Raw genomic sequence first — 115,343 nt, 5'->3', positions numbered from 1 at the left:
CAAGGCTACCGCACTATTACCGCCAACCACAGCCACATCATCACCAAAAAAAGCCGGCTGGAAACGATATTGTGTGTCATTGCCAATCGATGAATTCCAACGCACTTTGGCATGGCTATTTTTGCTCAACGCAGGCAATGGCGATGGATCCGGAATATTGCTGATGCTAGAACAAGCAGTCAAACCTAAAGCAGCCAGAAGTAAAATATTGCGCAGTACTCGCATCGTTACTTCACTCCAAGCACATCGAGTTTAACTTCTACAAGTTTCAGATTAGGAGCATCTTTAGGCAATTTTGCAATTGCTTGACGGTATGCGTCTGCAGCACCCGGCACATCTGATTTAGCAAGCAATACGTCACCACGCATTTCAGCAAACAAGGCAGAATAACTTTCTTCTTCAGGCGCTTTTACCAAGGTTAAAGCTTCATCGAATTTTTTATCATCAAGCAATACTGAAGCCAATCGTAACTTTGCAGTGTCACGCAAAGTCACTTCTTTTGCATTACTGATCACCCAGTTCAGCTCATCACGCGCTTTTGCTGCATCGCCGTTTAAATAAGCCAATTTCGCAGCACCCAAAGCGGCACGAGCTGCGTATGGGGTGGATTTGTAATCTGATTTCAAGCTATCTAATGTGGCAGTAAACTTGGACTTATCCATCGCCTGCGACTGTAATTGCGCATACAAATCAGCCGCTTTAGCAACCTGATGTTTTTGCCATGATTGCCAACCGGTCCACGCTGCATAAGCGAGCAAAGCAGTCACGACCACCGTCGCTAAAGATTTACCCCAGCTTTGCCACCAAGCTTTCAGCTCGGCAATCTGTTCTTGTTCTTGTAAGTCAAAAGCTGCCATGTTAACCCCGTTGTCCTTGATTATTTAAGACTACACATCACACTTGCTAATTGATCTTGCGCGACGGTCTGTTGCTCACCCTGCTTTTCACCCGTCAGCACTTTGATATTGACCGTCTGAGACTGCATCTCGCCCTCACCCACAATCACGGCAAAGCGCGCGCCCGACTGGTCAGCTTTTTTAAATTGCGATTTAAAGCTACCACCGCCAGCATGATATATCACATTGAAGCCTTGGTCGCGCATCTGACGCGCGGCGGTAAAGGCATACCGCGCCGCTGCCTCACCTTGGCTAACAACATACACATCGGGCGCAGCGCTTGGTGCCACGACTTTTTGTGCCTCAAGTAGCAACATCAAGCGCTCGATCCCCATCGCAAACCCAACGGCTGGGCAAGGCTTCCCGCCAAGCTGTTCAACCAGACCATCGTAACGGCCACCCGCCGCCACTGTGCCTTGTGCACCCAACTCAGTAGTGGTCCACTCAAACACCGTGCGATTGTAGTAATCTAAACCGCGCACCAAGCGCGGATTAATTACATACGCAATGCCTGCATCATCGAGCAAAGCTTTTACGCCGTCGAAATGCGCTTTGGACTCTTCACCTAAGAAGTCTGCGAGACGCGGAGCATTTTCAGCCATTGCTTGCAGCGCAGGGTTTTTGGTATCCAGCACGCGTAAAGGGTTGGTATATAGACGGCGACGGCTATCTTCGTCAAGTTGATCAACATACCCCTCAAGGTATTTAATCAGTTCGGCACGATGCGCCGCACGCTCTTCAGTATTTCCCAGCGAATTGAGCTCAAGTTGCAGACCAGTCAAGCCCAAACGCGGCCACAGATCGGCCAGCATCACAATCATTTCGGCATCAACATCTGGCGTTGCAAAACCAAACGCCTCGACACCAAGCTGATTAAACTGACGCAAACGCCCTTTTTGTGGGCGTTCATGCCGGAACATCGGACCCATATACCAGAGACGTTGGGTTTGGTTGTACAACAAGCCATGCTCGATACATGCACGTACGCAGCCAGCAGTACCTTCTGGGCGCAAAGTTAGCTTTTCACCATTAAGACTGTCTTCGAAAGCATACATTTCTTTTTCAACAATGTCGGTATGCTCACCCACACCTCGTACAAATAGATGCGTTGATTCAACAATCGGCATCCGAATCTGGTTGTAGCCGTAGGCTGCCAGCCATTCGCGCGTTACACGTTCAAAAAACTGCCACTGCGACATTTCTTGCGGCAGAATATCGTTCATGCCACGAATCCCTTGAATGGTTTGAGCCATTTTTATTTTTCTACCTGATCAATTTAAATCTGAGCTAACGGAATGATTTTAGGTGCATCAGCACGACGTTTGCTGCCGTTCTCACCATATCGTGTCACGACATAATTCTCAACAATCGCCTGGAATTCCTGAGCCACATTATCACCTTTCAGCGTAACGTCTTTCTCACCATCGACATACACCGGGCACACCGGCACCTCACCTGTACCCGGCAAGCTAATACCGATATCCGCCAATTTTGACTCGCCAGGGCCATTCACCACGCAGCCCATCACGGCGACCTTCATTTCCTCAACACCAGGATATTGAGCACGCCACACCGGCATTTGCTCACGCAAGAAGCTTTGAATATCTTGCGCCAGCTCTTGAAACACGGTTGAAGTGGTACGTCCGCAACCCGGGCAGGCAGTGACTAATGGGGTAAAACTGCGCAGCCCCATGGTTTGCAACAATTCTTGTGCAACCACCACCTCTTTAGTGCGGTCACCATTTGGTTCAGGCGTCAGGGAGATGCGAATGGTATCGCCAATCCCCTCTTGCATTAGCACCGCCAGCGCTGCGCTAGAAGCCACAATCCCCTTCGAGCCCATACCCGCTTCGGTTAACCCCAAATGCAATGGGTAATCACAGCGCGCACCCAAATCGCGATACACCGCAATCAAATCTTGCACGTGCGACACTTTACAAGATAATAAAATCTGATCTGGCGACAAACCCCAGGCAATAGCCTGATCGGCGGATTCAAGCGCAGACACAATGAGCGCTTCGCGCATCACGGCTTCGGCAGTTAGCGGCTGCGCACGTTTGGAATTTTCATCCATCATTCGCGCCGCAATAGCTTGATCGAGCGAGCCCCAATTCACGCCAATGCGCACCGGTTTTTTGTACTCAATCGCCTTTTCGATCATGTAGGCAAACTTTTCGTCGCGCTTGGCACCCTTGCCTACATTGCCAGGATTAATACGGTACTTGGCCAAAGCCTCAGCACAGTCGGGATAATCACGCAGCAAACGATCGCCATTAAAATGAAAATCCCCAACCAGCGGCACTTTGCAACCCCAGTTTTCTAGCTTGATCTTGATATTGGCGACCTGCGCAGCAGCTTCTGCACTATTGACAGTAATTCTTACCGCTTCAGAGCCTGCGCGCCATAACTCAAAAACCTGGCGAGCGGTGGCTTCTGCATCAGCAGTGTCGGTATTGGTCATTGATTGCACCATGACCGGATGATCACTTCCTACCCAGACATTTCCAATTTGAACTTGACGAGTTTTACGACGCACAATTGGGCTAGACATGAATTATTTCAATTCCAAATTAACAACATCAGAACCAGGTTTGAGATAGCTACTCAAATCAACTGGACGACCTTGAATGGTCAGTTTTGTTTTAGGGGCATTGCCTACTTTCACAGAAAATGGCGCCACACCAGTCACTTTACGCTCGTAACCAGGCCGAACAATTTCAGACAAGACTTTTGATCCGGTGCTGTCGACGATTTGCACCCAACTATCCGACTCGGTAACCACGCTTAATTCTGCAGCACCAGCAACAACAGAAGCTGCAATCGGGCTTACAAGTGGGGCTGCGGTGACTTCTACTTTAGAAGCCACACTTGCGCTCGTCTGTGGCTGAGCAGTTGCCACTACTGCTGAGCTTGCAACTTCAGTAGCTGCTTCGCTAGCGGCTGAGGCAGGAATCGCTTCAGGTGCATTTAGTTCTGGCAGAGCAACTTCTGGCGTCGATGGCTGCTGAAGGTACCAATACACGCCACCCACGCCCAGAAAAACACCCAGCAATGCAACGACAACAATCAAGGTAGAACTCGAAGAGCGTGTTGAACTGCGCATTTCTGGAAATGATTGACCAACTTCGATACTCACTGAGCTAGGACTTTCTTGCGCAGCTTCACCCGGCAATACGTTAGCAAGATAATCAATCAAAGGAGCAGGGTCGATCTGCACTAAGCGAGCATAATTGCGTACAAAACCCCGAATAAATAAATTGCTAGGCAATTCATCAAAAGCTTCTTGCTCTAGTGCTTGAACCTGACGGCGAGACAGTTTTAGCTGTCCAGCTACATCCTCAACAGTAAGACCTAAGGCTTCGCGTGCAGCGCGCAATTGGCGGCCCGCAGGCAGGAATGACGGAGATGCTACGGGTTTATTTTCTTGTTCTTCAATCATATTGTCCGGTCATCAGCTTGGTTGCTTCAACAGAATCTGGGTGGTTACGCTTTAATTCATTGGCATATCGCAACTCAGCTTCTTTGTTGCCGATTTTACGTTCAATACGCACGCCAAGCCATAGCAATTCGGGAGGAGCCTTGGAAACGGCCCGCAAAACTTCAATAAATAATTGTTTTGCCTGAGCAAGTTCACCCTCGCTCAGCAAATAATTCGCCACCTGAAATTTTACCGATAAATTATTCGTGCGCTGTTTACTCGCACGATCAAAATATTGCCGGGCTAGCGCTCTATCGCCCGCCTGCAAGCTGCAATTAGCCGCGGCAATCAACGTAAGTTCAGGCGTTGCATATAGGGTATTACTGAGCACGATATCATAGCGGGCAAGACCTGCCTTGTAATCGCCGCGCTCACATAAAAAAGCACCAAAATTCTGATTAATATCTGAGTCTTTCGGGGCTGCTTTAACTGCCTGCTCAAAATACATCCGGCCTTTCGCATCATCTTTGAGTGCGACGTATGAAACAGCCAGCACATTGAGTGCTTGAGCATAATTTGGAACAGACTCAAGTGCCTTTTTTCCCTCTTCAATGGCAACCGCATATGCACCACGGCGATAATACTCAGATGCCAGACTGGTACGGGTAGCTGCTCGCTGCTCATCAGCACTTAGATCTTCATTTGCCTGCACTAGCGGCGAAAGAACCAATATCAAAGCAAGCAAACAGTTTTTTTTCATTTTGAAGCCTTATTTTTGTTGAAACAAAATCGGGCGAGTTTCTGCCATTTTTTCAGTTCGGCGGGTTTTATCTAATACCTGCCCAGCCAACTGGCCGCATGCAGCATCAATATCATCACCACGCGTTTTTCGCACAGTCACAATGTAACCAGCCTGAATCAGAATATCACGGAATCGGTGAATCGCCTCACGCCCAGAGCGCGCATACCCTGAGTTAGGGAATGGGTTAAATGGTATCAGATTAAATTTACATGACACCGAACGTGCCAAATCAACCAGTTGGCGTGCGTGTTCGGGTTGATCGTTAATCCCTGCCAGCATCACGTACTCAAACGTCACAAAATCGCGCGGCGCTTTTTCCAGATAACGATTACAGGCATTAAGTAATTCTTTTAATGGGTATTTTTTATTAATTGGAACAATTTCATCACGAATTTTATCATTCGGCGCATGCAAACTAACAGCCAATGCCACCGGGCAATCTTCACGCAAACGATCAAGCTGAGGCACCATACCCGATGTAGACAATGTCACACGACGGCGCGATAAGCCATAGGCATTATCATCAAGCATCAAGCGCATTGCGGCGACCACATTATCGTAGTTAGCCAGCGGCTCGCCCATCCCCATCATTACGACATTCGACACGATGCGCGTATCGTCATTCACCGCATTACCCAACCGGGCGGCATCAAATGACAAGCGCTGATTCGCCCACCACAATTGGCCAATAATTTCAGCAGTGCTTAAATTACGATTAAAACCTTGGCGTGCTGTTGAACAAAACGTACAGTCCAGCGCACAACCGACCTGACTCGACACACATAATGTACCGCGGTCATCCTCAGGAATAAAAACAGCCTCAACGCCATTGCCCGTACCGACATCCAGCAACCACTTGCGGGTGCCATCTTGGGCAATTTGTTCGGCCATCATTGAAGGCGGAGCCACACAGGCTTGCTCGGTCAATTTCTGACGAAATGACTTCGCAATATCGCTCATCACGTCAAAATCAGCGGCGCCGCGCTGATGAACCCACTTGAGCAATTGCTTGGCACGAAAAGGCTTCTCCCCCATCTGCACCATCAATTGGCCGAGTCGCTCAGCATCGTAATCCAACAAATTTAATGACATGATCGTGTGCTCCGCAGCGTTCAATTAAGCGCCGTAAACTTCTGAAGCAGCAAAGAAATACGCAATTTCAATCGCTGCATTTTCCAAACTATCTGAACCGTGCACTGCATTTGCGTCGATGCTTGCCGCAAAATCAGCACGAATCGTACCTGCAGCCGCTTCTTTCGGGTTAGTAGCGCCCATCAATTCACGGTTTTTCAATACTGCGTTTTCGCCTTGCAATACTTGGATCATGACTGGGCCAGAGATCATAAAGTTCACCAAATCGTTAAAGAAAGGGCGCTCTTTATGTACAGCGTAAAAGCCTTCTGCTTCAGCGCGTGACAATTGCTTCATTTTAGCCGCAACCACTTTCAGGCCAGCAGACTCGAAACGATCGTAAATTTTACCGATCACGTTTTTAGCAACTGCATCAGGCTTGATGATAGAAATTGTGCGTTCGATAGTCATTTTTGATTTCTCCAGAGGTTTAATGTTTAGTTTTATCAACAAACACGAAAGAATATTGTTGCCCGAGGCCGTTTTCAGCTAGCCTCTGCATAGGCTAAATCGGACTAAAAAGCCACGCCAATATGCAAACTTCAGGCAAATAGCCGACCATTATAACACTTACAAGCGAATAGCAGACACAATGAGTGAAGGCCTAGACCCGATCCTGCAGCAAAAAGAGCAGCAACAACTTAAAACCCAACTACTTTGGCGCCTCGGCATTGCGGGCGGATTAATTACCGCGATACTTTTTGGCATCGGGTGGATCGAAAAAAGTCAGGAAAATGCGGCACCCAACGTACAAATTCCGCAAATAGCGCCCGAACTCAATGCCAGCGAGCCAGAGGCGATCGCCTCAGCTGCGAGCGAGGCAGCTACAGCCGCACCCTCCCCAACAGCTAGCGCTTCACCCAAGCCAACCGACTCACCAAAGCCAAGCGCCATTAGTGCAACAACAGCACCGCCACACACCACTACCAACCCGGCCAGCAAGCAAGTCAACAGCAGCCCAATTCAAAAAATTGAAAACGCACCAAAAAACATACCCCAGACCAGTAAACAACCAGAAATAACGCCAAGAGCGCTTGCAACAGCAATACCCCTAAACAACAAACCTTCTCCTACCCTAAACAGCAAGTCAGTGACCAGCGAGACACCTACCAATACCAATAGCAGACCATTAGTTGCCGATTATCCAGCACCGCTAAACAGCGCGCGCGGTTACAGCGTGCAAGCTGGCGTATTTCTACTCTCGAACAATGCGGAAAAACTGCTTAGCCAACTCCAACAAGCTGGCATACCCGCCTACCTAGAAACCCGCGTGCAAATTGGCCCATTTAAAAGCAAAGCTGAAGCTGATGCTGCAGTCAAAAAACTCAAAGCACTTGGCATCACGCCGGTAGTTAAAACCGAATAAATTGAAGCCCAATAAAAAAACCGCCTGCACGGCGGTTTTTTGCTTTAACTTGCTAGCAAATCAACTGCGACGCCAAGTGGTCTCGCCCGCCTTATCTTCCAGCACAATCCCCGCCGCAGCTAACTCATCGCGAATTCGATCGCCTTCGGCCCAGTTTTTCGCGGCACGCGCTTCACGACGCGCCACGATAGCCGCTTCGATTTTGTCCGCAGTCCACTCCCCTTCTGCTCCGACATCAGCCTGCAAGAAAGATTGCGGATCACGCTGCAACAAACCGAGCACGCCACCCAGCGCTTTAAGTAGCCCCGCTTTTTGTGCACCCAACTCGGTACCGGCATGTTTATTCGCTTCTGCCGCTAATTCGAACAATACTGCGACAGCTTCAGTAGTCGCGAAGTCATCATCCATCGCCGCTTTGAAACGCGCAGCCAATGGATCACTCCAATCGATGGTTACGTCTGCCGGCGGAACCGTTTTCAGCGCAGTATACAAACGAGTCAGCGCATTTTTTGCATCATTCAAATGCACATCGCTGTAGTTCAGTGGGCTGCGATAGTGAGCGCGCAAAATAAAGAAGCGCAGCACTTCAGCATCAAATTTCTGCAACACTTCACGAATAATGAAGAAGTTACCTAGGCTCTTCGACATTTTTTCGTTGTCGACATTGATAAAGCCATTGTGTAGCCAGTAATTCACGTATTGCTGGCCGTGCGCGCCTTCGGACTGAGCAATTTCATTTTCATGGTGCGGAAATTGCAAATCTTCACCGCCGCCATGAATATCAAAATGCTCACCCAAATGGTGGCAAGACATCGCCGAGCATTCGATATGCCAGCCCGGACGCCCTTTTCCCCATGGTGAATCCCACTTCACTTCGGCCGGCTCATCGGTTTTGGCAGCTTTCCACAACACAAAATCGCGTGGATCGCGTTTATTAGGATCAACCTCAACGCGCTCACCAGCACGTTGCTCGTCAAAATCTTTGCGCGACAATTTGCCGTAGCCGTCAAAATCTTTCACCGAGTAGTACACGTCGCCATTTGGCGCGTGATACGCCAAACCTTTATCAAACAACTTGCTAATAATCGCTTGCATCCCGCCAACGTGATCGGTAGCGCGAGGCTCGTGATCAGGGCGAATAATACCCAGCGCAGCAAAATCTTCATTCATTGCGTCAATGAAACGCGAAGTCAGGCTTTGGATCGATTCGCCATTTTCAACTGCACGCTTGATGATTTTGTCGTCAATATCGGTAATGTTGCGCACGTGATTCACATGGTAACCACTCTGACGCAACCAGCGCGCCACCACATCAAACACCACCACCATCCGTGCATGGCCGATGTGACAGTAGTCATACACGGTCATACCGCAGACATACATATTCACATGACCTGGAGTGATCGGTTTGAATTCCTGCTTTTCGCGGGCGAGAGAGTTATGCAGTGTCAGCATCGTGAGTTCACATTGTTTGCACTAAAAATGAGATTCTACCAAAGCTGTCAAGCAGCACTGCAACTAAAGTGCGCTCTGACACGCAAAATACAGGAAAACCCGAGATTATTTGACGCTCCCAGCCGCTTGCAGCACAATCGAGGCTGTTACTGCAAACCAATCGATAGATCACAATCATGGCATTCCACTCCGCAGAAATCTGGCTTGAATGGCGATGGCGTCGCTGAAATCGCGTCCACACGCTCTTCTATTATCCAAACCCGGAGTTACCATGATTTCCCGTACCGAATTTGCAGACCTTGCAGCGCAAGGCTACAACCGCATTCCTTTGATTTCCGAGCTTTTTGCTGATCTTGATACCCCGCTATCGGTTTATTTGAAGCTCGCTAATCGCCCTTATTCGTATCTGCTTGAATCTGTCGTGGGTGGCGAGCGTTTTGGCCGCTACTCATTCATTGGCCTGCCAGCCCGTACCCGCATCAAAGTCTGTGGTACTCGCACTGAGCTGATCCATGATGATCAAGTGATCGAAACGCATGATGGCAATCCGCTTGATTACATTGAAGCCTACCAAGCTCGTTTTAAAGCGCCACCAAGCAAAGGCCTGCCGCGCTTTATGGGTGGACTGGTTGGCTATTTTGGCTACGAAACCATACGCTATATCGAGCGTAAACTGGCCGAATGCAACAAACCCGACCCAATCGGCGCGCCTGATATTCAACTTTTATTGTCAGAAGAAATCGTCGTAGTCGACAATTTATCAGGCAAGCTGTATCTCGTTGTTTATGCTGATCCGGCCAATGACAATGCTTTCGATGTGGCCGAAGCACGCTTGCTTGAGCTGCGAATGAAACTACGCGAGCCAGCACAAATCCCGTTCTCGCTACCCGTTGCCGCACACGGCACGCCAGTTTCCGAATTTGGCGAACAGCCATTCAAAGACGCGGTACTGAAAGCCAAGGAATACATTAAAGACGGCGATGTGATGCAGGTGGTACTCGCACAACGCATGAGCGCGCCATTTGCCGCCTCGCCGATGTCGCTGTATCGCTCGCTGCGCAGCATCAATCCATCGCCGTATATGTTCTATTACGACTTTGGCGATATGCATATTGTCGGTGCTTCACCCGAAATCTTGGTCCGCCTCGAAGACGACACTGTTACCGTGCGCCCAATCGCTGGTACGCGCCCACGCGGTAAAGATCGTGCCGAAGATCTCGCGCTCGAAACCGAGTTGCTCGCCGATGAAAAAGAAATTGCCGAGCACGTAATGTTGATCGACCTTGGCCGAAATGATGCAGGCCGCGTAGCGCAAACTGGCTCGGTTAAACTCGTCGACAAAATGGTCGTTGAGCGCTATTCGCACGTGATGCACATTGTTTCCAGCGTAGAGGGCAAACTCAAGCCTAAGCAAACCGCCATCGACGTTCTGAAAGCCACCTTCCCGGCGGGTACCGTTTCAGGCGCGCCGAAAGTGCGCGCAATGGAAATCATCGACGAACTCGAACCAACGAAACGTGGTGTGTATTCGGGTGCAGTGGGTTACTTAGGCTTTAACGGCGATATGGACGTCGCCATCGCGCTGCGTACCGCCGTAGTTAAAAATCAAACCCTGTTTATGCAAGCCGGTGCCGGCATCGTTGCCGATTCAGTACCGCAAAGCGAGTGGCAAGAAACGCTGAACAAAGCCCGCGCCGTACTGCGCGCCGCCGAACTTGCCAGCCAAGGCCTCGACGCCTAAGCCGACTCGCCAAAAGGAATTAGCCATGCTTTTAATGATCGACAACTACGATAGTTTTACTTACAACCTCGTGCAGTATTTTGGCGAACTCGGCCAAGACGTGCATGTGCATCGCAACGACGAAATCAGCATCGAGCAAATCGAGGCGATGAAGCCTAAATATCTGGTGATTTCACCCGGCCCCTGCTCACCACTAGAAGCGGGTATTTCGGTGCCAGCGATTAAGCATTTCGCTGGCAAGTTGCCGATTATGGGCGTGTGCTTGGGGCATCAATCCATTGGCGAAGCCTTTGGCGGCAAGATTATCCACGCCAAAACGCTGATGCATGGCAAGGTATCGCCTGTTATCCATAATGATGTCGGGATGTTCAAAGACATACCCTCCCCTGTTACGGTAACGCGTTATCACTCGTTGGCGATCGAGCGCGAATCGCTACCTGATTGCCTTGAAGTCACCGCGTGGACTGAAGACGGCGAAATCATGGGCGTGCGCCACAAAACACTGGCGATCGAGGGCGTGCAATTTCACCCCGAATCGATCCTGACCGAGCACGGGCACAAGATGCTCGAGAACTTCCTAAAAGAATGGGCGTAAAGCCAGCACCAAGCCGACCCTAGGTCGGCTTCTTTACGACCTGAGATAAAACAAGGAATTACGATGATTACTATTCAAGCCGCACTCAACCGCCTGATCGACAATAACGAGTTGTTTTACGACGAAATGCTGCACCTGATGCGCCAGATTATGTCGGGCGAAATGACGCAGGCGCAAACTGCTGCGCTGCTCATGGGCTTGCGCACCAAAGTTGAAAGTGTTTCCGAAATTGCCGCAGCCGCAACCGTGATGCGCGAATTTTCGACCAAAGTCGCCGTGCAAGATCGCAGCCACCTCGTTGATACTTGCGGCACAGGCGGCGATGGCGCTCACACGTTTAATATTTCAACCTGCTCGGCTTTTGTCGCCGCCGCAGCGGGCGCGAAAGTGGCGAAACACGGCGGTCGCTCAGTGTCATCGAGCTCTGGCTCGGCCGATGTACTCGAAGCATTTGGCGTGAATCTAAACCTCAGCGCCGAACAGGTTGGCCAGTGTATCGACGAAGTCGGCCTTGGTTTTATGTTCGCGCCGAATCATCACAGCGCGATGAAATACGTTGCCCCTGTTCGTAAAGAGCTGGGCGTGCGCACGATTTTCAATATCCTTGGGCCACTCACCAACCCCGCCGGAGCTGACAACCAAGTAATGGGTGTTTTCCACCCCGATCTGGTAGGTATACAAGCACGAGTCTTAAAGCAATTGGGCTCCAAGCATATACTGATCGTACATGGCAAAGATGGCATGGACGAAATCTCGATCAGCACGCCGACGATGATTGCCGAACTCAAAGACGGCGAAATCATCGAATACGAATTCGATCCACGTGAATTGGGTTTTGAATTGGCCGACATTAAAACACTGCACGCCAGCAATGCGGCTGAATCCAAAGCCATTATCGAAGGCATTTTGAACGGCAGCCTCACTGGCCCTTGCCGCGACATCGTGCTGCTGAACGCCGGAGCTGCGATCTACGCCGCAAACTTGGCGGTGACGCTGGAAGACGGCATCAACGCTGCGCATGAAGCACTGTCCAGCGGCGCGGCCAAAGCCAAGCTCGACGCTCTCATCCAATTTACCCAAGGCTTGGCGCAAGCATGAAAACCTACCATGGCAGCTGCCATTGCGGCGCAGTGAAATTTCGCATTGTTTCGCCTGAGATCACCTCAGGCGTGCGCTGCAATTGCTCAATCTGCCAGCGCAAAGGCGCGCTGATGACGCCGCATATTTATTCGCCAGATGATTTGGTCATTGAATCGGGTGAGGATCAATTGAGCGTGTACCAATTTGGCACTGGCGTGGCGAAGCACTATTTCTGCAAAGTGTGTGGGATTTATCCTTTCCACCAGACGATGCGCAAAGCTGGATATTACCGCGTCAATGTGGGCTGCCTTGAGGGTGTAGAGCCGCTTCAATTGCAAGTTGAAGTGTTTGATGGCAAGCGTTTGTAATCAAAGAAGAGCAAATATGGATAATTTATATTTTGTCGACTTTGAAAATCTGCAAAATATTGACTACGACTCGATTAACAAAAACCATGATCAGATCGTTATTTTTGCAGGGCAAAATCAATCGAAAATCAGCCTCGATATTATCAAAAAAACCCAGCCGCTAGGCTCTGCTGTGCAATGGATTCAAATGGAAGGCTCAGGAAGAAATAGCCTAGATTTCCACCTGTCCTTCTACCTTGGCTATTTCATCGCTTTACAACAATCATTAAATACAAAAACAAAAGTTCATGTAATATCGAAGGATGCTGACTACGACCTTTTAATCAAACACATTCAAAGCTTAGGTTATGATTGCCAGCGCAGAAGTTGCTTTGGAAACTCTACAAAATCAACCACAGAAGTTGATACTAAAGCGGAAATTGCTCTCGTACCCGTAGAGAAAGGGCAACAAAGCTCTCATACTGCATCGCTCCCAAGCCAAAGTAATAAGTCAGTTCCTACAATATCTACCTCACAAGCAGCAGGAAGTAAAGCAACCGAGGAACTCACAACTAGCGGCGTTTATGATACCTTAATCGACCAGCTAAAAAAAATTGGAAAATTAAAGCGCCCACGAACTCAGAAGACTTTATCCAATTTCATCACTTCACATTATCGCGGCAGAAAAAAAGATTTAAATTCAAGCAAAGTAGTAGATTTACTCAAAGCGAATAGAAAAATCAAAATAGCCGACGAACGAATTTCATATTTATTTTAAAGATTATTGATATGTCCGACATCCTAAAAAAAATCTGGGCCACCAAGTTTGAAGAAGTGGCTACTGCAAAAAAACTAATCCCGCTAGCGGAAATCCGCGCGCAAGCTGAAGCCAATACTGATCATCGCGATTTTATCGCTGCGATTCGTGCCAAACACACTGCGGGCAAGGCAGCGGTGATTTCCGAGATCAAAAAGGCCAGCCCGAGCAAAGGCGTAATGCGCGATCCATTTATTCCTGCAGAAATTGCGCCCGATTACGAAGCGAATGGCGCAGCGTGCTTGTCGGTGTTGACCGATGTGCAGTATTTCCAAGGCCATGCCGATTATCTGAAGACGGCGCGCGCGGCATGTAACATTCCAGCGCTGCGCAAAGACTTTATGGTCGATGAGTATCAGTTTTATGAAGCACGCGCGTGGGGAGCCGATTGCATTTTGTTAATCGCCGCCGAGCTCGATGTGAAGCAGATGCAAGATTTTGAAGCGATAGCGCACGGCTTAGGCATGGCGGTGTTGGTTGAAGTGCATAACGCCGAAGAACTTGACGCTGCGCTGCATCTGAAAACGCCGCTGCTCGGCGTAAACAACCGCAATCTGCGCACGTTTGAAGTGAGCCTGCAAACCACGATTGATCTGCTACCGCGTATCGTCGCCGATGGCCGTATTGCCGTGTGCGAAAGCGGCATTCACACCGCCGCCGATGTGCAGCTGATGAAGAACCATAATGTGCACACCTATCTGGTGGGCGAGGCGTTTATGCGTCAGCCTTCACCGGGCCAAGGTTTGAGCGATTTGTTTAAGCCCGTGTACGGCTGATACCTGCATTTGCTGCGGTTTTGCATCGCAGCAAATTGCACCTTGCCCTGCCGGCGCATCAGTCACTATGCTGAAGCATTATTTGAATGATTCAGACCTTTGATGCTGCGCTGGCTACTTGATCAATTGCGTTTTGCTCCATCCCCCGGGGAGAAGACTGGCTTAAGTGCCAAGTCGACTGACTTTGCTACAGTAAGTCAAATCCCCGAGGGTGGCTTATTGCGCCGCCGTGCTATTTATAATCGGCACTGGGGCATCGAAGCTTACAGCCTCACGCTGCGCGAGCTCAATCACCAGCCCCATCAAAACATCCATAGTTATGATCAAGTACTGCTGTGCGAAATCGAACGCTTGCTCAATAGTTCGGATTTAAAAACGCAGATCTGGCTCGAGCTGAGCTGGCATAATTTACCGCTATTATTAGCGCACCAATTCACATTCAAATTCACAGTAATTGCACATGGCGAAGTGCCATTTTCTGACGCCGAACTGAGTCAGTTACTCACCCAATTACGCATACATTTCCATATCGGCGCGACAGCGAAGCGCTGGCATCTTAGCAACCCGTGGCTCGGCCAGCAGTTGCAAGCCATCGTGCTAAATATCCAATCACCTGATTTTGCTGTTCTAAGCCAGCAAATCAACACCTGTCGCCAAATCGCACCGAATGCACAGCTCTGGGTGAATGAAGTTGATAGTCGGGAAGCTGCTGAGGCCTGCTTTCAGCTCGGTGCGGATTTTGTAAGTGGGCATATTTTTACTTGGGCCGAGGCTCAGCAATTGAGCTTTCCGGATAGCTTTCTACACCTCAATCAAGTACTGCAATTAACGCGCCAAAACGCTGATGCCAAACAGATTGCAGGACAACTAAAAACAGACCCGGCGCTAAGTGCAAGACTACTGCGTTACGTCAACTCTGCGGCTATGGCACTACCGCACCCAATGAGTAATTTAGAGCAGGCCATCACGGTCATCGGCAATCAACGGCTCTATCGGTGGTTATCTCTGCTGCTGTTTTCTTGCAAAGGCCATGAAACTCTCGATCAAACATTGCTTGAAACCGCGCTCACACGTGCTCGCTTGATGGAAACTGCCGCGGCACCGCACTTTTCGCCGGCCGACTGTGAGCTACTATTTTTAACCGGCTTATTCTCTTTGCTTGACTACTTGCTGCGCGTGCCACGCAGCGTATTGCTAAAGGAGCTAAACCCGCCGCGTCTAGTGATTGACACACTCTGTGGACAGACAACGGCTTTCAGCCCCTATCTACAGCTTGCAGAGCATAGTGAACTCTACTGGCCAGAGGCCAGACTGCTAGAGAGCTGCCAATTAAGCACTGCTGAATTTAATCGCCTGCAGATTGCGGCAACTTTATGGGCTTTATCCACTTTAGCAAGCTAATACCCCGCCATGTATTGCTTTAAAAACTAATTATTTAAATATCTAGATTAAAATACCCCATCAAGACTTTCCGCCACCTTTACCACTGCTACCCCCACCGCTACCGCTACTCCCACCACTGCCGCTACTCCCACCACTGCCGCTACTCCCACCACTGCCGCTACTCCCACCACTGCCGCTACTCCCACCACTGCCGCTACCACTGCCTACTCCCACTGCCGCTACTCCCTCCACTGCCGCTACTTCCTCCGCTACCATTACTCCCTCCACTGCCGCTACTTCCTCCGCTACCACTACTTCCGCTGTTGCCGCTACTTCCTTTACCACTTTCACCAGAATCTTGTCCTGATCGTGCACCTGCCGAGTCGTCGCTTTTGCCTGCGTGTTCTGCTGCAGTACCAGATTTGTGCATTTCACCTTCTTGGTGCTTTGCATGCGAAGTGGAATCATCATCAGATTTGGCTTTACTGCTGCGGCCACGCTGCTCTAGCGCTTGCTCATTTGCACGACTTTTAGCGACAACCGACCCAAGATTGAGACCTAGCGAGTTAGCAATCTGCCCCCAGCCCATGCCCGATGAGCGCAAATCCGATATGTTTGAAACAGCTAGAACCAGCTCAGATGCAGTTGGGTTACTGATGCCAGCTTTTTGTAAATTTGCCTGAGCTAGGGATATGGTGACATTAACCCCGCCCCAGCCCATTGATTTGCCAGAGGCGGCCAGCGTTGTGGTTTGTCCAGCGGCATTGCTTAAGGTAATAGCCTGCCCCGTACGCAAGCCGTTCACCAAAGCTGTAGCATTTTGCTTGCTGCCTGCCAGCTGACTGTAGTTACTGGCAAGCGTGTCGGCCACTTGGCTACTATCCTGTCTTGCGGCCAGATTATTGGTGTGCTGCGCGCTATCATCGAGCAGATCAGCCCAGCTTGGGCTGGCTAACCATAGCGCAGAGGTAAGAATCAAACTTGTGCGCATAATGATCTCCTAGGTATAAATTTTTTTCATACTAGGGATTGCAAATGCACCACATAGCTAAAACAACGCTAAGTAACTGATTAATGGCAATAATAACTAAGCCAGCAAGATTGATTTCAGTTTATGCTGTTGCTCAAAACTAATTTTAAGAACTTCTGTCAGATAGCGCGGCATTGTGCCCGCCTGCTTTTTCACCTCATGCAGCGCGGCTTTCAGGTATGACGCTTGCACGCCAAAAATCGCATGCAAAATCGCAAGATCACCACCGGCCGCAACACAACGATCGATCAGCGGCTGGTATTTGGCAATCACCTTATCGTGGCTACTCAGATAATCACGCAAAATGGCCTCGTGCGGCACACCCAGAATACTGAGCAGCAAAACGGATGCCCAGCCGGTGCGGTCTTTGCCTGCCGTGCAGTGAATCAACAAGGGGTATTGCTCTGTAGAGCAGATAGTATTTAGCCAGTGGGCGTATACCTGCTGTGCTGTCGGGCTGGCTACCAGATCGCGGTACAGCGCCAGCATCATCTGCTCGGCAGCGCCATTACCCAGATGTTGCTGCAGCAAATCGGGGCGCTCGAGCATTTGGGCGACATCGAAGGCCAGGGTTTGCTCGGTATCGGCGAGCACATCCAGCCAGTAGTTTTCCGCGCCAGGCAGGTGCGGATCTGGATGGCGCACTTGCTCACCATAGGAGCGAAAATCCCACACGCTGCGCAGCTGCAATGCCTGCGCGGCTTGCAAGCTTGACTCAGGCAAGCCAAACCATTGCTCGGAGCGAAACACCATTCCTGTTTTTACCGTGCGCCCATCGGCGGTTTTCAGCCCGCCCAGATCGCGCAGATTATTCAAACCCGCAATTTGAATATCTCGGCTGGCTTTTTTATGAGCAGCTCGGCGCTGGGCAAAAAAATCGCTCAGCAAAGCACTAGCCTCAGGCTGGCACAGGCCAGATTCGATGTGCGTGTGGTGATTGAGTTTGGGCTCGGCAAATGGGTTGATCACACTACCCGCAGCGCCCGTTTTGGTATCCTGCGTCGCGTACACCACACGTTTAAGGCGCGAATGTAAAATCGCCCCAGCACACATGATGCAAGGCTCGAGCGTGACATACAGCTCGCAATCGCTAAGGCGGTAATTACCCAGCTGCTGGGCGGCAGCACGAATCGCCAGCATTTCAGCATGCGCACTCGGGTCGTGTGTCGCAATCGGCTGATTATGCGCACGGGCGATGATTTGCCCCTGATGAACGACCACTGCGCCAACGGGCACTTCGCCCAGCTCCGCCGCCTTGGCCGCCTCGGCCAGCGCAGCCTGCATGTATTCAATTTCGCCCATCGGGTATATCCAGCTCAACCAAGTCCGAAATCATAGCGCGAAAGAGAAGAAATCAGCCAAGAGTTTCCGCTCAAGGCCAAATCGAACGAGTATTGCTGGTTTGGTACTCGGCCTTTAAGCCAGCATCTCCGCCGCGTGCTGTCGTGTGGTGTCGGTGATCTCTAACCCACCCAACATCCGCGCGATTTCTTCGATGCGCTGCTCATGGCTTAGTTGCGCAATGCTGCTATGCACGCCATCTTTGGCTTGCGCTTTCGCTACTTGCAAATGCTGCGCGCCGCAGGCGGCGACTTGCGGTAAATGTGTAATACAAAGTACCTGACGGCTTTGGCCCAGCTCAGACAATAGTCGCCCGACAATCTCAGCAACGCGCCCACCAATACCGACATCGACCTCGTCAAAGATCAGCGTCGGCACATTCGCTACTTGGCTGGTTACCACTTGCAACGCCAAGCTAATGCGTGACAATTCGCCACCGGAAGCTACTTTTGCCATAGGGCGCAACGGTGATGCGGGATGATTGGCGGTTTGTAATTCGATTTGCTCTAACCCAAACGCAGCCGGCTGGGTTTGCTCGATTAACACCACTTCGCAGCGGCTCCCCGACAGCGCCAGCGTTTGCATTTGCTCGGAAACGAGTTTGGATAAAGTTTTGGCGGCTTTCGCGCGTTGCTTGGATAAAGTTTCCGCGTGTTTGCGGAACTGGCTTTCTGCCTGCGCGACCTGTTTGCGCAGCGCATCCAGCCCTTCCTCGCCGCCCAATTCGGCCAAGCGCGCTTGCCATTCGGCCAATTGCTCGACCAGCATGGAAGGATCAACACGGTATTTGCGCCCCGCACGATACAGCGCATCCATCCGCGCCTCGACGTCGGCCAAACGATCGGGATCTAGTTCGAGTTTATCGGCATAATGACGCAAACTGGATACCGACTCAGAAAGTTGCGCTTCAGCACCAGCGAGTAATTCCAGCGTTTCATTAATTGCCGGATCGTATTGTGCGAGCTGGCTGAGTCGATGTGCCACGGTGGCCAGCCAGCTCTGGCAATTGTCATCGCCGTCTGAAAGCGCGTCCAGACCGCTTTGCACGCCTTCAATCAAGCTGGCGGCGTGGTGCAAGCGTTTATGCTCGGCCTGCAATTCCGGCCATTCATCCGCCGCAATCGCCAAACCGCCAATTTCATCAATTTGCCACTGCAGGCGCTCGCGCTCCGCTTCAAATCGGTCGGCGTTTTGCTCGGCCGATTGCAACTCATTCGCGAGGCTATGCCAGTGTTGATAATGCTTTGCCACATCACGCGCCAGATTGGTCGCGCCTGCGTAGGCATCGACCAATTCGCGTTGCGCGTCGTGGCGCAATAGTGATTGATGCGCGTGCTGGCCATGAATATCAACCAGCCATTCACCGACAGCTTTGAGCTGCGTCAGCGTGGCTGGGCTGCCGTTGATGAATGAGCGCGATTTGCCGCTGGCATCGATAATGCGGCGAATCAGCAATTGATCGCCCTCATCGCTAAAGCCCTGCTCGGCCAGCCACGCCGCCACTTGCGGCAAATTGCTGGTGCCAAACTCGGCCGACAATTCAGCTCGCTCACAACCATGGCGCACCACCCCCGCATCAGCGCGCTCACCAAGCAGCAAACCGAGCGCATCAATAATGATCGACTTACCCGCGCCAGTTTCACCAGTCAGTACTGTTAGCCCGTTGGCAAAATCCAGATCAAGTTCACGAACAATGACAAAATCGCGTAAATGCAGAGCAGACAGCATGGAACGGCACGCCTCAATAAGAACGAACGTTCACTATAATTGAGCCTCATCTTTATCGCAAGCAACATGCCACTCGGGAACTATAAAGACACATGCAGTATGTATTATTTGTTGCTTATTACGTCAGCGATTCTGCCAGAACTTAGTTTGACCGGGCCTACAGCGTCTGGACGCTCTAACTTTATTACTTCCAACTGTTTATTTATTGAATCAATTTCAAATTGAAGATCATTCATATTTCTATGATTAAAATATCCGCTTTCATCATAAATCTTGCAACTTTCAAAGAAAGGTTTAATTTCATCAAATAGCTGGATAACATCACGATGCGATTCCGCACCTGCAAACTGCGTTTTGACAAAATTACTAAGCAATAACTTTTCCCCCGTAACTAGATACAAAGGCTCTCCCATCTCATGAAAGTACAAGACAACACCTTTATATGGGCCTGAAGCATTACTACCTTCTATTTTTTTTAGCAATCCAGCACTGATTGATTCAATAGATTTGAGTGATTCTGCATTAACTTTTTGTACGCGCCATCCTTTTGAATGGGCATATGCAGATGAACGTAAAATTAAACCATCCCGAGACTCAAGACTCTTTAATTGCCCAGAATAGTGAATAGTAATTCCTGCGAACAAAAAATTACTCGCAATGCATAAAAACAAAACGAGCAAAACAACTTCTAACTGCTTTAAAATTTTCATCAACCAATACCTAATTATCAGAAATAAACTAAAGCAACTTTTCACCCCAACGCAGTTTGGCTCTGAGCATATCGTAATAGCTATACCCATGCGGATGCAGAATCCGCAGCGAATTGGTGTAGCGGCGGATTAGCACTTTATCCATTTCCTGCAATTCAAAATCGGATTGATTGTCGAAATACACCCGCGCGTCTTGGCCGCGGGTGAGTAGGAATTCAACTTGGGCGTTTTCGGATACCACAATCGGGCGATTCGACAGTGATTGCGGGCAAATGGGCACCAAGGTAATCGCCGGTAGCGACGGGTGCAAAATCGGGCCACCGGAGGCGAGCGCATAGGCGGTTGAGCCGGTTGGCGTTGAGACGACTAGGCCATCCGAGCGCTGACTGTAAACAAACTGGCTATCGACAAAAATCTCGAACTCAATCATCGAACCAATCGAGCCGCGGCTAAATACCACGTCGTTGAACGCCAGCGAGGTATTAATCGTTTTGCCTTCACGCAAAATGCTGGCCTCAAGCAAGATGCGCTCTTCGGGCACAAACTGACCTGCCAGAATATTAGGTACTGCTTTCTCCATCTCATGCAATGGAATATCAGTCATAAAGCCCAAACGCCCCTGATTGATACCCATTAGAGGTATGCGATAGGGAGCCAATAAACGAGCGACTGACAGCATGGTACCGTCACCACCTAGCACAATTACCAAGTCGGCCAGCTTGCCGATATGATCGCGCTCTACGCATTGATAGGCGCTGATTTCATGCTCTTGCGCAATTTTACCCTCGATCAGCACTTTTACATCGCACGATTCGAGCAAGGCCGCAAGACGGCGAAGCGGGTCGCCCAATGATGGGGTATTGAGGCGGCCAACAAGGGCAATGGTTTTGAATAGGCTGTGCATGGCGTAGAAGGCTTGAATTTATCGGGTAACAGCCACACTAATATACCAAAGAACAGGTAAAATCTCGCGAAAATCGGTCAGCACGCAGCAATTGCGGCGTTAAAAACGGCGCAATAACTTTGTTGATTTGAATAAAACCCGGTTTTTGGTTATTTTCGACCCGTGCGGTCGATTTTCCGCTCGTTTTTGCTCGACCTCGTAGACCCTAGGTAAGCCATGCATCTGAACGACCGATCTCAAATCCTGCTCAAAACTCTGGTTGAGCGCTATATCGCCGACGGCCAGCCGGTAGGCTCGAAAGCCTTGTCGCAATTTTCGGGGCTGGATGTCAGCAGCGCAACGATCCGCAATGTCATGGCCGACCTAGAACATTTAGGCCTAGTCGCCAGCCCACACACCTCGGCTGGGCGAATCCCAACAGCACAAGGCTACCGGCTGTTTGTCGACACGCTGCTGGCGGTACAGCCGCTGGAGCAAATCCAGATCAGCCCCAAGCACGCGTTGCCCAATGATAATCCGCAGCACAGTATTTTGGCTGCCTCGCAATTATTGTCACAGCTAACACAATTTGCCGGCGTGGTAATGACCCCCAAGCGTAGCGAGCTACACCTCAAACAGATTGAATTTTTGCCGCTGGGCGATAAGCGCGTGCTGCTGATTTTGGTGACCAATGATGGCGACGTGCAAAACCGCATTGTGCAAACAGAGCGCCATTTTGCGCCCAACGAGCTGATCAACGCCGCCAATTTTTTAAATGAGCATTGCGCCGGCAAAACGCTGAGTAATCTGCTGGGCTGGCTGCAAAGCGATGTGATTCGCGTCAAGCAAGACCTCACTAGCTTGATGAATGCCGCCGTGGCGGTCAGCAGCAATCTCAATAGCGAGCATATGGTGATTGCCGGTGAGCACCAATTGCTCGGCCTGCACGATTTTTCCGGTGATATGCAGCGCATGCGCCAGTTATTTGAACTTTTTGAACAAAAAACCGCCCTATTGCAGTTACTTGAGCAAGGCCACCATGCCGAAGGTGTACAGATTTACATTGGTGGTGAGTCGGGCCTAGCGCCGCTCGATGAATGCTCAGTGATTACCGCGCCCTATCAAGTCAATGGCGAAGTCGTTGGCACGCTGGGCGTGATTGGCCCGACGCGCATGGCCTACGAGCGCGTGATACCGATTGTGGACATTACCGCCAAGCTGCTGAGCTCGGCCCTATCTAATTGACTAAATAATCAGGTGCAGGGGCCAACTGACCTGCACCCCGTTCAGCGCCAACGCACCGAACCCGCCCCCAACTACTGAGCGAACCATGAATTTCAAAACTCTAGCCGCAGCCCTTCTTCTTACCCTTAGCAGCACCGCCGTCTTGGCCGACGACGAATTAATCAGCCGCCCGGAAGTACAGCAATACATCAACAAAACCGCAATGGATAACGGCTTTACGCCCGAGGAAATCGCAGGCTGGCTGCAGCAAGCCGAATTTAAGGGCAACATTATTACGATTTTGGACAAACCCTCAACCAGCCGCCCATGGCATGAGTTTGAAGCCAATTTCGTTAATAAAACCCGAATTATGAACGGCGCCAAATTCTGGCGCGAAAATTCGATCTTGATTGGCGATATCACCCGCAAATACCAAGTCGCCCCTGAGGTATTGCTCGCCATCCTTGGTGCAGAAACCAACTACGGCCGATACACCGGCTCATTCCGGATTGTCGATGCACTATCAACCATCGCATTTAATTACCCACGCCGTGCTGAATATTTCCAAGGTGAACTCACCCAACTATTTTTGCTGGCGCGCGAAGAGAAAAAAGACCCACTGAGCTTTAAAGGTAGCTACGCCGGCGCAATGGGCTGGCCGCAATTTATGCCTACTTCGTTCAGAAAATTCGCACAGGATTGGGATAAAGACGGCTTTCACGACATCTGGAGTAACCCCGGTGATGCCATGGCCTCGGTGGCCAACTATCTGAATCAGCATGGCTGGCAAGATGGCGGAGATACCTACACCGCCGTCAACTTCAATGGCGACCCCGCCCAGTTGGTGGCCGATAAATTTAACCTACACTACACCGTGGACGAGCTGATTGCCAAAGGCGTAGCGCCAATTGCTGAAATCAACACCAAGCAACCTGCAGTGCTCTACACACTAGAGACCGAGCCGGGCTTCACCCAACACTTTTTAGGCTTTAACAATTTCTACGTCATCACCCGCTACAACAAGAGCACGCTGTATGCCACGGCGGTGCTGAAATTGGCCGATGAAATCAAAAAAGCTTATGTCAATGGTGATGATCTGGTGAAAGCAACGCCAACACCCGCAACGGCAAAGAAAAAAGGCAAAAAATAATTTGCAGCCAGTATCTGCGGCTGAATCAAGTTTGAATTGACGGTTGTGAAGATACTCTGGCAAGTATATGGAATAACACCGCGGCGAAACACTTCGAATTACCTGCCATGTAGGCGGTAAAACGGCTGTTTCGCCCACCGGAAAAGCTATTCCTATTTTGCCGCAATTACAACTTCAGCTCATTCATTCGCCAATATTGCACCAGCGAGGTTAAATTCTGCGCTTGATAGTCCACAGTGTGCGGCGCTGCGAGGTGCTCGTTGAAGGCTGTCTCATCGCGCCATTGCTCCCACAACAAAATGGTGTCCGGCTGGGATACATCGTGCTGAATGCGAAATTCTAAGCAGCCCGGCTCAAGCTGGGTTTGGCGCGCCAAATCCTGTAATGCACTGAGCGTGTACTCGATTTGGGCCAGGTCGTTAATGCGCAGTAAAGCCGTAATCCCCACTGGCTTTGCCGCCATCGGCGCACTCTCAAACACTTGCTGCGCAGCAAACACACCATTGAGTGCAGCAGGAAAACCAGCGTACACAGCCATTTGAATCATAGTTTCGACGATTTCTTGCTGGCTTAAACCAACGTTCAGCCCTGCGGCGATATGCACTTTGAGCTGCGGCTCGGCAGTACCCATGGCAGTGAGCGCCGCAATGGTTGCTAGCTCTCGCTGCTTGAGGCTTAAACCCGGGCGGCAAAACACGTCGCCAAAGGCAAATTCAAGAATATACGTCGCCAAATCTGGCGCGATGTGGGCCAGGCTGCGAATCACCTGCTCGCCTGCTTCTGCATCAATGTGTGATAAACGTTGGCTACCGCGTTGGTATCGGCTGACTGACATTGGGGTTCTCCAAATGGGGCGTAATCGTGCAATCCAGCGCCAATTGCTGCTCCATCTGGCCGTACAGTGCAATCTTGCGCTGTAATAAAGTCAGATTGTCCTGCAATTGGGCTAATTCCTGCTCCAGCACGCGGGTATGCTGTTCTAGCATGGTTTTGCGTGCAGACACACTTTGCAGATCATTCCCCATGCGCCGCCAACGCGCGTATTCAAGCATGTGCTCAATCGGCATGCCGGTTGCGCGTAGCCGTAGCACAAATTCAATCCAGCGCAGCTCTGGCTCGCCATAACGACGATGGCCGTTACGCGCACGTTTCACCGGATCAAGCAGGCCAATTTGCTCGTAATAGCGCAGCGTATGCACACTTAAACCTGTGATTTGCGCCATCTGGGCAATGGTATACAAAGTGGTCATGACGCAAGCCTAATTGTTAGAGTGAACTCGAAGTCAAGCGCGCTGATGACGTGCGCTTTCACCTAGGGTGCATCATCTTGCTTGCTTCTCTTGGCCGAAGCAACAGAAGAAAGTGCCGCGGCGCATAACTGCCAATCCAAGCTGATTCTGTTGTTGCAGGCCATGTATGGCCTGCTGCGCACGCGGTAAACCGGCGGTTTCGCCCGCCGGACGAGTTAGGGGTGGGTCTTGCCCCACCCCTAACAACCCCTGCGCGCCCGATCGACGCGAAACCCCGTCCGTCCGGCAATTGGCAAGGCGCCGCAAAACTCGCTGCGCGCTACCGTCGCGCAGCTCAAACAGGCTGCGGCTTAAAACCTTGCCAATCACCTCCCGAACGGCGCGTCTCCACGGGCAATCCGTGCTAACTAGCAAGGGGTATATCAACCAAACCAAGAACAGGATTTATTTTCAGAGCAACACTACGGCATGTATATACCGCAACGGTGGGTCTACAAGGCTTCCCCTGCAGCAGCGCCGAGCGAGGAAGAAGCGGCAAGGGGTTTCGGCGGGCTCTGTTTTGTTAAAGCCCGCCGCCTTGCCGATTATCCGCAGCGAGGGCATCGGCGTAGCCGACGCAGATGCGGGGTCGCCTTTCTTTGGCGAAGCAAAGAAAGTCAGTGCCGCGGCGCACAGCCGCCAATCCATGCTGGATCAATTGTGGCAAGCAAAAAAACACCGCCGTGGATGGCGATCATGAATTTGATCCCTGCGGCGTAATGCCTTCGGTGATTACGCCCTACGGAGCTAATTAACAAGGGGTATATCAAGCAAGAACAATCTGAATATTGCCTTCAGAGCAACACTGCAGCAGGTATATATCGCGCTGGTGGGTCTGGGGCTTGAATTCCCGTGTAGCGAAAACCGCAGCAAGGAGAGAGACAAACAGTTTCATCGTTTGGCTCACGACGCGGCAAGGGCAGCGCGGAGCGCTTTTCGCCCGGGTCGCCTTCTTTTGCTCACTTTTCTTGGCGAAGCAAGAAAAGTGAGTGCCGCGGCGCACAGCCGCCAATCCGTACTGAAAAAACAATTGCAGGAAAGACGCAGCTGAGGCTTGATACTTGCGGCCTAATGCCTTCGGCGATATCGCGCTCGCATGTTGGGTTTGTTTACTCTGACTGCAAAATCTCGTCTGCCTCTTTAGTTTTAATTGCTGCGTAGCTGTAGTAGATTTCATAGTCGAGCTGCGTCAGTGAATCGTCGCCCTCGGCGAAAGATCTACATTTTTTTAAGCAATGAGTAATTGATTCCGCATCGAGGATGTTTTTCGCCTCCTCTTGGCCTCGTTCAGAGAACAAAAGTGCAGATGCTTTTTTGATTGACACAATAGCCGAGTCAATGAATGGCAGCACGAAGTCACCACGCTCAATCGCTGCAATTGATTTGAAACTATGATCAAAAAGTTGATTCATGTATTTTCCTTTTTTTGAAGTTTATGAATGCACCAACCCCTGACAGAGATAGGCCATGGGCGTTTCATTAACAGGGGAGTGCGGGGGTCGTTGAGAATTCAACAAAACGGATCTTACAGAAAACAACAGCATATGTCAATATGAGTAAGCATTACACGTAAAATAGTAAGCAATAATAACCCCCCTTCACACAAAACAAAGAAATAGGCTCAATTCGGCTCGACATCACATGGATCATTGAGATACAACCGTAAGGCGAAGTCACCAACGGCACTACGCCAAAAAGGAATCACTACCAGCGTATTACCACTGCATTCCAAACACGCCTACAAATGTACATCACCCCCGCAACGCTGCATAAATCTTCTCCGCCAGCGCCTGATTAATCCCTTCCACCGCCGCCAAATCATCCATACTCGCCGCCTTCACGCCTTGCAAGCCACCAAAACGGGCGAGTAGTTTTTGGCGGCGTTTGGGGCCGATGCCTTCGATGTCTTCCAATGTGCTGGCGACGCGGGCTTTGGCGCGGCGGGCGCGGTGGCCGGTGATGGCGAATCGGTGTGACTCGTCACGAATTTGTTGAATTAGATGTAGGCCCGGATGATCGCGTTTGAGTTGGATGGTTTTGCCCAGCCGCGGGATGATCAGTTGCTCCAAGCCTGCTTTGCGCGTCTCCCCCTTGGCCACGCCGATAATCCATGGCTCGCTCAGACCAATTTCTTCCATCACTTCGAGCGCGACGCCGAGCTGGCCTTTGCCGCCGTCAATCAGGATCACATCCGGCACTTTGCTATCTGCACGCCCTTCTTCAACGGTTCCTGTGGCGAGTTTTTCATAGCGCCGCGTTAGCACTTGGCGCATCGCGGCGTAGTCGTCGCCCGGTGTAATTGGCTCAAAGCCGGCATCACCCTTCCCTGGAGACGTCGTCGTCGCGATATTAAAGCGCCGATATTGCTTTGGTTGCATGTCTTGATTGTCGTAGACAACGCATGAGGCGACGGTGAGCTCGCCCATCGTGTGCGAAATATCAAAGCATTCAATCCGCTGCGTTTCATCGGGCAAGCCCAGTGCCTCAACCAAGGCAGTCAATCGCCCTGCTTGCGATGCTTGCTGAGTTTTTCGCTGGAGTATAGCCAGCTGCGCGTTCTTGGCTGCCATCTCCAGCCAGATACGTCGCTCGCCGTTTGGATTGCTATTGATAATAACGCGCCTACCCGTTTGCTCGGACAGCGACGCGGCTAAAATACTGGCCCCATCAGGCTCGGGGCTACAGAAAATCAGCGGCGGTACGGTGCGCTCCAGATAATGCTGCGCGATAAACGCGTGCAGCGCCTCGGCTGGCGTGTATTCGTCAGCGTGGCTCGGGAATAGGTTTTTGTCGCCCACATGTCGTCCGCCGCGCACCATCGCCAAGTTAACGCACAACAAGCCGCCCTCTTCAACACAGGCCAGAATATCGGCGTCGCTATCACTGCTATTGCTCGAAACAAATTGCTTTTCTTGCACCTTGGCGAGTGCCTGAATCTGATCGCGCACCGCGGCGGCAGCTTCAAATTCCCAGTTGGCTGACAGGGTTTGCATCCGCGCTTCGAGTTGCTGCAGCACTTCGTTTTCTTTCCCGGATAAAAACAGCATCGCGTTGTTCACGTCGGCGCGGTAATCCTCGGGCGAAATCGCATTCACACACGGCGCGGAGCAACGTTTGATCTGGTGCAGCAAACAGGCACGTGAACGGTTTGAAAACACCGAGTCTTCACAGGTGCGCAGCTGAAACACTTTTTGCAGTAATTGAATACTTTCTTTAACGACATAACCATTCGGAAAAGGGCCGAAATAGGTGTGGCGTTTATCGAGCGCCCCGCGATAGTAGGCCAAGCGCGGCGAGGCGTGGCCGGTGAGTACCAGATAGGGGTAGCTTTTATCGTCACGAAACAGAATGTTGTAGCGCGGCGACAGCGCTTTAATCAGATTATTTTCCAGCACCAATGCTTCGGCTTCCGAGCGCACTACGGTGGTTTCTAGGCTTGCCACCTGCGCCAGCATCAGCCGAATACGCGGGCTGTGGTCGTTTTTATTGAAATACGAGCCAACGCGCTTTTTCAGGCTAATCGCCTTACCGACGTACAGCACTGTACCGTCTGCACCGATATAGCGATACACACCAGGCAGATCGGGCAGGTTTTTGATTTGCAGCAGCAAAGCTTGCCGCACCTCGTCGATCTCGAGGGCAGAAGGTGTTTCGTTGGACATATCGCTGATGGTCATGGTGTTCGGTGGTTACTCAATAGATCAGCTATTGTACTGTCAGCGAAAACGGCTGAGTAAAATCAAATTTTGCGCAGAAATGGTCCCACATGCTGCGCAAAACGGGATTTCCCGCATGGACAGCTCGTAAGCTAAAAATGATGATTACATTACCGCATAAAATAAAAGGGGCAGGCCATGAGCCAAAACCGTGATGGATTTACTTCGACCTTTGGCGTACTCGTCGCCACACTCGGCTCAGCCGTCGGCTTGGGCAATATCTGGAAATTTCCATATTTAACCGGCACCAATGGCGGGGCTAGCTTTCTGGTGGTGTATCTGATGGCAACCTTGTTGGTAGCGCTACCGGTGATGATGGCCGAGATCATGCTGGGCCGTGCTTCGCGCGCCAATGCGGTAACTGCGTTTGAAAAGCTGGCACCCAAAAATCAAAAATTCTGGACCGTGATCGGCTATATGGGCTTAGTTTCGGCCATCTTGATTTTGGCGTTTTATACCGGCGTAGCAGGCTGGGTGTTTGCGTACATCTTTAAATCCCTCTCAGGTAGCATTCACAGTACCGACCCAGCAACTGCGAAAGCCGCGTTTGGCGCCATGGTATCAAATCCCGTGCAGGCACTAATGTGGCAGTGGGTGGTGTTAATCGGTGCGGGCATTATTATTATGCTGGGCGTATCCAAAGGGATTGAGGCGGTGGCCAAAAAGCTGATGCCGCTGCTGTTCTTATTGCTAGTCTTGCTCTGTATTCGCAGCCTGACTTTGCCTGGTGCAATGGCTGGCGTGAAGTTTTTGTTTGCGCCGGACTTTAGCAAAATCACCGCGCCGGTAGTGCTAACAGCGGTCGGCCTGGCCTTCTTCAAATTGTCGATCGGTATGGGCACCATGCTCACCTATGGCAGCTATTTCCGCCAAGAGCAAAATATCCCTGCCACCGCCACCCGCGTGATGCTGGCCGATTTGTCGGTATCGATGCTGGCTGGTTTGGCGATCTTCCCGGCCGTATTTGCCTTCGGTTTTGAACCATCAGCTGGCCCATCGCTAGTGTTTATGACGATTCCAGCCGTGTTTGCCAGCATGCCGCTGGGCAATGTGTTTATGGCGATCTTCTTTGTGTTAGCGGCAATTGCGGCCACCGGAGCGATCTTGTCGATCTTGGAAGTGCCAGTGGCGATGATGAGCGAGCGCTTTGGCTTTAGCCGCAAGCTGGCCACGCTGATTTCAGTGGGCATTATTGGCCTGTTTGGCGTGCCTGCGATGCTGTCATCGTCGCTGACGGCTGATTGGAAATTGTTTGGCCTGAACGCATTTGATCTGTTTGACTTTATTAGCTCGAATATCCTGTTGCCACTGGGCGGGATTTTGATCTGTTTGTTTGTGGGCTGGGTGTATGGTTTGCCACAGCTGAAAAAACAGCTGAGCAACGAGGGCCAATTGAACAATGACCTGCTAATCAATGCGGTGTTTGTGTTGGTGCGCTATGTCACCCCGATTATCATCACAGTGATTATGCTAAAAGGCTTAGGCGCGTTCTAAGCGCTGTCTGGCCAATAAAAAACCACGAGCATGCTCGTGGTTTTTTATTTACGTCATCGCCGGATTATTGGTTTTTACCCCAAACAATCACCGTGGCCCGTGCCGACACAATTACCTGATCACCGACAGCAGCCTGAGACAAAATGGCCTTATTTGGCACTTGTACTTCAACAATTTGGCCTTCCGGATTTTTTACTTTAGCCAAACCGTTCTCAACATCGATAGCAATAATGTCGTTATATGTTTCACGTTTGCGCACCACGCCTACACCATCAGCGGTAACATCACGCCCTTCTGAAATCAGTACACGACGAACACCAGCAGTGCCCTTGCGCAGCGTAATAGCTACCGATTCGCTGCCACCTACATTAATTTTGTCATTAACTTTGACCTGATCAAAATTGGTGACACCCGCATCCACTGATTTAAACTCAACTCGCTCGCCATCAGGCATTTTGACAATTAAATCACGATTGGCAAAATCGACTGACTCGACAATGGCCTCGACCCGATTACGAACTGTTTCACTCACTACGACTTGCTCTTCAGCAGCAAATGCCGGGCCGTTAAGCCAAATGCCAGCGGCAAGCAGTACCGCGGATATAACTGTGCGATTTTTCATCTGTGCATCTCTCTAAAATGGTGATTATTATGTTGCGCGGCACGTATGTTTTGAGCATAACGCCAAGAAAATCTTATCACACAGAGTCAGCAATACGACACAATCACCAAAGCTTCAATCACAATCAGCGACATCGCCATCAACATAAAACCAGCGGCCATGTTCCAATACAAAGCGGCTATGCTCGCTTAAACGATAAGCCCTGCCCCCCACTTTATAGCGAGCAACAAACGACACCACTCCACGATCACCATCACTTTCAGCGTGATTAACCGTCAAACCCAGCCATTTCGGCTTAGGCTCTTCATTAAGATTAAGTTGTTCAGGTCGAGTGCTCGGGTGCCAGCTCGCGAGCAGATATGGCTCCAGCCCAAGCACATAGGCGCTGTAGCGGGAACGCATTAGTAGTTCGGGCGTAGGTGCCGCCTGACCAGCATGAAAAGGCTGGCAGCAGTTTTGATAATTGGCGCCGCCACATGGGCAGGCTTTGGCAACTGAATTCAAAGTTCGCGGCATAGAGTCTCAAGCTTGGGTAAACTAGCATCATTGTTTTCCAAAAATGCTGACTTCGCAAATGCCCGTGACCCAACACCCTACGATTGTTGCTGCCATTTTTGATATGGATGGCCTGCTACTAGATACTGAACGCATGGCACTCGATTGCTGGCATGCGGCCGCCAAACAACTTGGCCACACAATTGATCCCGCCGTGCCACTGGGCATGATTGGTATGCATTCCTCCAAGACGCTAGCCTACCTGAATGAACAGTTGGGCTCCGATTTCCCAAGCCAACGCTTGCGTGAACTCACGCATGAAATTTATATGAGTCGCAGCGAGCAGCCGATTGCTTTACGACCAGGCGTCTTGGAGCTATTTAGTTGGCTGGAACAGCACGGCATCCGTAAAGCGGTAGCCACCTCTACCCGACGTAGTATTGCCGAGCATCACTTAAAACAAGCCAATTTATGGTCACGAATCGAATTTGCAGTGTGTGGTGATGAAATATTGCACCCCAAACCGGCTCCCGATATTTACTTAAGCGCTATTGCACAGCTTGGTGTTACGGCTAGCGCGTGTGTGGTATTTGAAGATTCCAATTTTGGCGCCCAAGCTGGCCACGCTGCGGCATGCCGCGTGATCATGGTGCCAGATCTGCGCCCAGCAGAAGCCCAAACATTAGCCTTAGGACTTGAGATTGTAAGCTCGTTGCATGAAGCACAAACCCGCTTAAATGCTGAATTAAGCTAAATGCAGTCACTGAGGGGTATCAGCTTGCATAAGCCATGAGCAAATGGCCAGCAAACTATACCCCTCTAGACACATTTTTGAGTAGTAAACATTGATATAACATGCTCAGTTGGCCTACTTAAAACGACAACAAACATTAGCTGACCATGATCGAAATTATTCGCGAAAAATTAAAATTTCTTTTCAATTTCTTGATCTAAGGCCACAAACAGCAGTGAAAGCAGCGGCAGTTTCTGCCATAATCCGCCCCATCATCATTCCTTAACGAGCATTTTATGCTTGATCTTTTTTCCGGCATGGAAATGTGGCCTGCCGTTATGTTGGCGTTGGCCTTATTTTTTGTTTTAGCGTACGAATTCATTAACGGTTTCCATGACACAGCCAATGCGGTGGCAACCGTCATTTATACCAAAGCCATGCCTGCGCATTTAGCCGTGATTGGCTCTGGTATTTTCAATTTTCTCGGGGTTATTCTGGGCGGCCTCGGCGTAGCCTATGCAATTGTGCATTTGCTGCCGGTCGATCTGCTACTCAATGTTGGTGTTGGCCATGGCCTGTATATGGTCTATGCGCTGCTAGCTGCTGCCATTATCTGGAATCTGGGCACTTGGTATTTTGGTATTCCAGCGTCTAGCTCGCACACCTTGATCGGCTCCATCATGGGCGTTGGTATTGCCAATGCGTTGATGAATAATCAGTACTGGTTATCTGGGATTAACGTCAAGAAAGCCATCGACATCATGCTTTCTTTGCTAATTTCACCCACGATCGGCTTGTTGATGGCGGGTTTGATGTTGCTGGCGCTGAAAAAATGGCGCCCCGTTTCACGGATGCACATGACGCCGGATGAGCGTAAAACCCTTGACGGCAAAAAACACCCGCCATTCTGGACTCGCACCACCCTAATTGCCTCCGCCATGGGGATGAGTTTTGCCCACGGCTCGAACGACGGCCAAAAAGGGATCGGTCTGCTGATGCTGGTTCTGATTGGCTTAGCACCTGCCAAATACGCCTTGGATATGGACAGCAGCGCTTACCAGATCGAACGCACCGTAGATGCGGCATCGCACATGGGTGAGTTTTACCTAAAAAATCGCGAGCGGCTGAATGGCTCACTGGATCTGAAATACAATCCAGAACACCCACTACCCGCACTATTTAAATGCGAATCCGCCACTACACTGCCTGCAATTGCGACATTGACCTCTACGCTGCAAAACGTGAACAGCTATGAACAGATTTCTGGCGAACAACGTCGGGTGGTTCGTCGCATCTTGCTCTGTCTGGATGACACCGCGAAAAAAGCCAGCAAGCTGGATATTCTGAGCAAACAGGAAAAATCAGATCTAGATAAATTGCGCAAAGACTTAAATGTCACCACTGAATACGCACCCCAGTGGGTTATTGTTGCAGTCGCGCTGGCTTTGGGCTTAGGTACCATGGTTGGCTGGAAACGCATTGTACTGACCGTTGGTGAAAAGATTGGCAACAAGGGCATGACCTATGCTCAAGGGAATGCCGCGCAAATCACTGCGGCCACTGCAATCGGCCTAGCTAGCTGGACTGGCATGCCAGTGTCTACTACGCATATTTTATCGTCCGCGGTTGCCGGTACGATGGTCGCCAATAAGAGCGGCTTGCAAGGCGGCACGGTGAAAAACATTGCTATTGCTTGGGTACTAACCCTGCCAGTGACCATGCTGCTGTCAGGTGGTCTATTCTGGATGGCCAGCGTGTTTTTAGCCTAATTCGCAGCCACAAGCAACGACAAACCCCACGCCCAAATGCGTGGGGTTTTTTAATGCTGCGCCGTTTGCTAACAATTACAATACAGCCCTACTTTACGAGCCCGTTCATATGATCGAACTGATACTTCCTTCCACCCAACCTAGCCTAGAAACACTGCGCAGCCTAGTGAACCAACATTGGGCCCAGCTTGAACCTGCGCTCGATTGCGGTGTGAGCGAGTTTGATACCCACTCACAGTATACGCGTAGCGAATTTGATCACATTGACCTTGAGGCCAATACTGTCGTTATTCACTATAAAACGCATTACCATGTCTACCATCCGTGCCGCGGCATGGATTTGCACGACTTTTGCCGCCGCTTTGTGCGCGGCCAACTGAACGGCACTCGCCTGCAATTGGCCATCTACCAAGCGCCAGACGAACGCTCGACGGCTGACGAGCTGTAGCACGCCGCGATGCAGCGCTATCTGAAACCCTTGCTGATCGTCGCTGGCCTATTGGCGTTAGCGCTGGCGATCCTCGGCGTCGTGCTACCGGGCTTACCAACGACGCCCTTTCTACTACTCGCCACCGCCTGCTTTGCCAAAAGCTCGCCCCGCCTACACCGCAGGCTGCTGGCCAATCGCCTTTTTGGCCCCATCATTACCGATTGGGAGCAACACCACGCCATCTCAATCCGCGTGAAATGCATCGCGATTGGCAGCATGTTGGTCATGAGTGCATTGTCGCTGTGGCAGTTCGCGGGGAGGCCTTGGCTGCAAGGGGGATTGATTGCAGTGGCGATCATCGGCGCGACGTATGTTTGGCGGATACCGACACGGCGTAAAGATTGAGGGTGGATTTGTTGGGGGGAAACGCGCATCGTTGCGCGTTTTGCTCGACAGACAGCTGTCGACCCAGGCTGTGTAAAAACGCTTCAACACTCGACCGGTATAATTCTTGGAACGCCCCGCCAAGGATGATTCTATGCCCAGATTCATTGCAGGTGAAAGCAGAACCCAAACATTGCTGTTGCCTGAATGCTTGGAAGATTATGTCAGCGCGGACAACCCCGTCCGGGTCGTTGACCAGTTCGTAGAATACTTGGATTTAAAATCACTCGGTTTTGATGGCGTTGAGCCAGAAGCCACTGGCCGCCCAGCCTACCACCCCAGCACGATGCTCAAGCTGTATATCTACGGCTACCTCAACCGAATCCAATCCAGCCGTCGCCTGGAACGTGAAGCCCACCGGAATCTGGAGCTGATTTGGCTCACTGCTCGCTTAATGCCTGACTTTAAAACCATCGCCAATTTCCGCAAAGATAATGGGCCTGCGATTTGTAAGGTCTGCGGGCAGTTTGTTCAGCTATGTCGACAACTCAGTTTATTTAGCAACGCCATTGTGGCAATTGATGGCAGCAAGTTCAAAGCCGTTAATAATCGCGACCGCAACTACACCAACAACAAACTCGCTAAGCAACGGGAGCAAATCGAAGCCAATATTGCTAGTTACCTGCGGGAGATGGAAATTGCAGACCGGCAACAGCCCGATATTGCAGAAGCCAAGGTCGCCCGCTTGCAGGACAAGCTGGCGCGGCTGAAATCGCAGATGGCCCGCCTGGATGAGGTAGAGGCTCAACTCGCCAAGACGCCAGATAAACAGATTTCATTGACCGACCCAGATGCCCGTTCCATGGCGACCAGCGGCCGTGGCAGTGGTGTTGTGGGATATAACGTGCAAACCGTTGTTGATGCCAAGCACCATTTAATCATTGCGCATCAAGTCACCAATCAAGGGCATGACCGCGCGCAGCTGGCCAATATGGCCCAACAAGCCAAAGCAGTCCTCGCACAAGAAACAATAGAGGTGGTCGCAGACCGAGGTTATTACAACGGTGATGAGATACTGGCGTGTGAACAGGCGGGCATTACGGTTTTGGTGCCGAAACCGCAAACCTCAGGTGCTAAAGCAGATGGGCGCTTTGGCAAAGATGAATTCCACTATGACCCAGTTCGCGATGAATATGTCTGCCCAGGCAATAGCCGGCTAATTCATCGTTTTGTGAGCTTGGAAGCTGGGCGCTATATGAGCCGGTATTGGAGTTCTGACTGCCCACGTTGCCCGCTCAAGACCAGATGTACACCGAGTGATTACCGGCGCGTCAGTCGCTGGGAGCATGAGGCCATACTGGAAAAAGCGCAGCAGCGGCTGGAATTGCAACCAGATGCAATGCGTATTCGACGGCAGACCGTTGAACATCCCTTTGGGACGCTAAAAGCCTGGATGGGGGCAACGCATTTCCTAATGAAGACCTTGAAGCACGTCAGTACAGAGATGAGCTTGCACATACTCGCGTATAACATGAAGCGAGTAATGAAAATAATGGGAAATCAAGCAATGTTGGCGGCAATGAAGGGCTAAAAGGCCTTTTATTTGCTGTTTTTAGCGGTGTTATTCATGAAGTTTTACGTTTAATTCAAGCAACGTGAGCGTGATTCAAATTGGTTAGGCAAAATAAGCCTCGTCGGAGTTGGCGTTTTTACACAGCCTGGACCCTAAGCGGAAGTTGTTTACAACACACTGAGCGATAGTAATTTTTATGTCGTTGTTACGCTCTCATAAAATATGGGTTCAGTGAAAAGAAAGTAGATAGTGATGAGGTAAAGTATTTTTGAAAGTAAACAATAAAAACTCAGCGTATTATCATTCAAAGAAAGGTAGCGAAACATAAAGAGCCAGCTTGTAAAGAGCCAGCTTGTATATTCTGACCCCTCTTCTTCTCTTTTTCCCCAACGTTTTGATAATCCAAGCAAATGATAAACTTCTAAATGGTGCGTCTTAATCCTAGTTCGAACTACCCAATCGGCAATAGCAGATAGAACAATAAAGCTTGCTGTAGTCCAGCTCCACGAATATTCCACAATCGTCGCCATATTTGCGTCCCAATATCAAACTAGTTTGTTTTTGTGAAATAGTCCGCTTCAGACCCAGGCTGTGTAAAAACGCTTCAACACTCGACCGGTATAATTCTTGGAACGCCCCGCCAAGGATGATTCTATGCCCAGATTCATTGCAGGTGAAAGCAGAACCCAAACATTGCTGTTGCCTGAATGCTTGGAAGATTATGTCAGCGCGGACAACCCCGTCCGGGTCGTTGACCAGTTCGTAGAATACTTGGATTTAAAATCACTCGGTTTTGATGGCGTTGAGCCAGAAGCCACTGGCCGCCCAGCCTACCACCCCAGCACGATGCTCAAGCTGTATATCTACGGCTACCTCAACCGAATCCAATCCAGCCGTCGCCTGGAACGTGAAGCCCACCGGAATCTGGAGCTGATTTGGCTCACTGCTCGCTTAATGCCTGACTTTAAAACCATCGCCAATTTCCGCAAAGATAATGGGCCTGCGATTTGTAAGGTCTGCGGGCAGTTTGTTCAGCTATGTCGACAACTCAGTTTATTTAGCAACGCCATTGTGGCAATTGATGGCAGCAAGTTCAAAGCCGTTAATAATCGCGACCGCAACTACACCAACAACAAACTCGCTAAGCAACGGGAGCAAATCGAAGCCAATATTGCTAGTTACCTGCGGGAGATGGAAATTGCAGACCGGCAACAGCCCGATATTGCAGAAGCCAAGGTCGCCCGCTTGCAGGACAAGCTGGCGCGGCTGAAATCGCAGATGGCCCGCCTGGATGAGGTAGAGGCTCAACTCGCCAAGACGCCAGATAAACAGATTTCATTGACCGACCCAGATGCCCGTTCCATGGCGACCAGCGGCCGTGGCAGTGGTGTTGTGGGATATAACGTGCAAACCGTTGTTGATGCCAAGCACCATTTAATCATTGCGCATCAAGTCACCAATCAAGGGCATGACCGCGCGCAGCTGGCCAATATGGCCCAACAAGCCAAAGCAGTCCTCGCACAAGAAACAATAGAGGTGGTCGCAGACCGAGGTTATTACAACGGTGATGAGATACTGGCGTGTGAACAGGCGGGCATTACGGTTTTGGTGCCGAAACCGCAAACCTCAGGTGCTAAAGCAGATGGGCGCTTTGGCAAAGATGAATTCCACTATGACCCAGTTCGCGATGAATATGTCTGCCCAGGCAATAGCCGGCTAATTCATCGTTTTGTGAGCTTGGAAGCTGGGCGCTATATGAGCCGGTATTGGAGTTCTGACTGCCCACGTTGCCCGCTCAAGACCAGATGTACACCGAGTGATTACCGGCGCGTCAGTCGCTGGGAGCATGAGGCCATACTGGAAAAAGCGCAGCAGCGGCTGGAATTGCAACCAGATGCAATGCGTATTCGACGGCAGACCGTTGAACATCCCTTTGGGACGCTAAAAGCCTGGATGGGGGCAACGCATTTCCTAATGAAGACCTTGAAGCACGTCAGTACAGAGATGAGCTTGCACATACTCGCGTATAACATGAAGCGAGTAATGAAAATAATGGGAAATCAAGCAATGTTGGCGGCAATGAAGGGCTAAAAGGCCTTTTATTTGCTGTTTTTAGCGGTGTTATTCATGAAGTTTTACGTTTAATTCAAGCAACGTGAGCGTGATTCAAATTGGTTAGGCAAAATAAGCCTCGTCGGAGTTGGCGTTTTTACACAGCCTGGACCGAAAACAGCCATTCTTTTCAAAAATTGTAATGATTTTCAGTGCCTATGGCACGATGTTTTTGGTGCGCGTTCCGCCGCGCAGACAGACAAGGGGCTTTGCTTCGCCAAAGCCCCCTGTACCCCAAAGGCGCCCCGGGCTCAAAGCGCTCCGTGCTGCCCTTGCTTAGTCGTAAGCCAAACAATAAAGCCGTTTGTCTCTCTCCTCGCCGCGGTTTTCGCTACACGGGAATTCAAGCCCTAGACCGACCATCGCGATATATACCCGCCATAGTGTTGCTCTAAAGGTTAATTTTAATCTCGCTTTGGTTAATATACCCCTGTTGCCAATTAGGACGGATAGCCCGTGGAGACGCGACGTTAGGGCGTGGCGAGTTGAAGCGGCGCCTCGCCGTGGCTTTTTCAAGCGGGGGTTTCACGTCGATCGGGCGCGTTAGGGTTATCAGGGGCAAGGCAAAACTGCCCCTGATTCGTCCGGCGGGCGAAACCGCCGGTTTATCGCCTGCGCCAGCAGGCCATGCAATCGTTGATTTGTAAAACCAATTAGTTGGCGAGAAACGAAAGCAAAACTCTTCTTTGCTGGCCTTAGGCCACGGTCTTCGCTACGGCGGCATAGCCACCATGCTGCGTCACGTCGTCTGGCGCTCGAACGCCGGTTTTCCGCCTGCGCAGCAGGCTTTGCAAGTCCAACAAAAAACCCGTCACAAGGACGGGCTTTACATACTAGGGCAAGTATTTCTTTGTCGCGCAAATATCACAATGCCAACAAAGATATACCCAAAGCTTTATTTCTTACCGCCATTGGCCAAGAACAGCCACGTTTCGATCACCGTATCGGGATTAAGCGAAATCGTTTCAATCCCCTCCTCGACCAACCACTGCGCGAAATCAGGGTGATCCGACGGGCCTTGGCCGCAGATGCCGACGTATTTACCGAGTTTACGGCAGGCTTTGATCGACATACTCAGCATCGCTTTCACCGCGTCGTTGCGCTCGTCAAAGCTCGCCGATACCGGGCCGCCGGAGTCGCGGTCGATCCCGAGCGTCAATTGCGTCATATCGTTCGAGCCAATCGAGAAGCCGTCGAAATATTGCAGGAACTGCTCGGCCAGCACCGCGTTGGCAGGGATTTCGCACATCATAATGATGCGCAGCCCATTCTCGCCGCGTTTCAGGCCATTGCGCTCCAGCAATTCGATGACACATTCGGCTTCTTTGACGGTGCGCACGAAGGGAATCATCACTTCGACGTTGGTCAGCCCCATTACGTCGCGCACTTTTTTCACTGCGCGGCATTCGAGCTCAAAGCAATCACGGAATGATTTATCGACGTAACGTGCCGCGCCGCGGAAACCGATCATTGGGTTTTCTTCGTGCGGCTCGTAATCCGGCCCGCCGAGCAGGTTCGCGTATTCATTCGATTTAAAATCGGACAGGCGTACGATGACTTTTTTCGGATAAAACGCAGCACCCAGCGTTGCAATGCCTTCAGCAATTTTATCTACGTAAAAATCGACCGCCGAGCGATAACCTGCGATACGCTCTTCGATCTGAGTTTTTAGCGGAGTTGAAACGTTCGGATAGGCCAGCAGCGCTTTCGGATGAATGCCGATCATGCGGTTAATAATGAATTCGAGCCGCGCCAAACCGACACCTTCATTCGGCAATTGCGCAAATTCAAACGCCAACTCAGGGTTGCCGACGTTCATCATTAATTTGACCGGCGCTTTGGGCAGCGTCGTCAATGAGACATCCATACGTTCAAACTTGAGCAAACCGGAATACACATTGCCGGTATCGCCTTCAGCACACGATACGGTCACTTCATCACCTTCGCGCAGCGCTTTGGTGGCGTCGCCACAGCCAACGACAGCAGGAATACCGAGTTCGCGGGCAATAATTGCAGCGTGACAGGTTCGTCCGCCACGATTGGTCACAATTGCTGCGGCCCGTTTCATCACCGGCTCCCAATCGGGGTCGGTCATGTCAGATACCAATACATCACCCGCCTGCACGCGATCCATTTCCGTTACATCGCGGATAATCCGTACGCGACCTTGGCCGATTTTTTGCCCAATGGCGCGGCCTTCGGTGAGCACTTCGCCGGTTTCGAGCATCCGGAATTTAGTCAGATTGCCCGATTCTTGTGATTTCACCGTTTCAGGGCGCGCTTGCAAGATATACAGCTTGCCATCAATGCCATCACGCCCCCATTCCACATCCATCGCGCGGCCATAATGTTCTTCAATAATCAGCGCGTATTGCGCCAATTCATGCACTTCAGCGTCTGAGATAGAAAATTGGCGGCGATCAGCCAAATCAACGTCGACAGTACGCACCGATTTACCCGCTACCGATTCGGTATCGAATTCCATCTTGAGCGCTTTACCACCCAAATGGCGGCGAACGATCGCTGGGCGGCCAGCACGCAAAGTAGGCTTATGCACGAAGAATTCATCCGGATTCACCGCGCCCTGCACTACAGTTTCGCCCAAGCCATACGAGGCAGTCACGAACACCACCTGATCGAAGCCCGATTCAGTATCAATCGTAAACAACACCCCGGCAGCGCCTTTGTCCGAGCGCACCATGCGCTGAATACCCGCTGAGAGCGCAACGATTTTGTGATCGAACCCTTTGTGTACGCGATAGGCAATCGCGCGGTCGTTATACAAAGACGCAAACACTTGCTTCATTGCATCGACGACATTTTGGTAACCGACGATATTAAGGAAAGTTTCTTGCTGGCCTGCGAACGACGCATCAGGCAAATCCTCCGCCGTGGCCGATGAGCGCACCGCAACGGTAACATTCTCACCCAGCTTGGCATAGTGCTCGGCCATTTCAGCCTCCAGCTGCACCGGCAATGGTGTGGCCATGATCCAGTCGCGAATTTGCTTGCCGGTTTCAGCCAGTGCTTTAACGTCATCCACATCCAAGCTAGCAAGTGCGGCATCGATACGATCAGCCAGCCCATCCTGCGCCAGAAATACGCGATAGGCTTCGGCTGTGGTCGCAAAGCCGCCCGGTACGCGAACGCCTTTTTCAGTCAATTGGGAAATCATTTCCCCCAATGAGGCGTTCTTACCGCCTACTTTTTCCACGTCGCTCATACGCAGATGCGCGAAGTCAATCACATAATTTTCTGTCATCGGCCGGCCCTTTCTTCTGGATTAAAAACACCGTTGCTGCACTGCAACGCGGGTAGATAAGTTAACCATAGTTTTTTTTTCGGCAAAGTAAGTAATTGTATCTACTGGTTTTCCCCCTCTCGTCAGTTTATGCTAAGAAAAAAGGAAAATTTATGCGCCGTACTGCGTTTTTTGTTTCAGGTCGCACGGGGATTACTGTCGAAATTCTCGGCCACTCATTGCTGTCGCAATTCGAAGATGTGACATTTAATCGAATCGTACTGCCCTTTGTGGATACATTAGAAAAAGCCGAAGAAGTTGCCTTGCAAATTAGACGACAAGCCTTGATTGATGGCTGTCGCCCATTGGTGTTTAGCACCATCGCAAATTTAGAAATACGCGCCAAAATTCAAGTGCCTGACGCCCAATCCTTCGACTTTTTTGCCCAATTCATTGGCCCACTCGAAGAAGAGCTGGGCGTGCAGTCTTCACACACAATTGGCCGTTCGCACGAAATCAGCAATTTCGAGGAATACAACAATCGTATCAATGCAGTGAATTTTTCACTCAACCACGACGATGGGGTGATGCCGCGCGATTTAGCCGAAGCAGACCTGATTTTGGTGGGGGTTTCACGCTCAGGAAAAACGCCGACTTGCCTCTATATGGCGTTACAATTTGGCATAAAAGCCGCCAATTACCCGCTGACCCCGGAAGATTTTGGCCAACACACCCTGCCACGCCTGCTGCTGCCGTATCGCAATAAGCTATTTGGTCTGACTATTGATCCAGAACGTCTGCGGCAAATTCGGCAAGAGCGTAAACCAGATAGCCGTTACTGCCAGCTCGACACCTGCCAATTTGAAGTAGCCGAAGCTGAAGCCCTGATGCGCCAAGTGGGCGTGCCATATTTAAACACCACCCGCATGTCGATCGAAGAACTGGCAACCACCATTATGCATAAAACAGGCCTGACCCGACGGGCTTACTAAATCCAGTTTTCCTGCTTTATTACTCCAATAGCGCAATAAGGCCTGCCGTTTAGCCAAAGAAACGCGTCGGAACAGTTGTTTTGCGAGTCTGACGCGTGTTTACAGCTTCCTAGTGCGGGGCTGAAAAGGTAAACTGCTGGCTTTACTGCCCACACTGATTTGATCGCCAGCCATGACGAGTTTTGCCTATCCGGAACAAGCGGCCAGCTTGTTTGAATTTAAAAGCACCACCACACGCTTAACTGCCTTTATTCCCGTCACGACCGATTGCGATCAATTACAAGCCGCACTGCAAGCCCAACTCGGTGGCGTTGACCACTTCTTAGCGGGTGAACAAATCGTCATTGATTTTAACAGCCTGCCGCAGATCCCCAGTGCAGTCGAACTCGTTGCGATGGTTAATTTGCTACGCCAATTTGCACTGGCACCGATTGCGGCGCAAGGCGGAAACCGTGATCAACAAGTTGCAGCGAAAGAAGCGGGCTTGGTCGTACTGAGCGACAGCGAAATTTCGGCCAGTGCCCATGCTCAGCAAAATACCCAGCCCCAGTACGTGCCGGAAGTCGTTACACCACAAGGTGCAACGATCATTACCCGCCCGGTACGCACGGGTCAGCAAGTGTATGCCAAAGGCGGCGATCTAATTGTATTGGCATTGGTTTCTAATGGCGCCGAAGTGATAGCCGATGGCAACATTCATGTGTACGCCCCACTGCGCGGCCGTGCCTTAGCTGGTGCTCGTGGCGACACCAGTGCCCGCATTTTTACCACCTGCATGGAAGCCGAGCTGGTCTCTGTAGCGGGCATCTATCGCAGCCTAGATCAAGCTTTACCCGATTCGATTCGCTCCAAACCGGCGCAAATTATGCTGGATCAGGACAAAATCGTGATCGAACCACTAAACAATTTAAATTAATACGTTTTCAGACATTCAAGGACATAGGGGACACATTGTGGCAAAAATCGTAGTCGTTACCTCTGGTAAAGGCGGCGTGGGTAAAACCACCACCAGTGCTAGTTTTGCGTCGGGCTTGGCCCTACGTGGTTTCAAAACCGCAGTCATCGACTTTGACGTGGGTTTGCGTAATCTCGACCTGATTATGGGTTGCGAGCGTCGCGTGGTATACGACTTTGTTAATGTGATTCAGGGCGAGGCCACGCTGCGCCAAGCACTGATCAAAGATAAAAATTGTGACAATCTGTTTGTCCTCCCAGCGTCACAAACCCGTGATAAAGACGCGCTATCAAAAGAAGGCGTTGAGCGGGTATTGAACGAGCTCAAACACGACGGTTTTGATTACATCGTCTGCGATAGCCCCGCCGGTATCGAAACAGGTGCATTCTTGGCGCTGTATTTCGCCGATGAAGCCATTGTCGTGACCAATCCCGAAGTCTCATCGGTACGCGACTCAGACCGCATCATCGGTATTTTGGATGCCAAATCGAAAAAGGCCGAAGAAGGTGGCACGGTAAAAACCCACCTGCTGATCACCCGCTATAGCCCAGCCCGCGTTGAATCAGGTGAAATGCTGTCGCTTGACGATGTACAACACTTGCTGCGGATTTCATTGATCGGGATTATTCCGGAATCAGAATCTGTGTTGCAGGCCTCCAACTCAGGCACGCCAGCGATTCACAATGCCGGCACCGATGTATCAGAAGCCTACAAAGACGTGATCGCGCGCTTCTTGGGCGAAGAAAAACCGATGCGCTTTATCGAAGTGCCAAAACAGCCGTTCTGGAAACGGTTGTTCGGAGGTTAAGCCATGTCAATTCTGAGCTATTTCTTTGGCGAAAAGAAAAAAACCGCCAGCGTCGCCCGCGAGCGTTTGCAGATCATTCTGGCACACGAGCGTAATGGTCGCGAAGCACCGGATTACCTGCCGCAATTGCAACGCGAATTGGTTGAAGTAATTTCAAAGTACGTTGCCATCAACCCAGAAGACATCAAGGTCCAACTGGATCGTAAAGATGACTTTGAGGTACTTGAGGTCAATATCGTGCTACCAGAGCATCGCAAAACAGCGGCATAAACACTAAGAGGCTTCGGCCTCTTTTTTATTGCCGCTAAAAACCGCGCAACTTTTCACATTTGCGGCGATTCTAGTGATTAAAACTTGGCCTGAACGTGCGGTATCCATAGAATGAATCTTTGCCTTCATTTGCCACCCCATGTTCAGGCACTTACTTGCACATACAAAAACACTCTCACTGAGCAGCCGCCAAACTTTGCTGTTGTGGCTAGGTGCTGGTTGCGTTGGTTTGGTCGCGGTCATTTTGGCCAAAACGGCCGAATGGGCCTTCAAGTTATTTAGCCATCTACAAGCGCACTGGGTTTGGCTACCGCTGCTCTTAGTGCCGGCCGGTGGCGTTCTTGCGCGCTGGTTAATGCAAAAAATGGGGCAAGGTGCGCAAGGCAGCGGCATTCCACAAACCAAAGCCGCGTTGGAACTCACACAAGAAGTTTCGCTGGCGGATCGCTTGCTCTCGATTCGGATTGCAGTTGCTAAATTTCTAGGCATTGTAATTGGGCTGGGCTCTGGCTTTGTACTGGGACGTGAAGGCCCTACCGTACAAATTGGCGCCAGCATTATGTACGCGCTGCACCGTTTTTCCCCCAAAGACAGCGCTGTTTTTCGCCGTCAGCTGATTTTAGCGGGCGGAGCCGCCGGGATTGCGGCGGCATTTAACACGCCGCTGGCGGGGATTGTATTTGCCTTTGAGGAGCTAGCTCGCTCAGTCGAAGAACAAACCTCTGGCAAACTATTGGGGGCGGTGATTATCGCCGGGGTGGTCTCATTAGCCATCTTGGGCGACTATGTCTATTTTGGCCGCATCCATGTGCCCAATTTTGACTATGGCATCGTGCTACCCGTGATCGTGATCAGCACCATGTGTGGATTGGTGGGCGGTGCATTTTCTTGGGTCTGCATCCATACCGAGCGCTGGCTGCCACAACCAATTACGCAATGGCGGCAGCAGCAGCCCTATTATTTCGTTGCCGCGTGCGGCTTGCTGATTGCCATCTGCGGGCTGATTGCACCGATCCACGGTAGTGGCGCAGAAATCACTAGCGAGGCAATCAATCACGCCCAAACCTTGCCATGGTATTTCACACCACTCAAATGGGCAGGCATGGTATTGACCTTTCTTACTGGGCTACCCGGCGGCATCTTTGCCCCTTCACTATCACTGGGTGCTGGGGTGGGAAGCTGGTTCAGTGGGCTATTTAGTGACACCTCCAACGTTAAACTGATGGCAATTGGCATGGTTGGCTTGTTGGCCGCCGTTACCCGCGCCCCGCTCACAGCAGCAGTCATCATGATGGAAATGACCGATGGGCACGATATGGTGATCTCCAGTCTCGCCGCTGCCATGATTGCGTCCTACGTTTCTCGACTGTTTCGGGTCAATCTGTACCATGAGCTTGCCGATCAGTCTTTGCGTAATTTACCGCCACTCATCAAAACAGATAGCATGAAATAGCGCAGTCAAAACCCGCTTGACTAGGTTGGCAATGTTATAATTGCGAAAAAATTATTGCGATGCACGGCATCGACCATTGAGGGCTACATGAGCATTTCCATTAAAACCGCAGAAGAAATCGAAAAAATGCGCGTCGCTGGCCGCCTAGGCAGCGAAGTGCTCGATTACATTACGCCATTTATTGTACCCGGCGTCACCACCGCCGAGATCGACCGCCTGTGTCACGAATACATGGTGAATGTGCAGGGTACTATTCCAGCACCCTTGAATTACTGCCCTCCTGGTTATATACCCTACCCTAAATCGATCTGCACCTCGGTCAACAATGTGATTTGTCACGGCATTCCGAATGACAAACCGCTGAAAAATGGCGACGTGGTTAACCTTGATATCACCGTGATCAAAGACGGCTACCACGGCGACAATAGCCGGATGTTTATGGTTGGCGATAATGTGGCTAGCCATGCCAAACGCTTGTCGCAAATCACCTACGACTGCATGTGGATTGGTATTGAGCAAGTAAAGCCTGGCGCACATTTTGGTGATATTGGCGCGGCGATTCAAAAATACGCCGAAAAAGCGGGCTATTCAGTAGTGCGTGAATTCTGCGGCCACGGCATTGGTGCGGTGTTTCATGAAGAACCGCAAGTGCTGCACTATGGCAAAGCAGGTACTGGCCCAGTAATGCAAGCTGGTATGATTTTCACCATCGAGCCGATGATTAACGCCGGCAAACGTGAAATCAAACAAATGAACGACGGCTGGACGATCGTGACCAAAGATCGCAGCTTGTCGGCGCAGTGGGAACACACGGTACTGGTCACCGAAACTGGCTATGAAGTGCTGACCGTATCGGCGGGCACCCCAGCCAAGCCAGAAAAATACCTCCTTGGGTAATTGTCTGTAATTGAATAAATCAGGGTATTGCGTGGCAATACCCTTTTTTATGTCTTGCAAGCAGGAACTATCATGCGTTCAGTCACCGCCATTCGTGAATCCTACGCCACTGCCAAAGCCGCGCTGCGCGAGCGGTTCAATATCCCGTCCAAAGCTGCGCCGCTACTGAATGCTTTGGCCAAGCTGACCGATGCAACCTTGGTCGAATTGTGGGATAGACACGAGTTTACTAACGAGGTATTACTCGCTGCAGTAGGTGGCTATGGACGTGGTGAGCTATACCCCTCATCGGATATCGATCTACTAATTTTACTGCCCGACCAACCTAGCCCCGCTTTGCTGGAAAAATTGGAAATCTTCGTTGGCGAGCTGTGGGATATCGGGCTGGAAGTGGGCCATTCGGTGCGTACAATTGCGGATTGTTTGAACGAAGCCGAGCGCGACATCACGGTACAGACTGCATTACTGGAAACGCGGGTACTGGTCGGCGACAGCGAACGTTTTGCCGAATTTATGGACACCGTTCACCGCCATATCGACCCGAAAGAGTTTTTCGATGCCAAGCTGATCGAGCAGCAAGCACGCTATGGCAAATTCCAGAATGCCACCTACAAGCTCGAACCCAATATCAAGGAAGCGCCGGGTGGCTTGCGCGATCTGCATTTAATCGGCTGGATCGCCGCCAGCCAGCGTTTGGGCCGCGATTGGCATGCACTGGCGGCGCTCGGCATGCTCACGCATGAAGAAAATCAAAAACTCTGCGAAGCCGAGCGCGTATTGCGCACCTATCGCATTGCGCTGCACTGGCGCGCGCGTCGCCGCGAAGATCGGATTTTGTTCGATTATCAGCACCCACTGGCCAAAGAGTTCGGTTTTGACGATTTATCCGCCGCCGGGCGCATCACGCAACGCGCTTCTGAAGCGCTGATGGCCGAATATTACTTGGCGGCGCGCATCGTCACCCAATTGGTTCCGGTGTTGGTGCAAGCACTACGCGCGCGGATTTTCTCGTTTATCGGTCGGCAAACCATTCAAATTTGTAATGATTTCCAGATTCGCGACGACCTGCTCGAAATCACCGACCCAGCGCTGTTTGAGCGCAAACCCGAAAGTATTCTGGCGCTGTTTTTACACTTTGAGCAGCGCCGCGAAGCGCGCGATATTGCGCCAGAAACCTTGCGTGCACTGTGGCACGCGCGGCATAAAATCGACGATGATTTCCTCGCCAACCCACACAACCGGCAATTATTCATTGCGCTGTTCCGTGAGCCGCGCGGCTTAACGCGCATTTTGCGCCGCATGAATCAATACGGCGTATTGGGCCGCTATATTCCGGAATTTGGCGATATTGTTGGCCGCATGCAGCATGATTTATTTCATGTTTACACGGTGGACGAGCACACGCTGATGGTGCTTCGTAATGTGCGCCGCTTTGCCGTGCCAGCATTTACCCACGAATACCCGCTGTGCTCGCGCCTGCTCGAAGAGTTCGAGCGTCCCGAAGTACTGTATCTGGCAGCGCTGTTTCACGATATTGGCAAAGGCCGCGGCGGCGATCATTCGCAGCTGGGCGCGGCGATTACCCGCACTTGGGTTGACGCTCACCCGCTGCCAGCAGATGACCGTGACCTGATCGTCTGGCTGGTGACGCACCACCTAACCATGTCTTCGATTGCGCAAAAGCAGGACGTGTACGACCCCGATGTCATCGCCGAATTCGCAGCGTTAGTCAAAGATCAGCGCCACCTGAATGCCTTGTATTTGCTCACTGTGGCCGATATTCGCGGCACCAGCCCGAAGGTATGGAATGCCTGGAAAGCCAAGCTGCTGGAAGACCTGTTCAAAGGCACCGCCCGATACCTGAATAGCCAGAACATCACTGCGCATTCTTGGCTCAATGAGCGTCAGGATGAAGCGCTACGCCTGCTGCGACTGTATGGCTTCCGCGAGGATGCACATCAGCCATTCTGGAAGCTACTCGACACCGTGTATTTTCTGCGCCACGACGCACGCGATATTGCTTGGCACACACGGGTACTGCTTAATCGAATGAATGCGGACGAACCCACGGTGAAAGCCAAGTTGTCTGAATCAGGCGAAGGCTTGCAAGTGGTGGTCTATACGCTGGATCAGCCGGATCTATTTGCGCAAATTTGCAGCTTTTTCGAGCGTGCTGGTTACAGTATTTTTGACGCGCATATTCACACCACTACCCACGGCTATGCGCTCGATACTTTCTATGTGTTTATCCCCGATGGTTTGGGCACCTCGTATCGCGATCTGATCAATTATGTCGAATACGAGCTGGCACAGCGCATTTTAAAAAAGCTCCCGCTGCAAGCGGCGCCCACCGCCCGCCTCTCGCGCCAGCAAAAGCACTTTCCAGTGCAAACGCATGTGCAGATCCGCGCTGATGAAAAAGGCAAATACTATATTTTGTCCATAGTGGCAGGCGATAGACCCGGCCTGCTCTCAACGATTGCGCGGATTTTGGCGAGCAATCGCATCGAAATCCAATCTGCCAAGATCATGACCTTGGGCGAGCGCGCCGAGGATAATTTCCTGATCAGCGGCAGCGTGCTGGGTGATGAGCGTGCACGATTGCAAATTGAAAATGATTTGTTGCAAGCGCTGAGCCCACAAAATTGACAGTATATCGCCAGAGAGTATTCATTTAATGGACTCTGGCGATATACCCACAGCCTGCAATATCGTTTGAATCCGCTGTTCAAGCGGCCCGCTAATTAGCTGATACGACAGTTGACGCTGCGCCAACTCGGCTAAATACCAACGATGCTGCGCTTGGCGAAAAGCTTCATCTTGCCGCGTTCCATCTTGCACTAGCGGAAAATCAGGGCTTAGTAAAAACAGGTGTTGATACGGCCGTTCCGCCAACGCGGATAATGCGGGGTCAGCGTGACCAAATAAGGCCTGCGAGTAAAACAAGGTAGTTAAAGGCGTGGTATCGCAGATGATGCCTTCGCGCGCCTGCGCTAATGCAGCCTCCTCGTGAGCGATTTGAGTACGGGCAATCTGCAGCAAATCAGAAAACGCCAATTGCCCCTGCCGCTCCTCCCAGCGCTGACGACCATATTCGGCGACACAGGGCATGCCTAAATGCTCGGCCAAAATTCGACTCAGTGTCGTCTTGCCAGTGGATTCTGCGCCAAGCAGCGCAATTTTTCCCAACACTTGATAGCTAGCCGCTACGGCTGGCGATAGCCATACGGCTGCAGGCAATAAGCCGCGTCGAATTTGCGTGGCGCTCACGCTGTGTTGCTGCCGCTCCAGGTCAAATGGGCAATGCACAACGGGCTGCGCCGCAGCGTGCGACAAATAGGCAGCGAAGCCCGCTCCATAGTCTTCACTACTAAACACCCCGTCTGGCATAAAACCCAGCCGGCGCAATACCTGCCAGCAAAATTCGCGCTGCACCTCAGCGGGGGCGCCATCGTCGGGCAAATCGAGTGGAAAATCAGGCCAACTGGACAACTCTGAAGCATCCAACACACAGCTACGAATTCGTACCTCGGTACCATAACGGGCAGCAAACCACGCTCGCCTTTGTGCTGGCGTACAACTTAGAAAATTTTGGCTAGTGTAGCTCAGCACCAGTACTTGCTCACAGTGCTGTAGGGCGAACTCAATCAGAGCCTCATGACCAAGATGCAGCGGGGCAAACTTGCCAACGACCAAACCACGCTTAAGCTGCCGCATATTCCAGCGACTCTGCTTTCAATTGCTGACGCCATTGATACCAGCCATACAGCACATTGCACCAGTAAATTGCATAAAACAGCGCCGTTAAATACAAGCCTCGTGATAGATAGAGCGGCACAGCGATGGTGTTAACAATGAACCAGCAATACCAATTTTCGATACGCCGCTGCACCAACAATAATTGCGCGAGTACGCTAAAGGTTAAAATCAGGGAATCAACAAAGGGTGCATAGGCATTGGTGAAGTAATGCAGCAAAGCCCCATAAGCGAGCGCGATGATCATTGCTGCACCAGCGCGCAGACCAATAAATCGCAGACTAGACTGTCGAATCGCTAATTGCGCCCCTTGCCCACCATGTTGCCAGCGCCACCACCCCAGCAAGCTCGTCGCAATAAAAAATACCTGCAGCGTTACATCGGCGTAGAGCTGAAACCCGAAAAATAAATAGGCAAATAACACGCACCCCACAATCCCGGTCGCCCAAGTCCAAACACTATTGAGGGCGGCCAAATACACTGAAAAGGCATACAAGATGTTGGCACTGAATTCGAGTGGGGTGGTACTAAACACGGCAAGTCTCCGCTAGAAAATCACTGGTATATTGAATTATTTTTTCACCTAGGGCTGGCCGCGTCTCGATGTTAAGCGGCCAATTGCCCAATAAATGAGTCATCTGCTGGCGTAACGCAAGCAAATCGATGTCACCAACAATTTGCAGCCGCAAACTGCCATCGTGAGCCTGATGCAGACTAAATTGCTGCAACATAAAGTGCTGTAGTGCCTGACTGATGTCGACATTATTAATCCAGCACCCATCAACCGTACAAAAGCGCACTGGCGGGCGCCCGCTCAACCCCATCAACACAGGCATCTGCCCCACCAAGGCCATTGCTGCATAATCGCCAGTGCGATAGCGGCGCAGTGGCAGCCATGGATTAAACCCACCGCTGAGCGTTATTTCGCCGCGCTCACCCAATGGCAGCAAGCGCCCTGCTTCATCGACAATTTCCACCCACAATTCGGGTTGCAATAAAACATGCCCGCCCAACATCGGGTCAAAAACCGCAATGGGCCCCGCTTCATTCATTGAATAAATATCCAGCACCGGGCACGCAAAACGTCGCTCCAGATACTGGCGTGTACCATCTAGCATCTGCATCGAGGTCGATAAGATGGCTTTCGGCTGGTGTTGTAACGGCAGGTCTGCCAAAGCCATCAAGGAAATCGGATCACCGGTAATTAACTCCGGCGCCAAATCATCCAGATAACGGCTACGATCAGCGGGATGATGCCAATCGGCTTCATTCAAATTGAGCTTCACCAAACCCGCCTCGGCTTGCAATGGATTGATTGAGGCATAGGTAAAACAGCGCGCTTGCGACCCCACCAAAGCCACGGCGACCTCCCCCTGCTTTGCACAAGGCACAATCCCAAAATGCGCCAAGGCACGACGATGAAACGCTTGATAGCGCGCAGCCACCATTGGGTACGATGGAATGGTGAGTGGATGACCCGTGGTACCACTAGTAGAAAAACAAATCAGCCGCTCAAGTGGCAACGGCTGTGGCACATAGCGAGTGAAGTCACGGCTAAGGTCAGCACGGCACGTGGTGGGAATCTCTGCAAACTCAACTGGAAGAGCGCCAGCAAACGCGGGCACCTGTTCTTGAGTGTCTTTCAAAAGCTTGTTCAAGAAGTCCGGCACCATACCCAATGAAGTATAGGGCGATGCAATAGATTGAATAAGGGCTTTGCGAATATACCCATCCAGTTGATTTAGCTCATTGGGTAGCAGCCGGTGACCACTCTGGTTACGAAAGCGCGGCGCGTGCGGGTGATGGATGAGACGCTGCAGCATTGCAGCACCGGCAGGGCTAATCCCAGTGAAATAAGCTGGATTTACCGCAGCTGGCAGTACAAGTGAAGGTTGCTCGTGCCGCACTACTCGCGCGTCCATTTATCTGCCGCTTCCTGTGCCTGCGCTTGGGCAATGGCGGCACGCAATTTTTCAGCGCGTTGTTCGGGCGTTTGTTGGCGAATTTCTTCCGCCTGCGCTAATAGTCTAGCTTCCTCATCTGCTAAATCTGCCGCTACACGCTCTTCCAGACTAAGCTGCCGACGTCGTGCAGATTCTGCTGCGCTATTTTCTTCTTCGGCCAGCATCTCTGCGCTGGGTGGCAAAGGGTTAATGATTGGGTCTTCAGCTGAAGTAGCATCTGCTTTAGGTTGATCTTCAGGCTTGCCGCGCAATAGCCAGCCCAAATAAAACACGGAAAAGATCAGTCCAAGCACCAAGACAATCCAAACCATAGCGCCAACCACTCCCAATTGTTTCAAGGGTATCAGTTGCGCCAACGAACCCGCCATGAGAGCCATGCAGGCCCCTAAGCGGGTGAGAGGCCAGCGAGCTTGCTCACTACCCGTCACCTGCAACCCGATAGCAAATCCCAGTGCGGCCAGCAGCAAAAATTGAAGCGAACTCAAGGCCAGAGCTAATGACCATTGCGCAACAACAATAATCAGTGCTAACCATAATGCCACCTGCAACAGCACAATACTGGGTTCGTGCTCTAGCGTTTTGGGCACGGGTTGCCTGCGCCAGACTTGAGCCAGATAGTCGACCAGGGTCCAGCTTGACAACAGCAGTGGTAACAGCACCAGCCAGAACAGTAGCGTCCACATCCACTGCGCGCCAAAACCAACGGCTTGCTGCACTAGTTGCACGTCAGAGTGATGAGTTTGCACCGTGGCCAGCAACCAGCCGCATAACAGCACCTTAAAATGCGCGACGGGACGCTGCCAACCATAGACTTGATTGCACAGCATCAAGCATGCCCACACTAGCAAAGCCCCCCAGTGAGCGAGCGCACTCAGGGCGTACAGTTTAGTCAGTAATGCCGTGCAAATGGCCGTGAGAAACACATAAGCGACAGCGCTCATGGCTAAACCTAGAAAAGGGTTGATCAAAACAGCTACAGGCAATAGACATCAATAGACACAACAAAGGGTATATACCCCTAGATCTTTTATCATAAGACCCACAGCCATATACCCTAAAATAAAAGCGAATTACTACTTTTAATCGAAAATTACGGTTTTGTTTGAATACACCAGTACACGGTGTTCCAGATGCCAGCGCACGGCGCGCGACAGCACCACACGCTCCAGATCGCGGCCTTGTTGAATCAGTGCATCAACATTATCACGATGTGAAATGCGATTGACATCTTGCTCAATAATCGGGCCATCATCCAGAATTTCAGTCACATAATGGCTAGTCGCGCCGATCAGCTTCACGCCACGCGCAAACGCGCGGTGGTAAGGTTTCGCACCGTCAAAAGCGGGCAAAAAGCTGTGGTGAATATTGATCACGCGTTGCGGATAAGCCGCGGTGAAGTCGTGGCTCAGCACCTGCATATAGCGCGCCAGCACGATCAAATCGATGCCTTTTTCCACTAGCAGCGCTTTTTGCTTGGCTTCTGCTTCAACCTTATTGTCTTTGGTCACCGGAATCACGTGGTATTCAATGCCGTAAAACTCGGCCAGCGCGCGACAATCTTCGTGATTGGAGATAATCAGTGGAATCTCACAATTGAGCTCGCCGCTTTTATGGCGATGCAGCAAATCTACCAGGCAATGATCATATTTCGACACGAAAATCGCCATTTTCTGCGGGCGATTGGACAGCGCTACTTTCCACGTCATTTCAAAACGATCGGCAATCGGTTGAAAAGCGGCCGAAAAAGCGTTCATATCCAAGGTAAAGTCGGATAAATCCCACTCAATCCGCATCAAAAACAGATTATCGGTATTGTCCTGATGCTGATCGGAGTGAACGATATTGGCGTTATAGGTGTAGAGAAAATTGGCAATTGCTGCCGACAACCCTTTACGGTCTGGGCAGCTGATCAATAGCGTAGCAGTTTGGTTCATGATGGATTCGCAAACAAAAGTTACAACGATTCTAACAGCCACGCGCCTTTGATGACAGGCTAAAGCAGCGAGTTTTGCGCCTAATCAGCTCAGGATGGGCTCGCTCAGTAACTTGCTGGTGCGTTCAGCCATACGCAGCGGCGTGCGCGCCCCAGCTTTGGTATCATTAGCTGAACTTATGTTGCAGTTAATTGCCCTTCGAACGCTCGCAATTTAACAACTACACTCACCTATTACGCACTGAATTAGCCCAAAGAGCCTATGTTTGATATCGTTTTATACCAACCAGAAATCCCACCCAATACCGGCAATATTATTCGCCTTGCCGCCAATACTGGCTGCATGTTGCACTTGGTCAAACCACTCGGGTTTCCACTCGATGACACCAAAATGCGTCGTGCGGGGCTCGATTATCATGAATACGCTCAAATGCAGGTGCATGAAACTTGGGCAGACTGCCGTGCAGCATTAGCTGGGCGACGCTTTTTTGCGGGCACCACCAAAGGCTCACAGCGTTATGATTTAGTGCAATATCAACCCGGCGATGTTTTGGTTTTTGGGCCTGAAACGCGCGGTCTACCAGCTGAGGTACTTGCCGAATTTGAACCGAAAGATCGAATTCGCTTACCAATGCATCCCGATAATCGTAGCCTTAACTTATCAAACGCCGTTGCCATTACCGTGTATGAAGCTTGGCGCCAAAATGATTTTGCCGGTGGTATTTTTTAAAGCATAAAAAAGGTCGCCCAAAGCTACCTTTTTTATATACCCTGCCAATGCATACTTCACCCAATCAATTAGATATTGGCGTGAGAAAACATACCCTTAATCTTGGTTGCGCATAAAATCAGCCGTTTTGAAAAACGCCTGCTCTAAATGCTCGCGCAGTGCATCGCTGATCGCAATCTCACTCATGGCTTGATACATGCACAACAGCCATTGATTGCGCTCTGCCTCACCAATGCTGAACGGCATGTGGCGGGCTCGTAAACGTGGGTGGCCGTATTTCTCGATAAACAATTGCGGCCCACCTAACCAGCCCGATAAAAACTCAAACAACTTGTCACGAATCAGTGTCGTGTCTTTGCCATGCATGGCATGAATGCCGGCCGCTCGCGGATCGGTTTCCATAATGTCATAAAAACGATCAACTAATTGCCGTAACACAGCAGCCCCACCTAGTAATTCATATGGACTTAATTCCTGAATATCTGACATCGTTATTTCCTATTTACTGCCAATTAATACATAATTATTACAAGTATTTTTAAAGTCCATTTGCTACACGCAAGTCATGCACCTAGTAATTACTAAGTCAGCTTGCGAAGATCAAATTGGGTCATATACTGAGTTGTAATTCTCTTTTAATTCAAGGTGTCTCATGCTCAACCAGCTCACGATTTCTAAAAAAATTACTGCCGGATTTGCCTTACTAATTGTATTGCTGATCGCGGTGGGGATATCGGGCATATATCACATGCGCAGCTCGGCGACGATGGTAAAGCAACTATTGGCCACTGATCTCGTCTACGGGGTTGGCATGACCGATTTTACCGAAGACATCTTACTGTTGCGCCGCTACGAGAAAGATTTATTTATGAATCTAAACAAGCCGGAGAAGGTGAAAGAATATAAAGAAAAATGGGATAAAACCCTAGGCAACTCGAAAAACACCCTGAGTGCACTTGAAAAGGTAGCCAGCAACGCGCAAAAAAACGATCTGCAAGGGCTAGCAAGCGGGCTTGATGCCTACGCAAGTGCGTTTAATGAAGTGGCCTCACAAGTTGTGGCGGGCAAATTTACCACGACACAGGAAGCCAATGAGTTTTTCGATAAAAATAAAGCGGTGATCCGCAAGTTAGCGGAAGATTCCGATGAGCATGCCGAGGCCGCAATTCAAGCGGTCAATGCGATCGCTGAAAAAGTACAAGCCGATGAAGACAGCACCTTGCGCAGCACTTTAATTCTGATGGTTCTGGCAACCATTACTGCGATCGTCGCGGCATATTTTATTAGCCAAGCGGTTAGCAAACCGCTCGATGCAATACAACGCGAAATCACCGAAATCGACCGCACGGGCCATATTGGTCGCCGCTTAGCGATACACAATCATGACGAGATTGGCAAAACATCTTCAGCATTGAACCGATTATTCACCGGCATGTGCGAAGTGATTGGGCAGGCCAATCGCAATTCGGGCGCACTGGTTACGGCCTCGCGTGAACTTGCCGATGCGGCTGGTCAGGTCAGCCAGGCCTCACATGTCCAAGCGGAAGCATCGGCATCTACAGCGGCGGCGATTGAACAAATGTCAGTCAGCGTACACATGATTGCTGAAAATGCGCAAAACGTTGAAGCTGAATCACGGGAAGCGGCACAAACTGCGACAGAAGGCGCAGTAACCGCACAACGCGCAGCAGTGGAAATTAATCAAATTGCCGAATCGATCACGCGTTCTTCTGACGTGATTGTGCAGTTGAATCAACGTTCAGATGAAATTGGCAGTATTGCAATGGTCATTAAAGACATTGCTGATCAAACCAATTTATTGGCACTGAATGCCGCGATTGAAGCTGCGCGTGCAGGGGATCTTGGGCGAGGTTTTGCTGTTGTGGCGGATGAGGTTAGAAAATTAGCTGAACGCACCACTCAAGCCACAGTAGAAATCACCAGCAAAATTGACTCTGTGCAACGCGATACCAGTGCCGCCGCAGACGGCATGCGCGCGGCGGGTCGTTTGGTCGAAAACGGGGTAAGAAGCACGGAAAGCGTAGCCGAAGCCTTATCACAAATTGAACATGTAACCAGCCGTACCGTGGAACATATTGCAAGCATCAGCAATGCAATCAAAGAGCAAAGCTCAGCCAGTCAGGAAATTGCACGCCATGTCGAGCATATTTCGCAGGCCAGTGAGGAAAACCATGGCGCAGCCAAAAGCACTAATGAGCTTTCAACACGCCTGAGCCAGATTGCGCAAGATCTAGACAATACAATTCGCCGTTTTACCGTGTAAGTATCGGCTCGCAGCCAAACTCAATACTTGGCTGCGGGCTACTACCGCGAGCAAGGCGCCGCTCGACTCAACGCTGACTACCGACCGAACCCGGGGGGTAATATGCACAGCTCCAACGCTGAGATTCCCGCACTCAGCCCCGCTTTTACAAACCTTGCTCAGGCCAAGTATCAAGATGAACAAAGTGCGGCTCGGCAAATTCAAGATGCCTGTCAACTCAGTGCGGAACAAAGCTTGCGTGCTGATGCGATGGGGCACTTGCTCAGTCAGAAACTGCGCATCGCACGACAAAATCAGGCTGGCATTGATAATTTATTAAGTCAGTATCCCCTGTCTACACCAGCAGGTCGAGCCTTACTCAATCTAGCTGAAGCGGCGCTGCGCATTCCTGATCACTTTCAGCTCGACCAATTTATTGAAGAGCAATTGCATGCCGCCGACTGGCATCAACACCGTGGTCACAGCCCATCATGGTTAATCAATTTTGCCACTCTAGGGCTGGATCTTGCCGAAAGTACTCATACCCCGCTAACTACGCCAATTTTTCGCGAAGCAATTAAACAAGCTTTGCGGTTACTGGCAAGCCAATTTGTTATTGCCGAAGACATTACAGCGGCGCTGCAGGCCCAAAACCCAGATTTTCGCTATTCATTTGATATGCTTGGTGAAGCGGCTCTCAGCCCCGAAGAGGCATCGGTCTATTTGGAACGCTATACCCAGGCCATTCATCAGGTAGGGGCTTATAGTCAGGGAGCGGGTCAATTTGGCCCGGCGGTTTCGATCAAACTATCGGCGCTGTGTCATAAGTTTGATTTTCTGCATTATCAGCAGGTACACACTGAACTCTATCCACGACTATATCAACTCGCGCTGATTGCAAAACAATACGATATTGGCCTAACCATTGATGCCGAAGAAAGTCATCGCCAACTGTTAACGCTCAGTTTATTCGAACGCTTGATGGCAGAGCCAGATTTGCTCAATTGGAGTGGCTTGGGAATCGCAGTTCAGGCCTACCAAAAAAATGCATTGCAGGTTGTGAAATGGCTCAGTCAGTCGACTCGGCAACAACACCGAGCGATCACGGTACGACTCGTCAAGGGGGCCTATTGGGATAGTGAGATCAAGTGGGCACAGCAAGCCGGTTTGGCCAACTATCCGGTCTGGACCAACAAAACCCTCACTGATCAATCATATTTAGCCTGTGCACGCATTTTATTACAGGCGGAAAACCGGATTTTTGCTCAATTTGCCACCCACAATGCCTTTACCTTATCGACCATTCATCAGATGGCAGGTGCGCAAAATTGCGAATTTCAGGCCTTATTTGGCATGGGAGAAACCCTCTATCAATTAGCGCACGAATTGGGTATTGAGCGCCCATGCCGCTTGTATGCCCCCGTAGGCGCACACAAGGAGCTCCTACCCTATTTGGTACGGCGTTTCTTGGAAAATGGCGCTAATACTTCTTTCGTTCACCAAGTGCTAGCAGAGGCAACGCGGCCAGAGCTGTCCAATAGCGCGAGCCAGCACACGTTGCGGCAACCAAATAAATTATTCCTGCCGCGAGTAAGCCCTGCCCTATCTGACCTGCATCACTGGCCAGATTTTATTCGCTTAAGAGAAGACCTCAATGCACAAAAAAAACAGAGGTATATTGCGCTACCTAGCAATTACATTGATACAGATGGCAATACCCATTTAAAAACAATAACAAACCCTGCACTAACTACTGAGATTGTTGGCCAATATGCCGAAACTGCTTTTAATGAAATAGAAACCGCTTTTCACACCGCGGAACTGGCGCAAAAAAAATGGCAGGCATTGGGGGTCTCGGCAAGGGCGGTCTTGCTTGAGGCGTGTGCTGATGCACTGGAAGCCAAGCGAGTGCTATTGCTCGATTTGTTAATCCGCGAAGCGGGAAAAACGCCGATCAATGCTCTGCAGGAATTTCGCGAAGCCGTTGATTTTTGTCGTTACTATGCAGCGCAGGCACGTAGCGACTGGCAACATAGCTGTCCCGCAGCATTGGGGATCGTGGTTGCAATTAGCCCCTGGAATTTTCCGCTAGCCATTTTTGTCGGGCAAATTGCCAGCGCTTTACTGGCAGGCAATACCGTAATCGCCAAACCAGCTCCGGAAACGCCCCTAATCGCAGCACAAGCCATTGAATGCTTTTATCAGGCGGGAATTGAACCCCAAGTAGTGCAGCTACTACTGGGGGGGGAGAGCTGGGTGCGGCTTTGACCTACGATCATCGCTGCGCAGGGGTTTGCTTTACCGGTTCGCTCAATACGGCCAAGCAAATCCGCCGTGCCTTAGCTGAATTTGGCGCTGATCGTGTGCTAGTGGCTGAAACAGGGGGCGTCAATGCAATGATCGTTGATAGCAGCGCGCAAATTGATCAAGCCATTCGGGACATTCTCATCTCCGCCTTTGATAGTGCTGGTCAGCGTTGTTCAGCGCTGCGCCTGCTGTGCGTTCAAGCTGAAATTGCCGATGAATTATTGGCGCGACTAAAATCCTGCCTTCATGCCATTATTGTCGGCTCTCCTAGCTCAGCATCAACCGAGGTTGGGCCAATAATCCGGCCTAAATCACGGCAAGCAATTAGCCTGGCGATCGATACCTATCTTAGGCTTGGCTATCAGATCAAGCAATCCCCCCTAACCGAGCAATGTCAGCACGGCTGTTTCATCGCCCCGACCCTGATTGAAATTGATCAGCTGAAGGTTTTAAGTGAAGAAATCTTTGGCCCAGTTTTATGCGCCTACCGCTATCAAGCCAAACAACTTGATACTTTATTAGAGCATCTCAATCAGCAAGGATTTGGCTTAACCTTGGGCATTCATAGCCGAATCAAACGTAACATCGAACACATTATTGCTAACACGCGCATTGGAAATTACTACGTCAACCGTAATCAAATTGGTGCAGTGGTTGAAGCGCAACCTTTTGGCGGACAAAATAAGTCGGGAACAGGCCCAAAAGCGGGCGGGCCTTGGGCTCACTGGCGCCTAGTGTGCAACGCTGACCCATGTATGCCCCACTATCAAATTTTGCCAAGCAAACTCGAACTCTTGCGCCAACTTGCCCACCTGTGGCCAGATATGGACCAAGGCGTTGATCTTGAAATTTTGTTAGAAGATGCCGCGCGGCGCAGCCCGATTGATCAAATTATTAAATTGCCAGCTGTTAGCGGAGAAACCAACGAGCTTCGCTATCGAGGCCGTGGCAAAGTGGCATGCTTTGGACCGAGCGATTGGGACTTAATTCAACAAGTGGGAATTGCCATCCTAACGGGCAACCAAGCCGTCATCACGCAACCAGACCTGTTCAGACTATGGCAAAAATACCTAGGCCCACATGACCTGATATTCAGCGAGAAGCCGCTACAGTTAGGGGTGCAAGCAGTGCTCAGTCACAGCTTGGATGCAGATCGAATCGAAAAACTGCTGGCACAGCAAGATGGGGCAATTATCCCGCTCATTCAACCATTTGAAGATGGAAAATGGCCATTATTTCGTTTAGTAGCCGAATATACGGTGACTACGAATACTAGCGCCACGGGCGGCGATGTTGCGCTACTCACTCAGGGCGCCCAATAAAAAGCCCCGTACTTGACGGGGCTTAGCCGAAAACAGGTTAATTTACTCACCAAGATACGCTTGTTGTACCTTTTCATTGGCCAGCAAAGCAGCCGCTTTATCACTAAAAGTGACCTTGCCCGACTCCATAACATAGCCACGATCAGCGGTCTGCAGGGCAAGCTTGGCATTTTGCTCGACCAGCAACATGGTTACTCCTTCGGCAGCGATCATTTTGATAATCTCAAAAATCTTCTGCACGATAATCGGAGCCAGGCCCATTGACGGTTCATCAAGCAGCAGCAATTTTGGTCGGCTGAGCATTGCGCGACCAATGGCAACCATTTGCTGCTCACCACCCGACAAAGTGCCCGCGAGTTGCTTGTAGCGCTCTTTCAAACGTGGGAATAAATGATACACACGCTCCATATCATGCAAAATTTCTGCTTTGTCAGAACGGCTGTATGCCCCCATCAGCAAATTTTCTTCCACAGTTAGGCGGCTAAAAATACCCCGCCCCTCTGGCACCATCACCAAACCCTGCTTTACGTAATCATGGGCTGCTAATTTTGCGGTGGATTGGCCCTCAAATAAAATCTCTCCACCCGCAGGTTTAACCATTCCCATCAGGGTTTTCAGCGTAGTGGTTTTACCTGCGCCATTGGCGCCAATCAAGGCAACCAATTCGCCTTCTTTTACTTCGAGATTAATCCCTTTGACGGCATGAATACCACCATAAGCGACTTTCAGGTCTTTTACTTGTAATAAGGTACTCATTCAGGCGCCACTCCCAAGTAGGCTTCAATGACACGTGGATCATTCTTGACTTGCTCTGGCACACCCTCAGCAATTTTTTTACCGTAATCAAGCACGGCAATCCGATCACACAAGCCCATCATTAATTTCACATCATGTTCGATCAGCAAAATAGTCACCCCGTCTGCGCGGATTTTCTCCATTAGCTTTTTCAAATCATCCGTTTCTTTGGGGTTCATCCCTGCTGCAGGTTCATCAAGTGCCAACAGCGTGGGGTTAGTTGCCAATGCACGAGCAATTTCAAGGCGACGTTGATCACCGTACGATAAATTACGGGCTAACTCATCCGCACGATCAGCAATGCCAACATACTCCAACCAAGCTTGCGATTTGGCCTTGATAGATGCTTCTTCAGCACGCGCTTTTGGGTAGCGAAGCACTGCCCCTAGTACACCAATATTGGTGCGGACATGCTGGCCAACCATGACATTTTCCAGCGCAGTCATATTGGCAAACAGGCGAATATTCTGGAAAGTACGGGCAATGCCAGCCTCAACAACCACGTTGGGTTTTTTACGAAATAGATCTTGCCCTTTAAAGGTAAACTTGCCTTCGTCGGGTTGATACAGCCCAGTGAGCACATTAAACAATGTGGTTTTACCGGCACCATTTGGGCCAATCAGACCGTAAATCTCACCTTTATTAATGGTCAGAGCCACCCCGCTTAAGGCGTGTAAACCACCAAAACGCTTATTAATCCCTTCAATACTTAATAAAACTTCAGTCATGATTGCGCTCCGCATCTTGCAAGCTGTCTTTTTCTTGCAGGGCAATGTCTTTGGTTTTGGGTTGCAATTCTGCACGGCGGCGTTTTGATGGCCACAGACCTGCTGGACGCACCAACATAATCACAATCATGGCCAAACCAAAAATCAGCATCCGCAGATTTTCGGGATCAACTACTTTTTTTCCGGCAATTGCCATCTGCAGCGGGTTGATAATGTCGCGCAGTAATTCTGGGGTAATCGAGACAATAATCGCCCCCAAAATAACGCCGGGGATATTTCCCATCCCACCCAACACTACCATACACAACACCATCACCGATTCCATCAAGACAAAAGATTCAGGTGATACAAAGCCTTGGAAGCTGGCGAACAATGCACCAGAGACACCACCAAAGCTGGCCCCCATAGCAAAGGCCAGTAATTTCACATTGCGGGTGTTAATCCCCATGGCGTTGGCCGCAATTTCATCTTCACGAATCGCAACCCAAGCACGACCAATACGAGAGTTTTGCAGGCGAATCGACACAAAGATAATCAGGGCGCAGAAGGCTAAAATTAGGTAGTAATAGAGATGGATTTTCTCAAACGTCAAACCCAAAATCTCAATCGGGCGGCCAAAATCGTAACCTGCGATTTGTACCGGGTCGATATTATTAATCCCTTGTGGGCCATTGGTGATATTGATCGGACGATCCAGATTATTCATAAAGATGCGTACAATTTCGCCAAAACCTAAGGTCACGATGGCTAAATAGTCACCACGCAGCTTCAGGGTAGGCGAGCCCAGCAAAACGCCAAAGATCCCGGCCACAAATGCAGCCATAACCATCATGACCAGAAAAGGTGGGTGACTTAACCAAGCGGGCAATACTGCTTGCAGATGCGGCGAATTAAGAATGGCAAATAAATAAGCGCCCACGGCATAAAAGGCGATATAGCCCAAATCAAGCAAGCCAGCATAACCAACGACGATATTTAGACCCAAAGCCAGCATGATATACAGCAGGGCGAAATCGACTGCGCGTAACCACGATTTGCCATTTTCAAATGCACCGCCTAATACCCAGGGCAATACGGCAAGGACAACCGCCAGCACGGCCATCATAACGATATTGTTACGATTATTTTTTAATAAAGCATCCATCGTTACGATCCTTGCTTAAGCGCGTTCAGCAACACGTTCACCCATCAAACCGGATGGACGGAACACCAACACAATAATCAGCACGACAAAGGCAAAAATATCTTTGTAGTTACTACCCAGTACACCGCCTGTTAAATCGCCCAGATAACCGGAGCCCAAGCTCTCGATAATCCCCAGCAGCAAGCCACCGAGCACAGCGCCGCCGATATTGCCAATGCCACCCAGTACTGCTGCAGTAAAGGCTTTCAGGCCAATCATAAAGCCCATATATGCATGCGCTTGGTCATAATTGGCAGCGACCATCACCCCTGCCATGGCCCCCAAAGCAGAGCCAATTACAAAGGTCATCGAAATAATGGTATTGACGTTTACGCCCATCAGTTTTGCTACTTCTGGGTTTTGCGCCGTTGCACGCATTGCACGGCCTAACTTGGTTTTTTCGATCAGGAAGAACAAGCCTCCCATCAAAATCAATGCCAAGGCGATAATTGCAATTTGCAAATCAGTGATCGCGGCACCACCGATAATGTGTACCTCAGAAGGCAAAATCGGTGGAAATGGGCGATAGTTACGTCCCCAGATCAACATAGCGGCTTGCTGCAGCACAATCGAAACGCCGATCGCAGTGATCAAGGGCGCCAATCTTGGTGCCTTACGCAGTGGCTGGTAGGCAATTTTCTCAATTGAATAACCAAGAAACATTGATACCGGAATCGCCATCATCAGCCCGACCAGTAATAACACTGGGCCTGGCAACTGAACTCCAGCGCCCACGAGCAGATTGATACAGGTAATGGTGACCATTGCGCCAATCATCACAATCTCGCCGTGCGCAAAATTGATCAATTGCATAATGCCGTACACCATCGTGTAGCCCAGTGCAATCAGCGCATAAATGCTACCGACGACCAGCCCATTGATAAGTTGTTGTAGGAAAATATCCACGCTTGCCACCCTTGAGGAGGTTTATAAGTACGATTCAGCCAGTTTTGGCCTAACAGACTGCCCGTTTTATCTTCAATCCATATCAGATTGATGTGAATTTTACCGTTACAGTTCGGTATTCACGCAAATTACCTGTTTGCTGTTGCGCAGAACACTGCGTTTTTCCCTTACGCGGAAACCCCTAATTGAGTTATCGCTAAAACAACATCTTCAAATCGTCATTAAATGCCGCTTATCAGGCGGCTCAAATCAGCCGACTACCCATCAATATCGTAGCGTAGCCCTTGCTGCGCCCGAGCAATCGCTGCACGACAAAATTGCGCAACTTCAGCAGCGGGACGCAACACCCCCTGCTCCTTGCGCGCAATAAACCGCGCCAACTCAGGGAACTGGGCGGGGTCACTGGCACGAATCGTCGCTTGCATTGCGGTATCCATCACACCAGGATCGAGCACAATGGCCAGAATTGGGTACTTGGCGGTGCTTTGTTCTAGTGCCAATACCGCCATAAAGTGATCAACACCAGCTTTGCTGGCGCAATAACTGGCCCACGCGGCAATTGGGCGCAGCGCTGCACCCGATGAAATTTGGGCCAGTACTTTGCGTGCAGGATGTTGCGCAAATGTGACAACAAACTCATGAAGCAGCAGAAGCGGGTGACTAAAATTAAGCTGCAATGCAGCCATCAATTCATCCTGCCCCATTTGTGTCACTGGTTTGATCGGCAAAATAGTGGCTGCATTGTTAATCAAAACAATCTCCTGCCAATCTGCTTGGGCCAACTGCTGCAAAAGATTGGTATAGGCCGAAAAATCATTCCCAACAAGGTCAAGCTCAATATGCCCCTCCCCTGTACCACTACGGGAAAACTCATATACAACCCAGCCCGCCGTTCGATATTGCTCGGCCAGAGCCAATCCCAAACCACGTGAACCACCAATAATCAGCGCCAGCTTCATCATCGATTTCCATAAAAAAACCCGCTGATCTCAGCGGGTTTGGTTTTAAGCTATAAGGTAATTAGGCTACGAACGCAGCCAAGGCCAAATCCAAGCGTGCCAGTGCGGTAGTGATTTCTTCATCACTAATCACTAGCGATGGTGCAAAGCGCACGACATTGGTACCCGCCATCAACACCATCAAGCCTTGTGCTGCTGCTGCGTTAAGCACGTCTTTAGCACGATCTTTGTATTGATCGGCCAATACGCACCCCATCAGCAAGCCCATGCCACGCACTTCTTTGAAGACGCCGTACTTGGCATTGAGCGCCTCAACACCGGCCTTGATCTGTTGATGCTTGGCACGCACACCTGCCAACACCTCAGGGGTATTGATCACATCCAGCACGGCACCGGCCACTGCGCAGCCCAAAGGATTGCCGCCGTAAGTCGTGCCGTGAGTGCCCGCGACCAAGTGCTTGGCAATATCCGCGGTGGTCAGCATCGCACCAATCGGGAAACCACCACCCAAACTTTTTGCGCTGCTCAGAATATCCGGTACGACGCCATATTCTTGATAGGCAAACAGTGAGCCCGTACGGCCCATACCGGTTTGCACTTCATCAAAAATCAAAAATGCATTGTGTTTGTCACACAGCTCGCGCACGCCTTGCAGGAAGGCTGGATCGGCTGGCAAAACACCGCCCTCACCTTGAATCGGCTCAACCACCACGCAGGCGGTATTGTCGTTAATCAGCGCTTTGAGGCTATCGAGATTATTGTATTCAAAGTACTCAATACCCTGTGGTTTCGGGCCAAAACCATCGGAATATTTCGGCTGGCCACCAACGGTCACAGTAAAGAAGGTACGACCGTGGAAACTATTCAAGGTTGAGAGCACTTGATGCTTTTGCTCACCAAAGCGCTCAATCGCCGCACGGCGCGCCAATTTAAGCGCCGCTTCGTTCGCCTCAGCGCCTGAATTGCAGAAAAATACTTTGTCGGCAAACGTCGCTTCCACCAGTTTTTTCGCCAAAGCCAATGCTGGCTCGTTGGTAAACACGTTCGAGACATGCCACAGTTTATTGGCTTGCTCGGTCAGCGCGTTCACCAGCACCGGGTGGCAGTGCCCCAAAGAGTTCACCGCAATACCGCCAGCCAGATCGATGTATTCTTTATCGTTCTGATCCCAAACTCGGCTACCCGCACCACGCACCGGTACAAACGCCGCAGGCGCGTAATTAGGAACCATGTATTGATCAAAATCGGAACGGGTCAAAGACATTTGTTTATCCTTATTTTTCAGTCGGCGGGTTCAAAGACAGCGCCATATTAGCAGTTTTGTTTGCTCGGCGACGAGCACCGAACAGAAACGCATTGTTCATCACAAAGAACAATTGCTATGTAATTAGTTGCAGATATTAATTAAAATTAATCACAAAATAATCAGGTATATACAGCTAGGCCAATTGAGTGAACGCCTCGATGCAGATACCTAGTGAAACTAGTCTTTCGATAGTTTTTCCCAAGGTTTGGGGGGAGCAGCAGGGATTTGTGGCGAACGCGCTAGCAGCATCAATAAACCGCATAAAATCAATAGCAAGGGGATTTGCACCGCGCGGGAAAATGCGAAATATTGCTGCAAAAACGTGCTAACCCCACCCGCAATCAACATCGGGCCAATCACCACGGTCGATTTATTCAAGCCCTCTAACCACAACACGGCAGAGCCGGCAAACACCAATGCCAAAATCACAATCCAGTTAACGCTAGGTACAATATCCAAGCGGTGCAATAACCAACCCGCACCAATCACAATCAATGCGATCGGCAGCCAAATACCGCCTTGTTTTCGATCACTCATCACAGACCCCACGCAAACTAGCAGTAGTTACAGCACAACACTTACTAGTCGCATAACCAAATGAATAAATGGCGACATGATTGAACTTAGCAAACCAGGCACCAAAACCAGTGCAATCAGGATAAAAATGCCATAAGGCTCAATTTGCGACACAAGCCGAGCTAAGTCGCGTGGCAATAGCGACACCAAAATTCGTCCACCATCCAGCGGCGGGATTGGCAACAAATTCAGCACCATCAGCACAACATTGATCTGTATCCCGGCTTGCGCCATCAATGCCAGCGGCAGTTGAAAGCTGTTCCCATCAAGTGCCCCCATCGCAAAGCGCAGTACTAAGGCCCACAGTAAGGCCATTGCCAAATTAGCCAATGGGCCAGCGGCAGCCACCCAGCGCATATCGCGCTTGGGGTTGCGCAGAGCGTTAAAGTTGACTGGCACTGGTTTGGCGTAGCCAAATAAAAAACCGCCGGGTAACAAAACACAAATCAGTGGCAACACTACTGTCCCGATTGGATCAATATGCTTGAGCGGATTAAAGGTCATACGGCCCATTAAAAATGCCGTCGGATCACCAAAGCGCTTGGCTGCATAGGCGTGCGCGGCTTCATGCGCGGTAATCGCAAACAGCACTGGCAAAGCCCACACTGCAATATTCTGGATTAGGTTAAGTTCCATCACATCCTTTAAACCAATAGGTATACAGCCAGGGGCATTGATCAGCAAGACCCACAGTCATATACATCAAGAAATTACAAGCCAAATGGTGTTAGTGGGCCTTTGCCTTCGCGCAGCACTACCGGATAGTCATCCGATAAGTCCACCACCGTCGTCGGTTCGGTACCACAATAACCACCTTCGATCACCAAATCGACTTCGCGCTCAAGGCGATCACGAATCTCCCACGCATCGGTCATTGGGTATTCTTCGCCGGGCAACAGCAAGGTGGTCGATAACATTGGTTCACCCAATTCTTCTAGCAAGGCCAAGGCCACTGGATGATCCGGTACACGCAGGCCAACGGTTTGCTTTTTAGGGTGCCACACTCGACGCGGCACTTCTTTAGTCGCTTGCAAAATAAAGGTGTAGCTACCCGGCGTGGCGGCTTTAAGCATCCGAAACGTGCGGTTATCTACTTTGGCGTAGCTACCCAATTGAGACAAATCGCTACAGGCCAAAGTGAAATGATGCTTGTCATCAAGTTGGCGGATGCGGCGAATACGCTCTAAGCCATCTTTATTATCCAGCGAACAACCCAGTGCATAGCAAGAATCGGTTGGGTACACCACCAAGCCACCGCCACGAATAATGTCAGCGGCTTGTTTAACCAGTCGCGCTTGCGGCGTTTCGGCGTGAATTGAAAAAAACTGTGACATATTTGATCGCTATTGGTTTATGCGGCTCGCGCCGTCATCAGTTGCAAATTTAACTAGGCCGCCAAGGGCTGCAAATCCGGCGCCCAACGCGTCCAGACTGGTGCGCAGCCAATTGGCAAATCGGCATTCATCCCCGGTTCGCGTGCACCTTCACCGGTGGCGTGATAATCGGTACCACTTGAGCATAGATAGCCAAACTCTTTAGCCAAGTGATTAAAACGCCCGACATCCGCATGGCCGTGACTGCCAGAAACGACTTCAATCGCTTCACCGCCCAAGCGTTTAAACTCGGTAAGCAGCACGCGCATGGTTTCGTTACCCATATCATAGCGCCCCGGATGCGCCAGCACCGCCACACCACCTGCCCCGCGTATCCAATCAATGGCCTCGTGCAAGCGTGCCCATTCGTGCTCAACAAAACCGGGTTTGCCGCGCACCATGAATTTTTTAAATACCGATTTCATATCTTTGCAGCGACCGGTTTCAATCAAAAACCGCGCGAAGTGCGAGCGACTAATCATTTCAGGGTTATCAGCGTGGCGGCGCGCGCCTTCCAGAATACCTTCAATACCCAGCTTTTCCAAAGCTGCCGCCATCCGCTCGGCACGTTCAGCACGGCCAGAGCGGACATGTGCCAAACCGGCCAGCAAGGCGTCATTATTGGCATCAAAACCCAAGCCGACGACGTGCAAAGTATGCTTGCCCCAGCTCACTGAAATCTCGACGCCGTTGATAAACTGCATCCCCAACTCGTCGGCGGTCGCTTTGGCCAACGCCAAGCCGCGCGTATCGTCGTGATCAGTTAAGGCGAACAACTGGCAACCCCGGGCATGGGCTTTGCGCACCACTTCGTCGGGGGGCAATAAGCCATCCGAGATATTTGAATGGCAATGCAAATCAACGGGCGTCATGCTGATCCTGTGTTAATTGCTGCCGATCACGTCGATCAAAAATCACTTTCATCACCAGCACGGCTCCCGCCAAAATCAAAGTAATGGTATTGGCCAGATAGACAGGCGCAGAGCCGACTAACAGCCCATACCCTAGCCACATGGCAACGCCAGTGACAAAAATACTATACATGCCCAGCGAAATATCCTTGGCCGATTTGCTTTTCCACACTTGCCATACCTGCGGCACAAACGAGATGGTGGTCAAAGTGCCAGCTAGCAAGCCGAGGATCTCAATCGCAGCCGGGCTCATGCGGGGAATACGCCGGTCGACAAATAACGATCGCCACGATCACATACGATGCTCACAATCACCGCATTTTCTAACGTGCTCGATAAATGCAGCGCCGCAGCTAAGGCGCCACCTGATGAAATACCAGCAAAAATACCCTCTTCACGCGCAAGGCGACGCGTCATCTCTTCGGCCTCAGGCTGCCCTACTTCAAGCACTTGATCAATCAGCGAAAAATCGCATATTTGCGGCACATATTCGGCAGGCCATTTGCGAATACCGGGAATTTGCGCTCCATCGCAAGGCTGCACCCCAACAATTTGAATCGCAGGGTTTTGTTCTTTTAAATAACGGCGCGTACCCATAATGGTACCGGTGGTGCCCATACTCGACACAAAATGCGTAATCGTACCAGCGGTATCAAGCCAGATTTCTGGACCGGTGGTTTCATAATGCGCGAGCGGATTATCCGGATTGGCAAACTGATCCAGAATCAAGCCCTGCCCAGCAGCAGCCATGGCCTGCGCCTGATCCCGCGCGGCCTCCATGCCCTCGGTCAAAATCACCTCGGCGCCGTAAGCCTTCATGGTTTGGATGCGCTCAATACTGGAGTTTTTGGGCAACAACAGCACCATGCGATAACCCATCATCGCCGCCGCCATCGCCAGCGCAATGCCGGTATTACCACTGGTGGCTTCAATCAACGTATCGCCCGGCTTGATCGTACCGCGCTTTTCGGCGTGGGTAATCATCGACAGTGCGGGGCGATCTTTGACCGAGCCCGCCGGATTATTGCCTTCGAGTTTGAGCAAAATGGTATTTGAGGTGTTGCCCGGTAAGCGCTTTAGCTTAACCAGTGGGGTGTTTCCGACGAAATCTTCTAAATATTTATACATGCAACGGTAACTCCATGGATGCGAGCAATTATACGCAAGCCCATGCAGTTCGGTTTATTTGTTACGCAAGATTTTCGCCACGGCCAGCAGCACGCTTACCATTTTCAATACCCTGGCCACTTTGCCTAAGCCAGGATGAATTTTGCCTAAATTTTCTGCTAACTTGCCTAGCACACCCCACGAGGCAATACCCCCCATAAATGAGCTAGCCATGGTGAGTGGTCGGCGCGATTGTAGTAATTGGGTTTCTAGCTGCAGTCGGTGTAATTGCGAGCGATACACCAGCTGCATTTTCTTTTGCTCGCGGGTCTGACTAGCCATGATTTTCCTCTTTGGCAGACTCTGGCGGAGTAAAGGCGGCCTCGATCAGCTTACGATCTTGGGCAAATTCTTCACTGGTCAGCGGAAAAGGATCGGCAGTTAACTCCATCAATTGCTTTACTTTCCACCAAGCGGCCAAACCTAATAGCAAAAACACGAGCGCCACGAGACTACACACCACAATGCGGTAAGCCCAGAAACCAAACAAGATGGTCAGACCAAAAAAACTCAGCGCCATCACCAGCGAAAATGCTGCGACCATCGCCAAACCGACCATGACGGCAACGCGGTCAAGCTCGTCGCGCAACTCCAGCCCAAACAAAGCAAAGCGGGCAGCAATCAAGCCGCCCACTGCTTCACGCAAAGTACGTCCTACCGCCATTAGCGCCGCGCCACCAGAAAGCCGATCAACAGACCCACAGCAGCACCGATACCCACCGCCTGCCAAGGATGATTGTGAACATATTCGTCTGTTTGTTTCGCGGCTACTTTGGCTTTCTCAATCGCATTGCCTTCCAGCTCAAGCAAACGATGCTTAGCGTTGCGCAGATTGTCAGCGATTTTGGCATACAGCAGTTTAGCCTCGTCACCTTGCGCATTGGCCGCTGCTTCCAATAATTGTGCGGTTTCTTTCAGCGCATCTTTGGTTTCATCAATCAATACAGAATCAATTTGCGTCGTCATACACTCGCTCCTTGCACATTAGTTTGCCACGATTCGTTTACATCGAGCGGCTTACGCCTTACGAAGCAAAACAGGAAATTCATCCTATCAAACACACCGACACTTGCACAGTAAATACTTAACAGGGCCAGAAATAATTCAGCCCAGCAGCACTTAGCAGTGCCGCTGGGCCGTACATCAACGCCCTGCCGAATTAGCGCTTAGAACGTTTTGCAAAAATCTTTCATATACGCAGTAAATTCAGGACCCACTTCATGGTGTTTTAAGCCCAGCTCAACCGTGGCCTTCAAAAAGCCGATCTTGCTACCGCAATCGTAGCGAGTGCCTTCGAGCTTATGCGCCAGAATGTGCTGCTCTTGCATCAGAGCAAAGATACCGTCAGTAAGCTGAATCTCGCCCCCTTTGCCCGGCTGCACATTTTGCAGATGATGGAAGACACGTGGTGTCAAAATGTAACGCCCCACTACCGCCAAGTTAGATGGCGCTTCTTCTGGCTTTGGTTTTTCAACGATATTGCCTACGCGCAGACGACCCGCGTTTTCGCTCACTTCGACAATGCCGTAGCTGCCGGTTTCTTCATGCGCAACTTCTTCCACGCCCAGCACCGAGCAATGCGTGTCGCCAAACACATCAACCATGCGTTTCATTTCCGAAACGCCATGACCATCGATCAAGTCATCGGCCAAAATCACCGCAAATGGCTCATCACCAACGACAGGCTTAGCGCACAATACCGCATGACCCAGACCCAAGGCTTCAGGCTGACGGATGTAAATGCAAGTGACTGATTTTGGAATAATGCCGCGCAATACTTCGAGCAACTTGGTCTTTTGCTTGGCTTCCAGATCGGCTTCTAGCTCACCGGCTTTGTCAAAATGGTCTTCAATACTGCGCTTGTGACGCCCCGTGATAAAGATCATTTCAGTAATGCCAGCAGCCAAGGCTTCTTCTACTGCGTATTGAATCAGTGGTTTATCCACTACCGACATCATTTCTTTTGGGCTAGCTTTGGTAGCAGGCAGAAAACGAGTGCCCATCCCTGCAACGGGGAACACGGCTTTACGGATTTTTTGCATGGTATTTCCTTGAAGAGATGAGTAGTCAGTCAATAGGCCTAAGCGCAATGCCGCACCCATGACCTGATCAGCTTGTTTTAAATTAAGCTCATCAGGCCACTGTGAGACGGCAGAACGCCCCAAACCGAGTGCATCGGCTAGGCGAGCTTGACTGCCAAATAAACGGAGGGCCTCAGACTTTCGCATACCTTGCATGTTCAATTAAATAAACAGTCATGTCAATAGCCGTCATAAAAACTTAATTGTTTAATTTTTTAAACACCATTCAACAAAGCATGCAAAGCAGCTTCGTCCAAAATCGCCACCCCCAAGGCTTGCGCCTTGTCGAGCTTACTCCCTGCCGCTTCGCCAGCCAGCAAATAATCGGTTTTTTTCGACACACTACCCGACACCTTGCCGCCATGCGCCTCGATCAGTGCCTTAGCCTCATCACGGCTAAGCGTGGGTAGCGTGCCGGTAATCACCAGCGTTTTGCCAACCAAAGCGCCGTCGACGGGTTTAGCTTCAATCGCGGGCCAGCTCACCCCAACTTCTAGCAGCGCAGCAATCACTTCGCGATTATGCGGCTCGGCAAAAAACTCAAGAATCGATTGCGTCACAATCGGACCGACATCATTCACGGACTGCAAATCTTCTGCGCTCGCGGCTTGCAGCGCTTCCAAGCTAGTGAAATGCTGCGCCAAATCGCGGGCGGTTGCCTCACCGACATTACGTATGCCCAGCGCAAAAATAAAGCGCGCCAGCGTGGTGGTTTTGCTCACCTCAATTGCCGCCAGCAAATTGGTCGCCGATTTTTCGGCCATGCGCTCCAAACCTGCCAACTGACTCAGGTTCAGTCGATACAAATCAGCCGGAGTTTTAACCAACTCAGCGTCGACCAGTTGCTCAATTAGCTTATCCCCCAAGCCTTCTATGTCCATCATCCGGCGACCAGCAAAATGCTTGAGCGCCTCTTTGCGCTGCGCCGAGCAAAACAGCCCACCCGTGCAGCGTACGCGCGCCTCTTCCGGCTCACGCACGGTTTTGCTACCACAGACTGGGCACACCGGATGTAAATCGAGAATGCGGTATGGTGGATACTGCGGCACTTCTGCTGGCGTAAACAAATCCGCACTAGGCTGACTCATCATCGGGCGGCGCTCCAATACCACCGACACCACCTCGGGAATTACATCGCCAGCACGCCGCACGATTACCGTGTCACCCACGCGCACATCTTTACGATCGATCTCATCTTGATTATGCAAGGTTGCATTCGTGACGGTAACGCCACCGACAAATACTGGCGCCAAGCGCGCGACCGGGGTCAGTGAGCCAGTGCGCCCCACCTGAATATCAATCGCCTCAACCGTGGTTAATGCCTCTTGCGCTGGATATTTATGCGCCACCGCCCAGCGTGGTTCACGCGTACGGAAGCCCAACTGTCGCTGCAAAGCAATTGAATTAACCTTGTAAACCACGCCATCAATATCAAACGGCAATTCATCCCGCAGCGCCGCAACCTTGGCGTGAAATTCGGCTAATCCAGCTCCGCCCTGCACTACTGCGCGTACGTCGCAGACCGGAAAGCCAAACTCCGCCAGCGCATCCAGAATACCGGCATGGGTATCAGGCTGCACATCCCAGCCAGCAACGTCACCAAGCCCATACCCATAAAAGGAAAGCGGGCGCTGCGCCGCGATATTCGGATCAAGCTGCCGCACCGCACCCGCTGCGGTATTACGCGGATTGACAAAGGTTTTTTCGCCGGCAGCCAGCTGCTTTTCATTGAGCTGCGCAAAATCATCGCGCCGCATATACACCTCACCGCGCACCTCCAGCAAGGCGGGCGCAACCCCCTTGAGCCGCAGTGGAATCTGCCCAATGGTGCGAATATTTTGCGTCACATCTTCACCAGTAGCGCCATCGCCTCGCGTTGCGGCTTGCACCAACACACCGTTTTCGTAGCGCAGATTGATCGCAAGACCGTCAAATTTAAGCTCGGCGGCATACTCAACCGCGGGTTCAAGCTCAAGTAAATCCAGTTCTTTGCGCACTGACGCATCAAACGCCAAAGCGCCTTGCGCGGTGACATCGGTTTCAGTACGGATCGACAGCATTGGCACCGCATGTGTCACCGGCTCAAATTGCGGCAAGGGTTTTCCGCCGACGCGCAGCGTGGGTGAATCCGGGCTTTGCAATTCGGGATGCGCCTGCTCGATGGCCTGTAACGCACGAAATAAACGATCATATTCAGCATCGGGTACCGTTGGCGCATCGAGCACATAGTATTCATGTGCATATTGGTTCAATTGTTCGCGCAATGCGGTAGCTTGCAAGGCTAAATCGGTCATCATTTTTTCCAAAAACTTGATTACAAATACAAACGCCGCTTCAAAGAAGCGGCGTTGTTAGACACCCAAGGCCTGCCTTCATTCAATCAGGCAAACAAGCGCAGTGCGGCCACCGAACCTGGCGCGATTCCACGATCATCCATGCTGGCATACAGCTCGGCCAATTGGCGACGGATATTACTCAGGCTCTGCGCATTTAGCGGTTTGCCATTATCATCGACCAGATCAAGAGCCAACGCTTGCGACAAGCTTTGAGCAAACTCGGTCAGGTAATCAAAAACGGCAATTCCGCCCGCTACGCGCGGCACGTCAAATAATAGGGTTAATCCTTTCGAGGTGGCCATCAGTGGGGTTTGATCCTGATTAGCCAACACGAATAGCGTTTTACCTGAATCACTGCGATATTGGAACGTACCATCGTTAGCCCGCACCATACCGGCATTTTCAGCATGCAAACGCACTTTTTCCATTGGAATCGGGCGCGCCCCGGCGGGAATATTCAAACCAATTAATACATCAACCGACGCACAAAACTCGTCTAATTCTCGCGCAGCGCTTAACTTGGCCGAGCGTTGTGGAAAGGTAACAACTGCCTCATGCTCATCGGCAAATTGCTGCACGCCCATACAAAACGCGTTCAATGACTCCTGAGTGATTGCGCCTTGGCGATCAGCCATTTGCATCCCCACTCGCAACTCTAGATAGCGATTACGACTGGTGGAATTCACGGTTTCCCATTGATCAAGCTGATTCAGGCCAATGATCTGTACGCGCTTGGTCGCAGGAAAAGGAGGCACTTCACTCGCAGCAATCGCCTGACCAGCATGAACTTCGGCGACAAAATCGAGAGCTGGATCGATCAAACTGGTTACCAGCACATCATCTGGCGCATCTGCAACTGCAGTCGAAATACTGGGCTCAACACTCGTCGCAACAGGCTTGGCATCTGCCATCAGGAAGCGCGGCACCTCATCCAAAACCGCCACCTCAGGGGTATGCGACTCAAGCTCAGGTTTATGTTGAGCTGGCGCAGCATACGTAGGCCGGTATGACGGCGGCAAATCCGGAATATCATCCGGCATATCTTCGTCGTAACGGATAGGTGCTGGTGCTACAGGGGGAGTGTATTTGGGTACATCGTATTCTGGCTCAGCCAAAGCTGTAAAATCTGGCGATGATTCCTGCGCCAATTCATCCAGAACTGCAACGCTAGGGGTATCAAACACAGGTTCTAAGCGCTGCTGAGTATCCGCTTTGCGGACCATATTCTTGGGGGTGTTAATCAGCACATCGTCCTGATTACGGGCAAATGCTTTGTTAGCTTGCTTTTTATAGCGATATTCTTGCCACTGGTTGTAGGCGAATACGGCGCCAACAATTGTGCCGGCGATGATTAGCGCGCCAAGTTGCGTGTCGGTCATCGTTCAATGTCTCTATTTATCTTATCAACTCAATACATTGAGTCTGTCTTATGCTGCCTTGCCATCCATAACAAGGCGCTCACGCTAAGGATACCAGAGTTGCGCCCTAGCGTGCTCACTAACGCCTTACCGAGACAGAAATTATGTATTTTGAATGACAATCTTCGGAAACTTGCTGCTGAAATCCTGCGATTTAGCGGCTACTTTAACCGCCACTTTACGCGCAATTGCTTTATAAATCGCGGCAATTTCACCATCCGGTTCGGCGACCACCGTGGGTTTACCCGCATCGACATTCAAGCGAATCGATAAATCGAGTGGCAATTGACCAATCAGCTCCGTGCCGTATTCAGCGCCCATTTTCTGGCCGCCACCCTGACCAAAAATTGGCTCGATATGACCGCAACTGCTACAAACATGCATACTCATATTCTCGACAATGCCCAAAATTGGCACGCCAACTTTCTCGAACATTTTCAAACCCTTGCGAGCGTCGAGCAGCGCAATATCCTGCGGCGTAGTCACAATCACCGCGCCAGTCACCGGCACTTTTTGCGACAAGGTCAATTGAATATCACCTGTTCCCGGCGGCAAATCGATTACAAGGTAGTCGAGATCCCCCCACAAAGTGTCATTCAGCAATTGCGTTAAAGCCTGCGTCACCATCGGGCCGCGCCACACCATTGGCTGCTCAGGGTCGATCAAAAAACCAATCGACATATTCAATACGCCGTATTTTTCGATCGGTTTGATGTATTTATTATCAATCGATTCGGGATGCTGATCAGCCACACCCATCATCGTTGGCTGGCTAGGGCCATAGATATCGGCATCGAGCAACCCCACCTTGGCACCTTCTGCCGCTAATGCAAGCGCCAAATTAGCTGAAGTCGTTGATTTACCCACCCCACCTTTGCCTGAGGCCACCGCGATAATATTTTTAATACCCTTTTGCAAGGGAATTCCACGGGCTACCGAATGCGCCACTATTTCACTACTGACCTTAACATTGACAGCGCTAACCCCCGCTACGCCAAGTAGAGCTTGCTTAACTTGCTCCTCGCGCGCAGGAAATTGGCTTTGCGCCGGGTAGCCCAACACCAGCTCAAGTGACACCACGCCACCTTCGAAACGCAGGTTTTTAACATTTTTACTGCTTAGATAATCTTTGCCTGTATCGGGGTCAATGAGGCTGGCCAGAGATTGGCGGATAGTTTCGAGTTGCATATCACTCACGGCGGTATTCCCTGTGCTGGCTACTGGGCGCTCACGCCCTAGCAATCGATCAAATAGTTTCATTAGTCAAAAGGTTTGAATTTTGTTTGCATATGGGGCTTGTAGCTTGAAATACAAGCTTAACCCCCTTTAGCAAGACTAGAATTGTTTCCCAAGCATCAGATAGCTTGTGAAGAGTTTATTGTCCCCATAAGCAACCCCCAAATACAGCGGCCCCAAATAGCTATCGTAAGCAAGATACGCTATAGCAGAACTGCGCCATTCTTTTTCATTAATGCCATTGGCCTGCTCGAAAATTCGCGCCCCCTCCAAGCCTATCCCCCAATAACTACGAGCCATGATTGAGGTTGGTTGATAGTATTGCAAAGACGCATATAAGTATCGATTGGTTAATAATTCTTGATAACGATAGCTGGATAAATTCATAAAGCCACCCAACCACCGAATATCAACAAACTCTGGCACTTCACCAGTATATTCTTGCCCTTTTAGCGTCAACAAACCCACGCCCGACCCCATTGCATGCGCAGTTTTAAACTCAGCCCCAATCCGGAAATACTGGTTAATATCGCTATCATTTTTGACTGAGCCATATGCACTTACGCTCAAAAACTCACCATCAGTTGGGAAAAAATAATTATCTAACTGATCGTAAAGCAAGCTTGCCCGAATACCAATATCTTGGGCAGAACCTTTGCTAACGACTGGTAAGCCAATACTCTCGGTAAGCCGATACTTATTGGCCACAGGACCTATACGAAATTCGCCATATTTGCTAAAGGTTGATCCAATATCGATGCCGGCGTCAAAACGATGATATTCGTAATTACCAAGCTGTTTACCAAACAACCACAGCGCCATCGGCCCCGATTTAATCGATGCATGTGGTGCCAAAAATGCCAAGCCATCCAGAAACAGCGGTTGATAAAATTCGGTCTGCAATGTTTGCGAAGAGCCCAATTTTATAATCGACTTCCACTCTGCCCCCAGTGAGTTAACCCAAGTACGGCGATACATGGCACTGATCGACCATGGGGTTGAACCTTGAAAGTCCGTTCCGAACCCCAAACCAAAACTAAGGTAGTTTGGCCCCCACGATTTCTCGATCGGTAGGATATTTAGCGTATCACTTTGCCCTGTACGATGTAGCTCATAGTCAAGCTGACTAAAGTCACCGCGCGCATAGACTTCGGCCAGATTTTCATGAAATTGCGGCAAATCCAGCTTTTCACCGGTTGTTACCTGCAATGCATTCTCAACCACAGCCGGATTCACCTGCTTAGGATCTTTGACCACTACTTCATTAATTGGGCGACTCTGCAGATGAGCATCAACACGCGCTTGTGACCATTTGGCAAATTGCTCCGCAGGCACGGCATAGCGTAACAATTGTGGCAAAGCTGACAATGCTGCGGCTTCACCGGCTTTAATCAACTCAGAGGATTTTTTGAAATCGCCCGATGATAGATTGCCTAATTGCGGTGAAATCAGCACATCACGCTCAGTCAGCGAATCAAGCTGCGGCTTGACGTTTTGCATCATCATCAAACGTGTGTACTGATCCGCCACCGAAAAAATACTATTGAGTTCGGTGCGCTTGAGAGGCTCTGATCCAACATCAATCGCAATAACAACATCTGCGCAAGTCTCACGAGCCACATCTACTGGCACATTACGCACCAAACCACCATCAACCAAGATGTGTTCTGCAGTGTTTACTGCTGGAAATACGCCAGGCACCGCCATACTAGCGCGCATTGCCGTTACTAAATCACCATCTTCAAACACCACCATTTTGCCGGTCACCAGATCGGTAGCAACAGCACGGTATTGCACTGGCAGCTCGTCAAAATGATTCACCGTGCCGGCATAGGTTAATTCACGTAAGAAAAATTCAATTTTTTGGGTACTAATCGCCGCATCGGGTAATTTGACTCCCAAATCATCAGATAAACCCAACTCTAAACCGATCATCCCCAAGGCATCGTCATTTTTTTTGCGATAAGAATTGACCTTGCGGGGCAATTTAGATGACAGCAAATCATCCCAATTGGCCTGCTCGATGCGCTGCGCCATCTCATCAGTGGTTCGTCCGGAGGCATAGGCTGCACCGACCAGAGAGCCAATACTGGTACCAACCACACAATCAATAGGAATGTGATTTTCTTCCAGCACTTTGAGCACCCCAATGTGGGCAAAACCGCGCGCGCCACCACCACCCAATACCAGGCCAATGCGTGGGCGCTTGGTACTAGCACCCACCGCAGAGGCTGCTTGCTTGAGCGATTTAGCTGCTTGCGGCGCTGCATCCTGCGCAACAGACGGTGCTACACTTGAGCCCAGCACGCCCAAGCTCAAAAGCAAAGACAGCATGTGTTGGCGAGCAATCATCAATTTACTTCCTGAAACTGTTTATTTTTTGGCAAAACGCCATCGAATCCGAGTGTAACCGACATGTATTACATTGCACACCGCGGCTGGGTCCGCAATCACCCCGAAAACACACTGGAGGCCTTTGCTGCAGCATGGGCAGCGGGTATGGATGGTTTTGAAACTGATATCCGTTGCGATCGTGATGGGGTGGCGATTTTGTTCCATGACCGCTGTGCTGCCAATGGGCTACCGGTCAACACTTTAAGTCGCGCTCAGCTCAGTGAAATTCAAGGCTATCATGTTCCGACACTCAGCGAAGCCCTGGCAACCTTTCCGACGGCATACTGGAATCTGGAACTTAAATCTGCGGATTGCCTAGATGCCACTCGCTCAGTACTAGAGGCACAAGCGCAGCCATTCAAAGGGCTAATTAGCTCGTTTCACCATCAGCTCATTTTAATTATCGCTCGTGACACTACACTGCCCTGTGCACTATTAATGGCCAATTCACCAGCGCGCACGATCAATCTATACACCATGCTCGCCTCAGTGCCGCGTCCAGTTGGCGTCGGTTTGGTTTTCGATTTCGAAGTGGCATCTGGCGAGCAAATCGCAGAGCTGACACGGCAACAAGTGCCTTGTTGGATTTATGGGCTACAACACGCGGATGAATACGCCACCGCACTGACTTGGCCTCTGGCGGGCTTGATTGCGGATCACCCCGAACAACTGCCGGGGCTAAAACCTAGAGTCGCTTGAGGCTAAAGCAACAGGGGCTCGTAGCCCCATTGCGGTTTAGTGCTTCCCAGTGCTACCAAAACCCCCTTCGCCGCGATCCGACTCGGTAAATTCGTCGACGATATTGAATGCTACCTGCACCACCGGCACGATCACCAATTGCGCAATGCGCTCGAGCGGTTGAATCGTAAAACTGGCATTGCCGCGATTCCAAACCGACACAAACAGTTGGCCTTGATAATCCGAATCAATTAGCCCCACGAGATTTCCAAGCACAATCCCGTGTTTATGACCCAAACCCGACCGCGGCAAAATCATCGCTGCCAAGGTTGGGTCTTCCAAATGAATCGCCATGCCGGTCGGCACCAGCGTCGTGGCGCCTGGCGCCAGCTCGATCGGTGCATCGAGACAGGCACGCAAATCCAAACCAGCTGCACCCGGCGTCGCGTAGGCTGGCAAATTGTCTTTCAAGCGTGCATCGAGGATTTTTACGTCCATAGTTTTTTTAGTCATTGTCTATTCCTTATGGGTATATCTTTTAAGGCCTTTTCAAGCATTACCTATACAGTAATACATAGGCAGGTATTAATCAGTTTTTACGCTAGGGTACAGGCGTGCAATATGCGCCATCAATTTGCGCGCAATATCGATTTTCGGTGCGCTATGCAGCCGCGTTTCGCCGTGATCGTCGAGCAGCACCACTTCATTGGTGTCTGCGCCAAAGGCGTTTTGCACCAAGTTGGCCACCAATAACGGCAGCTTTTTGCGCAGACGTTTGGCTTCGGCATATTCGAGCAGGTTTTCCGACTCGGCAGCAAAACCAACACAGAACGGCGGATTCGGGCGCGATGACACACCGGCCAGAATATCGGGATTCGGCGCGAGTTCCAGTGTCAGAATATGCGCGTCTTTTTTGATCTTCTGCTCGGATGGATTGAGCACATAATAATCGGCGACTGCCGCGACGCCGATGAAAATATCGCTAGCAGCCACTTCGGCTTCCACCGCAGCCAGCATTTGCTGCGCCGATTGCACATTAATCCGGCGCGCGCCAATCGGCGTAGCCAACGCGGTTTCGCCCGACACCAACACCACTTCAGCACCGGCTTCATACGCCGCGCGAGCAATCGCGTAGCCCATTTTGCCGCTGCTGGTATTGGTAATGCCACGCACCGCGTCAATACGCTCGAAAGTCGGACCCGCTGTAATCAAGACCCGTTTGCCTTTGAGCAATTTAGGCTGTAAAGCGGCTTCGAGGTGGTCAAACAATTCTTCCGCTTCCAGCATACGGCCATCACCGACTTCGCCACAGGCTTGCTCGCCATTGCCGGGGCCAAAAATCGCCACGCCATCGCTCTTTAATTGCGAAATATTGCGCTGATTAGGTGGGTTTTCCCACATCTGGCGATTCATCGCGGGCGCGAGCATCAGTGGGCAATCCCGCGCTGCCACCAAGGTCGACAACAAATCATCGCACTGCCCGTGCGCCACTTTAGCGATAAAATCAGCCGATGCAGGCGCCACCAGCACCGCCGCCGCACCGCGGGTTAAATCAATATGCGGCATATTATTGGGTCGGCGCGCATCCCATTGATCGGTGTAAACAATATTGCCGCTCAGTGCCTGAAAGGTCACTGTGCCAACAAAATGAGTCGCAGCCTCACTCATCACCACATGCACGTCATAACCGGCCTTAACCAATAGCCGGGTTAGTTCGGCCGATTTATACGCCGCCACACCGCCGGTAATGCCCAGCACGATTTTTTTCTGATTGATAGGGCTCACTACAGGCTCGCCTCTGCTAGAAAGAATGGTCAGTAGTTTACCGAATTTTTGCTCATGACAATTACAGAATGGCCTAGCGACGAGCGTCCGCGCGAAAAATTACTTAATAATGGTGCCGCCAGCCTGTCGGATGCCGAATTGCTGGCAATTTTTTTGCGTGTTGGCGTTACGGGCAAATCAGCGGTTGATCTGGCGCGCGAATTACTCGCTCACTTCGGCTCGCTCGAAGCGCTGTTTCAAGCTGCTTTGCATGATTTTGACGCCATCAATGGCATTGGCGTGGCCAAATATGCTCAGCTGAAAGCGGTGTTGGAAATGAGTCGCCGTGCGCTGTCCGAGCAATTAAAAGTAAGAGATTCATTTGAAAACCCCACTGCGGTGCGTGATTTTTTGCGGCTGCGCTTGCGGGGAATACGCCATGAAGAATTTCACGCCTTATTTCTCGACACCGGCTATCGGCTGATCGCCGCCGAAACCTTATTTAAAGGCACGCTAAACGAAACCCGTGTTTACCCACGCGAGCTGGCCAAGCATGCGATTACGCACAATGCAGCAGCCATCATCGTGGCGCATAACCATCCCAGCGGCAGTGCCGAGCCTTCTAGTGCGGATATTCTACTCACTCGCCAATTGCAGCACGGGTTGGAATTACTCGACATCAAATTGCTCGATCATTTTATCGTTGCCGCTCATCAGATCGTGTCGCTAGCGGAACTGGGTCACCTGTAAAAGCCATCATTCAGGCCGATAACTTCAGCATGCTTTGCATGCGAGCCCCCCCATCCGCGCATGCCCACCAGTCGAGGTGCAACATGCGCATCAACGAATCCGCTCTTACGCTAAGCGCGCAGCGCAGCTTCTACCGTGAACAAACCGAAACCCTCTCTGTGCGCTATGAAGCCCCGCGGCCAGCCCCTATGCGCAATGATGATTCGGTGAATATTTCAAGTGCAGCTCGCCTGATTGAAGACCAGGAAACTGCGCTGAACAATGACCCGCGCATCAAACTAATCAAAAGTCTACTCGAAGCCATACTGGGCAGAGAAATAAAACTAGGGTATTCATCTAAAGACAAAACAGAGCAAAGCCTTGATACAAATACCCCACAAGCAACTCAACTTGAAGGGGGTATTGAACTGCAATATCACGCCAGTGAGCACGAAAGTGAACAAACTCAGTTTAATGCCAACGGCGTGATCAAAACCGCCGATGGTCGCGAAATCAGCTTTAGCGCCGAGCTAAATTTAAGTCGCAGCTTTAGCCAGAATATCGATATCAACATCGCCACCGGTAGCGCTGCTCGCCCCAAAAAAGACCCCTTAGTCATCAATTACGATGCCCCTGCTGCCACATTATCCGACAAAACCTTCCAATTTGATCTTGATGCTGATGGCAAAAAAGACACCATCCACCAGCTCAATCGTGGCAGCGCTTATCTGGCGCTCGATCAAAATGCAGACGGCAAAATTACCAGTGGAAACGAATTGTTTGGCGCACATAGCGGCAATGGTTTTGCTGATTTAGCGCGTCACGATCATGATGGTAATGGGTGGATTGATGAAGCGGACCAAGTCTATGCCGATTTAAAATTGTGGTTGAAAGACGCTAGCGGGCAAGATCAGCTTAAAACACTGCAGGAGATGAAAATTGGCGCGATTTATCTCGGTTATGCACGCGGTGATTTTGATTTGAACAATAGCCAAAACCAGAATTATGGCCAGATTCGTAGCTCGGGTTTATTTGCCTATGAAAACGGACAAATTGGCAGCGTGCAACAACTCGACCTCAGCGTTTAAGCCTTATCCATTACAGTTCTAGCTAATTTCGACCGATACAGGATAGCCCCAGTATTCATCTGCCATGTCGTGCTTCAAGATGACTGTTATGTAAGTTGCACACCCACGGTGCCCAACTTACCTGCATTTTCAATTCCCCTGAACATTTCTTCGGAAAAGCACACCATGAAATTTGCATCATACACTTTGATTGCCGCAGCAATTCTTGGCCTTTCAGCTTGCAAACAACAAACACCTGCAGGCACAGAAGCGGCCAGCGCGCCAGTTGCCGATACCAGCGCTAGCGGCGATACCGTTAAAATTGGTTTGGCTGCGCCATTGACCGGCAATATTGCTCACTTGGGCAAAGATGTTGAATACGGCGCACAAATGGCAATTGAAGAAGTCAACGCCGAAGGCGGTTTAGACGTTGATGGTGCAAAAAAGAAAGTCGTATTGGTATCTGAAGACGACCAAGCCGATCCGAAAAATGCGACTACTGTGGCTCAGCGCTTTGTTGATCAAAAAATCGCTGGCGTGATTGGCCATTTAACTTCGGGTACTAGCATTCCGGCGTCAAAAATCTACTCGGATGCAGGTATCCCACAGATTTCCCCATCAGCGACTGCCCTTGCCTACACCGCACAAGGCTTTAAAACCACCTTCCGCCTCACGGCCAACGATGGCCAACAAGGCTTGGTGCTGGCGCAATACGCTGTAGCTAAACTGAACGCAAAAAAAATCGCGATTATTGATGATCGCACCGCGTATGGCCAAGGTTTAGCGGACGAATTCGAAAAAGCAGCCAAAGCGGCTGGCGCTGAAATTGTGAAGCGCGAATTCACCACCAACCAAGAAACTGACTTTAACGCCATCCTAACCAATATCAAAGGCGCCAAGCCCGATCTGATTTTCTACGGCGGTATGGATGCGCAGTCTGCCCCGCTGAAAAAACAAAGCAAAAAACTGGGCCTCACAGCCGTTGTGATGGGCGCAGATGGTACGAAATCACCTGAATTCCTGAAATTGGCCGGTGTTGATGCAGAAGGCACTTTTGGCTCTTCAGCAGGCCAGTCAGTTGATCAAATGCCAGGTGGCAAAGAATTTAAAGAAAAATTCAAAACCAAATTTGGTGTAGATGTTCAAGTCTATGCACCATATAGCTATGACGCAACTAAGCTGATGCTGTCTGCAATGAAACAAGCTGGCTCTGCCAACCCAGCTAAATACTTGCCGGTTTTGAGCAAAATTCAACACCAAGGTTTAACTGGCCCGATCGCATTTGACGAAAAAGGCGACGTAAAAAATGCCGCAGTCGGTGTTTACTCGGTAAAAAATGGCCAGTGGGAATTGGCTGAAATGGTCGGTGGCGCTAAATAATTACCCGCTGCATCGTAAAAAAAGGAAGCTTCGGCTTCCTTTTTTTTTGCATATTGATGAGCCGCTTCATTTGAGTTGCAAAAACACGACAATCAGAACCTACACCAAACAGCGATTTGCAGCAGCAGCACCTGCTTATGTGCTTTAGCTACTTGCACATTGCCAAGCAAGCGAATCTGCGGCTTGAGCATCAACTTGGCCAAGCAAAACACTCGTTTTAAACTGTGTTGCTACAAATGAAGGCAAACTGTTGCGGTGCAGCTACAGGATTCTACCTATTCAGACTTGTGCATTGCGAGGTGGATATTTGTCACTTCTAATGTGAATTGCTGTTTTGCCAGCGACCGTTAGGATAAGTATTTGTTGGAAACACAAAACAACATCGCACCACCACACACTCTGGGGAAATATCACATGACTATCGCACGTTACACCCTGATTACTGCGGCCATTCTGGCCATGACGGCCTGCGGCAAACAAGAACCCGCCGCCAGCACCGAACAAGCAAGTGCTGCTCCGGCAGCTAAAGTAGAAGCTGCACCAGCTGGTGATGTAATCAAGATTGGCCATGCAGCCCCGCTGACTGGCAATATTGCCCACTTGGGTAAAGACAATGAAAATGGCGTAAAAATGGCCATTGACGAGATCAACGAAGCGGGTGGTGTTGATATCGGCGGCAAAAAAATGAAACTTGAAATGGTCTCAGAAGACGACCAAGCCGATCCGAAAACCGCTACGACGGTCGCACAGCGCTTTGTGGATCAAAAAGTAGCTGGCGTGATTGGCCACTTGAACTCTGGCACTACGATTCCAGCCTCTAAAATCTATTCCGATGCAGGTATCGCGCAAATTTCTCCATCTGCTACTGCAGTTACCTACACCGCACAAGGCTTTAAAACAGCCTTCCGCGTAATGGCGAACGATGCACAGCAAGGTAAAGTACTCGGCGAATACGCTGTGAAATTGGGCGCGAAAAAAGTCGCGATCATTGACGACCGTACTGCGTACGGCCAAGGCTTGGCGGATGAATTCGAAAAAGCGGCTAAAGCAGCTGGCGCTGAAGTGGTACGCCGTGAATTCACGACCAACCAAGAAACTGACTTCAATGCAATTCTGACCACCATCAAAGGCAGCAAGCCTGATCTGATTTTCTACGGCGGTATGGATGCACAAGCTGCACCACTGAAAAAACAAGCTAAGAAATTGGGTATCAACGCGAAAGTGATGGGCGGTGACGGTACACAAACCCCTGAATTTATTAAGCTAGCGGGTTCTGATGCTGAAGGCATGATCTCTTCATCACCAGGCATGCCAAAAGAAAAAATGGCGGGTGGCCAAGCTTTCTTGGATAAATTCAAAGCTAAATTTGGTACTGAAGTTCAGCTTTACGCGCCATACTGCTACGACGCTGTAAAAGTGATGGTTGCGGCCATGCAAAAAGCAGGCTCGGCAGATCCAGCCAAATACCTGCCAGAATTGGCTAAAACCGACTACCAAGGCGCAACTGGCGCAATCACTTTTGATGAAAAAGGTGATATCAAAAATGGTGCGATCGCCATTTACACGGTAAAAGGTGGCAAGTGGGAAACACTGGAAGTGGTGGGTGGTGTAGCGCCTAAATAATCAGACTCAATCTGATCCCAAAAGGAGGCTTCGGCCTCCTTTTTTACTGGATTTTTAGCATGATCTTAAAAAGTGAAATGGTCAGCTTTTTCGCCAAACCCCTACTGGCCAGCGCATTGCTAACCACAATCAGCTGCCTTAATTACGGTTTGCTTTGGACATTTCTGGCGGCTTTTTTGCTGACATTCTGGCTTCTAATTAAATTAGTCCAATGTATATTTGGTAAAGCCAAATGGCGTATCGTATTGGGAACCACACTAATCTGGGGTATTGGGTTCGGCTCCGCGATTACCGTCCATCATTTCCGAGCAGAAGCCCGCCGAGCCGAAGCTGAAATAATTGTGCATCAGATCAAAACATTCAAGCAACAGCAGCAACATTATCCAGATAAATTGTCCGATCTCGGACTAAATGCCGCTCAGCTACGCGATGATTATGGCATCCGTTATCTGGCAAATCTGCCGCCTCACCTGATCTACATGGATAGCAAAATACCTTTCGCAGTGTATGACTATGATTTCAACACCGGCCGCTGGCAGCATTTTCAAGATTGAAAGTTCCGCTCAATAAAAAAAGCCATCCGAAGATGGCTTTTTTTATTGCTTCGTGCGATTTATTTGTTCACACGAGACTCTTCGTTACGCGCACGCTCGTCCAGATTAATCGGTTCTTTATCCCACAGCAAAGCACGACCTTCAACTTGGCCTTTCGCCACTTCAGGGTTTTCTTGCAGGAATTTTTCCATGAATTTGGTGTAATCCGATACGTAATTACGATCTACCATCTCAATATCCTTTTCTTCTAATTCAGTGAATTGCCGCTATTATAAGCGATCAAACGGTTATCTGGGTCAGCAAAATACCATGTCATGTATTACCACACAAACCAAACCAATCATGACCTACGACGATATACCCCAATAGATATAATCAATATCCCATTCTGATTCCGTAACTGCGATAAAACCATGCCGCTGATAAAACCGATTTGAATCGCTCTCTCGTAACGCTACTAACCGGATAGGCCTGCTAGGGCATTGCTGCTGGATATGAGTTAACACAGCACTACCGATGCCCTGCCCTTGCCACTGTGGCAGCAGATATAAATGATCCAGCGCATAGCCCTGCTCTTCTTCGCGCAGCGCATAAAAGCCAACCACTTGATTGGCCACGAGGATTTTCCGGCTTGCAATGGGCTCAAAATTGGCGCGCAATCGCTGGCGAGCTCGCTCGGGATCAAACCGGCCAATGCGCTCCAAGCTTTCGCGCATCGCGGCGATACGAATGGCGAGTAGTTCTTCAAAATCAGCTTCGTATACACTCGCCAGCGACCACATTAGCCTTCCATCGCCTCGCGCAGCACTTCAATAAAGCGCGCATTCTCGTGAGGCAGGCCAATCGACACGCGCAGGCTGTTGGCCATACCGTAGCCCGCGAGCGGTCGCACGATCACACCGCGTTCGAGCATAAACTGATTGAGTAGTTTCGCATCGCCACAATGGAAAGTGACAAAATTGCCGTAGCTTTCAATAAAGCTTAAGCCCAGCTCTTGCAACGCCTCGGTAATTTGCTTCATACCAGCAGCGTTGACTTCTACCGATTGCTTTAAAAACTCCAAATCATCAAGCGCCGCAACGGCGGCCGCTTGCGCAAGGCTATTCACATTAAACGGCTGGCGGATGCGGTTCAGGATGTCCGCCACCTCTGGATTCGCCAGCGCAAAGCCGACACGCAAACCTGCTAGACCATAAGCCTTGCTGAACGTGCGCACGACGATTAGATTTGCAAATTGCTTCAACCAGCCGATTGAATCGCTGCGTTTTTCGCGCGGCAAAAATTCTGTGTAGGCCTCATCCAACACGACTAAAACGTTTTTCGGGCACAGTTCCAGAAACTCGATCAAATCGCCTGGGCGTGCCAGCGTGCCGGTTGGGTTATTCGGGTTGGCGATCCAGACGATTTTGGTATCAGGGCGAATCGCCGCACGCATCGCATCCAGATCGTGGCCGAAATCAACAGCTTTAACGCAGATATTGGTCGCACCGACGGCTTGGGTTGCCAAGGGATACACGGCAAAGGCGTATTCAGAAAATACCGCTGAATCGCCTTCACGCAAAAACGCATGTGCGATCAGCTCCAGAATATCGTTGGAGCCGTTGCCCAATACAATTTGATCCAGATTCACAGCAAAACGCTCGGCGATTTTGGCTTTTAAATCGAAACCGTTCCCATCGGGGTAACGCGCCAATTCTGCCAGTTCGCGCTCCACCGCCGCACGCGCTTTGGGCCCCATGCCGAGCGGGTTTTCATTCGATGCCAGTTTGACGATTTTGGCTGGATCAAGATTCATTTCACGCGCCAGCTCGGAAACCGGTTTGCCCGGTTGATACGGCGCAATGGCGCGAATGTATTCAGGGGCCAGTGAAGCAAGTGACATCGACTTTCCTTTTCAAACGTTCAAAACAATCAAATTTTTGCTATTACAGCGACTTCACCATCCGCAGGCTGGCGGGCAATGAGAATTGCGTCAGAGTGCGCACTTTGGATTCAACCAGCACTTCAAAACCATGACGGCGATAAAACTGCACCGCACCGGGGTTGCCGCTATCGACATCGACATGCAGCTGATCAAAGCCCGCTTGGCGCGCAGCGAAAATCACTTGGCTGAGCATGCGCGCACCGAGGCCTTGGCTGCGGTGATCTGCATGCACCGCAATCGTGCGCAAATACCAAGCGTCATTGGGCACATGTGGGAATAAAAAATCCAAATCACGCTGGCGTGAACGCAAAATATCCAGATCAAGCGCCAGGGTATGCAGCTCTATACCATCGTCAATCTGTAGTTGCGCACCATACCCGGCAGGGTAATGAAAAACCAGCGCAATAATTTCTTCCTGCACATTGCGTAACACCTGCGCATTGCGATAACTGTAACTGCCATTGGGTTCGTGCCACAGCCGCGCCAAATTCATCAGCGTCATTTCGCGTGGCAGCGCAAACCAATAGTCGTAAAAAGGGGCGTCGGATTGATAAATCAACTCCGCCGCCCGTTTGGCATCACCAGGTACTGCTAAACCTAAGTTTTCCACCATTCACCTGCGCTTTGGCTGGGTTCGCCCTGCAAAATTTGCAGCAATGTGGCACTGTCATTGGCCATCAACAGCCGCGCAGCATCGCGCTCGCCGACAAAACCTTCATTCACCGCATGTGCGACCATCGCGCGCAGCGGCACAAAATAGTCATTTGTATTCAATAACCCAATCGGCTTAGCATGCAAACCAATTTGCGCCCACGTTAAAATTTCGAATAACTCATCAAACGTACCAACACCACCGGGCATGGCGATAAAACCATCAGTCAACTCAGCCATCCGTGCTTTGCGCGTGTGCATTGAATCCACCACTTCCAGTGTTGTACACGCGCCATAACCGAGCTCGCGCTCAACCATGAACTCAGGAATCACGCCGATGACTTCGCCACCAGCTTCTAGCGCCGCTTCAGCCACCGCGCCCATCAACCCCACATGACCACCGCCATACACCAAGGTCATGCCGCGGGCGGCGATTTCTTTGCCCAAGGTTTGTGCAGCTTCACGATAAATTTCACGCGCACCCATGCGGGCACCACAAAATACGGTTACGGCTTTCATAGGCTTCCTTATTCAAACAATATTCGCGCACAAAGCGGAGAGTGGAAAACGTAGCGAGAAGCACGAGGACAAGGCATAAAAACGGCGAAAAACCGGAATGTACTCAAGTACATGAGGATTTTTAGTGTTTTTACAACGCAGACATCGTGCTTCGCAGCAGTTTTACACCGTCAGATGACAGCTTGAGGATAGGAACCTAAAACCTTAACGAAGGCCGCCACCTGTTGCAACTCCGCTAACGCAGTTTGCATATTTTCATCGTCGATATACGCTTCTACATCGGCAAAGAACACGTATTCCCACAAACCGGTTCGACTTGGACGCGACTCAAACTTGGTCATCGACACACCATTACGCGCCAAAGGCTCCGCCACTGCATGCAATGCACCGGCGCGATTCGGCGCCGAAATCACCAAAGACGTTTTGTCTTTACCCGAACGAGCCGACGATTGCGCCCCTAATACCAGAAAACGCGTGGTGTTATTGGGTTCGTCTTCGATGTTTTGTGCGAGCTTATTAAGTACGTATTTTTCAGCCGCCGCATCACCCGCAATCGCTGCGCATGTTGGGTCAAGGCTTGCCATCCGTGCGGCCTCGGCATTGCTTGATACTGAAATACGCTCAACTTGCGCGGGCAAATTCTGATTAAGCCATTCATGGCATTGCGCCAAGGCTTGTGCATGGGCATACACGCGCTCGATACCAGCCATGTTGTCACTAGCACGCAGCAAATGATGATGAATGCGCAAAACCACTTCACCACAGATTTTGAGCGAGCTGCCGACCATCAAATCCAGCGTACGCCCTACCGCGCCTTCAGTCGAATTTTCAACCGGCGCCACGGCGTAATCGGCACTGCCCGCTTCTACGACGCGAAACACCTCATCAATCGACGCGCAAGGCAAAGTATTGGCGGCATGGCCAAAATGCTTGATCGCCGCCGCCTGCGTGAAGGTGCCCTCTGGCCCCAGATAGGCGATCGTCAGCGGTTTTTCGAGCGCCAAACACGCTGACATAATTTCGCGGAACAAGCGCGCAACGGCCTCACCCGAGAGCGGACCCTGATTGATCTCTTTAATCCGCGTCAGCACTTGTGCTTCGCGCTCAGGGCGATACACCACGCCGCTGCCTTTAATCACACCAATCTGATGCGCATGCTGCGCTCGCTCGTTGATTAGCTGCAAAATTTGCGCGTCGAGCGCATCGATGGCTTCGCGATGCTGTTGTATTAATTGCAATTGTTGGTCAGACATTAACTTTTACTCGGATCAAATTTAGCAGCATCCAGAATCGACCACAGATGGATAATCCAGCCCATAAAAATCACCCACAATGCCCCAGCTAGCACAAACATTAGTATGGCTTTCAGTAAGCGACCTTGTAGCAATTGCCCCAAGCCGGGAAGAAAGAAACTGCACAGCGCAGCGATCACATTACCGCCAGAACCTTGTCCAGCCATGGTCGAATCCTTGTGTTAATTAGCCATGTTGTTGCGCAAACTCAGCCATATACGCCGCCAAGGCTTGGCAGCCCGCCAGCGGCATTGCGTTGTAAATCGACGCGCGCATCCCGCCAACTGAGCGGTGGCCTTTCAATTGCAATAAATGACGCTCCTCCGCGCCTGCGAGGAACTGAGCATCCAATTGGCTATCGGCCAAAGTAAATGGAATATTCATTCGCGAGCGATCGGCCAGTGCTGTTGGGCAATGATAGAAACCGTTCGATGCATCAATCGCCGCGTACAGCACATTGGCTTTCTCGATATTTTTGGCTTCCATTGCCGCCAAACCGCCTTGCGCCAGCAGATGTTTGTAAACCAAACCAGCGACATAAATACCGAACGACGGTGGCGTGTTGTACATCGAGCCGTTATCAGCAAAGGTTTTGTAGTTGAGCATCGTGGGTGTCTCGCTGCGCGCCTTACCCAATAAGTCCTCGCGCACAATACTCACCGCCACGCCAGATGGGCCCATATTTTTTTGCGCGCCGGCATAAATCATCCCGAACTGGCTAACATCAACTGGACGCGACAAAATATTGGACGACATATCGCAAATCAGCGGCACGCCATTCGATTGAGGAATGAAGTTAAACTCAACACCGCCAATGGTTTCATTGCTGCAATAGTGCAAAAATGCCGCGTCTTTGCTGCGCTGCCAAGTTGCTTCGTCTGGCACATAGCTGAAGTTTTTATCTTCACTGCTGGCGGCAATATTGACCTTGGCATAGCGGCTGACTTCTTTGATCGCCACTTTCGACCAATGACCGGTATTCACAAAATCAACGGTACTATCAGCGGCAGCAAAGTTAAACGGCAGCATTGCAAATTGCAGATGCGCGCCGCCTTGTAAAAACAGCACTTTGTAATTACTCGGAATACCGAGCAAAGTGCGCAGGTCAGCTTCGGCCTCGGCCAGAATTTGGCCAAACTCTGGGCCACGATGGCTCATTTCCATCACGCTCATGCCTGAACCATGCCAATCGAGCAATTCAGCCTGCACTTGGCGCAAAACTTCGGGAGGCAATACCGCAGGGCCAGAGGAAAAATTAAAAACTTGAGTCATAAAGCCAATCTCTTGAACAGTGAGTACTTATCAATCAAGCGCTAGCAGCCAGCGATGATTAATGCATTTAAGCGAGTAAAAAATGCGCCCGCGCCATCGCCACAGGCTTGGCCGGATCATCTTGCCAAGCAGTCATCAATACATTAGCAACGCGCTTACCTTGGCGCACGATGTCGCAGCGACCATATAAATCGAGCGCCCGCGCTGAGCGCAGATAATCAATCGAAAAATCGACAATGCGGGGAATGCCCGCCGATTCACGCGCCCACATCAGATGCAACACGGCGGCGTTTTCCAGAAAGCCACCAATCACGCCACCATGAATCGCGGGCAATAAAATATTGCCGATATTTTTTTCAGCGTATGGCAGGTAAAACAGCGGCTGGCCAGCTTGTTCGCGCACCTGAACACCGAGCAGCTTGGCATAGGGTATTTGCTCTAAAGCCCTTTCCAATAATTCATACGAGGCAATACCCGTGCAAAGTTCTGTCATAGGCTGCGTCATGCGGCTTCCCCTTTATCACTACCGGTGCGCGCAAATGTGGCCACCGAATGCGCGACGGGTTTGGCTGGGTCTTCTTGATAGGCGGTGGCGCGCGTAAAGGCAATTGAGTCGGTTAGCCGATAGCATTCGGCCGTGCAATACAGCGGTAAATCAGGCTTGGCGGGGCGCAAATAATCGATGCGCAAATCAAGTGTGGCAGCAGCTTCCGGCATGTGCAGCAAGGTGTACAGTGCAACGCCCGAGGAAGTATCAATCAGCGAAGTCACCACGCCACCATGGAGCACGCTGGTTTCTGGGTTGCCGATCAGTTCGGGTTTGAAGGGCAATTTAATCGTGACTTTACCCTTTTCCGCCGCAACCAATTCCAGCCCCAGCGTTTTGCAGTGCGGCAAAGCCATAAACCACGGCCCGACTTGGGCAAAAAAATCGGGATTTGCCACGGGTAACCATAAGCTATTCATCGCAAATCCCTCTTTCGTGAGTCTTTTTACATTAATGACGTTTATTCAGCAGCATCACCAGCTGAAGCTGCATCCGCGGCAGGGGTATCTGTAGCAGCAGCGTCGCTGATTGCGCCCTCTGCATCAATACCCTCTTCCTCGTCTTCTGGTTCGCAGACTTTTTCTAGACCCGACAATTGCTCGCCATCGTCCAGATTAATCAAGCGCACACCTTGTGCTGAGCGGCCGGTTTCGCGAATTTGCGAGACTTTCGTACGGATCAACACACCACCGGTGGTAATCAGCATCACGTCGTCGGTATCCTCCACCAGACTCGCCGCAACCAGTTTCAAGCCAGTCTTGTCGGTCAAGTCCATCGCGATCACGCCTTGCGTGCCGCGACCAGACAGACGGAAGTCACCCACTGGCGTACGTTTACCGTAACCGCCATTGCTGGCAGTCAAGACCATTTGTGCATCCGAATTAGCTACCAACAAGGAGATCACTTTCTGATCTTCACCCAGCTTCATGCCGCGCACACCTTTCGAGTTACGACCCATTGGGCGTACTTTACTCTGGCTAAAGCGTACTGATTTACCCGCATCAGAGAACAGCATGACTTGATCGTCGTCGATACCAACTGCATCGCCAGCATCTTCTGCGCCCTCATCATCGATCACGACATCTTCATCTGCAGCGTCATCTTCGAGCACTGCACCACCCGCACCACGCGTCAACGCCACCCCGACTAGATAATTACCTTCATCCAGATTGATCGCGATAATGCCGCGCTTCATCGGGCGAGAGAAATCAGTGAGCGGAGTTTTCTTCACCGTACCATCGGCGGTCGCCATAAAGACGTATTTGTCTTCGCTGAAGTCTTTGATTGGCAAGATGGCGTTGATTTTTTCGCCTTCTTCGAGCGGCAGCAAATTAATAATCGGCTTACCGCGGCTGGTACGACCGCCTTGTGGCAACTCGTAGACTTTCAGCCAATAAACGCGCCCACGCGAGCTAAAGCACAAGATGTAATCGTGGGTATTGGCAATAAACAGGCTGTCGATAAAGTCATCGTCTTTGGTCGCCGCCGCTTGCTTACCGCGGCCGCCGCGTTTCTGCGAACGATATTCTTCGACTGGCGTGGTTTTCATATAGCCGCCATGCGTCAGCGTCACGACCATATCTTGCGGAGTAATCAAGTCTTCCAGACAAATATCTTCGCCATGAGCGACGATTTCAGAACGACGTACATCACCGTAATTGGCTTTTACTTCAGTCAATTCATTGTGAATAATCTCGGTCACACGCTCGGCGCGAGCCAAGATATCGAGCAAATCAAGGATCTTATCCATGACTTCTTTATATTCGCCGACAATCTTGTCTTGTTCCAGACCCGTCAAACGCTGCAAACGCATCTGCAAGATTTCTTGTGCTTGCACATCCGACAAGCGATAGCCAGTGCCCGTTAGACCAAACTCTTCACCCAGACCATCAGGGCGCGATGCATTGATATCAGTGCGCGACAGCATGTCTTCGACCAGCGCAGAGCGCCATTCGCGACTCATCAAGGCGATTTTAGCTTCCGGTGGTGTTGCGGCCGCTTTGATCAGCGCGATCATCTCGTCGACGTTCGACAACGCAACAGCCAAGCCTTCGAGTACATGGCCACGCTCACGCGCTTTACGCAATTCAAACACAGTGCGGCGCGTTACCACTTCGCGGCGATGCTTCAGGAAACATTCAAGAACTTGTTTCAGATTCAACAGGCGTGGCTGGCCATCCACCAGCGCCACCATATTGATACCGAAACTATCTTGTAATTGCGTATGCTTAAACAGATTGTTGAGCACCACGTCGGCCATTTCGCCGCGTTTGAGCTCAATCACGACGCGCATACCGGATTTATCTGATTCATCGCGCAGATCAGAAATACCTTCTAGCGTTTTCTCGCGCACCAGCTCGGCAATCCGCTCAAGCAGGCGTGCTTTATTCACTTGATACGGTAGCTCGTCGACAATGATCGCCTGACGATCGCCATTTTTGCCGCAATCTTCAATATGCGTGCGCGAGCGCATCACCACGCGACCACGGCCCGTGCGGTAGCCTTCACGCACACCATGCACGCCGTAAATAATACCGGCGGTTGGGAAATCGGGCGCAGGGATGATGTCAATTAGCTCATCAATCGAGAGATCAGGATTGGCCAACAAGGCCAATGAAGCATCAATCACTTCGGTCAGATTGTGCGGCGGAATATTAGTCGCCATACCAACCGCAATACCAGACGAGCCATTAATTAATAAGTTCGGAATCCGAGTCGGTAAAACTGTAGGCTCTAACTCTTTTTCATCGTAGTTAGGCGTAAAATCAACGGTTTCTTTATCGATATCAGCCAGCAGCTCGCTGGAAACCTTTTCCAAACGGCACTCGGTATAACGATAAGCAGCCGCGCGGTCACCATCGATCGAACCGAAGTTACCTTGACCATCGATCAGTGTGTAACGCAGCGAAAAATCTTGCGCCATCCGCACGAGTGCTTCATAAGCCGCCGAGTCGCCATGCGGGTGGTATTTACCCAGCACATCACCAATCACGCGCGCGCATTTGACGTAAGGGCGATTCCAGACATTGCTGCTCTCGTGCATCGCAAACAAAATACGACGGTGCACGGGCTTTAGGCCGTCACGGACATCAGGTAGCGCACGACCCACAATGACGCTCATGGCGTAATCGAGGTAGGAATGCCGCATTTCCTCTTCAAGGCTAACGGGGATGGTTTCTTTGGCAAAACTAAATTGTTCGGACATGCGTTTGGCGTTTTCTTTAAGTTTGTATCAGACTGTCGAGTTACTCTAGCCGCAAGGGCCACGTGCTATCGAATGCAATCCAACAAGGATGGAAAAATACCACTTAGAGCAGCTCGCGATTTTAGCACAGCCAAGCTCTTGCACCAATGCCAGCTCAACCTGTAAGCAGAATGTGCATTTGTTTACAGAAATAAAGTTGCCCACTGTAGGCTTATGCTAATAAAATAACATCAATAGAAAACTAAGCACGTTTGCAGGTGCAAAATTTAGCATTGGTTTTGATGTATTTCATTCCATTGTGATTATTTTGTATTTGAATCTCCTGCAAGTACTGCTAAATTACATTAGCAATCTATTAATGACATGCGGTTTCAAGAGCTGTCTGACATCATAAATTGAAGCTTTATTAACGGAGAACCACTTCATGATCAAGCAATCTATCGCTTCACTTGCAATCGTTGCAGCTTTCGCTTCATTCGGCGCACAAGCGGCTACTGATGCATACGTGACTAACAGCACCAACGTTTCTGATGCAAATCCAGAAGGCGTAGTTAAAAACGGTATCGGCGAATGCTGGCAAACAGGTTCTTGGAGCGCTGACAAAGCAGTTAAAGGCTGCCCAGGCTACGTAGAACCAACAGTTGCCACTCCAGCACCAAAACCTGCTCCTGTAGTTGTTGCGCCAAAACCTGTTGCAACTAAGAAACAATTCACTCTGAAATCTGACGCATTGTTCGATTTCAACAAAGCAACTCTGAAACCAGCTGGTAAAGATGCGCTGGATGCATTGGTTGTAGAAGTTAAAAACCTGAAACCAACTGAAGGTTCAGCGATTGTAGTTGGCTACACTGACCGTATCGGTTCAGAAAAATACAACCAAGCCTTGTCTGAGCGTCGGGCAGAAGCTGTTCGTGCTTACTTGGTTGCTCAAGCTCCAAACGCGGCTGACATGATCAAAGCTGAAGGTCGTGGCGAAGCTAATCCAGTGACTGGTGACACTTGCAACAACATCAAAGATAGCAAGAAAACTCGTGCTAAATTGGTTGAGTGCTTGGCTCCTGATCGTCGCGTAGAAGTTGAAGTAAACGGCGTTACTGTTGAAACCGTAGAAGTTAAATAATATTTAGCTACTATGCAAAAAGCCCCGCTTGCGGGGCTTTTTTTATTGTTAATATTCACAGCGAAACCAATAGCCCATGTCTAAATATAAAACTCATGCTGGCTTGTCAGCGCTTGTTTTTGCCTTATCTGCACCCCACGCTTTAGCCGATAGTGCGAGCGAGCTGCAAAAATACCTCAATACCACGCAAAGCCTGAGTGCCAGCTTTACACAATCGGTTCGTCAAAAGTCAGGTAAAACCGAAAACTCTACTGGCCAATTTCAATTAGTTCGCCCCGGCAAATTTAAATGGGTCTATGCGCAGCCCTATAACCAGGAAATCATTAGTAACGGACAACAAGTCTGGCTCTACGACCTTGATCTTGCCCAGGTCACCATTAAACCTGTTAGCAAGGCCCTAGAGGCCAGCCCTGCGGCGATCCTGACGGGCAACAATAATCTGAGCAAAAGCTTTGACCTAAAATCACTGCCAAGCAAAAATGGCCTGGACTGGGTAGAACTTAGTCCTAAAAATAAAGATGGGAGTTTTGCCCAAATTCGAATTGGTTTAAGCAAAGGACAACTAGATAGGATGGAGCTAGATGATCAATTTAATCAAACCACCACCATCCAATTTAGTAAACTACAGCAAAATCAGCCCATAGCAGCCAGCGTTTTCAACTTTAGCCCCCCTAAGGGAGCGGACATCATCCGTGAGTGATTTATTTTCCAGCCGCTATCACGAGCCACTAGCCGAACGACTCCGCCCCAGCACCGCTGCGGATGTAGTGGGCCAACAGCACTTACTTGGCCAAGGCAAACCCCTTGCACTTGCACTAGCCAGTGGGCAAGCACATTCGATGATTTTATGGGGCCCACCGGGCGTAGGTAAAACCACCCTCGCCCGCCTATTGGCACGCGAGTTTGGCGCTGAATTATTGGCCATTTCTGCCGTATTTTCTGGTGTAAAAGACATACGAGCGGCAATGGAGCAAGCGCAGCAATTTCATCAATTGGGCAAACGGACCATTTTGTTTGTTGATGAAGTCCACCGCTTTAACAAAGCCCAGCAGGATGCATTTTTACCTTACGTTGAATCGGGCTTAGTGACCTTCATTGGCGCCACCACCGAAAATCCGTCGTTTGAGGTCAACGCCGCCTTACTTTCTCGCGCACAAGTGTATGTACTGCAATCGCTCAGCGTAAACGAGCTTGATGCATTGATTAGCCGCGCGCTACTACATTTAGAACACCCAATCGACATTAGCGCCGAAGCTCGCCAAGCCCTCTGTCTGGCCGCCGATGGTGATGGACGACGCTTGCTGAATCTGATTGAGCAAGTACAGCAAGCCGCTCAGGCAGCGCAATGCGCAGACATAGACATCGCTTTTCTCAATAATGCCCTCAGCAGCAACGGTCGGCGCTTTGATAAAGGTGGCGATCAGTTTTACGATCAGATCTCCGCACTGCACAAATCAGTGCGTGGCTCCAATCCCGATGCTGCGCTCTATTGGCTAACGCGCATGCTCGACGGCGGAGTTGATGCGCGCTATTTATCACGCCGCTTAGTACGGATGGCATGGGAAGACATCGGTTTAGCCGACCCGCGTGCAATGCAAATCGCCAACGATGCCGCCACCACTTTTGAGCGACTTGGCTCCCCCGAAGGCGAGCTCGCCTTGGCGCAAGCAACGATTTACCTTGCCATTGCGCCAAAATCTAACGCAGGCTATCTCGCTTACAAAGCCGCCAAAGCATTAGTCAGCCAAGATCAATCGCGCCCGGTGCCCAACCATTTGCGCAACGCGCCTACCAAACTGATGAGCCAGTTAGGTCACGGCAGTGAGTATCGCTACGCCCATGATGAGCCTGAAGGCTATGCTGCGGGCGAAAATTATTTCCCGAGCGGCTTGGAGAACACTCAATTCTACCAACCGGTGCCACGTGGCTTAGAAAGCAAAATTGCGGAAAAATTGCGCCACCTGAAAGAGCTCGATGCGCAATGGCATCAAGAAAACAGCTAGATACCCAAGGCAGTATTTTATCGAAGAGCTACTATTGCATAACCTCCATGGCAATACCTATGCAAATAATTTAATCCAGCGCTTTCACGCCGAGGCACTACGTAGTACAGGCGCCTTGGTGTAAAATCGTGCTATCTAATTCAATTTTCAGACCCAATCTCGATGATCGACATTCAACTACTTCGCACCGATTTGCCCGCCGTTGCCACCCGTCTAGCCGCACGCAAATTTGAACTCGACACAGTGGCATTCCAAGCCATGGAAGACGAGCGCAAAGTGCTGCAAACCCGCATGCAAGACCTGCAGGCCAAGCGCAATAGTACGTCTAAACAAATTGGCGCCGCCAAAGCTAAAGGCGAAGATGTCAGTGCGATCATGGCCGAAGTGGCCAATCTGGGTGATGAGTTGAAAGCGGCGGAAACGGCCTTCGCTGAGTTGGCCGATAAATTAAATGCCTTGCTGCAAACCATACCCAATCTACCTGCCGATGAAGTTCCGACTGGTGTCGATGAATCTGGCAACTTGGAAGTTGCACGCTGGGGCACACCGAAAGCCTTTGATTTTGAAATTAAAGATCATGTCGATTTAGGTGAACCATTGGGCCTCGATTTCACCACCGGCACCAAACTATCGGGCAGCCGCTTTACCGCCTTGCGCGGCCCAATCGCCCGCCTGCACCGTGCACTGACTCAGTTTATGCTCAACACCCACACCCTCGATCACGGCTATGAAGAGGTGTATGTGCCCTACTTGGTCAACAGCGCCTCAATGACAGGCACCGGCCAGCTGCCAAAATTTGAAGAAGACCTCTTCAAAGTACCGCGCGCGGATGCCGAGCCTTTGTACCTGATCCCAACCGCTGAAGTGCCAGTAACCAACTTCGTACGTGACGAAATCGTTAAAGCAGATACTTTGCCGCAAAAATATGTTGCACACACCCCGTGCTTCCGCTCCGAAGCGGGCTCCTACGGCCGTGATGTACGTGGCATGATCCGCCAGCATCAGTTTGATAAAGTCGAGCTGGTACAAATCGTTCACCCGGAAAAATCAAACGAAGCGCTCGAGGAGTTGGTTGGCCACGCCGAGAAAATCTTGCAATTGCTTGAATTACCCTACCGCAAAATGCTGTTGTGCACGGGTGATATGGGCTTTGGTAGCAGCAAAACCTACGATTTGGAAGTGTGGCTGCCCGCGCAAAATACTTACCGCGAAATCTCTAGCTGCTCAAGCATGGGTAGTTTCCAAGCTCGCCGTATGCAGGCTCGCTTTAAAAACGAAGCTGGTAAAAATGAGCTGGTCCACACTCTGAATGGCTCTGGCCTTGCAGTCGGTCGCACCTTGGTCGCCGTGCTGGAAAACTATCAAAACGCCGATGGCAGCATTACGGTGCCTGCAGTGCTGCGCCCATACCTTGGCGGTCAAGAGACTTTAACGGCCTAAGCCGTTTGTTGCTCTCACCACGCACAGCGCACCGAATGGTGCGCTTTTTTTGCGCCCACAGTAAGACTAGGTTAGGCTAAGTTCAATTCAATCTGAGCTAAGGCCATGACAAGCACAACACTCTGGCTCATTGCCGCCACCGCGCTAATCGCGCTCGAACTCTTCACCACCACCTTTTACTTGCTCGCCATCGCGGCTGGTTTCCTCGCCGCAGCCGCAGCGAGTAGCCTGCAATTGAGTATTGGCTGGCAAATTATCATCGCCAGCCTCGTCAGTCTGGTTGCGGGCTATTTAATCAAACAATGGAAAAATTCCCGCTGCACTCCAAGCGAGATGGTCAACGATGACATTGGCAAAATTGTCACCATCGAAGCCTGGCTCGATGAGAGACGCGCCAGAATTCACTACCGAGGCAGCCATTGGGATGCTGTTTTGGCAAACGATTGCACGCAAAGCGATACAGCTACCTGGTATATCACCTCAAGCCATGGCAGCCAATTTAAAATTTCAAATACCCCACCTAAATCTTAAGACATAAGGAGTTCGGCATGACAATCGAGTTTTCTTTAATTTTTCTGGTGGCCGTGATTATTTTCATCGCCAAAACCTTCAAAATCGTCCCACAACAAACTGCTCTCATTATCGAGCGCCTCGGGCGTTTTCATGCGGTGCTGGCTCCGGGACTGAATTTTGTCATCCCATTTGTTGATCGCGTAGCCTACAAACACAGCCTTAAAGAAATCCCGCTCGATGTGCCCAGCCAGGTGTGTATCACCCGCGATAACACTCAGCTACAAGTCGATGGCATTTTATACTTTCAAGTACTAGACCCACGCCTAGCCTCCTACGGCACCTCTGATTATGTTTTAGCCATCAGCCAGCTGGCGCAAACAACATTACGCTCTGTGATCGGTAAATTGGAGCTCGACAAAACCTTTGAAGAGCGTGATGAAATCAATCGCACCGTCGTGGCCGCACTCGACGAGGCCGCCACTAGCTGGGGCGTGAAAGTATTGCGCTACGAAATTAAAGATTTAACGCCACCACAGGCCATTTTGCACTCCATGCAGCAGCAAATCACCGCCGAACGAGAAAAGCGCGCCCGCATTGCCCAATCTGAAGGGGTAAAACAAGAGCAAATCAATCTGGCCACTGGCCAGCGCGAAGCCGCAATCCAAAAATCGCAAGGTGATATGCAAGCCGCTATCAACCAATCGGAAGGCGAGCGCCAAGCGCAAATCAATCGCGCCACCGGTGAGGCAGAAGCACTGCGCCTGGTCGCCCACGCCACCGCCGAAGCGATTCAAGCGGTAGCAAAAGCCATCGAACAACCGGGGGGCGTTCAGGCAATTAACCTGAAAGTGGCGGAACAATATGTCAGCGCTTTTGGCAATATTGCAAAACAAGGCAACACCATGTTGCTACCAGGTAATGCAGCCGATATCGCCAGCATGGTCGCAACGGCTATGAATGTGGTTCAAGCAGCAAAAAACTAAAAAAGCGCCTAAGCTTAAAAAAGTTCAAGCAGGAGGAAACCCCATGTCCGACAAGAAATACCGCCTGGTCACCCGCAGTGATTTTGACGGCTTAGTCTGCGCTGTATTGCTCAATGAACTTCAAATGATTGACGACATACTATTTGTACATCCCAAAGATATGCAGGATGGCAAAATTGCGATTAACGATAATGACATCACCACCAATCTGCCGTATGTCGCGGGTGCCTATCTGGCTTTCGATCATCATCTTTCAGAAACAATTCGTAATTCTGCTGGCAACAGCAATCATATTATCGACCCCGCTGCTCCGTCTGCAGCCAGAGTGGTTTATGACTACTACGGCGGCAAAGAGCGCTTTGCGAATATTTCAGACGATATGATGCTGGCGGTGGATAAAGCCGACTCAGCAGAATTCACTCGTGAGGAGATTTTGAACCCTAGCGGATGGGTACTACTCAATTACTTGATGGATGCCCGCACAGGATTAGGACGGTTTCGCAGCTTCACGATTTCTAACTATCAATTAATGATGGATTTAATCAAGTACTGTCACAACCATTCCATTGAAGAAATTTTGGCACTACCTGACGTGGTCGAGCGCATAGAGCTATACCAAGAGCACGCACCATTAGCCAAAGAGCAAATCAAGCGCTGTAGTCGCATTTATGACAATCTGGTGGTGCTCGATTTACGGGAAGAAGACACCATTTACGCAACCAATCGCTTCATGATTTATGCGATGTACCCGCAGTGTAATATTTCAATTCATGTGATGTGGGGCGTACAGCAGCGAAACACCGTATTTGCTACTGGTAAATCGATTATTAATCGCACATCGCAAACTAATATTGGCGCATTGATGCTGCAATATGGCGGTGGCGGCCACGAGAATGCAGGCACTTGCCAAGTTGCCAATGAAGCCGTTGATGCTACATTGCGCGAACTCATGCTCAAAATTACTGCGGATGGCTAAATATCATCACGCAAAAAAGCCGGCTGCAAAGCCGGCTTTTTTGCCCCATTAGATCAATTAAGGATATACAGCCCCTTGCACAGCCAAAAGACCCAATCGACCAGGTACTGGCTTCATCTCAACATGGTGATAAGGCAAAGTTTTCAGATCCAGCGCTTGCACTAGCGCGCTTAGATTCACTAAATGATAGCCTTGCGCTTTCCAATCACTTAGCAATTGCCCAACTTGCTCAGCATACTGCGCATCATAGTCAGCAGCTAGATTAAACACATGCAGTGCCTGTTCTTGCTCTAAGGTTGCATGCTTGAGCTGCTCAAAAGCCTGCTCTACTCCTAGCTGCGGAATCAATTCTTCTAGCATTGGCAAGGTAACAGGCAGTTGCGGGCAACGGATATACTCGCCCTGCACAATTGGCCAAAAAGGGGTTTGTCCACGGCAATCACTCGCATAATTGAGCTGATGCAATTGATGCAAGCGCAAAGCAGTTCGATTAATCTGCCAGCCGGAGGCGGCATGAGAACGCGGCCGCTGCCCCATTATTTTCTCAAATCCAGCCAGCGTCTCGGCATAGGCATCACGCGTCAAGGCCGAGTCCATCTTCACAATGCTTGCCTGCCAACAATGTCTTTGTGCAGGTCGCACACCATGCTCGAATACTTCATCCGTTAATTCACGCATGGCATTCTCTGCCAATCGATTTAAATTACGTGAAGGAAGCAAACTGCCCGCGAGCAATGCAGCCAAACCATAACGCTGCTTGATAGGCACATGGCTCATCCCCGCCACCTTGCGTAAATAGCGCATGGGGCGCAGCAAAGAGCCATTTTTCTCTTTACCCAAGGCCCAAAAAAAAGTGGCACCAGCTTGATTTGCTCGTAAAACGGGGATTAATTTAGGCAAGCCAATTTCAATGGCCACGGAAGTATCAACATCGATCTTTAGAGCAATCAGCTTCATGAATCCGCTTAAGTATAGTCAGGGCAGCAAAGCCGACAGTTTAATGGATTTAAGCGTGAACCTGAATAATCTCAAGGCCCAATTCATACAAAGATGTCACTTTCAATTGATGACTACGCCGAACCCGTACGCGTGCCGCAAACGGCTCGCGTCGCATTCCGGCAGCACGAGCGGGCATGACGTAGATATCAAATTCTTCATCTGGTCGTGGCACGTAGCTGGTTTGGACAGTCATCCCCGTTACGCTCAGGTCGGTGCATTCGCCATAAAATGGCAAACCTAAATCCAGCGGCCGGATCTTTACCTTGCAATTGACAGCGACCCGCAATGCCCCACGCTGATCCCGATCTCTCAAGCCGACACTCATCCCAAACCCATAATCGTTATTTCGAAACAAAATCTTAACGTGCCACAAGAGCAGCGCAAAGTACCGACTATCAGTCCAACTAGTTTATGCTATATGTGAGTTGTATATTGACAGCAATGACATCCACATCAAGGAGACGGCGATGTCCAGCATTACCTCAGCAATGAATTTCAGCACGACCGTATCACAAACGATCTTTCAAGGCTCCCAACAAGCAGCAAAAGCCATCAACGATGGCGCCGAGCGTCTCGATCGAAAAAAAGAAACCATCTCACAGCAAGGTCTGCAAAACATTCAAGAGCGCCAAGCAACTGCTCAGCGAATGGATGAAGCACGCAATAAAATTGATACTTTTGCCTAAAATTTATCATTTTATTTTTCAAATGCTTAGCAAAAAAGCGCCATAAATGGCGCTTTTTTCATACGAAAACCAGTCCGAAACAGTTGACGAGCTGCCACTTGGCATGTTTTAATCCGGCCTCTCTCAAGCGAGGGGCGATAAAGCTTCTAGCGAAAGGGTCGTTAGCTCAGTTGGTAGAGCGTCTGCCTTACAAGCAGAATGTCGGCGGTTCGACCCCGTCACGACCCACCACTCACTTAAGAGAACATTTATACCACTGCGGAGTGGTAGTTCAGTTGGTTAGAATACCGGCCTGTCACGCCGGGGGTCGCGGGTTCGAGTCCCGTCCACTCCGCCAAAAGTATAGACATTGGGTCGTTAGCTCAGTTGGTAGAGCGTCTGCCTTACAAGCAGAATGTCGGCGGTTCGACCCCGTCACGACCCACCACTTCACCATTGTGAAGCAAGTAGCAAAAAATCAATACCACTGCGGAGTGGTAGTTCAGTTGGTTAGAATACCGGCCTGTCACGCCGGGGGTCGCGGGTTCGAGTCCCGTCCACTCCGCCACCAGTTTTGATCGTTTCAAAATTGGGTCGTTAGCTCAGTTGGTAGAGCGTCTGCCTTACAAGCAGAATGTCGGCGGTTCGACCCCGTCACGACCCACCACTTCACTCTTGTGAAGCAAGTAGCAAAAATCAATACCACTGCGGAGTGGTAGTTCAGTTGGTTAGAATACCGGCCTGTCACGCCGGGGGTCGCGGGTTCGAGTCCCGTCCACTCCGCCACCAGTTTTGATTGTTTCAAAATTGGGTCGTTAGCTCAGTTGGTAGAGCGTCTGCCTTACAAGCAGAATGTCGGCGGTTCGACCCCGTCACGACCCACCACTTCACCATTGTGAAGCAAGTAGCAAAAAATCAATACCACTGCGGAGTGGTAGTTCAGTTGGTTAGAATACCGGCCTGTCACGCCGGGGGTCGCGGGTTCGAGTCCCGTCCACTCCGCCACCAGTTTTGATCGTTTCAAAATTGGGTCGTTAGCTCAGTTGGTAGAGCGTCTGCCTTACAAGCAGAATGTCGGCGGTTCGACCCCGTCACGACCCACCACTACATTTGCTGCCCAATGCCGAAAGGCATTTTTTTTCGCCCAGAAAAAACCAAGGCTTAAGCAAATGGCGCCCACTACAGCAACACATTTGCAGACCACTGCGGAGTGGTAGTTCAGTTGGTTAGAATACCGGCCTGTCACGCCGGGGGTCGCGGGTTCGAGTCCCGTCCACTCCGCCAATTCGCTTCAATTCAATTTATGCCAAATCAATTGTTGTTAGTAAACTAACGACGGCAGCATTTGATCGCCATCCCTCAGCATTAGCGCTAAACTGCAAAGCAAAATAACACCACTTGCTGATTGCATAGCAAATATGACCACTGAAACCACTAATCCTAGCAAAGCCGTCACTTGGCATGGCTACCAATGCCATCGCAGCCAATTATTTGCGCTTGGGCTTAGCCTTTTGATTAGCTGGAGTTTATTACTGGTCAATTACAATTTAACCAGCTTTAGCTGGGCGCTACTCTTAGCGATGGCCTTTGCCAATGCCGGTGTAATTACCTGGTCGATACTGGTATCAAAGTCCAAACCAGAAAAAACATACACTGAAACACAAACCACCATTGTTCCACCAGCCGACCCGACTGATGTGCTGGCTGGTGTACCTGATTTGCTGTGGACTATCGACTACGCCAGTCGTCGGGTGAGCTCTCACAATGAAGCGCAAATTCCGCATCACCCAGCTGGTAGCCAGTTTGCCAAGCTAGCCACCATTTTCCCTGCCCGAGTTTCCAGACAATACCTGGAAACGCTGATCGAGCTACAAAACACCCAAGTACCCACCCGCTTCGAATACACTCTGGGCAATGAGCAGCAGCAACATACCTTTGAAGCACGACTTACTCCACTGAGCCATCGCGATTGTGTGGTGGTGATTCGCGACATTTCGCACATCAAAGCCACAGAAGCCGCTCTTTTTAAGCAACAGTTATTTACCCAACAAATTATCGACTCCAGCCCGAACCTGATTTTTATCCGTGATCGTCACGGTCGCTTCCTACTGGTCAATCAAGCAACACAAACCCTACTGGGGCATGACCTGCTAGTTCATTCTCACATGGGTCTTGATGAAGATACCCCGATACTCAGCGCCGGCGATGATGAAGTATTTGAAAAAGGTGCCACGATTCGGCGCGAAGACCACTGCACATTATCCAGCGGTAGAACACACTGGTTTGACATTACCAAGCTACCCGTTGAGCGCGAAGGTAAAACCTATATTTTAAGCATCGCCATCGACATTACTGCCCAAAAAGAAAATGATATCGCCAAAACCGATAGCACAATGCTGGTTCGCGCTATGGCACATGCGCTCCCACATGCGTTTATGCTGGTGCAGCATGGGCAAATTCTATTTGCCAACCACGCTGCTTGCCAGCGTTTAGGCCTACCACCCGAGCAACTGATCGGCGAACCACTCAACACCATCTGCACCGAACCAACGGCTTCTTTAGCCACAGTGCAACTGCAGCTATTTAGTACGCAAGGCGAAGAAATCAACTGCCACATTTGCCAGTTAGACGCCCCCGCTGGCGCAGGGCACTTACTCACCTTGCACTAAATCCTTGCCCGCCTGCCGCGCGTGATAAAATCGCCAGCTTGATTTCATCAGCACACTGCAGCGGCAATGACTCTTTCTCTTCGCGATCTTCAGCCTTTACGCGCCCAGCTGGGCGACTGTCAAACCAGTGACCGCCATCCCCTGTCGCGGCTGATCAGCCAGATGGGTGATCGCATCAAACGCAATCAGCCTACTGATCAATTGCAGGCGCAATTTGCCGCAGGCGTTGAAAAATCACTCGCAAAAACCGCCATTCGACGTGAGAAGTTACCGACGCCAGAATACGATGATTTTCTGCCGGTCAATCAGCGCCGAGACGAGCTTAAAGCCGCGATTGCCAAACACCAAGTCGTGATCGTCTGCGGTGAAACCGGCTCGGGTAAAACCACGCAGCTGCCGAAAATCTGTCTGGAGCTGGGTCGTGGTGTACACGGCCTAATCGGCCACACGCAGCCACGCCGCTTGGCCGCGCGCTCGGTCGCCAGCCGCATTGCGCAAGAATTAAAGTCTGAAATCGGTCATTACGTCGGCTACAAGGTGCGCTTTACCGATAAAAGTTCGCCTGCCAGTTATATCAAGCTAATGACCGACGGTATTTTGCTCGCTGAGTCATTGAGTGATCGTTTTCTCAATAATTACGACACCATCATCATCGACGAGGCGCACGAGCGCAGCCTGAACATCGACTTTTTGCTCGGCTATTTGAAGCAAATCCTGCCAAAGCGCCCTGATCTGAAAGTCATCGTCACCTCGGCAACGATTGATGCCGATCGCTTTAGCAAACATTTTAACGGCGCGCCGGTACTCGAAGTGTCGGGTCGCACTTATCCAGTCGAAGTGCGCTACAAACCACTGGCCAGCACCGACGAAGACGATCAAGAAATCGAGATGGAAGAAGCCATCGCCAACGCGGTCGACGAGCTATGGCGGCGCGATGGCAGCGGCGATGTGCTGGTGTTCTTGCCCGGCGAACGCGAAATTCGCGAAACAATGGAAGAGCTGCGCAAAGCCAAGCTGCGCGACGCCGAAGTGCTACCGCTGTTTGCGCGTCTGTCGAATGAAGATCAACAACGTATCTTCCGCCCCAGCAATACTGGCCGACGTATCGTGCTGGCGACCAATGTAGCCGAGACTTCGCTGACAGTACCCGGCATCCGCTATGTGATCGACAGTGGCCAAGCGCGCATCAACCGCTACAGCCCGCGCGCCAAAGTTGAGCAATTGCTGATCGAAAAAATCTCGCAAGCCTCAGCGCGCCAGCGCTCCGGTCGTTGTGGCCGTGTCGCCAGCGGCATTTGCGTGCGCCTGTATTCGGAAGACGATTTCAACCTGCGCCCCGCGTTTACCGACCCAGAAATCGTCCGCTCCAGCCTCGCTGGCGTCATTTTGCGCATGGCTGCGTTGCGCCTAGGCCGCGTCGATGAATTTCCGTTTCTGGAAGCGCCATCGGGCAAGCTAATCGCCGACGGCTACCAGCAATTGCGCGAACTCGGCGCGGTCGATGAGCAAGATCGCCTAACCCAAATCGGCCAACAGCTCGCGCGCCTGCCGATCGACCCACGCGTCGGCCGCATGTTGCTCGCGGGGCAAGACGAAGGCTGCCTGAAGGAAATGCTGATTATTGCCTCGGGCCTGTCGCTGCAAGACCCGCGCGAGCGCCCTTTCGACGCGCGCCAAGCCGCCGATCAAGCGCATGCCAAATTTACCGAAGAAAAATCAGACTTTCTGTCCTACCTGCGCCTGTGGGATTTCTTTGAAAAACTACTCGCCGATAAAACGTCGAACCGCCAATTGGTGCAGGAATGTCACCGCAATTTCTTGTCCTACTTGCGCCTGCGTGAATGGCGCGAATTACATAAACAACTGTCAGAAATGGCGAGCGAATTGCGCTTGAACGAGAAGCCGGGCACGTTCGAGCAAATTCACAAGGCGCTGATCACTGGCCTGCTCGGCAATTTAGGCTTTAAACAGCCGGAAAACGACGAATACCTCGGCGCACGCGGGATTAAATTTAATGTTTTCCCCGGCTCTGGCCTGAAAAAAGCGCGCCCAAAATGGATTGTGGCCGCCGAACTCGTTGAAACCAGCAAGCTGTACGCGCGCTGCGTCGCGGCGATTGAGCCGGAATGGGTCGAAAAGCTCGCGCCGCATCTGATTAAAAAACAATACTTCGATCCGCATTGGAGCAAAGACAACGCACAGGTGAGCGCGTCGGAACGTATCACGCTGTATGGCTTGCCGATCGTGGCACGCAGACGGGTACACTATGGCAGTATCAACGTCGCCGAGTCGCGCGAGATTTTCATCCGCGAAGCCTTGGTGCGTTTCAATTACAACAGCAAAGCCAAATTCTTCGACCACAACTTTGCCTTGCTGCTTGACGTGGAAGAGCTGGAACACAAAGCGCGCCGCCAGGACGTACTGGTCGATGAAAACGCATTGTTCGCCTTTTTCGATGCCAAAATCCCTGCCGACATTGTCAATGGCGCGGGCTTTGAGGCTTGGCGCAAACAGGCCGAAAAGCTCAACCCGACGCTGCTGTATTTAAGTAAAGAAGACCTGATGCAGCACAGCGCCGCAGCGGTCACCGAGGAGCAATATCCGGAATTCTTCCGCCTGCAAGATGCGAAGTTGCCACTGGGGTATCGCTTTGAACCCGGCCATGTGCTTGACGGGGTAACGATTACCCTCCCCCTGCATTTGCTCAATCGCGTTAATCACGCCACTTTTGACTGGCTGGTGCCGGGCTTAATCCGCGAAAAAATCACGCTGCTGCTCAAATCGCTACCGAAACCCATCCGCCGCCTATGCGTGCCGGTGCCCGAGTTTGCGACCAAAATGATGGTCGCACTCGAAAGCGCCGACCGCGAAGCGCCGCTGTTGCCCCAGCTCGCCCAAGCAGCCACGCGCGGTTGCGGCCAGCCGGTTAGCGCCGATGATTTCAATGGCAACGATTTACCGATCCATTTGCGGATGAACTTCCGCATCGTTGACGATGCAGGCCAAGAGTTGGCGCAAGGGCGCGACCTAATCGCGATTCGTGCGCAGCTCGGTGAGGCGGCGCAACTCACCTTCCGCGACACGGCGGACGAGAGCACCGGCATCGAAAAATCGGGCATTTTGAAATGGGATTTCGGCGATCTACCCGCCAAAATCAATTTCAAACGCCACGGCAAAGCGATGACCGGCTACCCCGGCCTTGTACCGGATGAAGACGAAGCGGGTAAAGAGTGCGTGGCGATTCGGCTGTTTGACACCGAACACGCCGCCAACGAAGCCCACCGCGCGGGCGTCGTACGCTTGCTGCAGTTCGAGTTGAAAGAGCATCTCAAGCAATTGCCCAAAGCCTTGCCCAATTTCAACCAGCTCGCCATTCACTACCGCAGCTTGGGCAATAGCGACCAACTGATGGCCGATGTGATCAGTTGCATCTGCAACCGCGCCTTCTTGGGCGACGACGAAGCGCCACGCAAAAAGAAAGATTTCGATGATCAAAAGAGCCGCGCCAAAGTACGCCTGCCATCCGTCCGCGACGCGGTGCTACGCACGCTGAACGACATCGCACCCGACTTTATTGCGCTCGGCACGCTGCTTTCCAAAGGTGGCAATATCCAGAATGAGCTAAAAGCTCAGCTGGGCGAGCTGATCTACCAAGGCTTCCTCACAGCCACACCTTGGGAGCAGCTACCTCGCCTACCCGTTTACATCAAAGCGATGAAAGTGCGGCTAGAAAAACGCGCCCAAAACCCAAACCGCGACGGCCAGCGCGGAGCGGAAGTAGCTGAACTCATGCAGAGGTATGTCGCTGAAGTCGATAAGTGGCAACGTGAAGGGAGAGATACCTCAACCCTATTGCCATTTAGATGGATGATTGAGGAGTTGCGGGTTGGGCTGTTTGCGCAGGAATTGAGGACGCCGTATCCGGTGTCGGTGAAGCGGCTGGATAAGATTTGGGCGGAGATTACTAAGCGGTGATAGCTGATTTGTATTGAGGTGTAGTGTGGGTTAGGCGAAGGCGTAACCCATCTCTATCATTTGCCCATAAAAAGTATTTATTCTTGAACTTATTGGATAATGCAGCTTACAGACTGCACATCGAGGTTTTCATGACAGATCTAGTAATTCATACCACAATCAGGCCTTTAGTCGAAGCCTTTTTGGAAAAGCTAGTTAAAATTTATTTAGGCCCTTTGCATAATTATGTATCTGATAATCCAGAGTTGATAAAAATAGCCCCTGGGTTTTTGCTGAATCCACAACAATTAACCGTCTACATAAGTAGGAGCCATATAGCAGTAGAATATGAAGGTCCAGAATTTATTCAAGAACTTCAAGAAAACAGTACTTTAGATATAAAGTATTATGATTACTCAAATGACGATAAAAATATCTTTGAGAAAATTATTGGATTTGAATACGACTCGACACTTAAAACCTCAATGCCTTTACCAGCATTTAGTGAAGACCTTCTTCTCCCGACTAATCGCGGCTGGGATAAACTATCTGAATTAGGCTGGAATTTCTCTGCTCAGAATAGCATCATGGGTTTCAACATGCCAAGCCCTACCCCCGCAGCAGGAAGGTTCACTAGAATTATAAATGGAATGTTTTTTGATGCTAACGAATCCGGCTTAAAAACTAGAAGAATAAAATGCTTAGACTTCTTCCCAATCCGCTTTGATGAGTCTGACGATCAAACGGATGAAATCGCATTCAACCTCAGTTTTATGGAAAACAGAGTAATTCACGATGCACATTACTCTTACCCTGCACCTGATGACTACAGATACAAGCAGCTACCAAAAATCAATAAATTCATCGAAAAATGGGGAAACATCGAAAGCTCTGAGCCTGAAATCACCTCTTTTCTTGCAAAACCAGAGAATGAATTTATTTTGACAATGAAATTTGGGGCCTCAAAAGCATATGCAGAACTTACATGTGAGTGGCAAAGCGAAGAACTTGATGCTATTAGACCAGATTTTTTTATTCTACACCCCAATGGATATGCCGACATTGTCGAATTTAAACTTCCTCACATTTTAAAAAATACAATTGTTGGCTCCAATAATAGAGAAGCATTTGCTTCTTGGCTGAATTCATACATTGCACAAACACGAGTTTATGCAAAATACTTTGAAGACCCAAATAATCGAAAATGGTTTGAAGAAAAATATGGTTTTAAAGTCTACAAGCCAAGAAGATGGTTAGTTGTTGGGCGACGTAGTGATTTTAACTCTGAAATCTGGCGTGAAATCATGTTTGATTATAAAGATTTAGAAATACTAACATTTGATGATTTAATTGATGGAGTTGTTGTCCAATTTTACAAATAGCTTAGCGCCGTCGCTTGGCCTAAGCTTGCGCAGCCCAACGTTTACCGCGAACATCGAACCGCCAATCATGGCGGTTTTTATTTGCCTGCAACAATTTATCCACCACGGATTGGCGGCTATGCGCCGCGGCACTTACTTTCTTTGCTTCGCCTAAAGAAAGTAAGCAAAGAAAGGCGACCCCACATCTGCGTCGGCTTCGCCGATGCCCTCGCTGCGGACAATCGGCAAGGCGGCGGGCTTTAACAAAACAGAGCCCGCCGAAACCCCTCGCCGCTTGTTCCTCGCTCGGCGCAGCTGTAGGGGAATTGGCGCAGACCAACGATTGCGGCATATACATAGCTACGTATTGCTATTAAAGACAATTTGATTCATGCCTTGATTGACATACCCCATACCCATTTTGTTTGCGCTCGTTGGTCTGGGGCATTAATCCCCTGACCGTGGCCTAAGGCTAGTAGCCCGGAGGGCCGCAGGCGGGGGGCTCCTTTGGGGTGTTGGTGCTTTGGAGAAGCGCGGGGTCTCCGCAAAGTCGCAGACTGTGTAGGGTGCAAGTAAAGCCCCCAACCTGCCCGCGCGGCGGAACGCGTATTAAAACCATCGCGGCGTAGCCGCATAAAACCTGATTTGCTCATCTGACCAACGAAACGGCCGGTTTACCGCCTGCGCCAGCAGGCCAGACGCATA

108 protein-coding genes, 10 tRNA genes and 1 pseudogene (1 of these 119 only partly in view) are annotated in these 115,343 nt (G+C 50.6%); 55 read left to right on the top strand and 64 right to left on the bottom strand.

The features are described 5' to 3' along the window. The 8 genes in view from bamB to ndk are tightly spaced (at most 24 nt apart) and all read right to left on the bottom strand, a layout consistent with a single transcriptional unit that may run on beyond the window. Positions 1 to 225, bottom strand: the 5' end (the start) of a protein-coding gene (gene bamB / locus HZU75_RS15360) for an outer membrane protein assembly factor BamB (RefSeq protein ID WP_180306862.1). The gene continues 903 nt to the left of window position 1, outside the view; 225 of the gene's 1,128 nt are visible here — the first part of the coding sequence; it begins with the start codon at positions 223 to 225; its stop codon lies off the left edge, out of view. A 2-nt stretch (positions 226 to 227) separates the two neighbouring features. Continuing rightward, a complete protein-coding gene (locus HZU75_RS15355; RefSeq protein ID WP_180306861.1) occupies positions 228 to 857 on the bottom strand; it encodes a YfgM family protein in 630 nt (209 codons plus the stop codon). 20 nt (positions 858 to 877) lie between these two features. Then, positions 878 to 2,149 carry a histidine--tRNA ligase gene (hisS, locus tag HZU75_RS15350; protein ID WP_180306860.1) on the bottom strand — a complete coding sequence of 424 codons (1,272 nt, stop codon included), beginning with the start codon at positions 2,147 to 2,149 and terminating at the stop codon, positions 878 to 880. A gap of 23 nt (positions 2,150 to 2,172) precedes the next feature. Next, positions 2,173 to 3,447, bottom strand: a complete 1,275-nt coding sequence (gene ispG, locus HZU75_RS15345) for a flavodoxin-dependent (E)-4-hydroxy-3-methylbut-2-enyl-diphosphate synthase (protein ID WP_180306859.1) — start codon at positions 3,445 to 3,447, stop codon at positions 2,173 to 2,175. A gap of 3 nt (positions 3,448 to 3,450) precedes the next feature. After that, on the bottom strand, positions 3,451 to 4,335 hold the full coding sequence (locus HZU75_RS15340) for a RodZ domain-containing protein (protein ID WP_180306858.1): 885 nt from the start codon (positions 4,333 to 4,335) through the stop codon (positions 3,451 to 3,453). After that, a complete protein-coding gene (locus tag HZU75_RS15335; RefSeq protein ID WP_180306857.1) occupies positions 4,328 to 5,074 on the bottom strand; it encodes a tetratricopeptide repeat protein in 747 nt (248 codons plus the stop codon). The genes HZU75_RS15340 and HZU75_RS15335 overlap by 8 nt, the downstream gene beginning before the upstream one ends. Positions 5,075 to 5,083: 9 nt before the next feature. Then, positions 5,084 to 6,208, bottom strand: a complete 1,125-nt coding sequence (rlmN, locus tag HZU75_RS15330) for a dual-specificity RNA methyltransferase RlmN (protein WP_180306856.1) — start codon at positions 6,206 to 6,208, stop codon at positions 5,084 to 5,086. A 24-nt stretch (positions 6,209 to 6,232) separates the two neighbouring features. After that, positions 6,233 to 6,658, bottom strand: a complete 426-nt coding sequence (ndk, locus tag HZU75_RS15325) for a nucleoside-diphosphate kinase (protein WP_179358007.1) — start codon at positions 6,656 to 6,658, stop codon at positions 6,233 to 6,235. Between the two features lie 181 nt (positions 6,659 to 6,839). On the opposite strand from ndk, the gene HZU75_RS15320 reads away from it, so the two are divergent. Then, positions 6,840 to 7,613 carry an SPOR domain-containing protein gene (locus HZU75_RS15320; RefSeq protein WP_180306855.1) on the top strand — a complete coding sequence of 258 codons (774 nt, stop codon included), beginning with the start codon at positions 6,840 to 6,842 and terminating at the stop codon, positions 7,611 to 7,613. A gap of 60 nt (positions 7,614 to 7,673) precedes the next feature. Here HZU75_RS15320 and cysS read toward each other — a convergent pair whose 3' ends face one another. Continuing rightward, positions 7,674 to 9,068 carry a cysteine--tRNA ligase gene (cysS, locus tag HZU75_RS15315; RefSeq protein WP_180306854.1) on the bottom strand — a complete coding sequence of 465 codons (1,395 nt, stop codon included), beginning with the start codon at positions 9,066 to 9,068 and terminating at the stop codon, positions 7,674 to 7,676. A gap of 271 nt (positions 9,069 to 9,339) precedes the next feature. Between cysS and trpE the strand changes: the two genes are divergently transcribed. From trpE to HZU75_RS15280, 7 genes are all read left to right on the top strand, one after another. After that, entirely contained in the window at positions 9,340 to 10,809 is a 1,470-nt protein-coding gene (gene trpE, locus HZU75_RS15310; RefSeq protein WP_180306853.1) for an anthranilate synthase component I, read from the top strand. A 25-nt stretch (positions 10,810 to 10,834) separates the two neighbouring features. Then, entirely contained in the window at positions 10,835 to 11,404 is a 570-nt protein-coding gene (locus HZU75_RS15305; RefSeq protein WP_180306852.1) for an aminodeoxychorismate/anthranilate synthase component II, read from the top strand. A gap of 63 nt (positions 11,405 to 11,467) precedes the next feature. Next, the gene (trpD, locus tag HZU75_RS15300; RefSeq protein WP_228028096.1) at positions 11,468 to 12,502 is read left to right on the top strand and encodes an anthranilate phosphoribosyltransferase; all 1,035 of its coding nucleotides are present in this window, start codon (positions 11,468 to 11,470) and stop codon (positions 12,500 to 12,502) included. Further along, entirely contained in the window at positions 12,499 to 12,852 is a 354-nt protein-coding gene (locus HZU75_RS15295) for a GFA family protein (protein WP_180306851.1), read from the top strand. The genes trpD and HZU75_RS15295 overlap by 4 nt, the downstream gene beginning before the upstream one ends. 16 nt (positions 12,853 to 12,868) lie before the next feature. Then, entirely contained in the window at positions 12,869 to 13,609 is a 741-nt protein-coding gene (locus HZU75_RS15290) for a PIN domain-containing protein (RefSeq protein ID WP_180306850.1), read from the top strand. 11 nt (positions 13,610 to 13,620) lie between these two features. After that, positions 13,621 to 14,424, top strand: a complete 804-nt coding sequence (trpC, locus tag HZU75_RS15285) for an indole-3-glycerol phosphate synthase TrpC (RefSeq protein WP_180306849.1) — start codon at positions 13,621 to 13,623, stop codon at positions 14,422 to 14,424. Between the two features lie 102 nt (positions 14,425 to 14,526). Continuing rightward, entirely contained in the window at positions 14,527 to 15,825 is a 1,299-nt protein-coding gene (locus tag HZU75_RS15280; RefSeq protein ID WP_180306848.1) for an EAL and HDOD domain-containing protein, read from the top strand. 196 nt (positions 15,826 to 16,021) lie between these two features. On the opposite strand, the gene HZU75_RS15275 is transcribed toward HZU75_RS15280, so the two are convergent. From HZU75_RS15275 to HZU75_RS15255, 5 genes are all read right to left on the bottom strand, one after another. Then, positions 16,022 to 16,798, bottom strand: a complete 777-nt coding sequence (locus HZU75_RS15275) for a hypothetical protein (RefSeq protein ID WP_180306847.1) — start codon at positions 16,796 to 16,798, stop codon at positions 16,022 to 16,024. Positions 16,799 to 16,894: 96 nt separating this feature from the next. Further along, positions 16,895 to 18,139 carry a tRNA adenosine(34) deaminase TadA gene (gene tadA / locus HZU75_RS15270; RefSeq protein WP_180306846.1) on the bottom strand — a complete coding sequence of 415 codons (1,245 nt, stop codon included), beginning with the start codon at positions 18,137 to 18,139 and terminating at the stop codon, positions 16,895 to 16,897. A 114-nt stretch (positions 18,140 to 18,253) separates the two neighbouring features. Continuing rightward, positions 18,254 to 19,906 (bottom strand): DNA repair protein RecN, encoded by a 1,653-nt coding sequence (gene recN / locus HZU75_RS15265; protein ID WP_180306845.1) that lies wholly within the window; start codon positions 19,904 to 19,906, stop codon positions 18,254 to 18,256. 104 nt (positions 19,907 to 20,010) lie between these two features. Next, complete coding sequence (locus HZU75_RS15260) at positions 20,011 to 20,616, bottom strand: hypothetical protein (RefSeq protein WP_180306844.1); 606 nt, start codon at positions 20,614 to 20,616, stop codon at positions 20,011 to 20,013. Between the two features lie 28 nt (positions 20,617 to 20,644). Continuing rightward, the gene (locus HZU75_RS15255; protein WP_180306843.1) at positions 20,645 to 21,520 is read right to left on the bottom strand and encodes an NAD kinase; all 876 of its coding nucleotides are present in this window, start codon (positions 21,518 to 21,520) and stop codon (positions 20,645 to 20,647) included. Positions 21,521 to 21,736: 216 nt separating this feature from the next. On the opposite strand from HZU75_RS15255, the gene hrcA reads away from it, so the two are divergent. Both hrcA and mltB read left to right on the top strand, forming a co-directional pair. Then, positions 21,737 to 22,744, top strand: a complete 1,008-nt coding sequence (hrcA, locus tag HZU75_RS15250; protein ID WP_180306842.1) for a heat-inducible transcriptional repressor HrcA — start codon at positions 21,737 to 21,739, stop codon at positions 22,742 to 22,744. 85 nt (positions 22,745 to 22,829) lie between these two features. Continuing rightward, positions 22,830 to 23,873 (top strand): lytic murein transglycosylase B, encoded by a 1,044-nt coding sequence (gene mltB, locus HZU75_RS15245; RefSeq protein WP_180306841.1) that lies wholly within the window; start codon positions 22,830 to 22,832, stop codon positions 23,871 to 23,873. A gap of 166 nt (positions 23,874 to 24,039) precedes the next feature. On the opposite strand, the gene HZU75_RS15240 is transcribed toward mltB, so the two are convergent. The 3 genes from HZU75_RS15240 to HZU75_RS15230 all read right to left on the bottom strand — a co-directional run bounded on the left by HZU75_RS15240 (position 24,040) and on the right by HZU75_RS15230 (position 25,537). Beyond that, positions 24,040 to 24,708 (bottom strand): carboxymuconolactone decarboxylase family protein, encoded by a 669-nt coding sequence (locus HZU75_RS15240; protein ID WP_180306840.1) that lies wholly within the window; start codon positions 24,706 to 24,708, stop codon positions 24,040 to 24,042. Beyond that, positions 24,680 to 25,123 (bottom strand): MerR family transcriptional regulator, encoded by a 444-nt coding sequence (locus HZU75_RS15235; RefSeq protein ID WP_180306839.1) that lies wholly within the window; start codon positions 25,121 to 25,123, stop codon positions 24,680 to 24,682. The genes HZU75_RS15240 and HZU75_RS15235 overlap by 29 nt, the downstream gene beginning before the upstream one ends. A 72-nt stretch (positions 25,124 to 25,195) precedes the next feature. Beyond that, positions 25,196 to 25,537 carry a hypothetical protein gene (locus HZU75_RS15230; protein ID WP_180306838.1) on the bottom strand — a complete coding sequence of 114 codons (342 nt, stop codon included), beginning with the start codon at positions 25,535 to 25,537 and terminating at the stop codon, positions 25,196 to 25,198. A 145-nt stretch (positions 25,538 to 25,682) separates the two neighbouring features. Between HZU75_RS15230 and HZU75_RS15225 the strand changes: the two genes are divergently transcribed. Then, complete coding sequence (locus HZU75_RS15225; protein ID WP_180306837.1) at positions 25,683 to 25,862, top strand: hypothetical protein; 180 nt, start codon at positions 25,683 to 25,685, stop codon at positions 25,860 to 25,862. 409 nt (positions 25,863 to 26,271) lie between these two features. Here HZU75_RS15225 and HZU75_RS15220 read toward each other — a convergent pair whose 3' ends face one another. After that, positions 26,272 to 26,574: a hypothetical protein gene (locus HZU75_RS15220; RefSeq protein WP_180306836.1), complete on the bottom strand. Its 303-nt coding sequence runs from the start codon at positions 26,572 to 26,574 to the stop codon at positions 26,272 to 26,274. Between the two features lie 339 nt (positions 26,575 to 26,913). Continuing rightward, a complete protein-coding gene (gene uvrC, locus HZU75_RS15215) occupies positions 26,914 to 28,839 on the bottom strand; it encodes an excinuclease ABC subunit UvrC (RefSeq protein WP_373279617.1) in 1,926 nt (641 codons plus the stop codon). Between the two features lie 177 nt (positions 28,840 to 29,016). Here uvrC and HZU75_RS15210 point away from each other — a divergent pair, with 177 nt between their 5' ends. After that, complete coding sequence (locus HZU75_RS15210) at positions 29,017 to 30,372, top strand: sodium-dependent transporter (protein ID WP_180306835.1); 1,356 nt, start codon at positions 29,017 to 29,019, stop codon at positions 30,370 to 30,372. A 64-nt stretch (positions 30,373 to 30,436) separates the two neighbouring features. On the opposite strand, the gene HZU75_RS15205 is transcribed toward HZU75_RS15210, so the two are convergent. Both HZU75_RS15205 and HZU75_RS15200 read right to left on the bottom strand, forming a co-directional pair. Beyond that, positions 30,437 to 30,994, bottom strand: a complete 558-nt coding sequence (locus HZU75_RS15205) for a hypothetical protein (protein WP_180306834.1) — start codon at positions 30,992 to 30,994, stop codon at positions 30,437 to 30,439. 114 nt (positions 30,995 to 31,108) lie between these two features. Continuing rightward, positions 31,109 to 31,510, bottom strand: coding sequence for a YchJ family protein (locus tag HZU75_RS15200; protein WP_180306833.1), 402 nt, complete (start codon positions 31,508 to 31,510; stop codon positions 31,109 to 31,111). 43 nt (positions 31,511 to 31,553) lie between these two features. Between HZU75_RS15200 and HZU75_RS15195 the strand changes: the two genes are divergently transcribed. From HZU75_RS15195 to HZU75_RS15175, 5 genes are all read left to right on the top strand, one after another. Next, on the top strand, positions 31,554 to 32,243 hold the full coding sequence (locus HZU75_RS15195; RefSeq protein WP_180306832.1) for an HAD family hydrolase: 690 nt from the start codon (positions 31,554 to 31,556) through the stop codon (positions 32,241 to 32,243). Between the two features lie 275 nt (positions 32,244 to 32,518). Then, entirely contained in the window at positions 32,519 to 33,991 is a 1,473-nt protein-coding gene (locus tag HZU75_RS15190; RefSeq protein WP_180306831.1) for an inorganic phosphate transporter, read from the top strand. A gap of 109 nt (positions 33,992 to 34,100) precedes the next feature. Then, positions 34,101 to 34,439 carry a hypothetical protein gene (locus tag HZU75_RS15185; RefSeq protein ID WP_180306830.1) on the top strand — a complete coding sequence of 113 codons (339 nt, stop codon included), beginning with the start codon at positions 34,101 to 34,103 and terminating at the stop codon, positions 34,437 to 34,439. Between the two features lie 9 nt (positions 34,440 to 34,448). After that, positions 34,449 to 34,826, top strand: a complete 378-nt coding sequence (locus tag HZU75_RS15180; RefSeq protein ID WP_180306829.1) for a YbaN family protein — start codon at positions 34,449 to 34,451, stop codon at positions 34,824 to 34,826. Positions 34,827 to 34,959: 133 nt separating this feature from the next. Next, positions 34,960 to 36,396, top strand: a complete 1,437-nt coding sequence (locus tag HZU75_RS15175; protein WP_180306827.1) for an IS1182 family transposase — start codon at positions 34,960 to 34,962, stop codon at positions 36,394 to 36,396. 176 nt (positions 36,397 to 36,572) lie between these two features. Here HZU75_RS15175 and HZU75_RS15170 read toward each other — a convergent pair whose 3' ends face one another. Beyond that, on the bottom strand, positions 36,573 to 36,908 hold the full coding sequence (locus HZU75_RS15170) for a hypothetical protein (RefSeq protein WP_180306828.1): 336 nt from the start codon (positions 36,906 to 36,908) through the stop codon (positions 36,573 to 36,575). 124 nt (positions 36,909 to 37,032) lie between these two features. On the opposite strand from HZU75_RS15170, the gene HZU75_RS15165 reads away from it, so the two are divergent. Next, the gene (locus tag HZU75_RS15165) at positions 37,033 to 38,469 is read left to right on the top strand and encodes an IS1182 family transposase (RefSeq protein ID WP_180306827.1); all 1,437 of its coding nucleotides are present in this window, start codon (positions 37,033 to 37,035) and stop codon (positions 38,467 to 38,469) included. Between the two features lie 916 nt (positions 38,470 to 39,385). Here HZU75_RS15165 and ppsA read toward each other — a convergent pair. Then, positions 39,386 to 41,752, bottom strand: a complete 2,367-nt coding sequence (ppsA, locus tag HZU75_RS15160; protein WP_180306826.1) for a phosphoenolpyruvate synthase — start codon at positions 41,750 to 41,752, stop codon at positions 39,386 to 39,388. A 152-nt stretch (positions 41,753 to 41,904) separates the two neighbouring features. Here ppsA and ppsR point away from each other — a divergent pair, with 152 nt between their 5' ends. The 7 genes from ppsR to HZU75_RS15125 all read left to right on the top strand — a co-directional run bounded on the left by ppsR (position 41,905) and on the right by HZU75_RS15125 (position 49,755). Next, complete coding sequence (gene ppsR, locus HZU75_RS15155) at positions 41,905 to 42,723, top strand: posphoenolpyruvate synthetase regulatory kinase/phosphorylase PpsR (protein ID WP_180306825.1); 819 nt, start codon at positions 41,905 to 41,907, stop codon at positions 42,721 to 42,723. A gap of 172 nt (positions 42,724 to 42,895) precedes the next feature. After that, a complete protein-coding gene (gene minC, locus HZU75_RS15150; protein ID WP_180306824.1) occupies positions 42,896 to 43,639 on the top strand; it encodes a septum site-determining protein MinC in 744 nt (247 codons plus the stop codon). Positions 43,640 to 43,676: 37 nt separating this feature from the next. Further along, the gene (minD, locus tag HZU75_RS15145) at positions 43,677 to 44,486 is read left to right on the top strand and encodes a septum site-determining protein MinD (RefSeq protein ID WP_180306823.1); all 810 of its coding nucleotides are present in this window, start codon (positions 43,677 to 43,679) and stop codon (positions 44,484 to 44,486) included. Positions 44,487 to 44,489: 3 nt separating this feature from the next. Continuing rightward, a complete protein-coding gene (gene minE / locus HZU75_RS15140) occupies positions 44,490 to 44,756 on the top strand; it encodes a cell division topological specificity factor MinE (protein WP_180306822.1) in 267 nt (88 codons plus the stop codon). Positions 44,757 to 44,895: 139 nt separating this feature from the next. Then, on the top strand, positions 44,896 to 46,209 hold the full coding sequence (locus HZU75_RS15135; protein ID WP_180306821.1) for a chloride channel protein: 1,314 nt from the start codon (positions 44,896 to 44,898) through the stop codon (positions 46,207 to 46,209). Positions 46,210 to 46,296: 87 nt separating this feature from the next. Beyond that, the gene (gene map / locus HZU75_RS15130; RefSeq protein ID WP_180306820.1) at positions 46,297 to 47,106 is read left to right on the top strand and encodes a type I methionyl aminopeptidase; all 810 of its coding nucleotides are present in this window, start codon (positions 46,297 to 46,299) and stop codon (positions 47,104 to 47,106) included. Between the two features lie 72 nt (positions 47,107 to 47,178). After that, a complete protein-coding gene (locus HZU75_RS15125) occupies positions 47,179 to 49,755 on the top strand; it encodes a [protein-PII] uridylyltransferase (RefSeq protein WP_180306819.1) in 2,577 nt (858 codons plus the stop codon). 21 nt (positions 49,756 to 49,776) lie between these two features. Here the strand turns inward: HZU75_RS15125 and HZU75_RS15120 are convergent, their stop codons facing one another. The 5 genes from HZU75_RS15120 to purU all read right to left on the bottom strand — a co-directional run bounded on the left by HZU75_RS15120 (position 49,777) and on the right by purU (position 54,760). Continuing rightward, entirely contained in the window at positions 49,777 to 50,823 is a 1,047-nt protein-coding gene (locus HZU75_RS15120; RefSeq protein ID WP_180306818.1) for an AAA family ATPase, read from the bottom strand. Next, complete coding sequence (gene pnuC / locus HZU75_RS15115; protein ID WP_180306817.1) at positions 50,810 to 51,397, bottom strand: nicotinamide riboside transporter PnuC; 588 nt, start codon at positions 51,395 to 51,397, stop codon at positions 50,810 to 50,812. Before pnuC ends, HZU75_RS15120 begins: the two co-directional genes overlap by 14 nt. Then, a complete protein-coding gene (locus HZU75_RS15110; protein ID WP_228028095.1) occupies positions 51,390 to 52,784 on the bottom strand; it encodes a phenylacetate--CoA ligase family protein in 1,395 nt (464 codons plus the stop codon). Before HZU75_RS15110 ends, pnuC begins: the two co-directional genes overlap by 8 nt. After that, positions 52,769 to 53,767: a hypothetical protein gene (locus HZU75_RS15105; protein WP_180306816.1), complete on the bottom strand. Its 999-nt coding sequence runs from the start codon at positions 53,765 to 53,767 to the stop codon at positions 52,769 to 52,771. Before HZU75_RS15105 ends, HZU75_RS15110 begins: the two co-directional genes overlap by 16 nt. A 138-nt stretch (positions 53,768 to 53,905) precedes the next feature. Further along, complete coding sequence (gene purU, locus HZU75_RS15100) at positions 53,906 to 54,760, bottom strand: formyltetrahydrofolate deformylase (RefSeq protein ID WP_180306815.1); 855 nt, start codon at positions 54,758 to 54,760, stop codon at positions 53,906 to 53,908. Positions 54,761 to 55,021: 261 nt separating this feature from the next. Here purU and HZU75_RS15095 point away from each other — a divergent pair, with 261 nt between their 5' ends. Next, positions 55,022 to 55,489, top strand: coding sequence for a tRNA (cytidine(34)-2'-O)-methyltransferase (locus tag HZU75_RS15095; protein WP_180306814.1), 468 nt, complete (start codon positions 55,022 to 55,024; stop codon positions 55,487 to 55,489). A 96-nt stretch (positions 55,490 to 55,585) separates the two neighbouring features. On the opposite strand, the gene HZU75_RS15090 is transcribed toward HZU75_RS15095, so the two are convergent. Further along, entirely contained in the window at positions 55,586 to 55,978 is a 393-nt protein-coding gene (locus HZU75_RS15090) for a group II truncated hemoglobin (protein WP_180306813.1), read from the bottom strand. Positions 55,979 to 56,141: 163 nt separating this feature from the next. Between HZU75_RS15090 and HZU75_RS15085 the strand changes: the two genes are divergently transcribed. Beyond that, positions 56,142 to 57,773 (top strand): methyl-accepting chemotaxis protein, encoded by a 1,632-nt coding sequence (locus HZU75_RS15085; protein WP_180306812.1) that lies wholly within the window; start codon positions 56,142 to 56,144, stop codon positions 57,771 to 57,773. A 102-nt stretch (positions 57,774 to 57,875) separates the two neighbouring features. Continuing rightward, a pseudogene (gene putA / locus HZU75_RS17825) lies at positions 57,876 to 61,381 on the top strand (bifunctional proline dehydrogenase/L-glutamate gamma-semialdehyde dehydrogenase PutA). Positions 61,382 to 61,423: 42 nt separating this feature from the next. On the opposite strand, the gene HZU75_RS15070 reads toward putA, so the two are convergent. From HZU75_RS15070 to HZU75_RS14975, 20 genes are all read right to left on the bottom strand, one after another. Continuing rightward, positions 61,424 to 62,137 (bottom strand): ABC transporter ATP-binding protein, encoded by a 714-nt coding sequence (locus tag HZU75_RS15070; RefSeq protein WP_180306809.1) that lies wholly within the window; start codon positions 62,135 to 62,137, stop codon positions 61,424 to 61,426. Beyond that, a complete protein-coding gene (locus HZU75_RS15065) occupies positions 62,134 to 62,904 on the bottom strand; it encodes an ABC transporter ATP-binding protein (RefSeq protein ID WP_180306808.1) in 771 nt (256 codons plus the stop codon). Before HZU75_RS15065 ends, HZU75_RS15070 begins: the two co-directional genes overlap by 4 nt. Then, positions 62,897 to 64,048: a branched-chain amino acid ABC transporter permease gene (locus tag HZU75_RS15060; RefSeq protein ID WP_180306807.1), complete on the bottom strand. Its 1,152-nt coding sequence runs from the start codon at positions 64,046 to 64,048 to the stop codon at positions 62,897 to 62,899. The genes HZU75_RS15065 and HZU75_RS15060 overlap by 8 nt, the downstream gene beginning before the upstream one ends. 15 nt (positions 64,049 to 64,063) lie before the next feature. Beyond that, positions 64,064 to 64,993 (bottom strand): branched-chain amino acid ABC transporter permease, encoded by a 930-nt coding sequence (locus tag HZU75_RS15055; protein ID WP_180306806.1) that lies wholly within the window; start codon positions 64,991 to 64,993, stop codon positions 64,064 to 64,066. Between the two features lie 257 nt (positions 64,994 to 65,250). Continuing rightward, complete coding sequence (locus tag HZU75_RS15050) at positions 65,251 to 65,955, bottom strand: SDR family NAD(P)-dependent oxidoreductase (RefSeq protein WP_180306805.1); 705 nt, start codon at positions 65,953 to 65,955, stop codon at positions 65,251 to 65,253. A 58-nt stretch (positions 65,956 to 66,013) separates the two neighbouring features. Continuing rightward, a complete protein-coding gene (locus HZU75_RS15045) occupies positions 66,014 to 67,216 on the bottom strand; it encodes an aspartate aminotransferase family protein (RefSeq protein ID WP_180306804.1) in 1,203 nt (400 codons plus the stop codon). 219 nt (positions 67,217 to 67,435) lie between these two features. Continuing rightward, entirely contained in the window at positions 67,436 to 67,795 is a 360-nt protein-coding gene (locus HZU75_RS15040; protein ID WP_180306803.1) for a hypothetical protein, read from the bottom strand. Positions 67,796 to 67,822: 27 nt separating this feature from the next. Beyond that, entirely contained in the window at positions 67,823 to 68,470 is a 648-nt protein-coding gene (locus HZU75_RS15035) for a site-2 protease family protein (RefSeq protein ID WP_180306802.1), read from the bottom strand. A 74-nt stretch (positions 68,471 to 68,544) separates the two neighbouring features. Continuing rightward, positions 68,545 to 69,168: an L-threonylcarbamoyladenylate synthase gene (locus HZU75_RS15030; RefSeq protein WP_180306801.1), complete on the bottom strand. Its 624-nt coding sequence runs from the start codon at positions 69,166 to 69,168 to the stop codon at positions 68,545 to 68,547. A 53-nt stretch (positions 69,169 to 69,221) separates the two neighbouring features. Further along, positions 69,222 to 70,079, bottom strand: coding sequence for a 3',5'-nucleoside bisphosphate phosphatase (locus HZU75_RS15025; RefSeq protein ID WP_180306800.1), 858 nt, complete (start codon positions 70,077 to 70,079; stop codon positions 69,222 to 69,224). Beyond that, the gene (locus HZU75_RS15020) at positions 70,066 to 70,371 is read right to left on the bottom strand and encodes a SemiSWEET transporter (RefSeq protein WP_180306799.1); all 306 of its coding nucleotides are present in this window, start codon (positions 70,369 to 70,371) and stop codon (positions 70,066 to 70,068) included. The genes HZU75_RS15025 and HZU75_RS15020 overlap by 14 nt, the downstream gene beginning before the upstream one ends. Then, a complete protein-coding gene (cysM, locus tag HZU75_RS15015; protein WP_180306798.1) occupies positions 70,368 to 71,246 on the bottom strand; it encodes a cysteine synthase CysM in 879 nt (292 codons plus the stop codon). The genes HZU75_RS15020 and cysM overlap by 4 nt, the downstream gene beginning before the upstream one ends. Positions 71,247 to 71,300: 54 nt before the next feature. Further along, positions 71,301 to 71,567: a hypothetical protein gene (locus tag HZU75_RS15010; protein ID WP_180306797.1), complete on the bottom strand. Its 267-nt coding sequence runs from the start codon at positions 71,565 to 71,567 to the stop codon at positions 71,301 to 71,303. Beyond that, entirely contained in the window at positions 71,560 to 71,949 is a 390-nt protein-coding gene (locus HZU75_RS15005) for a phage holin family protein (RefSeq protein ID WP_180306796.1), read from the bottom strand. The genes HZU75_RS15010 and HZU75_RS15005 overlap by 8 nt, the downstream gene beginning before the upstream one ends. Continuing rightward, positions 71,949 to 72,251, bottom strand: a complete 303-nt coding sequence (locus tag HZU75_RS15000; protein ID WP_180306795.1) for an ElaB/YgaM/YqjD family protein — start codon at positions 72,249 to 72,251, stop codon at positions 71,949 to 71,951. The genes HZU75_RS15005 and HZU75_RS15000 overlap by 1 nt, the downstream gene beginning before the upstream one ends. Positions 72,252 to 72,451: 200 nt before the next feature. Continuing rightward, entirely contained in the window at positions 72,452 to 73,327 is an 876-nt protein-coding gene (gene galU / locus HZU75_RS14995; protein ID WP_180308863.1) for a UTP--glucose-1-phosphate uridylyltransferase GalU, read from the bottom strand. Between the two features lie 254 nt (positions 73,328 to 73,581). Further along, entirely contained in the window at positions 73,582 to 75,660 is a 2,079-nt protein-coding gene (gene ligA, locus HZU75_RS14990; protein WP_228028281.1) for an NAD-dependent DNA ligase LigA, read from the bottom strand. A gap of 86 nt (positions 75,661 to 75,746) precedes the next feature. Beyond that, positions 75,747 to 77,081 (bottom strand): cell division protein ZipA C-terminal FtsZ-binding domain-containing protein, encoded by a 1,335-nt coding sequence (locus HZU75_RS14985; RefSeq protein WP_180306793.1) that lies wholly within the window; start codon positions 77,079 to 77,081, stop codon positions 75,747 to 75,749. Positions 77,082 to 77,222: 141 nt separating this feature from the next. Beyond that, complete coding sequence (gene apbC / locus HZU75_RS14980) at positions 77,223 to 78,308, bottom strand: iron-sulfur cluster carrier protein ApbC (RefSeq protein ID WP_180308862.1); 1,086 nt, start codon at positions 78,306 to 78,308, stop codon at positions 77,223 to 77,225. 147 nt (positions 78,309 to 78,455) lie between these two features. Next, positions 78,456 to 80,708, bottom strand: a complete 2,253-nt coding sequence (locus HZU75_RS14975) for a patatin-like phospholipase family protein (protein WP_180306792.1) — start codon at positions 80,706 to 80,708, stop codon at positions 78,456 to 78,458. Between the two features lie 63 nt (positions 80,709 to 80,771). Between HZU75_RS14975 and HZU75_RS14970 the strand changes: the two genes are divergently transcribed. Next, the gene (locus HZU75_RS14970) at positions 80,772 to 81,449 is read left to right on the top strand and encodes a glycerophosphodiester phosphodiesterase (RefSeq protein ID WP_180306791.1); all 678 of its coding nucleotides are present in this window, start codon (positions 80,772 to 80,774) and stop codon (positions 81,447 to 81,449) included. 36 nt (positions 81,450 to 81,485) lie between these two features. Here HZU75_RS14970 and dut read toward each other — a convergent pair whose 3' ends face one another. Together dut and coaBC are read right to left on the bottom strand one after the other, a co-directional pair. Continuing rightward, positions 81,486 to 81,941, bottom strand: coding sequence for a dUTP diphosphatase (gene dut, locus HZU75_RS14965; protein WP_228028094.1), 456 nt, complete (start codon positions 81,939 to 81,941; stop codon positions 81,486 to 81,488). A 72-nt stretch (positions 81,942 to 82,013) separates the two neighbouring features. Continuing rightward, on the bottom strand, positions 82,014 to 83,204 hold the full coding sequence (gene coaBC / locus HZU75_RS14960) for a bifunctional phosphopantothenoylcysteine decarboxylase/phosphopantothenate--cysteine ligase CoaBC (protein WP_180308860.1): 1,191 nt from the start codon (positions 83,202 to 83,204) through the stop codon (positions 82,014 to 82,016). Positions 83,205 to 83,267: 63 nt separating this feature from the next. On the opposite strand from coaBC, the gene radC reads away from it, so the two are divergent. The 5 genes from radC (at position 83,268) to HZU75_RS14935 (ending at position 88,545) form a co-directional block, all read left to right on the top strand. Further along, positions 83,268 to 83,942 (top strand): RadC family protein, encoded by a 675-nt coding sequence (radC, locus tag HZU75_RS14955; RefSeq protein ID WP_180306790.1) that lies wholly within the window; start codon positions 83,268 to 83,270, stop codon positions 83,940 to 83,942. A gap of 83 nt (positions 83,943 to 84,025) precedes the next feature. Continuing rightward, a complete protein-coding gene (locus tag HZU75_RS14950; protein WP_180306789.1) occupies positions 84,026 to 85,009 on the top strand; it encodes an SPM autocatalytic domain-containing protein in 984 nt (327 codons plus the stop codon). Positions 85,010 to 85,174: 165 nt separating this feature from the next. Continuing rightward, entirely contained in the window at positions 85,175 to 86,368 is a 1,194-nt protein-coding gene (locus HZU75_RS14945) for a branched-chain amino acid ABC transporter substrate-binding protein (RefSeq protein ID WP_180306788.1), read from the top strand. 414 nt (positions 86,369 to 86,782) lie between these two features. After that, positions 86,783 to 87,991, top strand: a complete 1,209-nt coding sequence (locus tag HZU75_RS14940) for a branched-chain amino acid ABC transporter substrate-binding protein (RefSeq protein ID WP_180306787.1) — start codon at positions 86,783 to 86,785, stop codon at positions 87,989 to 87,991. Between the two features lie 59 nt (positions 87,992 to 88,050). Continuing rightward, on the top strand, positions 88,051 to 88,545 hold the full coding sequence (locus HZU75_RS14935) for a hypothetical protein (protein ID WP_180306786.1): 495 nt from the start codon (positions 88,051 to 88,053) through the stop codon (positions 88,543 to 88,545). A gap of 59 nt (positions 88,546 to 88,604) precedes the next feature. Here HZU75_RS14935 and HZU75_RS14930 read toward each other — a convergent pair whose 3' ends face one another. The 11 genes from HZU75_RS14930 to gyrA all read right to left on the bottom strand — a co-directional run bounded on the left by HZU75_RS14930 (position 88,605) and on the right by gyrA (position 97,955). Next, positions 88,605 to 88,775: a DUF3460 family protein gene (locus HZU75_RS14930; RefSeq protein ID WP_180306785.1), complete on the bottom strand. Its 171-nt coding sequence runs from the start codon at positions 88,773 to 88,775 to the stop codon at positions 88,605 to 88,607. Positions 88,776 to 88,892: 117 nt separating this feature from the next. Continuing rightward, on the bottom strand, positions 88,893 to 89,327 hold the full coding sequence (locus tag HZU75_RS14925; RefSeq protein ID WP_180306784.1) for a GNAT family N-acetyltransferase: 435 nt from the start codon (positions 89,325 to 89,327) through the stop codon (positions 88,893 to 88,895). Beyond that, entirely contained in the window at positions 89,327 to 90,427 is a 1,101-nt protein-coding gene (hisC, locus tag HZU75_RS14920) for a histidinol-phosphate transaminase (protein WP_180306783.1), read from the bottom strand. The genes HZU75_RS14925 and hisC overlap by 1 nt, the downstream gene beginning before the upstream one ends. Before the next feature lie 43 nt (positions 90,428 to 90,470). Next, complete coding sequence (locus HZU75_RS14915; RefSeq protein WP_180306782.1) at positions 90,471 to 91,082, bottom strand: GNAT family N-acetyltransferase; 612 nt, start codon at positions 91,080 to 91,082, stop codon at positions 90,471 to 90,473. Then, positions 91,067 to 91,639, bottom strand: coding sequence for an LOG family protein (locus HZU75_RS14910; RefSeq protein WP_180306781.1), 573 nt, complete (start codon positions 91,637 to 91,639; stop codon positions 91,067 to 91,069). Before HZU75_RS14910 ends, HZU75_RS14915 begins: the two co-directional genes overlap by 16 nt. Before the next feature lie 170 nt (positions 91,640 to 91,809). Continuing rightward, a complete protein-coding gene (gene pheA / locus HZU75_RS14905) occupies positions 91,810 to 92,892 on the bottom strand; it encodes a prephenate dehydratase (protein WP_180306780.1) in 1,083 nt (360 codons plus the stop codon). After that, positions 92,892 to 93,098 carry a hypothetical protein gene (locus HZU75_RS14900; protein ID WP_180306779.1) on the bottom strand — a complete coding sequence of 69 codons (207 nt, stop codon included), beginning with the start codon at positions 93,096 to 93,098 and terminating at the stop codon, positions 92,892 to 92,894. The genes pheA and HZU75_RS14900 overlap by 1 nt, the downstream gene beginning before the upstream one ends. Before the next feature lie 19 nt (positions 93,099 to 93,117). Further along, on the bottom strand, positions 93,118 to 94,203 hold the full coding sequence (serC, locus tag HZU75_RS14895; RefSeq protein ID WP_180306778.1) for a 3-phosphoserine/phosphohydroxythreonine transaminase: 1,086 nt from the start codon (positions 94,201 to 94,203) through the stop codon (positions 93,118 to 93,120). A gap of 67 nt (positions 94,204 to 94,270) precedes the next feature. Beyond that, a complete protein-coding gene (locus HZU75_RS14890; protein ID WP_228028093.1) occupies positions 94,271 to 94,708 on the bottom strand; it encodes a PaaI family thioesterase in 438 nt (145 codons plus the stop codon). Then, the gene (locus HZU75_RS14885) at positions 94,705 to 95,169 is read right to left on the bottom strand and encodes a PaaI family thioesterase (protein WP_180306777.1); all 465 of its coding nucleotides are present in this window, start codon (positions 95,167 to 95,169) and stop codon (positions 94,705 to 94,707) included. Before HZU75_RS14885 ends, HZU75_RS14890 begins: the two co-directional genes overlap by 4 nt. Positions 95,170 to 95,210: 41 nt before the next feature. After that, positions 95,211 to 97,955: a DNA gyrase subunit A gene (gyrA, locus tag HZU75_RS14880; RefSeq protein WP_180306776.1), complete on the bottom strand. Its 2,745-nt coding sequence runs from the start codon at positions 97,953 to 97,955 to the stop codon at positions 95,211 to 95,213. A 424-nt stretch (positions 97,956 to 98,379) separates the two neighbouring features. Between gyrA and HZU75_RS17670 the strand changes: the two genes are divergently transcribed. The 7 genes from HZU75_RS17670 to HZU75_RS14845 all read left to right on the top strand — a co-directional run bounded on the left by HZU75_RS17670 (position 98,380) and on the right by HZU75_RS14845 (position 104,990). Beyond that, positions 98,380 to 99,075, top strand: coding sequence for an OmpA family protein (locus HZU75_RS17670; RefSeq protein WP_180306775.1), 696 nt, complete (start codon positions 98,380 to 98,382; stop codon positions 99,073 to 99,075). Positions 99,076 to 99,151: 76 nt separating this feature from the next. Then, entirely contained in the window at positions 99,152 to 99,775 is a 624-nt protein-coding gene (lolA, locus tag HZU75_RS14870; protein WP_180306774.1) for an outer membrane lipoprotein periplasmic chaperone LolA, read from the top strand. After that, positions 99,768 to 101,078 carry a replication-associated recombination protein A gene (locus HZU75_RS14865; protein WP_180306773.1) on the top strand — a complete coding sequence of 437 codons (1,311 nt, stop codon included), beginning with the start codon at positions 99,768 to 99,770 and terminating at the stop codon, positions 101,076 to 101,078. Before lolA ends, HZU75_RS14865 begins: the two co-directional genes overlap by 8 nt. Positions 101,079 to 101,240: 162 nt before the next feature. Next, a complete protein-coding gene (gene serS / locus HZU75_RS14860; protein ID WP_180306772.1) occupies positions 101,241 to 102,518 on the top strand; it encodes a serine--tRNA ligase in 1,278 nt (425 codons plus the stop codon). 105 nt (positions 102,519 to 102,623) lie between these two features. Further along, positions 102,624 to 103,049, top strand: coding sequence for an NfeD family protein (locus HZU75_RS14855; protein ID WP_180306771.1), 426 nt, complete (start codon positions 102,624 to 102,626; stop codon positions 103,047 to 103,049). A 17-nt stretch (positions 103,050 to 103,066) separates the two neighbouring features. Continuing rightward, a complete protein-coding gene (locus HZU75_RS14850) occupies positions 103,067 to 104,014 on the top strand; it encodes an SPFH domain-containing protein (protein WP_180306770.1) in 948 nt (315 codons plus the stop codon). Between the two features lie 43 nt (positions 104,015 to 104,057). Further along, positions 104,058 to 104,990 (top strand): exopolyphosphatase, encoded by a 933-nt coding sequence (locus HZU75_RS14845; RefSeq protein ID WP_180306769.1) that lies wholly within the window; start codon positions 104,058 to 104,060, stop codon positions 104,988 to 104,990. Positions 104,991 to 105,047: 57 nt separating this feature from the next. On the opposite strand, the gene HZU75_RS14840 is transcribed toward HZU75_RS14845, so the two are convergent. Together HZU75_RS14840 and HZU75_RS14835 are read right to left on the bottom strand one after the other, a co-directional pair. Continuing rightward, positions 105,048 to 105,947, bottom strand: coding sequence for a polysaccharide deacetylase family protein (locus HZU75_RS14840; RefSeq protein ID WP_180306768.1), 900 nt, complete (start codon positions 105,945 to 105,947; stop codon positions 105,048 to 105,050). A gap of 49 nt (positions 105,948 to 105,996) precedes the next feature. Continuing rightward, a complete protein-coding gene (locus HZU75_RS14835) occupies positions 105,997 to 106,314 on the bottom strand; it encodes a PilZ domain-containing protein (protein WP_180306767.1) in 318 nt (105 codons plus the stop codon). A gap of 142 nt (positions 106,315 to 106,456) precedes the next feature. Between HZU75_RS14835 and HZU75_RS14830 the strand changes: the two genes are divergently transcribed. The 14 genes from HZU75_RS14830 (at position 106,457) to HZU75_RS14765 (ending at position 114,659) form a co-directional block, all read left to right on the top strand. After that, on the top strand, positions 106,457 to 106,675 hold the full coding sequence (locus tag HZU75_RS14830) for a hypothetical protein (RefSeq protein WP_180306766.1): 219 nt from the start codon (positions 106,457 to 106,459) through the stop codon (positions 106,673 to 106,675). A gap of 155 nt (positions 106,676 to 106,830) precedes the next feature. Then, a tRNA-Val gene (locus tag HZU75_RS14825) sits at positions 106,831 to 106,906 on the top strand. Positions 106,907 to 106,935: 29 nt separating this feature from the next. Continuing rightward, positions 106,936 to 107,012, top strand: a tRNA-Asp gene (locus tag HZU75_RS14820). Between the two features lie 14 nt (positions 107,013 to 107,026). Further along, positions 107,027 to 107,102 (top strand) — tRNA-Val (locus tag HZU75_RS14815). A gap of 43 nt (positions 107,103 to 107,145) precedes the next feature. Next, positions 107,146 to 107,222: transfer RNA gene (locus HZU75_RS14810), tRNA-Asp, on the top strand. 23 nt (positions 107,223 to 107,245) lie between these two features. Next, positions 107,246 to 107,321: transfer RNA gene (locus HZU75_RS14805), tRNA-Val, on the top strand. A gap of 42 nt (positions 107,322 to 107,363) precedes the next feature. Next, a tRNA-Asp gene (locus HZU75_RS14800) sits at positions 107,364 to 107,440 on the top strand. 23 nt (positions 107,441 to 107,463) lie between these two features. After that, positions 107,464 to 107,539 (top strand) — tRNA-Val (locus tag HZU75_RS14795). 43 nt (positions 107,540 to 107,582) lie between these two features. Beyond that, a tRNA-Asp gene (locus tag HZU75_RS14790) sits at positions 107,583 to 107,659 on the top strand. 23 nt (positions 107,660 to 107,682) lie between these two features. Then, positions 107,683 to 107,758: transfer RNA gene (locus HZU75_RS14785), tRNA-Val, on the top strand. A 103-nt stretch (positions 107,759 to 107,861) separates the two neighbouring features. Beyond that, positions 107,862 to 107,938 (top strand) — tRNA-Asp (locus tag HZU75_RS14780). Positions 107,939 to 108,072: 134 nt separating this feature from the next. Continuing rightward, a complete protein-coding gene (locus HZU75_RS14775; RefSeq protein WP_180306765.1) occupies positions 108,073 to 109,323 on the top strand; it encodes a PAS domain-containing protein in 1,251 nt (416 codons plus the stop codon). A gap of 66 nt (positions 109,324 to 109,389) precedes the next feature. Then, positions 109,390 to 113,298 (top strand): ATP-dependent RNA helicase HrpA, encoded by a 3,909-nt coding sequence (gene hrpA / locus HZU75_RS14770; RefSeq protein ID WP_180306764.1) that lies wholly within the window; start codon positions 109,390 to 109,392, stop codon positions 113,296 to 113,298. A gap of 131 nt (positions 113,299 to 113,429) precedes the next feature. Then, complete coding sequence (locus HZU75_RS14765) at positions 113,430 to 114,659, top strand: Shedu anti-phage system protein SduA domain-containing protein (RefSeq protein WP_180306763.1); 1,230 nt, start codon at positions 113,430 to 113,432, stop codon at positions 114,657 to 114,659. Positions 114,660 to 115,343 lie beyond the last annotated feature (684 nt).

Source organism: Chitinibacter fontanus (assembly GCF_013423785.1).
GTDB classification, from domain to species: Bacteria; Pseudomonadota; Gammaproteobacteria; order Burkholderiales; family Chitinibacteraceae; genus Chitinibacter; species Chitinibacter fontanus.
The sequence above is the reverse complement of the archived record's forward strand: the minus strand, read 5'-3'. Positions and strand labels throughout refer to the sequence as shown.

What these genes read in the sequence shown, in the direction of transcription:
- HZU75_RS15355 (WP_180306861.1), bottom strand. Translation starts at nt 857, where the DNA reads ATGGCAGCTTTTGACTTACAAGAACAAGAACAGATTGCCGAGCTGAAA.
- hisS (WP_180306860.1), bottom strand. Translation starts at nt 2,149, where the DNA reads ATGGCTCAAACCATTCAAGGGATTCGTGGCATGAACGATATTCTGCCG.
- ispG (WP_180306859.1), bottom strand. Translation starts at nt 3,447, where the DNA reads ATGTCTAGCCCAATTGTGCGTCGTAAAACTCGTCAAGTTCAAATTGGA.
- HZU75_RS15340 (WP_180306858.1), bottom strand. Translation starts at nt 4,335, where the DNA reads ATGATTGAAGAACAAGAAAATAAACCCGTAGCATCTCCGTCATTCCTG.
- HZU75_RS15335 (WP_180306857.1), bottom strand. Translation starts at nt 5,074, where the DNA reads ATGAAAAAAAACTGTTTGCTTGCTTTGATATTGGTTCTTTCGCCGCTA.
- rlmN (WP_180306856.1), bottom strand. Translation starts at nt 6,208, where the DNA reads ATGTCATTAAATTTGTTGGATTACGATGCTGAGCGACTCGGCCAATTG.
- ndk (WP_179358007.1), bottom strand. Translation starts at nt 6,658, where the DNA reads ATGACTATCGAACGCACAATTTCTATCATCAAGCCTGATGCAGTTGCT.
- HZU75_RS15320 (WP_180306855.1), top strand. Translation starts at nt 6,840, where the DNA reads ATGAGTGAAGGCCTAGACCCGATCCTGCAGCAAAAAGAGCAGCAACAA.
- cysS (WP_180306854.1), bottom strand. Translation starts at nt 9,068, where the DNA reads ATGCTGACACTGCATAACTCTCTCGCCCGCGAAAAGCAGGAATTCAAA.
- trpE (WP_180306853.1), top strand. Translation starts at nt 9,340, where the DNA reads ATGATTTCCCGTACCGAATTTGCAGACCTTGCAGCGCAAGGCTACAAC.
- HZU75_RS15305 (WP_180306852.1), top strand. Translation starts at nt 10,835, where the DNA reads ATGCTTTTAATGATCGACAACTACGATAGTTTTACTTACAACCTCGTG.
- trpD (WP_228028096.1), top strand. Translation starts at nt 11,468, where the DNA reads ATGATTACTATTCAAGCCGCACTCAACCGCCTGATCGACAATAACGAG.
- HZU75_RS15295 (WP_180306851.1), top strand. Translation starts at nt 12,499, where the DNA reads ATGAAAACCTACCATGGCAGCTGCCATTGCGGCGCAGTGAAATTTCGC.
- HZU75_RS15290 (WP_180306850.1), top strand. Translation starts at nt 12,869, where the DNA reads ATGGATAATTTATATTTTGTCGACTTTGAAAATCTGCAAAATATTGAC.
- trpC (WP_180306849.1), top strand. Translation starts at nt 13,621, where the DNA reads ATGTCCGACATCCTAAAAAAAATCTGGGCCACCAAGTTTGAAGAAGTG.
- HZU75_RS15280 (WP_180306848.1), top strand. Translation starts at nt 14,527, where the DNA reads ATGCTGCGCTGGCTACTTGATCAATTGCGTTTTGCTCCATCCCCCGGG.
- HZU75_RS15275 (WP_180306847.1), bottom strand. Translation starts at nt 16,798, where the DNA reads ATGCGCACAAGTTTGATTCTTACCTCTGCGCTATGGTTAGCCAGCCCA.
- tadA (WP_180306846.1), bottom strand. Translation starts at nt 18,139, where the DNA reads ATGGGCGAAATTGAATACATGCAGGCTGCGCTGGCCGAGGCGGCCAAG.
- recN (WP_180306845.1), bottom strand. Translation starts at nt 19,906, where the DNA reads ATGCTGTCTGCTCTGCATTTACGCGATTTTGTCATTGTTCGTGAACTT.
- HZU75_RS15260 (WP_180306844.1), bottom strand. Translation starts at nt 20,616, where the DNA reads ATGAAAATTTTAAAGCAGTTAGAAGTTGTTTTGCTCGTTTTGTTTTTA.
- HZU75_RS15255 (WP_180306843.1), bottom strand. Translation starts at nt 21,520, where the DNA reads ATGCACAGCCTATTCAAAACCATTGCCCTTGTTGGCCGCCTCAATACC.
- hrcA (WP_180306842.1), top strand. Translation starts at nt 21,737, where the DNA reads ATGCATCTGAACGACCGATCTCAAATCCTGCTCAAAACTCTGGTTGAG.
- mltB (WP_180306841.1), top strand. Translation starts at nt 22,830, where the DNA reads ATGAATTTCAAAACTCTAGCCGCAGCCCTTCTTCTTACCCTTAGCAGC.
- HZU75_RS15240 (WP_180306840.1), bottom strand. Translation starts at nt 24,708, where the DNA reads ATGTCAGTCAGCCGATACCAACGCGGTAGCCAACGTTTATCACACATT.
- HZU75_RS15235 (WP_180306839.1), bottom strand. Translation starts at nt 25,123, where the DNA reads ATGACCACTTTGTATACCATTGCCCAGATGGCGCAAATCACAGGTTTA.
- HZU75_RS15220 (WP_180306836.1), bottom strand. Translation starts at nt 26,574, where the DNA reads ATGAATCAACTTTTTGATCATAGTTTCAAATCAATTGCAGCGATTGAG.
- uvrC (WP_373279617.1), bottom strand. Translation starts at nt 28,839, where the DNA reads ATGACCATCAGCGATATGTCCAACGAAACACCTTCTGCCCTCGAGATC.
- HZU75_RS15210 (WP_180306835.1), top strand. Translation starts at nt 29,017, where the DNA reads ATGAGCCAAAACCGTGATGGATTTACTTCGACCTTTGGCGTACTCGTC.
- HZU75_RS15205 (WP_180306834.1), bottom strand. Translation starts at nt 30,994, where the DNA reads ATGAAAAATCGCACAGTTATATCCGCGGTACTGCTTGCCGCTGGCATT.
- HZU75_RS15200 (WP_180306833.1), bottom strand. Translation starts at nt 31,510, where the DNA reads ATGCCGCGAACTTTGAATTCAGTTGCCAAAGCCTGCCCATGTGGCGGC.
- HZU75_RS15195 (WP_180306832.1), top strand. Translation starts at nt 31,554, where the DNA reads ATGCTGACTTCGCAAATGCCCGTGACCCAACACCCTACGATTGTTGCT.
- HZU75_RS15190 (WP_180306831.1), top strand. Translation starts at nt 32,519, where the DNA reads ATGCTTGATCTTTTTTCCGGCATGGAAATGTGGCCTGCCGTTATGTTG.
- HZU75_RS15185 (WP_180306830.1), top strand. Translation starts at nt 34,101, where the DNA reads ATGATCGAACTGATACTTCCTTCCACCCAACCTAGCCTAGAAACACTG.
- HZU75_RS15180 (WP_180306829.1), top strand. Translation starts at nt 34,449, where the DNA reads ATGCAGCGCTATCTGAAACCCTTGCTGATCGTCGCTGGCCTATTGGCG.
- HZU75_RS15175 (WP_180306827.1), top strand. Translation starts at nt 34,960, where the DNA reads ATGCCCAGATTCATTGCAGGTGAAAGCAGAACCCAAACATTGCTGTTG.
- HZU75_RS15170 (WP_180306828.1), bottom strand. Translation starts at nt 36,908, where the DNA reads ATGGCGACGATTGTGGAATATTCGTGGAGCTGGACTACAGCAAGCTTT.
- HZU75_RS15165 (WP_180306827.1), top strand. Translation starts at nt 37,033, where the DNA reads ATGCCCAGATTCATTGCAGGTGAAAGCAGAACCCAAACATTGCTGTTG.
- ppsA (WP_180306826.1), bottom strand. Translation starts at nt 41,752, where the DNA reads ATGACAGAAAATTATGTGATTGACTTCGCGCATCTGCGTATGAGCGAC.
- ppsR (WP_180306825.1), top strand. Translation starts at nt 41,905, where the DNA reads ATGCGCCGTACTGCGTTTTTTGTTTCAGGTCGCACGGGGATTACTGTC.
- minC (WP_180306824.1), top strand. Translation starts at nt 42,896, where the DNA reads ATGACGAGTTTTGCCTATCCGGAACAAGCGGCCAGCTTGTTTGAATTT.
- minE (WP_180306822.1), top strand. Translation starts at nt 44,490, where the DNA reads ATGTCAATTCTGAGCTATTTCTTTGGCGAAAAGAAAAAAACCGCCAGC.
- HZU75_RS15135 (WP_180306821.1), top strand. Translation starts at nt 44,896, where the DNA reads ATGTTCAGGCACTTACTTGCACATACAAAAACACTCTCACTGAGCAGC.
- map (WP_180306820.1), top strand. Translation starts at nt 46,297, where the DNA reads ATGAGCATTTCCATTAAAACCGCAGAAGAAATCGAAAAAATGCGCGTC.
- HZU75_RS15125 (WP_180306819.1), top strand. Translation starts at nt 47,179, where the DNA reads ATGCGTTCAGTCACCGCCATTCGTGAATCCTACGCCACTGCCAAAGCC.
- HZU75_RS15120 (WP_180306818.1), bottom strand. Translation starts at nt 50,823, where the DNA reads ATGCGGCAGCTTAAGCGTGGTTTGGTCGTTGGCAAGTTTGCCCCGCTG.
- HZU75_RS15110 (WP_228028095.1), bottom strand. Translation starts at nt 52,784, where the DNA reads ATGGACGCGCGAGTAGTGCGGCACGAGCAACCTTCACTTGTACTGCCA.
- HZU75_RS15105 (WP_180306816.1), bottom strand. Translation starts at nt 53,767, where the DNA reads ATGAGCGCTGTCGCTTATGTGTTTCTCACGGCCATTTGCACGGCATTA.
- purU (WP_180306815.1), bottom strand. Translation starts at nt 54,760, where the DNA reads ATGAACCAAACTGCTACGCTATTGATCAGCTGCCCAGACCGTAAAGGG.
- HZU75_RS15095 (WP_180306814.1), top strand. Translation starts at nt 55,022, where the DNA reads ATGTTTGATATCGTTTTATACCAACCAGAAATCCCACCCAATACCGGC.
- HZU75_RS15090 (WP_180306813.1), bottom strand. Translation starts at nt 55,978, where the DNA reads ATGTCAGATATTCAGGAATTAAGTCCATATGAATTACTAGGTGGGGCT.
- HZU75_RS15085 (WP_180306812.1), top strand. Translation starts at nt 56,142, where the DNA reads ATGCTCAACCAGCTCACGATTTCTAAAAAAATTACTGCCGGATTTGCC.
- HZU75_RS15070 (WP_180306809.1), bottom strand. Translation starts at nt 62,137, where the DNA reads ATGAGTACCTTATTACAAGTAAAAGACCTGAAAGTCGCTTATGGTGGT.
- HZU75_RS15065 (WP_180306808.1), bottom strand. Translation starts at nt 62,904, where the DNA reads ATGACTGAAGTTTTATTAAGTATTGAAGGGATTAATAAGCGTTTTGGT.
- HZU75_RS15060 (WP_180306807.1), bottom strand. Translation starts at nt 64,048, where the DNA reads ATGGATGCTTTATTAAAAAATAATCGTAACAATATCGTTATGATGGCC.
- HZU75_RS15050 (WP_180306805.1), bottom strand. Translation starts at nt 65,955, where the DNA reads ATGATGAAGCTGGCGCTGATTATTGGTGGTTCACGTGGTTTGGGATTG.
- HZU75_RS15045 (WP_180306804.1), bottom strand. Translation starts at nt 67,216, where the DNA reads ATGTCTTTGACCCGTTCCGATTTTGATCAATACATGGTTCCTAATTAC.
- HZU75_RS15040 (WP_180306803.1), bottom strand. Translation starts at nt 67,795, where the DNA reads ATGAGTGATCGAAAACAAGGCGGTATTTGGCTGCCGATCGCATTGATT.
- HZU75_RS15035 (WP_180306802.1), bottom strand. Translation starts at nt 68,470, where the DNA reads ATGGAACTTAACCTAATCCAGAATATTGCAGTGTGGGCTTTGCCAGTG.
- HZU75_RS15030 (WP_180306801.1), bottom strand. Translation starts at nt 69,168, where the DNA reads ATGTCACAGTTTTTTTCAATTCACGCCGAAACGCCGCAAGCGCGACTG.
- HZU75_RS15025 (WP_180306800.1), bottom strand. Translation starts at nt 70,079, where the DNA reads ATGACGCCCGTTGATTTGCATTGCCATTCAAATATCTCGGATGGCTTA.
- HZU75_RS15020 (WP_180306799.1), bottom strand. Translation starts at nt 70,371, where the DNA reads ATGAGCCCGGCTGCGATTGAGATCCTCGGCTTGCTAGCTGGCACTTTG.
- cysM (WP_180306798.1), bottom strand. Translation starts at nt 71,246, where the DNA reads ATGTATAAATATTTAGAAGATTTCGTCGGAAACACCCCACTGGTTAAG.
- HZU75_RS15010 (WP_180306797.1), bottom strand. Translation starts at nt 71,567, where the DNA reads ATGGCTAGTCAGACCCGCGAGCAAAAGAAAATGCAGCTGGTGTATCGC.
- HZU75_RS15005 (WP_180306796.1), bottom strand. Translation starts at nt 71,949, where the DNA reads ATGGCGGTAGGACGTACTTTGCGTGAAGCAGTGGGCGGCTTGATTGCT.
- HZU75_RS15000 (WP_180306795.1), bottom strand. Translation starts at nt 72,251, where the DNA reads ATGACGACGCAAATTGATTCTGTATTGATTGATGAAACCAAAGATGCG.
- galU (WP_180308863.1), bottom strand. Translation starts at nt 73,327, where the DNA reads ATGCAAAAAATCCGTAAAGCCGTGTTCCCCGTTGCAGGGATGGGCACT.
- ligA (WP_228028281.1), bottom strand. Translation starts at nt 75,660, where the DNA reads ATGACCGATTTAGCCTTGCAAGCTACCGCATTGCGCGAACAATTGAAC.
- HZU75_RS14985 (WP_180306793.1), bottom strand. Translation starts at nt 77,081, where the DNA reads ATGACCGACACGCAACTTGGCGCGCTAATCATCGCCGGCACAATTGTT.
- apbC (WP_180308862.1), bottom strand. Translation starts at nt 78,308, where the DNA reads ATGCAACTCGAAACTATCCGCCAATCTCTGGCCAGCCTCATTGACCCC.
- HZU75_RS14975 (WP_180306792.1), bottom strand. Translation starts at nt 80,708, where the DNA reads ATGATTGCTCGCCAACACATGCTGTCTTTGCTTTTGAGCTTGGGCGTG.
- HZU75_RS14970 (WP_180306791.1), top strand. Translation starts at nt 80,772, where the DNA reads ATGTATTACATTGCACACCGCGGCTGGGTCCGCAATCACCCCGAAAAC.
- dut (WP_228028094.1), bottom strand. Translation starts at nt 81,941, where the DNA reads ATGACTAAAAAAACTATGGACGTAAAAATCCTCGATGCACGCTTGAAA.
- radC (WP_180306790.1), top strand. Translation starts at nt 83,268, where the DNA reads ATGACAATTACAGAATGGCCTAGCGACGAGCGTCCGCGCGAAAAATTA.
- HZU75_RS14950 (WP_180306789.1), top strand. Translation starts at nt 84,026, where the DNA reads ATGCGCATCAACGAATCCGCTCTTACGCTAAGCGCGCAGCGCAGCTTC.
- HZU75_RS14945 (WP_180306788.1), top strand. Translation starts at nt 85,175, where the DNA reads ATGAAATTTGCATCATACACTTTGATTGCCGCAGCAATTCTTGGCCTT.
- HZU75_RS14940 (WP_180306787.1), top strand. Translation starts at nt 86,783, where the DNA reads ATGACTATCGCACGTTACACCCTGATTACTGCGGCCATTCTGGCCATG.
- HZU75_RS14935 (WP_180306786.1), top strand. Translation starts at nt 88,051, where the DNA reads ATGATCTTAAAAAGTGAAATGGTCAGCTTTTTCGCCAAACCCCTACTG.
- HZU75_RS14930 (WP_180306785.1), bottom strand. Translation starts at nt 88,775, where the DNA reads ATGGTAGATCGTAATTACGTATCGGATTACACCAAATTCATGGAAAAA.
- HZU75_RS14925 (WP_180306784.1), bottom strand. Translation starts at nt 89,327, where the DNA reads ATGTGGTCGCTGGCGAGTGTATACGAAGCTGATTTTGAAGAACTACTC.
- hisC (WP_180306783.1), bottom strand. Translation starts at nt 90,427, where the DNA reads ATGTCACTTGCTTCACTGGCCCCTGAATACATTCGCGCCATTGCGCCG.
- HZU75_RS14915 (WP_180306782.1), bottom strand. Translation starts at nt 91,082, where the DNA reads ATGGTGGAAAACTTAGGTTTAGCAGTACCTGGTGATGCCAAACGGGCG.
- HZU75_RS14910 (WP_180306781.1), bottom strand. Translation starts at nt 91,639, where the DNA reads ATGAAAGCCGTAACCGTATTTTGTGGTGCCCGCATGGGTGCGCGTGAA.
- pheA (WP_180306780.1), bottom strand. Translation starts at nt 92,892, where the DNA reads ATGTCTGACCAACAATTGCAATTAATACAACAGCATCGCGAAGCCATC.
- HZU75_RS14900 (WP_180306779.1), bottom strand. Translation starts at nt 93,098, where the DNA reads ATGGCTGGACAAGGTTCTGGCGGTAATGTGATCGCTGCGCTGTGCAGT.
- serC (WP_180306778.1), bottom strand. Translation starts at nt 94,203, where the DNA reads ATGACTCAAGTTTTTAATTTTTCCTCTGGCCCTGCGGTATTGCCTCCC.
- HZU75_RS14890 (WP_228028093.1), bottom strand. Translation starts at nt 94,708, where the DNA reads ATGACGCAGCCTATGACAGAACTTTGCACGGGTATTGCCTCGTATGAA.
- HZU75_RS14885 (WP_180306777.1), bottom strand. Translation starts at nt 95,169, where the DNA reads ATGAATAGCTTATGGTTACCCGTGGCAAATCCCGATTTTTTTGCCCAA.
- gyrA (WP_180306776.1), bottom strand. Translation starts at nt 97,955, where the DNA reads ATGTCCGAACAATTTAGTTTTGCCAAAGAAACCATCCCCGTTAGCCTT.
- HZU75_RS17670 (WP_180306775.1), top strand. Translation starts at nt 98,380, where the DNA reads ATGATCAAGCAATCTATCGCTTCACTTGCAATCGTTGCAGCTTTCGCT.
- lolA (WP_180306774.1), top strand. Translation starts at nt 99,152, where the DNA reads ATGTCTAAATATAAAACTCATGCTGGCTTGTCAGCGCTTGTTTTTGCC.
- serS (WP_180306772.1), top strand. Translation starts at nt 101,241, where the DNA reads ATGATCGACATTCAACTACTTCGCACCGATTTGCCCGCCGTTGCCACC.
- HZU75_RS14855 (WP_180306771.1), top strand. Translation starts at nt 102,624, where the DNA reads ATGACAAGCACAACACTCTGGCTCATTGCCGCCACCGCGCTAATCGCG.
- HZU75_RS14850 (WP_180306770.1), top strand. Translation starts at nt 103,067, where the DNA reads ATGACAATCGAGTTTTCTTTAATTTTTCTGGTGGCCGTGATTATTTTC.
- HZU75_RS14845 (WP_180306769.1), top strand. Translation starts at nt 104,058, where the DNA reads ATGTCCGACAAGAAATACCGCCTGGTCACCCGCAGTGATTTTGACGGC.
- HZU75_RS14840 (WP_180306768.1), bottom strand. Translation starts at nt 105,947, where the DNA reads ATGAAGCTGATTGCTCTAAAGATCGATGTTGATACTTCCGTGGCCATT.
- HZU75_RS14835 (WP_180306767.1), bottom strand. Translation starts at nt 106,314, where the DNA reads ATGAGTGTCGGCTTGAGAGATCGGGATCAGCGTGGGGCATTGCGGGTC.
- HZU75_RS14830 (WP_180306766.1), top strand. Translation starts at nt 106,457, where the DNA reads ATGTCCAGCATTACCTCAGCAATGAATTTCAGCACGACCGTATCACAA.
- HZU75_RS14775 (WP_180306765.1), top strand. Translation starts at nt 108,073, where the DNA reads ATGACCACTGAAACCACTAATCCTAGCAAAGCCGTCACTTGGCATGGC.
- hrpA (WP_180306764.1), top strand. Translation starts at nt 109,390, where the DNA reads ATGACTCTTTCTCTTCGCGATCTTCAGCCTTTACGCGCCCAGCTGGGC.
- HZU75_RS14765 (WP_180306763.1), top strand. Translation starts at nt 113,430, where the DNA reads ATGACAGATCTAGTAATTCATACCACAATCAGGCCTTTAGTCGAAGCC.